The organism is Finegoldia sp. BIOML-A4, assembly GCF_009679635.1.
Lineage (GTDB): Bacteria > Bacillota > Clostridia > Tissierellales > Peptoniphilaceae > Finegoldia > Finegoldia magna.
In genome coordinates this window covers 1-115,343 of record NZ_WKZC01000006.1, presented here as the reverse complement: position 1 = coordinate 115,343, position 115,343 = coordinate 1, and the positions used below count along the sequence as shown (strand labels likewise).

Below are 115,343 nucleotides of genomic sequence, written 5' to 3'. Positions count from 1 at the left end.
GTTTCTCTTATGATATGTTTTTACTTGAAGATTGTTTTCTTTTATTATTCTGTGAACTTTCTTTATATTTATTTTCATGCCTATTACTTGGATTAGATATCCATGGATTCTTTTACATCCCCAATCTTCGTGTTCTTTTCTTATTTCTAGTATTTTTTCTAGGATTTCAGAATCTGGATTTTCTTCTTTTTCTTTTCTTTGCCAGTACATGTAGGTTGATCTACTTATTTTTACTACTGTTAGTATGTCTTTTAATTGATATTTCTCACGGAGACTGGTTATGACTTTGCAGATTGATCTGGTTTGTTTATATTTTTTATCGCATCTTTCAAGTCTTCTTCTAATTCCAGCCTCCTGAGCTCTTTTAAATAGTCGTTCTCTATTCTTAGATGGAGGTTTTCTTCTAGTAGTTCTTGTATTTCTTTTTTGCTGTAGTCTTTTTTCTGATTGATTTTTTTCATGCTTAAATATTCTTCCTTTAGATCGATTGTCAGATTGATTTTAGGGAAGCTTTTTTCTTTTTGAAATTTTCTTACCCAATCACTTACAGTCTTTGGGTCTCTGATTTCAAATTTATCAGCAATTTCCCTAAAGTTTAAATCTTCTGTTAAAGCATATTTTATCACATTTTGCTTTAACTCTAAAGGATATTGTTTACTTTTAGAACTCTCTATCCCGCTTGTTCCATAAAGCTTGTATTTTCTGATCCATTCTCTTATGCTCTTGGGACTTTTTATATCATATTTTATTGCTAATTCATTTAGACTTATTTCTTTTTCTTCGTATTCTTTTATGACTTTTTTCTTTAGTTCTATACTATATTTTCTCATGTAGCCTCTTTTCTAGCTACAACTTTTGGGGGGTACTACATTCTAACCTCAATTCCCTTTTTTTCATCTTCTTCCCATTTCAAAACTAAAGTTGTCCAACCTACTTGATAGGCAAGATTTTCAGCTGGTGTCCTATCAACTTGATCTACTCTTTTATCTTTTAATTCTTCTGGGATATTATCAAACTCTGAAATATATTTTCCAAAAGTTTTCTTTATCTCATTTTTTAATTCTTCCTTACTTTCATAAGACCTCATATGCCTACCTCCATGGTTTATATAGATATTATACCAAAAATATTTTTATCCTAGGCTTAATTCATAATCTTGTAATCAAACTGTTCCTGTTTATTTTTATTTTATCTCTATTTGTTAAATACTCTTCCACATCAAACAAGTTTTTCTTATCATAATCTTCCAACAACTTGTAATTCTTATGCTTTGTAATATCGAATTTATCAGATAGAAAAGGTCTTACTCCTCTTAACTGATAAATACACTTACCGCCATCCATTACAGTTATTTCATCTTGACTCATAAGTTCCTTGCCAGTTTTTTGGTAATTTAGACCAAAAGATTTTTGATTGGATCTTGTTTCTGATGTGTTATATAGGTCTATGGTTTCTTTTCCTAAGGTTTCTGATAACTCTTTTACTGTTGTTTTTTCTTTTCCTCCTAGAAAGAGTGTTGAGTCACAGTTACCAACTATTGTATCTGTATGGTCTTTGTAAATTGCTTTTAATTGAGATTGTGCTTGCAGTATTATGCTTGCTGATATTTCTCTTGAACGAATTGTCGCAATCAGTTTTTCAAATTTAGGAATCAAACCAATATTTGCAAACTCATCAAGTAGACACCTAACATGAACTGGAAGTCTTCCACCATACACATCATCTGCCTTATCACATAGTAGATTAAATAATTGAGAATACATTATTGAAACTACAAAGTTAAAGGTATCATCTGTATCTGATATTATTACGAATAAAGCAGTTTTTCTATCTCCAATTTTATCAAGTTCTAATTCATCTTCACTCATTAGCTCTCTAAGCTCTCTTATATCAAAAGGAGCAAGTCTTGCTCCACATGAAATTAGAATTGACTTAGCAGTTTTTCCTGCTGCAAGCTTATATTTCTTATATTGCTTAACTGCAAAATGACTTGGGTCTTTCTTTTCAAGAGCTTCAAAGAGCCTATCAATTGGGTTCATATAGGTTTCGTCATCTTCTCTAACCTCACTTGCGTCAATCATATCCAAAAGTGTCTTAAAGTTCTTTTCTTCTTCTGGTGCTTCATAATAGATATAACCGATAAGGGCAGTGTAATATAGCTTCTCAGCCTTTACCCAGAAATCTTCTCCTGCCTTTTCTCCATCTCCCTTAGTATTTGCAATTATAGTTTGGACAAGCTTTAAAATATCTTTTTCACTTCTCAAATAAGCAAATGGATTATATTTCATAGATTTTTTAAAGTTTATTGTGTTTAATATCTTTATGTCATATCCATTTTCATAAAGCATTTTTCCACACTCTAACACAAGTGTCCCTTTAGGATCTGTTACTACATAGGAAGAGTGCATTTGCATTAGATTTGGCTTTACATAAAATCTTGTCTTACCTGATCCAGAACCACCTATTACTAATACATTTTTATTTCTAGCATATTTAGGGTTTTTAGGTCTTGAGTTCATTGTTAGTCTTTCGGTATTAGTTATGAGAACATTGTTTTCAAACTTAGGGTCAATATATGGAGCAATATCCTTACTTTCTCCCCATCTTGCAGATCCATATTCCTTGCCTTGCCTATATTTCTTTTTGTTTTTACCTTTGCTGTAAACAATTAACTTAACAAGACCAGCAACTGAAATACCTACTAACAAGTCCCTTGGATTAAGGCTTGGTATATAAGATAAAGTTCCTATATCAGAAATTCCCACCATTATTTTATCAATAATATCTCCTCCTACATAAGAATTGATGTGCTTAGAAAAGATATTTCCAATGTAGAAGAATGATAGATAGGGAATGTTTGATAATATAAATTTCTTTGGGTTGTCTATTTTAATTAGGTTTTTAATATCAGAAAGAATGGCTTCTAATATCTTATTCATCGTAGAAACCTTCACTATCTAATAAAATTAGTAGGTAGTGTCTTCCCTTTGGTGTTATTAATGTTTGTATTCCTACAAGTGTACCTAGTGGATCAATCCATTCTTTTACTTCAAAATATCCCTTGTTCTTATCTGCATAAGGTAAGAGTTTCTTTTTCTTATCTCTGTAAATTAATCCCTTATCCATTAGAAAACTTATAAATTGATTTTGTGGTATTCCTAACTCTTTGGCAGTATTTCTAAAGTTTGTAAGTAGGTTATAATCTACTAATTTGTCATAATAGTCTGCCTTTGGTCTTAATTCTTCAATCTCTTCTTCTCTCTCGGCAATAATTCTATTGGCTACCAGAATTGCATCTGCAAGTAACTCTTCATTAGTTTTCTTTTCTTGCCCTACTATATATCCCCCGTTTTTTCTAATACTTGGTAAGACTTCTCTCGTTACCCAAGCTTTGAATATTTTTGCTTGTGGTAGTTTTGATGAAAGGATAAGTGAATACAATCCTGATTCATTAATTATTGAAATATTCTGTATTCCTCCAGGGGTGTTCCATTTCGTTACACCCTTATCTTCCTCATCTACATGGTCATAAACAGCTTTTCTTGGATTAACATATCCTAACATAGTTGCTACTTCATTTGCTATAAAGAAAAACTCACCGTCTTTTTCTATAACAGTGAGTTTCCCAAAATTCTGATTTTCAAATGTTTTTAAATTACTTATCATAAGCTTTGCTCCTTATGTTTATTTTTAACTTTATCTTTACTAATGGTGTCCTTAGCCATATCTTTAAACTTATTTATAGTCTTCGTTATTGAATCTTTTCTATCGGCCTTTTTTTCAGAAGCCTTAACTGCTTTTTTAAAGGCGTGTTCCATTACTTTTATATCCTTAGATTGAAAAAACACAGAGTGGTTACCAGTTTCCTTATCTTTCATAACAGAAAACTTCACTCCGTGTTTGTTTAAAATTTTCTTTAATTCTTTTAACTCAGGATCTTTTAGATTAATTTCTTCCAACTGTCCCTTTTTAACCATATCTTTTAGTTTTACTTCTTCTCCGTTATTTTTTATTACATTTTTCAAACCTCCTTGTTCTTCTATTTGCTTGTGTACTTTCTTTAAAGCATCAAGAATTGCTTTACTTGTTGCTTTTGCAAGTCTTACTTCAAGATTAAGACTTGACCTAGATACTTCTTCATTAATCATCTATTCCACCTCCATATAAAAGTAACTCTTTGTATTTTCTTAACTTCTCTTGATGGATTTTTCTTCTAAAATCTTCGCCTGTAACTTTAACTGGTATTGTCATTTCAAGTATTCTTGAATATATCCTCTGATACTCAAGTTCAATATTAGGATTTTGAATAATTTCCAATGATAAGTTTGTAGTAAAAATTGTCGGCCTTCCTTTTAAGTATCTTGAGTTTATAATGTTATATACTTGCTCTCTTGCATAAGATGTATCCCTTTCAATTCCAAGGTCATCTAATATTAACAATGGAATATTAGAGAGGTTACTGATAATTTCATTTGAATCTAGCTTAAATGCTGATTTTTGTATTTGATTTATAACCTGAGATAAATTCATAATCTTAACTTTAACTTGTTTTCTTTCGATTAATTCATTTGCAATAGAACAAGCAAGATAAGTCTTTCCACTACCAACATCTCCATAAAATAAAAGTCCAACATTGTCTTCCTTCATTTGCTCAAAACTTTTGGCATAATTATAGGCAACCTTATAGGCTTGACCTTTTTCATTTAGGAATTTCTCAAAAGTATATTGGTGTTGGAGCGGCGATGAAAAACAATCTCTTTTCAATGACGATATTTTCATCAGTCTTTCTCTTTCTTCATTTTCCTTATCTCTCTTTATTTCACATTCACATTTAATTATGGGAATAAACTTTGTAAAGCCAAGGTCAACTAATTCTCCATCTACTCTTTTATCACATACCTTGCAATAGATATGTCCATTTCTTTCAATATCATTTTCTCTTAATACAAAATCTTTTAAGCTTTTCATAAACTCTCTCCTATATCGTAATTCATTTTTCTTGTTGTATTATCATTAATGTTTTTTGCCTGATCATTAAGATACCAGTTAATTATTGTTGCCTTGTGATCTTGATACACTCTGTTATTTGCTTTCATATATGACGACAATCTATCAATGTATTCATTAATTCTACTTCCTAACTCATTTGTTAAGTCCTTATATTCTTCATCAGTCAAAAATATGTTTTTATATATTCCATAAGATTTTTGCCCTTTACTAAAATCATTATTTCTTAACTCATTATTATTAATATTGTTATAGTTACCTTCCGATTTTCGAAAATCTTGACTTTCGATATTCGAATCTCTTGAATTTCGATTATCGAACTTCTGGAATTTTGTTTTTCGAACTTCTTGATTTTTTAATTCCATATTATTAAATATGCTCATAAAGTCTTTAACATAAATTCTGTTAGGCTTTCCAAGTCCTTGTCTTTTCTTTTCAATTAGTCCTATCCCTGATTTAATATCAAGTTCAGCTATTAATTTATTTGCTTTTTCACTTGCACAATTAAATTGCTCTTTTATGCTTTCTATTGTGTAGTAAATAAAAACTTTTCCATCTTCATCTATCCAGCCATTTTTATATGAAAGACCCATTCGATTAAGCATATATGAATACAAAACTTTAGCTTCAATAGAAATGCTCTCAAAAATCTCATCTTCCATTAATACCATAGGTAACCTAATGAAGTTATACATCTCAGATTGCCTATTATAAAAATAATCAAAATTCATTCCTACCTCCTCTCTTTAAAATAAAAAAAGACGACAGAATTATTGCTTTCTATCGTCTACGGTTGTCTTATATTTATTTTTCTTCAAATTGATTTTATTGTATAGTTTAATAATTCTAATAATCCAATAACATATATACCTAATTTAGGTAATCCAAATGGACTAAATAAAAATGCTAATATTAGTGCTTCAATTACAATTTGCTTGCCTCCTTGAAAAATGCTAGCTATTCCAATTATAAAAATCAAAGTAGAAACTACGCTTAACAACGCAGTACTCAAACTTAATATGAAGGTTAAAAAAGCTATGAGCAAACTCAACACTAATCTTATCGGTAATAAAATTATTCTAATTATCCATCTCATACATACTCCTAAAAATTAAACTGGGATTCATAACAAACCCCAGTTTCATAATTAGCGTGTCCTTTAATATAATTTTGATCCTGCTGGAATATTATCATCCAGCATTATTAAGTTAAGTTTTTCTTCACCGTCATACTCACAAATTGCAGATATAATCATACCTTCTGAGTCGATTCCCATCATCTTACGAGGAGGAAGATTACAAATTGCAAGTAGTGTCTTTCCAATTAAGCTCTCTGCGCTGTAATATTCCTTAATACCAGATAAAATAACTCTTTCTTTTTCAGAACCATCATCTAATGTAAATTTCAAAAGTTTTTTTGACTTAGGAACTTCTTCGCAGTTTTTAACCTTTACAACTCTAAAATCAGATTTTGAGAAAGTTTCAAAGTCTACCATATCTTCAAATAATGGTTCAACTTTCACTTTTGAAAGGTCAATTTCTTCTGTCGTAAGTTTGTCGTAAGTTTCGTAAGTTTCTTTTGACAAACCCCCATTTTCTGCCTTTTCTAAGCCTATTGGCTTCATTGTTGGGAACAACATTATATCTCTTATAGATTCGTTGTTAGTTAACATCATTATAAGTCTATCAACACCAATTCCCAAACCGCCTGTTGGTGGAAGTCCTACTTCTAATGCATTCAAGAAATCATAATCCATCATTTGAGCTTCGTCATCGCCATTCTCTCTAGCTTCAACTTGCTTTAAGAATCTTTCTTTTTGATCTATTGGGTTGTTCAATTCGCTAAATGCGTTTGCGATTTCTTTTGTACATACAAATGCTTCAAATCTGTGAGTATATCTTTCATCATCTGGATTTCTCTTAGCCAATGGACTTACTTCAACTGGATGACCCAATACAAATGTTGGTTGAACTAATTTTTCTTCGCAGAAATGTTCGAAACATTCGTTGATAATTTCGCCACGTGACATATTGTCTGAGATTTCAACATTGTTTGCTTTGGCAACTTCACGAGCTTGTTCATCTGTTTCAATTTCATCAAAATTTATGTCTGCGTATTCTTTTATTGCATCAACCATTGTTATTCTTTTCCATGGTGGTGTAAAGTCTATTTCTGTTTCTCCAAATTGAGCCTTCATAGATCCATTAACTTTTTCACAAACAAAAGCAACTAATTGTTCTGTGATATCCATCATATCATTGTAGTCAGCGTAAGCTTGATACAATTCTATTGCCGTATATTCTGGGTTGTGAGTGTGATCCATTCCTTCATTTCTGAACATTCTGCCCATTTCATAAACTTTGTCGAATCCACCTACAATTAATCTCTTTAGGTATAATTCGTTTGCTATACGCAAATACATATCGATATCCAATGTGTTATGGTGAGTTATAAAAGGTCTAGCATTTGCTCCACCAGCTATTGTGTTCAAAATTGGAGTATCAACTTCTAAGAATCCTCTTGTATCCAAAAATTCTCTGATTGCTGAAATAATTTTAGATCTTTTTATGAATGTATCTTTGATTTCAGGATTCATAATTAAATCCACATATCTTTGTCTATATCTCAAATCCGGATCTTTTAGTCCGTGCCATTTTTCAGGTAATATTTGTAATGATTTAGATAATAAATCTACAGTTTTTGTTCTAATGGATACTTCTCCGCTTTGTGTTTTGAAGATACATCCTTCTACACCAACGATATCTCCGATATCCATATTTTTTACTTTTGCATAATTTTCTTCGCCTAATTCATTTACTTTATTAAATAATTGAATTCTGCCAACAGAATCTTGTAAGTCCATGAAGTTAACTTTTCCATGTCCTCTTTTACTCATAATTCTTCCGGCTATTTTAACTTCTTTTCCGTCAAATTCGTCAAAGTTATCTAGGATTTCTTTTGTATTATTAGCATTGTCAAATTTTTCATGAACGTAAGGATTTTCATTTGCATCTAATAATTCTTGTAACTTTTGTCTACGAATTTGTAGCATTTCGTTTAAATTTTCCATTTTTATCCTTTCTTGACAGTTAATACCTTTAATTCTACGATTCCACCTGGTGTTTCAACTGTAGTAGTGTCACCAACTTTTAGATTTAACAGAGCTTTTCCTGTTGGTGATTCATTTGAAATTCTACCTTCAAAAGGATCAGCTTCTGCTGTTCCTACTATTTTATATGTCATTTCTTTGTTTGACTTTAAATTTTTGTAAGTTACTGTTGAGCCCACAGTCACAACGTCTTTTTGATTTTCGTCATCTTTAATAACTTTTGCATATAATAGCAAGTTTTCAAGATAGTTAATCCTTTCTTCTACTTGCGCTTGTTCATTCTTAGCTTCATCATATTCTGCGTTTTCAGAAAGGTCGCCAAATCCTCTAGCAACTTTAATTTTTTCAGCTATTTCTGTTCTGCGAGTAGTCTTTAAAAACTCAAGTTCTTCTTTGTGTTGATCTAATCCTTCTTGAGTTAATAAAAATTCTTTATCTGCCATAATCTATTCTCCTTATTTTAACCATATATTCTAAAATTATATAACAAAAGGCATAATTGTCAAGTTTTCAGTATATGATTAAACTATTCATTTTTAAATTCATCTAGTATTTTGTATATTTCAACAAGGTCTGTCAATTGATTGATTTTGTTCTTAACTTTATTAGAATTTCTAAATCCTTTCAGATACCATTGAATATGCTTTCTCATTTCTAAAATCGCACGTTTTTCTTCATAAAATTCCAATTTCAATTGCATGTGTTTTTTGATTGTGTCGATAACTTCTTCTTTCGTTTTGATTTCATCATCACTAAAAATAAATGGATTTTGCATTGCACCTCTTGCCAACAAAACTCCATCGCAATTTGAGTATTCCATATTTTTTCTAATGTCTTCTTTTGTAAAACAATCGCCATTGCCAAATACAGGTATGTCTACATTTTCCACTAATCTTTTTATATGAGACCAATCAGCTTCTCCTGAATAAAACATTTTTCTTGTTCTAGCGTGAAGTGTAATATAATCTACTTTCAATCTCTCGCAAATTTGTGCCAGCTGCATGTAATTCATGAAATTTTCATCGATTCCAAGTCTGAATTTTACAGAAACTGGCAAATCAGTGTTGTTCTTACAAGCTCTGATAACATCTTCAGCTAAGTTCAAATCTCCCATTAAAGCTGATCCGTCACCGTTTTTGAAAATTTTCGGTGCAGGACATCCCATATTTATATCAATTGATTTGAAATTGTAATTTTCAGTCAGAAATCTAGTTGCATATGCAATGATTTCTGGTTCGTGTCCAAATATTTGAACAGATGTATTGTTCTCTCTTGGATCTGTATCTAAAAGTTTTTTAGTTTTCTTGTCATCATAGTAAAGTGCTTTGGCACTTATCATTTCTGTAAAGCACAACCCCGCTCCCAATTCTCCACAGATTATTCGAAATGGAATATCTGTAACTCCAGCTAATGGTGCCAAAAACAAATTACTATTTAAGTTTAATTTTTCTTTAATCATTTCTATTTAATTCGTTAATAATTTTTAAGCCATCTAAAGTGATTAGTTTGTCAATAATTGTAATGTACTTTGATTGTTTGGCAATCAAATAAGAAAAACCACCAGTTGCAATAATTGTAACTTCATCTTTTGTTTTGTGTTTTTCTTCTAGGATTTTTTCAATTATATAATCTATTAACCCTATAAATCCAAATACAACTCCTGATTGCATACTTTTTACGGTGCTATCTCCAATAACTTTATCCGGCATTTCTATTTCAATCTTTGGTAGTTTTGCAGTCTTCATAAATAATGCTTCTGATGAAATTGCAATCCCCGGAGCTATTGCTCCTCCCAAATATTCTTTATTTTCCGAAATATAGTCGAAAGTAATCGCCGTTCCAATATCTACGATAATAACTGGAGTAGAATATTTTTTACAAGCACTTACTGCGTTGATTATTCTATCTACGCCGACCTCTTTTGGACTTGCGTATTTATTAACTATTCCCGTCTTTATATTTTCATCTACTATCAATGGTTCAATTCCCAAATATTTTTTTACTGCTTTTGGTATAGTTGGCATCAGATTTGGTACTACAGAACCAATAATAGCTTCTTTTATATCAGATTTTTTAATATTTGAATATTCCAAAGCTTGTCTTAATGTTAGAGCGTATTCATCACTAGTTTTGTGCAAATCTGTGGATATTCTCCATTCAAAAATCAACTCATCATTTTTGAAAATACCCAATACAATATTAGTATTTCCAATATCTATTACAAGTAAAATATCTTCCACCTTCTTTATTTGTTTTCAATGGATGCTTTTATGAATCCATCGAATAAAGGATGAATTTTGTTAGGTCTTGATTTGAATTCCGGATGGAATTGGCAACCTAAGAAGAATTTATTTTGTGGTATTTCAAGCATTTCTACCAAGTTGTATTGGTCATTAATTCCTGAGAATACAACATTATTTTGTTCAAATTGTTCTCTGTAATCGTTGTTGAATTCATATCTGTGTCTGTGTCTTTCTTGAATAAATTCTTCACCGTACAATTCTTTTGCCAAAGATTTATCTTTCAAGTGACACTCGTAGTTACCAAGTCTTAATGTTCCACCTATATCTTCAATATCTCTTTGTTCTTTCATTAAACTTATTACAGGGTTTTTGCAATCAGCAACAACTTCCGCTGTATTAGCATCAGCTAAACCAAGTACATTTCTAGCGATATCTATTGCTGCAATTTGCATTCCCAAACAAATTCCGAAATATGGCATATTGTTTTCACGACAATATTTTGAAGTTTCAACCATTCCTTCCATGCCTCTGCCACCAAATCCGCCTGGGACGATAATACCATTCAATCCTTCGAATGATTCTTTTATATTATCTTTACTTAGTTCTTCGGAATTAATCCAACGTATATTTACTTTATGATTGTTTGCATATCCTGCATCTATCAAAGCTTGTTCTACAGAAAGATAAGCATCGTGAAGTTCTGTGTATTTCCCAACTAAACCGATATTTACAGTTTCAGTTGCTTTTCTGTAGTTTTCAATCATTTTTCTCCATTTTCCATCTTCTTCTACTTTGGATTTAAGTTTCATTTTTCTCATGATATATTTATCCAAATTTTGTTCTTGGAATTTCAATGGAACTTCATAAATGAAATCAACATTAAATGATTGAATAATAGCCTCAACTGGAACATCACAGAATAATGAGATTTTTTCTTTTAATTCATCTGTAACTATTCCCTCACTTCTAAGGATTATTACATTTGTTTTGATACCTAAACTCATTAATTCTTTGTAAGAATGTTGTGTTGGTTTTGTTTTTAGTTCATTGCTTCCAGGAATTGTTGGAACCAAAGTTGTATGAATGAATAATACATCTTCTTTTTCATTTTCAGCGTGGATTTGTCTGATTGCTTCCAAGAATGGCAATGATTCAATATCACCTACAGTTCCGCCGATTTCAGTTATAACAATGTCTGCTTGTGATTCTTCAGCTGCTTTGTACACTGCTTTTTTTATTTCATCAGTAATATGTGGAATAACTTGTACAGTTTTGCCGTTATAATCTCCACGTCTTTCTTTTTTGATAACGTCATTGTAGACTTTTCCTGTAGTAATGTTAGATCTTTGAGTTAATTCTTCGTTAATAAATCTTTCATAATGGCCTAAGTCTAGGTCAGTTTCTGCTCCGTCTTTTGTTACAAAAACTTCTCCATGTTGATAAGGACTCATAGTACCTGGGTCTATGTTTAAGTATGGGTCAAATTTTTGCATAAACACAGAAATCCCTCTGTCTTTTAGCATTCTTCCAATACTTGCTCCGCTAATTCCCTTACCTATACCAGAGACAACTCCTCCAGTAATAAAAATAAATTTACTCATTACTCCTCCTATAATTATATTAATGATGAATATATGTCTTGAATATCACACAAACTATAATTTTCTTTGTAGACAAATTTTTCAAGACCGTCGTGTATTTCTCTGATTTCTTCAATTAATGGACTAATTTCATATTGAAAATATTTAGCCTTTTCGTATTTAGATTCAAAATCAGATTTTTGTATCATTTCTTCCAAATTATTTCTCTTGTCAATGATTTCATTCAAACCATTTTTCAATTTTTCTTGTGTAGAATCCAAACTATTAATTCCACATTTTTCGATTAAATTGCTGTTTTGAATCAGTTGCTTTGAGAAAGCATTAATAACGAATTTATCTAACATATAAATCAAAGTCTTCGCTTCAATTTCATGAGTTGTTATTACATCTTCCAATCCAACATCGTAGATTGCATGTAATTCTTCCTCACTTAGTATACCACAAAAATCCTTGATAGATTCTTCTGAAATCAAGGAATACAAAGAATCAAAATAATGAACTAAATCCAATAAACCTCTCTTCTTAGCTTCTTCTCTCCATAGCTCTGTGTAGTTATCTTGTCTGTACAAAATATGTTTGTGATTTTTCAAAATATTGACAACTTCTGATTTAATAAATTGTTCTATATTCTCATTTTGAGATTTGAATTTTTCATATACTCTTTTAATTGCATTTGCATACATTGTATTTAAAACAATGTTCACATCACTTGCACTGTTTGAAGAACCTAACATTCTAAATTCAAATTTGTTTCCACTGAAGGCAAATGGACTTGTTCTATTTCTGTCTGTCATATTTGGTGGAATGTAATCAAATCTATTTATCGAAAATTCAGGATAATTTCTGACAATTTCTTCTTCATTCATAAGAGAGTTAAATGTTTCTTCAATATCTTGCCCCAAATCCATAGATATTATTGATGGAGGTGCTTCATCTCCTCCTAATCTATAGTCGTTGGACGTAGTTGAAGATGCGGATCTTAAAAGTGCTTGAGATTTGTCTACAGCTTCTATCAAACATGCTGTGAATATCAAAAATACAAGGTCATTTTCCATATCAGCTTTTGGTGAGAATACATTTCTACCGTGATTTGTAACTAAAGAGTAGTTGTTGTGTTTACCGGAACCATTTACACCTTTGAATGGTTTTTCGTGCAACAAGCATACTAAATGATGTTTTCTTGCAGTAGTTTTAAGTATTTCCATAACTAAGTGGTTATCATCTACAGAAATATTGGCGTTTTCAAAAAGAATTGCTACTTCGAATTGATTTGGAGCAACTTCATTGTGTTCAGTCTTAGCATATATTCCAAGTCTGAATAATTTCTCGTCAAAATCTTTGTAGAATGCTTCAACTCTTTGTGGAATTGAACCGAAATAATGGTCAGTAAGTTCTTGCGATTTGGGAGCTTGTGCTCCTAAAAGAGTTCTTCCTGTATTAATTAAATCAATACGTTGTTTATATACATTTTCATCTATAAGGAAAAATTCTTGCTCCAATCCGATTTTGACTTTCATTCTGTAACAGTGCTCATCAGAAATTTCGTTGTAAAGTTTTGTTGCATAATCTGACAAATAATCCAAGCTTTTAAGTAGTGGCAGTTTTTTATCCAGTGTAGTCCCATCATAAGATACAAATACCGATGGTATATACATAATATTATCTACAATAAAGGTGTTAGATGTGCAGTCCCAATAAGTATAACCTCTTGCTTCAAACGTAGATCTAATTGATCCTGTAGGAAATGATGAAGCATCTGGTTCTCCTTTAATTAATTCTTTTGCCGAAAATCTATTAATTGGAGTATTATCGTCTCCTCTATCCAAAAATGAATCGTGTTTTTTTGCTGTTAATCCATTTAACGGTTGAAACCAATGACAAAAATGAGTGGCTCCTCTTTCAATCGCCCATTTTTTCATCGCATGCGCAATTATCTCTGCTGTTTCAATATCAAGTAAATCTTCTTTTCTAACTGCGTTTTTCCATTTTTGATAAATCGGAAATGGTAATGAATCTTTCATTTGTTTTTTATCAAATGTGTCAATCCCAAAAATTTTGTTTGTATCCATAATACCTCCATGTATTAAAATAAAAAAAATTGGCAATCAAAGAAAGCCAATTTATGAAAAACAAAAATAGTGTTTTTTTTATTATATTTAATCACAGTTTTGTTGTCAAGTATTTTATTGTTTTTTCTTATTCTTTTTTATGATTACTTGCATTTCAGAAGCATCGCTTGGATTGATCGGAATAAGTTTGTTAGTAGCTTTGGAATTTTTCAAAGTTAATTCCAAAAATCTCTTATCTTTGGAGTATTTCCATTGTTTGATGTCTTCATATTCAGCCAAAAATCCATTGAAATAAATCCCTTTATCTGTGAATGAGATTTTTTCGAATGTTAAATAAATGAATATAACTCCAAGTAATATATAAATTAATGGGAACCATGTTTTTTGTTGGTAAAGATACAATAATCCCAATATTACAATTGAATATGATGCAACCATCATTAAAACTCTTTTTCTTTGGTTAAAGTTTTTGATGACTCTACCAATATTTTTTTTGACTTTGTATACATTGTACATTTGCTTCAATCCAAAAAGCAAAATCAATATATACATCACATTAATAATATTTTGTGCGCTCATTATTTCTCCTGATTTTCTATATTATTTTCTATTTCTTCGTCTTTTTTTCTTACATCAACTAATTCTTTTGGTTCATTTTCGTGAATTTTAGTCTTAGTGTATTTGTCAAATATAGCTTCGAATTCTTCTTGTCCAATAGTTTCTTTTTCTAAAAGCCTGTTTGCCAATGCATGTAACAAATCGATGTTTTCATTTAAAATATTTAAAGCTTTGTTGTACGCTTCATCGATTAGTTCTCTCATTTCAGAATCAATTTCATAAGCTATCTTGTCAGAATACTGTTTGTTCTTACCAAGCTCTTCACCTAAGAATACCTCAGCGTCATCTCCACCGTACATCATAGGTCCCAATCTCTTACTCATACCGTATTTTGTTACCATTGCATGTGCGATCTTTGTTGCTCTTTCAATATCGTTACTTGCTCCAGTGGAGATATCGTCAAGCACAACTTCTTCTGCTGCACGTCCACCTAAAAGCGAAATCAATTTATGTTGCATTTGTCTTTTAGTCATAAATTTCGCATCTTCTTGTGGAAGATATGCCGTAAATCCTCCGGCTCTTCCTCTAGGAATAATTGTAATCATGTGAACTTTGTCATTATCTTCCAAGAATCCGGATACAATCGCATGACCAGATTCGTGATAAGCTGTAAGCACACGTTCTTTTTCTATTACAACTTGTGATTTCTTTTCTGGACCAGCAACAACTTTTATAGATGCTTCTTTGAACACTTCATTTGAAATTTCTGCTTCATTATTTCTTGCTGCAAGAAGTGCTGCTTCATTGCACAAATTTTCCAAATCAGCTGGAGAAAAACCAGTAGTTGTTTTTGCAATATTCTCCAAATCCACATCTGATTTAAGTTTTTTGTTTTTTGTGTGAACTTTTAATATTTCTAATCTCTCTCTCACGTCTGGAAGTCCCACATAAATAGTTCTGTCAAATCTCCCAGGTCTCAACAATGCTTTATCCAAAATATCAGGTCTATTAGTAGCACTCATTACAATTACGCCTTCATTTTTTCCAAAACCATCCATTTCAACAAGTAATTGATTCAACGTTTGTTCTCTTTCGTCATGGCCTCCACCAAGTCCTGCTCCTCTTTTTCTACCTACTGCATCTATTTCATCGATGAAAATGATACAAGGAGCATTTTTCTTAGCTTGTTCAAACAAATCACGAACTCTCGATGCACCGACACCAACAAACATTTCGACAAAATCAGAACCAGAAATACTGAAAAATGGAACCTTTGCTTCACCTGCGACTGCTCTCGATAAATATGTTTTACCAGTTCCTGGAGGTCCCACTAACAAAACTCCTTTAGGAATTCTAGCTCCGATATCAATATATTTCGAAGGATTTTTCAGAAAATCTACTATTTCCATCAATTCCTCTTTTTCTTCTTTTAACCCCGCTACATCAGCAAACACAACCTTTTCTTTTGAATCTTGGTTGAGTTTTGCTTTTGATTTTCCAAAATTCATAGCCTTAGAATTTCCAGAGTTTTGTGTTTGATTCATAAACATAAACCAAATTATTCCAAGCCCGACTATAATTAATATGGTTGGCATTATATCAACATACCATGGTTTGCCAGGATCTTTTTCGGTCTTCAATACGATCTTGTTGTTTTCAACAGATTCCTTCAGATAATTATTGTAAAAAACTTCCCACATTTCTGGGGGCATATACATTCTAAAAGGAGTACCCTTGCTATCTTTTAGAACGCCTTTTATATCATTTCCTCTTGCAACAATTTCTTTAACATTATCTTTCTTGACATTTACAATCATTTCGTTGACAGTAAAATATTTTGTGCTCAATGTATTGTTTTGAGTCATAGTCACGAAAAAAGCTATTAAAATAATTGGAACAAGATAAATCGCTAAACTTTTAGTTACTTTTTTCATTAAATCTCCTTTTCATAAAAAGATTTCTTCAATACGCAAATATCTTCAATATTTCTAAATTGTTGTGCAAAATCTAATCCATAACCAACTATAAACTCGTTTGGTACAGTAAAACCTTTGAATTGAACATCAACTTCGTTAGTTCTTCTTTCAGGTTTATCCAAAAGACTCGCTATCTTAACTGATTTTGCTTTTCTATCCATTAAGTTTCGAACCAAGTAATTTAATGTGCGACCACTGTCCACAATATCTTCAACTATAAGGATATTTTTTCCGGCGATGTCTTCTTCCAAATCCTTGATGATTCTTACAGTTCCACTCGATTCTGAAGAATGTCCATAACTTGATACTGCCATGAAATCTATTCCAACTTCTAAGTCGATATTCAATGTTAAATTACTCATAAACATCGCTGCGCCTCTTAGAATACCAACTACGATAAGTTCTCCCTTATCTCTGTATTCTTCAGTGATTTCTTTTCCTAATTCTTCAATCCTTTTGTCGATTTCTGATTTTGGTATTAGCACCTTTTCGACTGCATCACATAAATTACTTTTCATAAGTCACCTCTATAACTAAAACTTCTTTGCTGTTAGAATTTTTCATGTACAAATTTGATCTTTTCAACGACAAAATGGCATATGTATTTTCTTCATCGCTCAAAATGGGATAATTATCGCGTTCAATTTGTAAAACTTTATTATCAATAAATACATCTTTAATTTTCTTGGTAAATCCCTTTAATTTAATTCTGTCTCCATTTTCTCTTCTTCGTAAAACAAGATTATGTGATAGAATTTTAGAATCAAATACCATTTTATTTCTTGAAGGTTTAATATTAGTATTTTTTGTTAGATAACTACTAATTTTAAAATCCCCAAAAATGATTGTCCCAAGTTCAAATTTGACACTTTGACTTTTTTTGTTGTCTACAATTTTCTTAATTATTACTTTATCATAACTTTTGAAAAAACTGTAGTCTTTAAATATATATTCCCTGCCGGTTTTTAAATCAAATAATTCTATAATATCATCTATATAAGCCATTCTAATATCTTGGTTAGACCCATTTAATTCAATTAAAAGTTTTCTAATTATATTTCTTTGAATAGAGATTTTTTCGATTTCAAATAATTTTACATCTATAGAATATTCACCATTTCTTTGACTAACTAATTTTTCGAATTTAAGATTAGTTATATCGTCAATTATTTCTTTTGAATCTTGTAAAATATTTATAGTCCTATATATCGATTCATTTATAGAATTATTGAAATTTTCTTGAATATATGGCAACATTTCAAGTCGAATTTTATTTCTTTTAACATCGGCTATGAAATTTGTTTCATCAGTTACATACTCAATATTATTGCTATCTAAATAATTTAGGATTTCATTTTTTGATACATCTAAAAGTGGTCTTATTACATTTTTATTTCGATATTGTATTCCACACAATCCATCAATTCCACTTCCCCTAAACAAATGTAAGAAAAAAGTCTCCACTTGATCGTCCAAGTGGTGTGCTACAGCAATCTTATTGAAATTCTCTGTTTCTAAAATTTTGTTGAAACAATTATATCTTAAAATCCTACCGCTGTCTTCCAAACTAATAGAATTATCGATGGAAAATTGTTTCATATCTACTTTTTTTGAAAAAAATTGAATATTTTTTTCTTCAGATATTTCCCTTGAAAAATTTTCATCTCGGTCAGCAGTAACTCTGTAAGAATGATTAATGTGGCATGTTTTTATCTCAAAACCTAAATCATCTTTTAGTTGGTATAAAACATTGAATAATAATACTGAGTCTGCCCCACCTGATAATCCTATCAAAATTTTGTCGTTCTTTTGTATTAAGTTTTCTCTGATGATAGTTTTTTTTATTTTGTGTATCAAATCCATAATAATAAAAAAGCCGCATAAATCTGCGGCGTTACTCCTAATTATACTTTCTTTTCTTCGAAAACTTTTTATTCTCTCTTTGTCTAATGGAATCTAATCTCTCGTTACTTTCTTTCATAAACTTAGAAAGTAAATCATCAAAAGTTGATTCTTTGCTAGATTCTTTGTTTGAATTCTTATAATCTTCTGAATAAGTTTTCTTTGAAAATTCTTTTTTGTGTTCTTTTTTCGGAAGACATTCCTTTATTGAAAAGCTAACCTTATTATCTTCAATGCTCATAACTTTACATTTTATTACATCATTAACTTTTAACACATCTTCAACTTTTTCTATGTAGTCATTAGAAATTTGTGAAATATGAACTAATCCTTTAGTTCCGTCTTCGCATTCTACAAATGCCCCAAACTTAGTAATTCCTGTTACTTTTCCCTCAACAATATCGCCCACTGATATAGACATACGCAATATCTTCCTCCTAATATAATACTATATACCAGTATATACTACTAAAAAAACGGTGTCAATAATTATTTATCAGACTTTTTGTCAAAAGTTGGCGACGGTGTAAAATTTGAATCTTTTTTTGGTTTTTCCTTTTCATCCTTAATCAAAACTTCGTTAGGTTTTACCATACCTAATTTTTCTCTGGCATATTTTTCTATCAACTCAGGATTGTCTAAGTTTTTGGAATCTTCAGATAATTTTTTTATTTCTTTTTCAAGTTCATCCTTTTTTGTTTGTTGTTCCAACTTAACATTATTAATGTTTCTGATTTGAATTTGTTGTTTAAAAATTGTAAATAACAACGTAACACAAGCAAAAATAGTTATTGCAGAAACTATTATTCTAAATTTATTAACGTTTTTTCTTCTTTTTCTTATCTGATTATCCCTAGTATTCATTTTAATCTCCTAAAGTTTCAAACATTTTATCTGCATCGTCTTTCTTTGGATTATCTATCAATTCAGTAACCTTTGCCTTTAAAACCGATTGAGCAAAACTTATTTCAATTATATCTCCGACTTTTACGTTGTCTCCAGGTTTAGCGATTTTGTCATTGATTTTCACTCTTTGGGATTCACAAGCAGTTTTTGCTACAGTTCTTCTTTTAATAATCCTTGAATTTTTTAAAAATTTATCTAATCTCATCTATTTCCTTATTTTCTATTCCTTCTAGTATTAATTTATAATCCAACTCTGATTCTACATTCTTGTATATTATTTTATCATGTTTTTTTATGATTGCAGATTTCATTTTATCATTTCGATATAAACAATAAATATCACAATCATCTACATTATCATTGAAAGATTCTCGATCAATAAAAAACATCGCTTTTACAAATTCTTTTGATTTTCTTCTGATTTTGTAAACGCCATTTTTTTCTTTTTCAAATTTTTCCAATATAAACTTAATATCTTGTAAATTATCGACAATAAAATCAGCTTTGTCTTGTTTAAAATTAAATCTATTCTCTCTTCTGGCAATTACTGTTAATCCTGCATTCTTTGCAGAATCAATACCGTAATCAGAATCTTCAATTGCAATAGCATCTTTGGGACGTACTCCCAAAATCTCACATGTTTTAATGTAAATTTCGGGATTTGGCTTTGATTCTTTAAAATCCTCACCGCTTATTACCGCATCAAATTCATCCTTTATATCTAATTCTTCTAAAACATTGTTAATAGTTTTTTTTGGTGATGAAGATGCTAATGCAATCTTGAAATTTTTTCTTTTTAGTTCTTTTAGTAATGGATAAAATCCATCCATTACTATAGAACTGTAGTTTATTTTATCATCATCGATGTATTTTTTCATCAAACTATATACTTCCTCAGGTTTTCTATGAAGCTTTGATTTCAAAAATTCATCGGTTTTTTGTTGACTCAAACCAGCAAGAGAAAACAAATCTTCTTCAGATATTTCGACGTCAAAATCTTGAAGTACTTTTTGGAAAAAATCAATATAAATTACTTCACTATCAATTATTACGCCATCCATATCAAATATTACAGTATTCATTTTCTACCTCTAAGTTTATTGTACCACATTACTCTTATAAAATCTTGGCTGCCCCGCGATAAACTAACCCAGCTATTGGATCAATAGTCAAAATTTCTTGATCTTTGATTTTACTTACAGCATCTTTACATCCTACAATCGTTGGAATTCCCAAATGCAATCCAACAATTGCAGCAGGTGATGTTAGGCCACCTTCTTCCACAATAATTGCAGAAGCTTTTTGAATATATGGAACGAATTCTCTTTCCAAACTGTACAAAACAATTGCATTTCCATCTTCAAATTTAGAAGCCAAATCTTCTACACCTTTAGCAACTCTAGCTTTTGCAGTAACGGATTTTTTACCAATTCCTGTTCCTTCAATCAAAATATCTCCAATTGTGTGTACTTTTAATAAATTTGTAGTTCCAGAAACTCCAACTGGAAGACCTGCTGTGATTATAATTAAATCTCCTTCGTGAACCAAATCTTTTTTGATACCCGCAGAAATTGATCTATCAATTACTTCGTCAGTGTTTTCACTCAATTCGCTAAGAACAGGATGAACACCCCAAATTAAAGATAGTTTTCTCATTACACTTTCTGATGTAGTAGCTGCAACTATTGGTGACAACGGACGATATTTTGAAACATTTCTAGCTGTTGAACCTGAAGTTGTAGCGACTACAATCGCATTTGCTCCCAATTGTTCACTAATACTTCTAGTTGCAATACTTATTGCATTCGTTGTTGTAATGTCCAACCATTTCAACCTTTTATTCGCAGCTTCTTTAAACTCTTCAGAATTTTCAGTATTAATTGCAATATCATTCATAACTTTTACTGCATTTACTGGATAATTTCCTGCTGCAGTCTCTCCAGAAAGCATAACAGCATCGCTACCGTCCAAAATCGCATTCGCTACGTCTGTAACTTCCGCTCTGGTTGGTCTTGGGTTTCTAATCATAGAATCTAACATTTGTGTCGCAGTAATAACAGGTTTTCCAGCTAATGAAGTTTTCTTGATTATTTCTTTTTGAACAATAGGCATAATTTCAGTTTGGATTTCTACGCCCAAGTCTCCTCTTGCAACCATAATCCCATCAGAAGTGTTGATTATTTCGTCCAAATTATCTACACCTTCTTGAGATTCAATTTTAGATATTATTTTTATATCGTTTCCGTTATTTTCTTCTAAAATTTTTCTAATATCTAATACATCCTGTGATTTTCTGATAAAAGATGCAGCTATATAATCAATTCCATTTTCAATTCCAAATTTTATATCTGAAATATCTTTTTCAGTGATTGCTGGTAATTTTACTTTTGAATTTGGAATATTTACTCCTTTTTTGCTCTTCAAAATACCGTAGTTGTTAACTTTGCAAATCACATCTGTATCTTTTATTTCTAAAACTTCTAATTCAACTAATCCATCATCTATCAATACTTTCTTCCCGATATCCAAATCATCTGGAAGTCCTTTGTAGCTCACTGAACAGATATTTTGATCTCCAGTTACATCTCTTGTAGTTAATGTGAATTGATCACCAATTGAAAGTTGAACTTGATCAACTCCAAAATCTCCCAATCTAATTTCAGGACCTTTTGTATCTAACATTATTGCTATTGGCAAATCCAATTCTTCTCGTGCTTGTTTTATGTTTTTTATTCTTTGTAAATGCTCTTCATGACTTCCATGTGAGAAGTTCAATCTACACACGTTCATTCCACTTTGCATCAATGTTTTTAAAGTCTCTAAAGAATCTGATGCCGGACCTATAGTACAGACTATTTTAGTTTTCTTTAACATATTTACTCCTATCTATATTGAAATTTCCTTAGATATTTCGTACAAATCTTCTCTGAAATTTCTTTTTGTTGCTACTGCTTCATCTATTGGAACTGTGATTATCTTATTGTCTTTCATAGCTATTGCTAATCCTGTTTTTTCTTCCATGATTAATTTTACTGCTAAATTTCCCATTTGAGTTGCCATTAATCTATCAAAAGTACAAGGTGTACCTCCACGTTGAACGTGACCTAAAATTGTAACTTTTGTCTCAACTCCTGTTTTTTCTTCAATTATGTCTTTAATATCGTAAGCTCCTCCGACTCCTTCAGCAAGCATGATTAAATGATGAAGCTTTCCTCTTTTTCTTCCTCGTTCTATCTTTTCTGTGACTTCATCAATATTTAATTCAACTTCAGGAACTAGGATTGATTCTGCTCCAGATGCAACACCAGAATAAAGAGCAATATCTCCACAATTTCTTCCCATAACTTCAATTATATTTGCTCTACCATGGCTTGAAGATGTGTCTCTTAATTTTGATATCGCATCACTTACTGTTTCAACAGCAGTAAAAAATCCAATCGTATAATCAGTATAACCCATATCGTTATCAATTGTACAAGGAATTCCAATCGTAGATATTCCTATTTTGCTTAGTGCACTTGCACCTTTAAATGAACCATCTCCCCCTAAAACAACTAGTCCATCTATTCCGAAATCCTTTAATATTTGTGCGCCTTTGTTTTGACCTTCCTCAGTTTTAAATTCATTACATCTAGCAGAACCCAAAATAGTTCCACCTCTGTGGATAATATCTGCAACTGAAGACACATTCATTTCGTAAATATTTCCATTCATAAGACCATCATATCCAGACCTTATTCCCATTACTCTTATTCCATTGTAAATACAAGTTCTAGCTATTGAACGAATGCAGGCATTCATTCCAGGTGCATCGCCACCACTTGTCAGTATTGCTATTGTTTTCATAATTAACCTCTATTTTAAAACTACATTTTCTCTTCCTAATAATGAAACTAATTGATCAATAGTATTGTCTTCACAAGAAATTCTAAATTCATTTCCAAGCAAGTAGTTTTGTTTCTTTTCTTCAAAATATATATTTGATTGTGTATTTCCTTTGCTATTGAGTAGTATTGGTTTGACTTTATCCAAGATATAACTTGGCATATTTTTTGTAATTCTTAAAAATAATTTTGGCTGTGTTTCATCTTGTTTTTCAACGTTTGAAATAGTTTTGATACTTTGAATGTTATCTACCAAAATTTTTGGATCTTCTCCTTCAATAATATTCAATCTTCCACTCACAATCAAAATTTCATCTTCATTTAAAATATCTGAATATTGTTCGTACTTTTGTGGAAAAACTATCAATTCCATAGTTCCATACAGATCTTCAAATTTAACAAATTCCATTATCTTTTGATTTTTGGTGAATTTTTTATTGATTGATTCAATTATTCCTACAACTTTAACTCTTTTCCCGTCGAAGTTTTTCTCATTGTAAGCATCATCTTCTAAGTCCCCTGTAGAAAAATTAGAATATTTCTCTATGATGTTTGAGTAAGTTCTTAAAGGATGGTCTGATAAATATATACCCAATACCTCTTTTTCCATTCTCAAAAGTTCTGATTTATCGAACTCTTCTCTTCTAGTAAAATCGTCTCGTTCATCTTCATCTTTAGACTCAAACATATCGAACAAATTTGATTGACCAGGTACGTTGTTTTTTAAACCCGATTGAACTGAGTCAATGATAGATTGGTATTGAAGCATTAATGTAGCTCTTGTTTCACCTAGAGATGTAAATGCTCCCGCTTTTATTAACGATTCAATCGATCTTTTATTTATAGCTGATTTATCTTTTGCATAAATTCTTTCGACAAAATCTCTAAAACTTTTGAATTTACCATTTTCATTTCTTGAAATAATTGTTTGCTCTATTAAATTCGTTCCTACATTTTTTATAGCTTTCAATCCATAAATTATAGAATTATCTTTCACATCAAATTTATCTAGACTGTAATTGATATCTGGCGCCTCAATTTTTATATCCAGTCTTCTTGCTTCTTCAATATACAACGAAAGTTGTGAAGTGTTTCCCATAACCGAAGATATAAGCGCTGCTAAGAATTCTACTGGATAATAATATTTTAACCAAGCTGTCCTCATTGCTACTAATGAATAGGCTGCAGAGTGAGATTTGTTGAATGCATACTTTGCAAAGTCTATCATCAAATCGTAGATTTTATTTGCAATATCCTCACCAACTCCTCTTCTAATAGCTCCTTCAATCAAAATATTTCCATCTTCATCTTCTTTTCCAAAGATAAATTCTTTCCTACCATCTTCCATAACTTTCATTTTTTTCTTACTCATAGCACGTCTCAAATTGTCAGCTTCTCCCAAGCTAAATCCTGCGATTTTTTGTACAATTTGCATAACTTGCTCTTGGTAAACAATCGTACCGTAAGTTGGTTTCAAAATATCTTCAAGTAACGGAGATAAATATTCAACATCTTTTTCATTGTGCTTATTGTGAATGTAAGTCGGAATTTCATTCATTGGACCCGGTCTAAACAAAGCATTTGCAGCAATTAAATCGTCAAATTTAGTTGGCTTTAATTCTTTTAAGAAATTTCTCATGCCTTGTGATTCAAATTGAAATATTCCCAGAGTTTGTGCAACTGTAAACATTGACAAAACTTTAGGATCATTTTCGTCCATATCTTCAAAACTTACATCTATATTTTTATTTTTTTTGATAAATTTCATGCAATCACTGATTACAGTTAAAGTTCTAAGACCCAAAAAGTCCATCTTCAGCAATCCGAGCTCTTCAAGTTCTGTCATATTGAATTGAGTAATGACAGCATCTTTGTTAATTGCCAATGGAACATATTCCATGATTGGGAGCTTGGAAATAACCACACCAGCTGCGTGAGTTGATGTGTGACGTGGCATTCCTTCAACTCTTCGTGCAACATCGACTAATTTTTTTACATCACGGTTTTCTTCGTAAGCTTTTCTAAATTCCGGAGAAATTTCTAGTGATTTGTCTATATTAATATTCAAAAGATTAGGAACTTTCTTAGCCGTGTCATCCACTGTTTTAAAATCCATAGCAAGAACTCTTCCTACATCCCTGATAGCATTTCTAGCTGCCATTGTTCCAAATGTTACGATTTGGGCAACCTTATCTTCGCCATACTTATTAACTACGTAATCTATTACTTCTTCTCTTCTTTCATAACAAAAATCTATATCAATATCTGGCATAGAAACACGTTCAGGATTCAAAAATCTTTCGAAAATTAAATTGTAATCCAATGGATTGATATCTGTAATCTCTAGGCAATAACTTATAATACTTCCCGCTGCAGAACCACGTCCAGGTCCAACAGGAATGCCTTGTGATTTTGCAAATCTAATAAAATCCCAGACGATTAAAAAGTAATCGACATATCCCATCTTTTCAATTACAGATAGTTCATATTCACATCTTTCTTTCGCTTCTTCTAATCTGTCATCATTTGAAAATCTTTTTTCTAATCCGTCAAAAACAAGTTTTTTTAGATAGCTACTGTTTGTAAAACCGTCAGGAATTGCAAAATAAGGTAGATGAAGATTACCGAATTCAAGTTCAACATTACACATTTCTGCAATTTTTTTCGTGTTTTCGATTGCTTCGGGATAATCTTTGAACAAATCTCTCATTTGTTCTTCACTTCTTAGAAAAAACTCCCCTGGAATGTAGCTCATTTTATTGTCTTCTTCGATTGTTTTGCCTGTTTGAAGGCAAATCAAAATATTGTGTATTTTATAATCTTCTTTTTCAATATAATGAACATCATTAGTACACACAAGTCCGATATCTAATTCCTTAGCGATTTTTGGAATATTTTCCATAACTACCATATCTTCTCGTGAAGAATGGTTTTGTAATTCTAAGTAAAAATCTTCTCCATAAATATCTTTTAATTCCTTTGCAACATCTTTTGCCTTATCATATCCATATCTAATTAGAGATTCTTGTACTTCTCCTTTCAAACACGCAGACAAAGCAATGATTCCCTCAGAATATCTTCTTAAAGTATCCTTATCTACTCTTGGTTTATAATAAAATCCTTCAACATATCCAAGTGACACAATTTTCATCAAATTAGAATAACCAGTTTGATTTTTAGCCAAAAGAACTAAATGATTGTAGAATTTATTTTCTGGATTTTTAATTTTATGATCCTTATTAGTCGTGTAGATTTCACAACCAATAATAGGTTTTATGTTTCTTTTTTTGCATTCCTTATAAAACTTTACTGTTCCAAACATACTACCGTGATCAGTAATAGCAATGGATTTCATTTGCAATTCTTCAACTTTATCTAAAAGTTTTTCTATTGGGGAAAATCCATCTAGTAAACTGTATTCTGTATGAACATGTAAATGCGTAAACGTATCTATCATTTCAAACTCCTTTAGCCTTATTTTATAATAAGTTTGGTTATTTTAAAAGAAAAATTGCTGACAATTATAAATCATCAGCAATTTTTTTTAGTTTATTAAGTCTGTAACTAACTCCAGATTTTGAAATCTTAGGAGTCATCATTTCTCCTAATTCTTTTAATGAAACATCTGGATTTTCTATTCTGGCATAAGCTAATTCCAACAATAGTGGATCTAGCGATTCAAGACCTATCGTGTTTTCAATTTTTTCTATTATAAGCTTTTGTTTCAAAGCAGCATCAACAGTTTTATTCAAATTTGCTGTCTCAAAATTAAACCTTCTGTTGACATTATTTTTTATATCTTTGAATGCTCTGATATTTTCAAGTTTTAAAACACTATTATAGGCTTTAGCCAAACTCAAAAAATCAGAAATTGCTTCTGCTTCTTTGATATACAAAACATAATTTTCACTTCTCTCAAAAATAGAAGATTTTATTCCAAAACCTTGAAGTAAATCTTTCACTTGGTTACCAACATTTTCTTGCTTGAAAATCATCTCTAAATGATACATTTTTGATGGGTCATAACAAAAACCCGTCCCCAAAAAAGCTCCTTGTAGGAAACTAATTTTCTTGATATTAGAATCAATTAATTCTTCATCAATTCCCAAATCAAAGTCAAAAGGGCTAGTTGAAGTGTGCGTATCTTCACAAAATTGTTTTGATATCTTATCATCAATCAATATTTCGTAGATATTTTTCTTACGAAGATTATTGTTGTGAATAACTTTCATATCACATTCATAATTGTAATGTTTTTTTAAATTAGAAAAGATCAATCTTGCAACTGGATTACTTTCTGTTTTTAATGTAATCTTTACACCTAATGAATTATAATTTAAAGTTCCTATTGTTTTAGTAAAAGCTGATAGCATTGCCAAAACATCATAGTCATCAAGATTACTTATTATTTCAGTTTTAATATCAGATGAAAAGCTCATATCTTTACCTTTTTTCTATAAACGATTTAGCTGTTTTTATCATATTTTTTTCTGCGCTGTGACGCACATATCTTAAAGCTTTGTCGAGATTCATAAAATCTCCTTCTGCAAAGCCTTCTTCTCTTTGTGGGATAATATTATTATCTTTCGTTACCATATAAAAATAGTGAACTGTTTTAAGAACTTTCGTGCCATCCATGTGTCTGTATTTATATTTTACATATCCAATATACTTAACAATCTCAGCTCTTAGTCCCGATTCTTCAAAAACTTCTCTAATTGCAGTTTCTTCTAAGCTTTCTCCTTTCTCTACCCTACCTTTAGGAAGAACCCATTCACCACGGAACTTTTTAAGCACAGCAACATTACCATTATTGATAACAACCCCACCTGCACTTATTTCTTCCATATATCCTCCTGTATTTTATTTTGAAAATCTAATACTATTATAAACTGAATTGAAAATATTTAAAAGTCAAAGCAATATTTAAAAATCGATTTGAATTTTGTAAATAAAATTCATTTAATTTCAACTACTATATATGATACAATAGTAATAGGAAGGTGTGAAATGAAGAAAAACAAATTAGAAGAATATATAGATAACGCTATAAGCGACAATGATTTTTCAAAAGTTGGTGAAATAATAGAAAAATCTATCGATATGGCGTTGGATTTATCAAAAAACGGTTTAAATGTAGTTATGAATACATTTAATCTAAAACCTAAACCGAAACAACAATATCTGGCAAACAAAGACTCTAAATTAGTAACTCAAAAAAAGATTAATCCAAAAAGTTATTTTGCACTAAGAAATATTAGTTATGCCATAGGCGCTATGACTTTATTTGGCTCTGTCTCATCGTTGACCCATAGTTTACCCGATCTGTTTTCTGGTATTATGGTAAGCTTAGCTTTTGGTGTTGTGGGATTTTTGTCACATATTCACGCATCAAAATTACAACGATTTTTAAGATACAAAACAGAAATTGGAGACAATAAAATTTTAAACGTAGAAGATTTTGCATCGGCTGTTAATCTTCCTGTTGAAAAATGTAGTAAGGAACTAATTTATTTCATAAACAAAAGATACTTTCCTCAAGCTCGTGTTGTGGAAAACGGTCATTTGTTTTTGTTAGATAGAACAAGCTACGATGCTTACAAAGCTCATTATTTAGATGAAAACAAATCAGAAGAAAACCAAAAAGAGATTGAATCTAACAGAGATATTACTAATTATATTACGATAACTGAAAATTTAATCACATCTGTTAAGGATTTTGATTTCAAACAAGATGTCATTAAATTAAAAGATTTGTTAGTGTCGATAAATAATCAAATTCAAAACGAAAATTCTGATGTCAATGGACTTAATAAATTCGTTGATTATTACACTCCAACTGCTATAAATTTGGTGAAAAATTACATTCAATTTGAAAATGAAAAGAATGATATATTAAGCGTAGAAAAATCAAAAAATGATATTAAAAATGCTATTCAAAATATCAATAAAGCTTTTTCAAAGCTTTTAACAGATTTGTACAGCGATGATATTTTGAATATTAACTCGGAAATCGAAGTTATGAATACTTTGTTGTCACAAGATGGATTGATTGAGAAAAATACTATGTTTAAGAGAGGTGCTGAATAATGGAAGATAAACCTATTAAATTGACTTTGGATGTAGAAGAACCTACACTAAATGAAGTTAAAGAAGATGAAGTGTTTTACCCAGAATTTGAACAAAAAGTTAACCTTACTCCTGAGGAACAAAAAACTGTTGATGAATTTGTTAAACAAATTGATTTATCTAATTCCAACATAGTTTTACAATACGGAGTTGGAGCCCAAAAGAAAATCGCTAGTTTCTCTGAAAAAACATTAAATTCAGTAAAGACAAAAGATCTTGGAGAAGTTGGTAATCTTTTATCTTCCGTTGTTACAGAATTAAAATCATTTGATGAAACTGAAGATAAAGGTGTGTTTGGTTTTTTCAAAAAAGGTGCCAATAAAATTACTGCTTTGAGAGCAAACTACGAAAAGGCTGAAAAAAATGTAGATGAGATTTCAAAAATTTTAGAAAATCATCAAATTACTTTGATGAAAGATATTTCATTGTTAGACCAAATGTATAAGCTAAATGAACAATATTTTAAGGAATTAAGCATGTACATTCTTGCTGGACAAAAGAAATTGGATCAAGTAAGAAATGAGGAACTTCCAAATATGCTCAAAGAGGCCGAAAATTCTCCTAATTCTATCACTGCGCAAAAAGCAAATGATTTAAGAGATTTGGCTACTAGATTCGAAAAAAAATTACACGATCTTGAACTTACAAGAATGGTGAGTTTGCAAATGGCTCCACAAATAAGAATGGTGCAATCTTCTAATGCTGTTATGGTAGAAAAAATCCAATCTACAATAGTGAATACTATTCCTATTTGGAAAAACCAAATGGTTTTATCATTAGGTGTTTATCATAACTCGCAAGCAGCAGAAGCGCAAAAGAAGGTTACAGACTTGACTAATGATTTATTGCGTAAAAACGCTGACACATTGAAGATGAGTACTATAGAAACTGCAAAAGCAACCGAAAGAGGAATAGTTGATGTCGAAACAATTAGACACACTAACGAACAACTTATCAGTGCATTAGATGAAGTTCGAAACATTCAAATCGAAGGTCACGAAAATAGACTTAAAGCAAAACAAGAATTAATGGCAATGGAACAAGAATTAAAAAACAGACTGTTAAATAAACCTAACTAATTTTTATGGGGTGATATTTTAATATCGCTCCTTTTTTGTTGAAATTTATACTTCTTTATAATAAAATATACTAAATTATAAATGGAGGTCTTATGAAAGATAAAGAAAAAGTTTTTCACTCAATGGGGATTTATAAACTTCTTTACACATTAGCTGGATTACTGATGGTAGTGGCGTTTTTATTTAATTCTCCGACAGAAATTTTTAACGGTTTGATAACTATAATTAAAAGTCCTTGTACTTTAATTACTGATTATATGTATTTAGCAAATATTGGAGCGGCATTTTTTAATGCTGGCTTGATTTGTCTATTATCAACTATTTTATCACATAGTTTTAATGTTGTTATTTCTGGTCCAGGAGTTGCAGCTATTTTCACTATGACTGGATTTGCTTTTTTTGGCAAAAATATTTTCAACACAATTCCTATAACTATTGGAGTGTTAATTTATGCAAAAATAGAAAATACATCAAGAGCATCTGTAATACTTCCAGCGTTATTTGGTAGCGCATTAGGGCCTTTAATTAGTGAAATAGCATTTGACTCAAATTTATCTATCGTACATTCAATTATATTAAGTTATTTAGTTGGAATAAGTATAGGAATTATTATGGTTCCTTTATCCGGAACTTTTTTGAGATTTCATCAAGGTTATAACTTATACAACATGGGATTTACAGCAGGAATTGTTGGAATGCTTTATGTAGGAATTTTAAGAATGTTTAATGTGACTATAAAATCTGTTAACTTGGTATATCCAGTTAATGATATAAGAATAATAATATTTTTGTATTTGCTTTTTATTTCCATATTTTTGTTAGGATTTGTAAAGAATAATTTATCCTTCCATGGATATGAAAATATAATGTACAATTCGGGTAGATTAGCGACGGATTTTATATCGCTTGATGGTTTATATCAAACGATGATTAATATGGGCATTATGGGACTAATTGCGACAAGCTACATCATAATCGTAGGTGGCAAGATAAGTGGACCAATAATAGGAGGAATTTTCACTGTAACAGGTTTTTCTGCATTTGGTAAACACCCTAAAAACACTATCCCTATTTTAATTGGTGTATTCCTAGCATCTATTTTAAATACAGTTAATCCTCTATCTACATCAAGCCTTTTAGCTGCTTTATTTGGAACGACTCTTGCTCCAATCGCTGGTGAGTTTGGCTTTTTCAGAGGTATTTTAGCAGGATTTTTGCACATGGCTATGGTTCTAAACATAGGAGTAGTTCATGGCGGAGTTAATTTGTACAACAATGGATTTTCAGGAGGATTTGTCGCTGGTATTTTAGTTCCAGTATTTAGTGAAATGGATAATTTCTTAATGAGAGTGAGGTTAAAAAACGATGATTAGTAACGAAGAAAAAAAAGCTAAATTAATTGTATCAGAAATATTAAGTTATTTTTTCATGTACGACACAAAAAGTATCAGAATTGATTCAGAATTTAAAGATGATAAATTGATAATTATTGCCGAAGGAATGCCAGCAAAAACACCACAACATCTTGAAGATATGAAAAGACTTATCAATGTAAGAAGATCTCCTCAAATTGAAGATTATTATGCAAATTTATTGGGATGGGAATCAGATTATAATGATATAAATCTACTTGGCTCAATGGTTGACTCTGGAATAATTTCTTACGACGGAAAAATCTTGAGCTTTTATGTAGAGCGTAATTTAATTTAGATTGAATTTTAAAAAGGTAGTGTGAAATTCACACTACCTTTATTTTTGTTCAATTAAAGTGCTATATCATCTTTCAAATAAGGAATTCCATCTGCTGTAGGTGCTTTTGTTTTTCCACCAAATAGTATCAATACAACTAATGTTGCAACATATGGAATCATTGATATTAATTCTGATGGTATTGGTAGATTTGTTCCTCCCAACACAACAGATATTGATTGAGCGAATCCGAAGAATAACGCTGCTAACATAACACCTTGTGGAGTCCATTTTCCGAATATTACTGTAACCAAAGCTATAAAACCTTGTCCAGCAACTAATGCAGGGAAGAATGAAGATACAAGGGAAATAGACATTGTAGCTCCACCTAAACCAGCCATAAATCCTGAGAATAAAACAGCCATGTATCTAACGAAAAATACATTTATATTCAAAGTTTCTGCTGCTTTTGGATGTTCACCAACTGCAATCAATCTCATTCCCCATTTTGTTTTGTACATAAATATATAAATCAAACATACTAAAACAAATACCAAATAAACTGTAGCAGGTAATGAAATTACGTTAGCTAAGAATTTATTTTGAATTCCGTCAAATAATACTGGAATTTTGAATTGTGGTTCAATTGGTTTCGTTTGAGTTGCTCCATCGAAGAATATTCTAGAAACAAATAAAGCAACACCAGGTCCTAAATAATTTATAGCTATTGCGGAAATAGTTTGATCTCCTGCAAATGTGATGGATACAACTGCGTGAATTAATGCAAATACCATACCGCTTAGCCCACCGCACAAAAACGCTAACCAAGGGTTGTGAGTATAATATCCCACAGTGGCTGCAATTAATGCACCTATTGTCATCATACCTTCAAGTCCGATGTTTGTAACTCCAGACTTTTCAGAAATCATACCACCTAATCCAGCGTATAAAATAGGAGTCGCATTGATTAATGTATTACCTATTACTAATCCTAAAAGTACTAAGTTCATTATTTGCCTCCTTTATTTTTAAATCTAGATTTTATTATTCTGAACATCAATGGAATTGCTGTGAACAAAATAATGGTTCCCATTATTATATTAATCATTTCGGTTGGCGCATGCAAAACTCTTTGTACGTTTGCACCGCTGTATTTCAATCCACCAAAAAATAATCCAGAGAAAATACAACCTATTGGGTTATTATTTGCAAGTAAACTTACTGCAAGTCCATCAAATCCAAAGTTCTCCATACTAGATAATGCAGAAATTGTGTATCTGTATCCTAAAACTTGAGTGATTCCGCCAAGTGAACACACTGCACCACTTATTGCCATAGATAATGTCAATTTTTTATTGACATCAATTCCACCGTATTTTGCCGCATCTTGGTTAAGACCTACAGCCTTTAATTCATATCCTAAATTAGTTTTCTTCAAAATATACCATAATAAAATTGCTGCTACAATTGCTAATATCAATCCCAAGTGAATTGGAGCTTTGAAGAAGTTGTCGATTGCTTTTGGTAGCCCTTTTACATTTTGCATCAATGTAATTTTCGCACTTTCTTGAACTTCGTGAGTTCCCATAGAGTTCGGTGCTTTGAATTTTGGATAATTCGCAACCATATTGTTAAAGTAAAAAGCTATCCAGTTAAGCATTATTGTTGATATAACTTCATGTATTCCAAATTTAGCTTTCAAAAATCCAGCTAATGCTCCAAAAGCTGCCCCAGCTAACATTCCAACAATTATTACTACAGGTACATGAATAAATGCTGGTAAGTGAAGATTATATCCTAATAAAAATGCAACCATTGTTCCAACAATGTATTGACCTTCTGCCCCGATGTTGAATAATCCTGTTTTAAATGCAAACGCAACACCAAGTCCTGTGAATATAATTGGAATGGCATTTACAATTGTCCAGCCAACATTTTTCGGTCTTTTAAATATTCCTTCAAGCATTAGCTTGTATGCTTCTAAAGGATTATAACCTGCTAATATTAAAGCCAAAGCTCCAACTAACAGACCTATCAAAATAGATAAAAGCATGAAGAATAGCTTGTTGTACTTTGTGAATATTGAAATTTTTTCATTGTTATTTTTCATCTACAACACCTCCAGCCATTAATCTACCAAGTTCCATTTCATTAGTTTCTTTTGCTGGTTTTTCTCCAACGATTTTGCCATCAAATATTACTGCTATATTATCTGATAAATCCATTATTTCATCTAATTCAAATGAAACTAACAATACTGCTTTGTTTTTGTTTCTTTGATCCACTAAATATTTGTGAATAAATTCTATTGCCCCAACATCCAATCCTCTAGTTGGTTGAGCTGCTATTAACAAATCAGGATCATTGGAAATTTCTCTTGCAATAATTACCTTTTGTTGATTACCACCTGATAAATTCTTTGTTTTTTGATGATAATCATTAGGTCTGATATCGAATTTTTCGATTAATTGTTTTGCATTGTCGTTTATAGCATCAAAATCTAGCTTTAATCCTTTGCTAAAAGGTTTCTTTTTAACATTTTCCAAAATTAAATTGTCGGCTATAGAATAATCCAATATAAGTCCGTGTTTTTGTCTATCTTCTGGTATAGTATTCATTCCTGAATCTATAATATCTCTTGGAGAATGATTAGTGATTTCTTTTCCTTTTAATGTAACTTGTCCAGATTCTATTTTTCTAAGACCAGTGATTGCCTCAATCAATTCCGATTGGCCATTGCCATCTACACCTGCAACGCCAACAATTTCTCCTCTTCTTACTTGAAGATTCAAATTCTTTACAGCATCAATATTTCTGGAATCTTTTACAACCAAATCCTTAATATCTAATACAACTTCGCCTGGCTCTTGGTCTTCTTTTTCAACATTAAATCTTACATCACGACCAACCATTTTTTCTGCTAAAATATTTTCATCGATTTCTTTGACGTTTAACTTATCGATAAATTTTCCACGTCTAATTACTGTACAGTAATCTGCCATTGCTTTAATTTCAGATAATTTATGTGTAATTATTATTATTGATTTTCCTAATTCTGTAAGATTTTTTACAATTTTTATAAAATCATCTATTTCTTGTGGAGTTAAAACCGCTGTTGGTTCATCAAATATCAAAATATCCGCTCCACGATACAAACATTTTAAGATTTCAACTCTTTGTTGCATTCCTACTGAAATATCAGCAACTTTCGCTTCTGGATCAATCATCAAACCGTATTTTTCGGACAATTCTTTTACAGCATCGATGGATTTTTTATTATCCAAAATTCCACCTTTACTTGTTATTTCTTTTCCTAAAACAATATTTTGATAAACAGTAAATGGTTCTATAAGCATAAAGTGTTGATGCACCATTCCTATACCAGTTTGTATTGCTAATTTAGGAGTCATTTGATCAAAAGTTTTTCCTTTTACTGTAACACTTCCAGATGTAGGTTCATACAACCCATAAAGTATATTCATTAGAGTTGTCTTCCCAGCTCCGTTTTCACCTAACAAAGCATGAACCTCTCCTTCATGGAGTGTGAAATTTACATTATCAAGTACTTTATTGCTGCCAAAAGATTTTGATATGTCTTTTAAATCTACAACAATGTTTTTTTCATCGTTCATGTTTTTCCCTTTCATTTTTAAAAACAGTTATAAAAACAGGGATTTTTCAATCCCTGTTCTCAACCTTATTTATCAAATCCGAATTCTGTAAATTCTTTTTCGTTTTGTGGAACTTTGATTTTTCCTTCTTTGATGTCATTCTTTAAGCTTTCTACTTTGTCTTTAACATCTTGTGCTACTAAATCATTTTTAGCATAAGCAATATCTACAGCATCTCCATCTTTTAATGAATAAGTTACTGTGCTTCCACCTTCAAACTTGCCGTCTTTAATATCTTTTGAGATTTTTTGTACAGCAACATTTACACCTTTAACTGTAGAAACTAACATGTTTTTAGGAGCATCTTCAGATTGATCTCTATCAACACCGATTACATATTTGTTATTATCAATAGCTGATTGAATAACACCATAACCTGTACCACCTGCAGCGTGGAATATAACATCTACACCTTTTTGGTACATTAAGTTAGCAATTGATTTACCTTTATCTGGTGCAGCATAACTATCAGCATATTGTGATTGGAATTCAATTGGTTGTTTCTTTTGTCTTTCAGCTTCCTTTACTCCAGCTTTGAATCCATATTCAAATCTGTCGATTACATCGCTCTTCATACCACCAACAAAACCAACTTTATTTGTTTTAGTAGTCATACCAGCAATGTATCCAACTAAGAATGAGTTTTCGTTATCTGCAAATAAAACCCCAATCATGTTTGGTCTTTTTTCTACGTTTGCATTGTCGATTATTGCGTATTTTTGGTCAGTGTTTTCTTTTGCTGCAGCATCTGTTGCTTTAAATAATGCATATCCAATTGTAAATATTACATCACTTTCATCATCCAATGCTGTTTCCATATTTGGTGCATAATCATTTTCTTTGTGTGATTCGATATATCTGTAATCCAACCATCCTTCTTTTTTCGCATTTTCAAATCCTTCATAAGCAGATTGGTTGAAAGATTTATCGTTAATTCCACCTTGGTCAGTAACCATAGTTACTTTTACTTGTTCTTTCTTTTCATTAGTATCTGATGATTTTCCATTATCAGATGAATCTTTGCCTGCACCACCACATGCAGTTGCAAAAACCATGCTTAAACAAAGAAATAAAGCAATTATTTTTTTGTAAACTTTTGACATAATGTCCTCCTTAAATTTTTGTGATAACATTTGCTTACAATTAAAAAACTTAATAAAAATTTATCGATTTTCATTTGATAACGTAAACGTTGTTATCGTGTAAATATAGATACCTTCTATACAATATAATCTTAGCAATTATTAACAATATTGTCAAACGAAAAATGAATTTAACATTGCTTTACTTTTCTGGTATGATATATATAATTATAAATATATTAAAGGAGACAAAATGAAGCATTTAGTTTTATGTGGTTGTGGCCATGGGCATATTTTTGTAATCAAAAATATAAAAGAAAAATATCCAGATATTAAAATAACTGTTATAACAGACAACGAATACCAGTATTATTCTGGTATGTATACTGGTTTTTTGGAAGGAGTATACTCTCATGATGAGATATGCTTTGATGTAAGAAAAGTTTGCGAAAAATACGGAGCAGATTTGATTTTTGATAAAATCATAAAAATCGACGATAAAAATAAAAAAGTCATAGCAAAAAATCACACAGTAGACTACGATTACTTGAGCATTAATTTAGGAGCGACTCAAAAAACTATTGGAACTGGAGAAAATATAATAAATTCAAAACCTATCAATACAATTATTGATTTAAAAGAAAAAATCAAAGACACTGATAAAAATATCCTTATATTAGGGGCTGGTGCAAGTGGATTGGAATTAGCTTTCGTGCTCAAGACTATTTATCCCGACAAGAATATATCCATAGTAACAAGAGGCAGTGTGAATATGGAAGGATTCAGCGACAAAGCTAATAAGAAAGCTAGAAAGTTATTAAGTAAAAAGGGTATAAAAGTTTACGAAAACAAAAATGTATCTTCTATTAATGAAATAGATATAGATTTTGATAAATTGATAATGTGCATTGGCTCTAGTGGTGTGAATGTTGATTTTGGAAGTTTAAATACAACCGATAAAAACTTCTTGATTTCCGATGAGTATATGAGAATTTCAGACAAAATATTTGCAGTCGGAGATTGTGTTAGTATCGACAAATATCCTAACTTACCAAAAGCTGGTGTGTATGCTATAAGACAATCGCCTATTTTAATGAAAAATATAGCACATACATTGAACGATGAAGAATTAGAATCTTATGTCCCAGACACTGACCCTATGCAAATTTTATATTGTGGAAATGAAAAAGCGCTACTATACTATAAAGGATTCACGTTGTATTCTCATCTTTCATTCGTACTAAAAAGATATATCGATAAAAAATATATGAAATATTAAAATCCCTCTCACGAGGGATTTTTTAGTCTATTTCTTTTCTTTCTTTTTCTTCTTGTTCTAATGTTTTTTCTGGAATAATAATATTCAAGAAAAATACTATCAATGTTGCAACAACTACAGGTGATGCTGTGAACACCATTCTGAACCATTGTGGGAAATATCTCACAGCGCTTGGTCCAACTTGTGTTATACCCATTCCAAGCGCAACTCCTAATCCAACTATAGTTGTATTTCTTACGCTCATTTCGCTTGAAGTTATAAGTTTCATACCACTCATGGCTATTTGTGCAAATACTGATATAGTTGCTCCACCGATTACAGCTTGTGGAACTGAAAGCATCAATGCTCCAAATTTTGGGATTAATCCACAGACAAATACCATACTAGCAGTAATCAACAAAACTTTTCTTGCAATCACTTTTGTCATTGATACAATTCCAACGTTTTGTGAATATGTGGCAGTTGGAAGCGCTCCTATGAATGCACCAATAACACTTACAAGACCATTTGCTTTTATGCCTCCAGATAATTCTACATCGGTAGGTTCACGATCCATTCCTCCAATAGTTGTACTAGTTAAATCTCCAACTGCTTGAACAGAGTTTACGATGTACATAATTGACATAGTCAATATAGCATCCAAATGGAATTGGAATTTGAATGGATAAATTTGTGGAAGCATAAACCAAGAAGCACTAACAACATTGTCAAATTTAACCATTCCTAAAAATAATGAAATTATATATCCTACAATAATTCCAACCAAAATTGCCGCTAATTTTATGTAACCTTTCATAAACATATTACAAAACAAAACAACACATAAAGTTATAATCGCTACAACCCAGTTTCTGATTTCTCCTTGCATAGGTCCATTTCCACCTGACATATAATTTACAGCCACCGAATACAAACTAAGCCCAATTGTTAATACAACTGTACCCGAAACAATAGGAGGAAAGAACTTCCTAATTTTTCCAATAAATACTCCCGTGAATATCGCCACAATACCACCAACCAACTGTGATGCATACACAGCACCTATTCCATATTGTTTTCCAATTGATAATAAAACTGGAATGTAAGCAAAGCTTACGCCCATGATGACTGGTAATTTTGCACCAAATTTTAAAACTGGATACAATTGTAATAATGTCGCTATTGCAGCAATAAACATTCCTGCTTGAATCAAATAAATTGCTTGTGCATCTGTAATTGCATGTTCACTTGATTTCAAAGCACTCGCCAAGACTATTGATGGCAGCGCATTACCCACAATCATTGCCAACAAGTGTTGCATAGCTATCGGAAATGATTTAAGCATGGAAGGTTTGCCATAATAATCAAATAATGAATTCGAATTCTTTTCCATATACACTCTCCTTTTAATTTCATTAAATTATATTCTATATTAAATTCAAAATAATTTAAAGAGCATTAAAAAAATACTTCCAAAAACAACAAATCAATTTCTTGTTTTGGAAGTACTATTATTATTTTACAAATCTAGTTCCTGTTAAACCATTGATTCCTTCTTTTGCTTTTTCCAAAGAAGTTATCAAAGCAGTTTTACCTTCACCTGATTGGATAAAACTCAAGCAAGCCTTAACCTTAGGTAGCATAGATCCTTCTGCGAATTGTTTTTCTTCTATTAACTTTTGTGCTCTTGATAAGTTTAACTCATCCAAGCCTTCTTCATTTTCTGTCCCGTAATTAATACATACTTTTTCTACTGCAGTTAAAATGATTAACAAATCTGCATCAGAAATTTCCGCTAATTTCTCTGAAGTGAAATCCTTATCTATAACAGCTCCTATACCTTCTAATTGTCCATCATTTTCTACGACAGGAATTCCTCCTCCACCTCCAGCAATAACGATGAAATCTTCTTTAATCAAAGTATTGATTTCTTCTTTTTCAATAATATCAATTGGTTTTGGAGATGGAACAACTCTTCTGTATCCTCTGTTTGCATCTTTTTTAAAAGTATATCCACTTTCTGCAGCAAGTTTTTCAGATTCTTCTTTTGAATAAAATAATCCCACAGGTTTTGTTGGATTAGCAAAAGCTTCATCATTCTTATCCACTTTAACTTGTGTAATTATAGTAGACACTGCGTTTTTCATGTTTCTTTTTGATAATTCGTTTTTGATAGCCTTTTGTAAATGATATCCTATGTATCCTTGGCTCATAGCAACACATTCTGCAAATGGCATGTTAGAAATTTGTGGATTAGAATTATGAGCAGTTTCCATAGCCAAATTAATCATACCAACTTGTGGACCATTTCCATGGCAAACGATAACTTCGTTACCATCTTCAACTAAATCAACTATAGATATAGCTGTTTTTCTAACAGCTTTGATTTGTTCTTCAGGTGAATTTCCGAGAGCGTTTCCACCTAATGCTAAAACTACTTTCTTCATTTTAACTCCTTTTATAAATTAAAAATAGTATCCAAATATAAAATCCCAATGCTAAACATTGAGATTTTAATTATTAAGACACTTCGATAAATATATATTACACTGATTTTATAAAAAATACAAGCTTTTTAGGAATTTTTTGTAATTTTTTCTGTTAAATTGTTGCTAGTTCTGGTAAAATTTGACATACCTTTTTCATATTCTCTGATTAATCTTTCACCAGCTTCTGTTAATGTCGACCCTCCGCCATTGGCTCCTCCAATTTCGGTATCCACAAACTTCTCTCCATAAATTTTTTCGCTATTTTTTATAATATTAAAAGCTTTGCTGTAACTCATTTTGAGATTTTTTGAAGCCTTGTTAAGAGATTTTGTCTTGTCAATTTCTTTTAGCAGAAGATAATTTCCTTTACCGAAAAACTTCTTGCCATTGTCATCTTCAAACCAAAACTTACAATTTACCTTCATCACTAAGCTCCCTTATCCTTCCTTCAGTTTCCTTAATCCACACAGGAATTATACAATCAAAATCATTGTAAATGCTTAATATTCTATCAAACTCTCCTGTCAAATCAACATCATTTTCTCCATTTAATTTTGGTTCCAGAATGTCCAAAATAGTGTATATGGCAAGAATTCTATAAAATAATCTAGGAATTTTTCCGTTAAAATAAGATTTTAATAAGGAATAATAGAAAATTCTATTTTTCTCATCAGCTTCATTTATTTTTCTAAATTCAAAGAAAGAGTCCGCCATATAACTTACATTTTTTGATACAAAATTCAAATTATTTTCGTCTGCGTAGATAGATTCTAAATTATCAAACAGATAAATATTACTCAACTTTCTCGATTCAATTAAATATCTATTATTTTCAATGTAGTCAAAAACAATATAATCCTTATCTCCTCTGAAGTTTGTCATTGAGTAGTTGTATATAAGATTATTGATTTTATAATTAAAAATCTTCGACCAAGTAGTATCATCGTTAATTTGGCTATTTTCGTGAAGTTTTCTGAGAATTTTGCCTATTTCACTTCCAAGTTGTATTTGCTTTTCAATAGAGATTTGATCTGTAAGATTTTGAATGAATTTTTTAATCACAAAAGTATAACCATTTTCAAATCCACTATCTTCAATCTTTGCAAATTTGTCATTTAACTCATACAACAAATAATTATTTTGTTGGTTGTATTTCAAAAAAGACTCCAAATCCCCTTCATATATTTCAACGATATATTTACCAGAATCTGTATTTACAATGTACTTATCATCTTGTAACTCACAATCGTAAATATTTTTATCTTTAAAAAATTGTAACTCTTTGATTTCCATATAATCACCAATACAATTTTATCATTAATAATCAGATTTTTAAAACAAAATCTTTATTCAGATATTTTTCTTTCAATATCTGTAGTTTTTTTCATTTGTAAAATTTCATCTGCGTAAATTTTTGCTTCTTCAAATGAATTGTTAGCGATAACATCCTTTATTTTTGGAATTGAAGCTGCTGGCGCAGAAAATTCATCCAATCCCATACCCAAAAGAAGTTTCGTTGCTTTAGTATCACCAGCAAATCCTCCACACATTCCAGTCCATTTTCCGTGTTTGTGGCTAACATCAATAACCTTTTTGATAGCTCTAAGAACTGCTGGATTGTATGTGTTATAAAGACTTGAAATTTTATCATTTCCTCTATCACTTGCTAAGATATATTGCGTCAAGTCATTAGTTCCAATACTAAAGAAATCAACGTATTCTATTAAATCTTCGGCGACAATAACACTTGCTGGCGTTTCAATCATTATACCAACTTCTATATTTTCATCGAAATCAATATTTTTATCTCTCAATTCATCTTTATTATTTTCAATTATTTCAAGTGCTTTTTCTATTTCTTCTACTGAAATAACCATAGGAAGCATAATCCTTATTTTTCCAAATGCAGAAGCTCTCAATATTGCTTTGATTTGAGCATCAAAAACATCCTTCATATCAAAACAAAATCTCAAAGCTCTCCAACCAAGAAATGGATTGTCTTCTTTAGGAAACTTGTAATAAGGAAGTTCTTTGTCTCCACCAATATCTAAGGTTCTGATAATTACAGATTTCCCGTCTAAAATTTCCACTACTTTTTTATAAGATTCAAATTGTTCATCTTCTGTCGGGAAATTGTCATTATACATATACAAAAATTCTGTTCTAAATAAACCAACGCCTTCAGCACCAGATTCTAAGCCTTTTTCTAAATCTTCAATATTTCCGATATTTGTCATTACATCGATGTCTCTTCCATCTTTAGTAATTGCTTTGTTATACCTGTTTTTTTCAAGCCTTGATTTTTCACCATCCAATTCAGACTTTTTATTTTTGTATTCTAAAAGAGTTTCTTCATCAGGATCAATTATACAGATTCCCTTATACGAATCTATAATAACCGTTTGAGAATCCTTAACATTTTCTGTTATATCTTTCATGCCAACAAGACAAGCAATACCTAAGGTTTGCGCAATAATTGAAGTGTGTGCAGTTTTTCCTCCCAAGTCCATTAAAAATCCCACAACATTATCTTTATCAATTATTGATGTTTCATAAGGAGTCAGCTCTTTTGAAACCAAAATAGTATTAGGTTCTAATGAGTCTAGTTTCTGATTTTCAATTCCTTTAATTTTGTACAGTAATTGTTGACCGATATCTTTATAGTCTGACGCTCTTTCTCTCATGTACTCATTGTCTAGCGACTGCATCATTATAACCATTTCATCAATTGTATCATTTAAAGCTTTGTCGCTTGCAATATTTTCATTAATTTTTGAAATCACACTTTCTGATAGAAAAGGATCGTCCAACATACTCAAATGGGCTTCTATTACTTGTTTTTGTGTATCATTGTCAACTTTTGTTTCTGATAATATTGTTTTGTAATCATTCAAAGCTTTATTAAATTTATCAACATGAAGTTTAATTTCGTCATCAGAAATTTTTTGGCTACTTATCTTAACTTCTTGTTTTTTCATAAGTTTAATTTTGCCAATAGCAATATTTTCACTTGCAATAATACCTTTTTTAATTAAACTCATAATACCTCCTGATAAACTAAAGCCGCCACAAAAGTGACGGCTATGAATTCTTGCTTTAATTAGTCTTCTAAATTTTCTATAAATTCAACTAGTTTTTTTAGGTTTTCTTCTTCGTTTTCACCATCTAATCTAACAGTGACTTCAGTATCTTGAGAAATACCTAAAGCCATAACGTTGAAAATAGATTTTGCGTTAGCTGTTTTACCATCTTTAATAAGTTCAACTTTACCATCAAAATTTTTAACAAACTGTACCAAAGATGCAGCTGGACGAGCATGCAAACCAGTTTCGTTTTTTACTATAACATTTTGTTCTACCATAATAATAATCCTCCTATGACTACTTTATTTATATCCTATTAATTGATTTTTTAAACAGGAAAATATTTTAATTGATATCTTTTACAGATTCTCTCTTCATTATTTGAGAACCTAATATTGCCTTTTCGTTGATAATTTTATTTTCTTTCAAAACCTTTACTAAAGTTCTCATAGATACAGCACCTATGTCATAATAAGGTTCTTGAACTGTAGTAAGAGTAGGTCTGTAAATACTTGTCATTGGTATATCGCCAAATCCAGATACGGAAATATCTTCTGGAACTTTCTTGTTATTATCATAGCAATAATTTATAAATCCTATTGCTTGTGCATCTTCACTAAAACTTACGCAAGTTATGTCTTTCGAATCTTTCATTTCGAAAATCTTATCTCCTGCTTCGTAACCATCTTTAACTGAAACTCCTTCTGATGAAATTTCAATTTTTTCTAATTTCAAATCATCACAAGCTTGTCTGTATCCCTTAAGTTTTTCTTGACCTATTTCAGTATCTTGATTTTCTTTTACGAATAAAATTTTCTTGTGACCTAAATCATAAATATGATTAATCATATTTATCATGGCTTCTTTGTAGTCGATTTGTACCGTATGCACGTCTTTTATATTCCAGAATTTATCCAATTGAATATAAGGAACAGTTTGATCTTTCAACTTGAATATAACCTCTGGTTCAATGTCTTCTGAAATCAAAATTATTCCTTCTACTTGTTTTGTAAACATGAAGTCTATAATCTTCTTTTCTTGTTCCAAATCGCCGTATGTAGAAGACAATAGTATATCGTATTTGTACATTCTTCCAATTTCTTCAGCACCTCTTACAATTTGTGCCATATATGGAATGCCGATATCTTTCACTACTACGCCTATTAAATTTGATCTTTTCATTACTAAAGATCTTGCCAATTCGTTTGGTTTGAAATCAAGTTTTTCAATTGCATCTAAAACTTTTCTACGCGCTTCTGGACTAACAGGCTTGGAATCATTCATAACTCTAGATACTGTAGAAATCGAAACTCCAGCAAGTTTTGCTACGTCTTTAATTGTTGGTGATGACATTTAATCGCTCCTTACTAAAATATTTATTGGTTTATTATTAATCTCAACTTTCACTGGTAAATTCCCACCATATTCTCCATCCACATCTCCTGGAACTGTTTGATTGGATTCAATGGTTAAAGTATCAGTTTGAAAATATAATACATCTTCAGAGTAAATATGCTTTGAACTAAAAGCATCTATTATAATCTGAGCAACTTCTTTAAGACGGGAATGCTTAATAATTAAAACATCTAGTTTTTGATCGTCAATTTTTGCTTGTGGGCAAATATTTTCAAAACCACCTACAGTATTTGAATTCGAAATAATCATAATAGGAGATTTTACTTCTAGATAGTCATCATTTGTTTTAATCTTCAATTCCATAGGTTGATTTAATGTGTTAGGAAGTTCTTTCAACCCTTCAACAATATACGCCAGTCTACCAAAAATCGCTTTTTGAGCTTTATCGGTAACATAACTAACAGAAGCAATATTCCCAACTGCAAAAACATTGATAAAATACCTGTGTGAGTCTTCATTGCTGACTTTTCCAACATCACTTTTAATTATTTTCCCAGTTTTAATCATTCTATATAATTTGTAAGGTGTTGAGGGCAAGTTTAAGTAAGTTGCGAAATCGTTTACTGTACCTGTGGAGTAAATCGTAATAGGAATATCGCTTTCGCTATCGCAAATTCCATGAACAACTTCATTAACCGTTCCATCTCCGCCTGAAACAACTATCAAATCCCATTCATCAGAAGATGTGTTTAACGCCTCATTATATGCATCATTCTTGCCTTTTGTTTTAAAAAGCTGAACTACAAAATTATCCTCAATTAAATAATTAATAAGCTTTGTTAAATCTCTTGCGTGTGTTTGACTTCCTGATGAAGGATTTGAGATAATTTTTATTCTTTTCATTCTATCCCATCTTTCCTTAATAGCATACCAAAAAATTAACTGTTTTTCAATAGGATTTTAACAATTTCTACAATTGTTTTCATGAATTATAAAAGTTTTTAAAGATTTACGATAAGCCAATCAGAAATTTTCCGATTGGCTTATAAAATCTTATTTAATTATCTTTTAGCTAAACTTTTTACGAAATTAATAATATCTCTTGCAGAACCAACATAATCTGTAGAATTTAAGAATCCGTATTTAATATTAGTTGCAGTATCAGTTACAGATTCAGCAACATAATCTACAGTATTTGATACGTTACTTGAAACTGATTCAACGTGTGATAAAGTGTTACTTACATTATTTGTAATATTTCTTACATCTGGAGAAACATCGCCTATTAATCTATCGGCTTTGTTAGTTATACCAGTTACATTATCTAATATTTGTGGTACTTCACCAATAGACCTATCGATATCCTTTTTGTTATCTGCTAAAACAGCTTTTATGCTCTTTATTAAGTCAGTAAGTTTGAACAAAAATACGATTAAAGCAATTAAGAATCCAGATAAACAAATATATAATATTATTTTAAATATATATAAAGCATCTACCATTTCTTACCTACTTTTTGATTTCTTTTTTAACTTCTTTTGCTTCTTCTTTTGCAGTGTCAGCAGTTTTCTTTGCTTGTTTTTTTCCTTCTTCAGCAGTTTTTTCTGCACCGTCTTTTGCTTCTTCTGCTACTTTTTTAGCTGAATCTCCAACTTTTTCTGCAGAATCTTTTACTTGGTCTTTAGTGTCTTTAACGTCTTCTTTGATTACTTTTCCGTCTTTTTTTACTACATCTTTAAGATCTTCACCAAGAACTCCCAAATCAGTTTTAACTTCATCAAATTGATCAGAAACTCTATTTAATTCAGTCATTCCTCTATCTTGGAAATCTTGATATTTGTCTTTAACACTGTCTGTTACATTGTCAGCAGTTAATTTTACAGTATCTACTGCATCGTTTAAGTTATTTACTGCTGTTTTCTTTGTTTCTTCTGCAAATTTTTTGATGTCTTTTCTAGTTTCTTCACCTGATTTAGGTGCTAATAATAATCCTGCTGCTAAACCTAATGAAGCACCAATAACTGTACCTAAAGTAATTTTAGCTTCGTCTTCATATTTACGTTTAGCAATTTCCCATTTGATTTGTCTTTCCTTTTCTCTTCTTTTATGTTCTAAATAATCCATTAAACTCATAATAACATCTCCTTAAATAAATTTTCTTATGATTATTGTATACCCTCTAATTTCATATCTCAAACATTATTAGTGAATATTTTATAAAGTTTTAATCTTTTAGATACAATCTAACCCAGGTTTCCCAGCCAACAGTTTGTTTTGGCGATTTCAATAAACAATTTTTCCCTTTGGCAACCATTCTTACAAAATCTTGGTCTTCCGTTAAATTCTTTCTGCCTTTTTCATTAAACTTATCAGTAGTAAGTCCAGTGTTTTTGTCATTTACAAATACAAGGCAATCATCATCTATTGTTTTTCTGATTTCATAATTTTTCTCTCCACTTGCTACATCAAAATCAGGCAATGTTTTATTTATATCTACAATATCCCAATTAATCGCATTATTTTTTGAGAAGAAAGATAAATCATAATTTTGTCTCAAAGTTAAATCATTAGATTCTATTAATAAAATTTTCTTTCCTGGAAATGCGTATTGTGAAGCATTTTCTAAACTCAACTTTGCGTTTTCTGGATTTTCTATTGTTAACTTTATAGGATCAATCAAAATTTTATATCCGTCATTTTCCTTTACCATTTTTAATGGGTTAGTACTTTTATAGGATTTATCTGATTTTAGATTTGCTTCATCATCTTCTAACCATTTCAAAATAGTTGTTTGATGCTCAGGGTTAGAATTTATTTCGTTAATAAATTCTTCAGCATCTTTGTTTCTAAACGGCACAGATTGATTTGATGATTTTACAATACTCATCATTTGTTCTGAGGATTTAGCTTGTATTGCTTGAATAAATTTAGCTTTTACAGTTTCAGCTGTAATAGTTTTTCCAGCAAGATTTTCTTGGAACATAGGTTTTATGTATTTAATACCAAATACAATACCAATTAATAAAGCCACACCAATAATTGAAAATATAATTTTCTTAAATATCGATGATTTTTCATCATCTTCATCATAATAATCGTAGTAATCATCACCGCTATTTGTTTCGTGGAATGCTTTTTCTCTTTCTTTTTTCAATGATTCTGATTCAATATCCACAACATTTAATCTATCGGTTGTATCTTGATTAGAGCCATTATCTATCTTAGAATAATTATTTTCATTATCTGTTGAACTATCCTCTTCTTTTTTTATAGAACCAAGATCGTGATTTTGAGTTTCGTTTCTAAATTTAGAAGCCTCTAACAAAAAATCCTCAAATGTTTTTCCTTCAGAAGAAAAATCATCATCTTTTGAAAAATCATGACCACAAACTCTACAAAATCTATCTTCAACGCCAACAAATGAATTACAATTTGGGCATTTCTTTAAATTAGAATCTTTCATAATATCACTCACCTTATCTATCATATATTATACATTCTCATACTACTTTAGTGAATAGATAATCTCAAATTAAACACATAAGAAAAAAGCATGAGATTTTGTCCCATGCTAATAAGCGAAATCGCTTTTATTTACAAAATATCCTCAGAAGACCCTAATCAATTAATGACCTTCAGTATGTGAAGGTGGGTTGACTGTCTCAAACATCTGACATCCCTTCAAAGAGGGCTCGTCATCAATTATTGAACGTCCGTCATCCCTTATAGTGTGTGTCGGTTTAATTTTTCAGGGTTCCTCTTCTGAGGTTAATTTAATTATACTACAACATAAAAGTGTTTTCAAGTAAGATTAATTATTCAAAAATTTATTAAATCTTTGTGGAATTTCTGTCGTAATAATATGCTTATTTCTTTTCATATCAACAAATTCTATTTCATTTGCATGTAGCATTTGAGAAAATTCTTCTATTTTTTCTCCGTACAAACTATCTGCGACTATTGGACAATTAATATATTCCATACTTACTCTTATTTGATGAGTTCTACCTGTCACAAGCTTTAAACTAACCAATGAATAATCTCCATAATTTTTAAGATTTTGTAAAATAGTTACACTATTTTTTCCGTTTTCATCGATTTCAGTTTTAATTCCATCGCGTTTTAAGTTTAATTGTATTTTTTGATTTTTAGGATTTCCTTTTACGATTGCCAAGTATTTTTTCTCAAACGAAGTTTTTTGATAATAAGCTTGAGCTATTTTATTTTTAGCAACCATTACAACACCTGATGTATCTTGATCCAATCTATTAATAAATCTAACTTTTTGATTAATATTTCCTTGCTCAAATAAATAAGACACAAAATTCGCTAAGCTTTCTTCTCCGTCTGTATTCATTGTAAGTTTGTCAGGTTTATTTAATACAAAAATATCATCATCTTCATACAAAACTTCAATGTATAAATTTATTGGTTTGTAATTATTCTCTTCATCTCTAAGATTTATGGTTACTTTGTCACCTGGTTTTAATTTAGAATTTCTCTTTGCATGTTTCCCATTTATAAAAATTTCATCTTTGTAAATACTGAGAAATAAATTTTTGGAAATGTGATTTGATTTCAAAAACTCATCTAACCTTATTTTTTTATCTACATCAAAACTAATTTGTTTCATTGTTTAAATCTCCAGTTATTTGGTATAATAAAATTATATCAAATATTAGGAGCTTTTAGTATAAATGAACAAAAACAGCAAAATTATAAATATATATGTAAACGATAACCAAAAATCACTTGAAACAGCTTTAATTGTAAAGGAAAAATTAGAACAAAAAGGATTCAAACCTACATTCGATTTTGACGAGAATGCGCTCATTAATCTTTGTATTGGTGGAGATGGTGCATTCCTTAGAGCAGTTCACAAATACGAATTTTCAACTATTCCTTTTGTTGGAATAAACACCGGTCACTTAGGTTTTTATCAAGAAATTCTTATTCCAAACATCGACAAATTCATTTCAGATTTAATTAACGAAAATTACGGAATTGAAAAAATTTCCCTACTCGAATCAAAGACTGCTATCAGAAATAGTAGCAAAACTTATACACACAAAGCTCTGAACGAATTTGTGGTAAAAAGTGATGACTCATCGATTGTATATTTGGATGTATACATCGATGATAACCACTTAGAGTCCTTTGCAGGAGATGGAATAATAGTATCCACTCCTTCTGGGTCAACTGCGTATAACTTCTCAGCAGGTGGATCCGTATTGTATCACGGGCTTGATGGTTTTCAAGTAACGCCTCTTGCCCCAATTAATTCAAAAGCATATCGTTCTCTTTTAAATTCCCTTGTTGTTCCCTCAAAAAGTAACGTTACATTGTATTTTAGAGATCACAATTTCGACAGAAAAAGCTCCATCGTTTTAGCCGATGGATTGAATAGAAGTTATGACAATGTAGATTATGTAAACTTCACTTATTCAGATCAGTATATCAATAAATTAGTTTTCTTAAAAGACTGGTATTGGTTAAATATCAAAGACAAATTCTTATAAGTAATAAAAAAACATGGATTGCAATGAATCATCAAAGCTATCCATGTTTTGTTTTATTTTTCTAAACCTAATTCATTAATTGCTGCGTTGAGCATTTTTGAAGCTATAGGTCCTGCAGTTTTTACACCATAAGAGTTATCATCTTCCAAAATAACAGCTATCGCAAATTTTGGTTTTTTTGCTGGTGCTGCAGCGACAAACCAAGCGTGTGTACTTGTTTTATCTTTAATTTCTGCCGTACCTGATTTCGCGATTACAGATGTACTAACATTAAGTGTATCGTAACTTTCTGCAGTAGATCTCAAATAGTCTTTCAATGTTTCCATATTCTTCTTATTGCCAACTTCAGATAATAATTCAGGCTTAGTTTCTTTAATTACTTTGCCTTCTGAGTCTATTATTTGACTAACCAAATAAGGTTTTAACATTTGCCCATCATTTGCTACAGCGCTCATTGCCATCGCCATATTCAATGGAGTTACCAAAGTTTCTCCTTGACCAAAACTTGTTGTTGCAATATCTGCATTACTCTTTATTTTAGAATATCCATTAACGCTTACTGCTACTGGCAAATCAAAAGGAATTTTCTTGCCAATCATAAATTTTGAAGCATTATCTTCTAAAATTTTGTTACCCAATTTTACACCCTGCGATGCAAAATAAACATTAGATGATTTTTCAAGAGCTTTTCTCAAATCCGTCTCTCCAAAAACAGCGCCATTATTATTGGAAATAGTGTACTTGTTAAACTCAATTGTACCAGTATTATCTTCTACAACTTTGTCAACTTTGTCTTCATTTTCTAATATTGCATTACCAGTAATTATTTTAAAAACCGATCCCGGAGTATACATTCCTTGTGTTGCACGATTTAATAGTGGAGATGTCTCCCTATTTAAAAGTTCTTGCCATTGTGATGAAACTTCGTTTGGATTATATGAAGGAAAAGTTGCCATTACATAAACTTCACCAGTTGTCGGATTCATCATTACGATTGAACCTTTTTTGCCGTCTAATAAATTGTATGCAAGTTTTTGTAATGTAGAATTTGTAGTCAAAACAAGATCGTTACCTTTATTAGTTGAGCTTACGATATTTCTCAATTGTGATAAAGGCGTATCTTTGTTAATGTTTAATAGTTCTTTCATGTATGATTTTTCAAGACCAGCTGTACCGTAGGTTTTTGAATTGTATCCAGTTATATTTCCATAAATATCGGCATAATCAAAAAATCTATAATTTTTCCCAGATGAATCTTTCTTAGTTTCTACCAAAACATTTTTATCTCTATCATAGATTGTTCCACGTTCAACCTTATCTTCATCTACCCACAATCTTTTGTTGTATTCATTGTTTGCGATTTTATCAGCTTTTACTATCTGGAAATAAGTCAAATACAAAACCAACAACACAAACAAAGTCATCAAGAAAGATAAAACCACAATAATTCTTTTGTTCATTTTATTTTGCATAAATATCTTCCTCTCCTTGATCAGTTGAACAGAATTGTAAAATCGCAAGGCAAATAAATGACATCGCCATTGAAGTACCACCGTAACTTACGAATGGTATAGTAATTCCTGTTAAAGGAACCAACTTCATAACACCGCCAAACATAACAAGACCTTGAATTGCAAAAATAACAGAAATTCCAAGCGCCACAATCTTGTAAAATTTATTTGATTGATACAAAGAAATTTTCATTCCTCTATAAATCAAAATCAAAAACAACATTATTACACCCATTCCTGTGAAAGTCCCCATTTCTTCACATATCGCTGCGAAAATAAAATCACTTGTGACTACAGGAACTACATCAGGTCTTCCTAATCCAAGTCCAGTTCCAAAAAATCCCCCACTTGCAATCGCAAACAAAGCTTGTGTAATTTGATATCCAATTCCATCAATATTCTTCCATGGATCTAGCCATGTAGACACTCTTATTCGTATATGAGAAAAAAGCATATATGCAGCTGCCGCTCCGGCAATAGCTATGAGTAAATTTAACAAAATTAATCTGATGTCTTCTTGATTTACAATTTGGTAAACTAAAAATAACCCGTAAAAAATCATTGCAGTTCCCAAATCTTTTTGCAAGAAAAACATCCCAATAAACAGATACACAACAATCATCAAGAAATATCTTTTGATTATAGGTAGATATTTTTTGTATTTTTGCGCTGACTTTATATTTATCTTATCTAACAAATCAGTGTTATAGTCATAACTAGCTAAGAAAAATACATACAAAATTTTTGTAATTTCAGATGGTTGAAATCCCACTCCAAATATGCTAATCCAGTTTCTAGCTCCATATTTATCTTCAGCAAGAAGTAATGTCAATAGAAACATCACAACACAACCTATCAAATAAAGCGCTGTGAATTTGTACCATTTTTTGTAGCTTTTTAAAATAAAAAATGTTCCAAAAAACAATAATATTCCTATAGTAAACCACATTATCTGCTTCAATCCTTCATAAGGATTAAGCCTATAAATCACGATTACACCAATACTAAATAGCATACATGCGATTTGTAATATATATCCATCACCTTTAGTGATTCTCGTTACGTATTTATTTGCCAAAAACATTAAAATTGTAGCAAACAAAAAATAAGCTAAAGCTTTCGGATCTAATCCTTTTTCGTTTGAACCCAAAGCTAGAAAAAAACCAAATATGTTAAACAGTAATATCAAATAAACTGGCTTTATCATTTTACTATTTACACGCATTGGTTTTAAATTATCGATAAATTCTTTAAATCTGCTATTTTTCTTACGTTTAGTTTGCATCTTTGTCACCATTTACAAACATAAATTCAATTTGTCCGATATCTATCAAATCTTTGTCGTTCAATCTTGCAGAATTTATCAATTTATGTCCATTCAAAAAAGTTCCATTAGCAGAATTCAAATCCTCGATATAATAATTATTTTTTTCTTTATAAATACGTGCATGTCTCTTCGATATAAACCTATCCTTTAATGCAACTTGATTGCTGTCGTCTCTTCCTATAGTAGCAGTTCTTCCTATAAAATAATGCTCTTGTATTTTAAAAGGCAAATTTTCTTTTCTATTAATTAGTTTTAAATAAGTATTTGAACTGTAATTCATATTGTTTGTTCCTTTTATGTCCAAATAAATCATCTTGATTATGTTGAAAATAAAATAGTAAATTATTATTACAAACAAATATTTAAAAAACATAGAAATTAAATTATATAATTTTAAATTTGGAGTAATTTGTATAGAAAAGAATGCGTCCAATATGTCAATAATGTATTTCATAGGCTCCCATCCTTTCACATTTTATCCTAATCTAATATATCATATTTTGGACTTAAAAAATGAATAATAAAGTTACAATTTGTCAAAATTAATCTTCAAATATAACAGAATCGTCGGTGAATCCTTTAATTCTCGCCAATGATTCTATAGTGTAACCTTGTTGTCTTAAATTGTCTCCACCTTTTTGAAAAACTTTTTCTATCAAGATTCCAATTCCCTCAACAGTTGCATTCGCTTGTGAACAAATATCAATCAAGCCTTCCAATGCTTTACCATTTGCAAGGAAATCATCAATTAATAAAACATGATCATTTTCATCTAAGTACTCTTTTGAAACCATTACTTCGTAGCTTCTATTTTTAGTAAAACTAAACACTTCTGTTCTGTAACAATTATCTCCCAAAGTTTTTGAACTTGTTTTCTTTGCAAAAACAACAGGACAATTAAATCTAATCCCACATGCATACGCAATTGCAATTCCACTAACTTCAATCGTAAGTATTTTGTTTATTTTTTTATCCTTATACTTTTCATAAAATTCATTTGCCAAATCTTCAAAAAGAACAGGATCAATCATGTGATTAATGAACCTGTCTACTTTAAGTATATTTCCTGGTAATACTTGACCATCTTTCATTATTCTTTCTTCAAGTTTTCTCATTTTTCTCTCCTAGAATTTAATATAGTATATTATACATACAATATCAAAAAATCTCAATATTTGCCAATTAAAAAATATCACTTACCCAAGAATGAAAGGGCAAGTGATATTTTAAATTATTTAACATTCATCATTTTTTCTTTTGCTATTTTTTCAATATCCAAAACTTTTTGTTCAGCTTTTTCTTTTGAATCTGCAACAGAATAAATATATAGTTTGATTTTCGGTTCAGTTCCAGAAGGTCTTAAGGCATACCATGATCCATCGTCGTAGTAATATTTCAAAACATTTGATCTTGGAGTTCCATAATCTTTGTAATTTACATCGTAGTCTTTTGTTTCAACTAATTTTGTAGAACCTATTTCATTAATTGGATTATGTCTGAATTCTTCCATAATTCTTGCGATTTTTTCTTGACCATCTAATCCTTCTAACACAACAGAAGAAAGTGAATTTTCATGATATCCAAATTTTTCATACAAATCATTTAAAACATCAATCAATGTCTTTCCTTGTTTCTTATAAAAAGCTAACATTTCTGAAATCATCATTGAAGAGCTTACAGCATCCTTATCTCTTACAAATGTTCCATAGGAATAACCAATACTTTCTTCATATCCGAATACCCAAGATTTTTCTCCAGTTTTTTCGTATTCATTTGCTTTTCCACAAACATTTTTGAATCCAGTTAATGTTTCAATCATTTCAACGCCGTATTTTTTTGCAATTTTAGCAGACAAATCTCCTGTTACAATTGATTTAACAACTGCTGGATTTTCTGGCAAATCGTCTTTTTCGTATCTTTGACTTAAAATATAATTAGTCAATAATGCTCCAATTTTATTACCATCTAAGAAGACATATTCTCCATTACTTAAAACTTCGACAGCGGTTCTGTCTGCGTCTGGGTCTGTTGCCAATAACAAATCAGCTCCAACTTCTTTTCCCAAATTAATAGCATATTCAAATGCTTCTGGGTTTTCAGGATTTGGATAAGGAACAGTTGTGAAGTTACTATCTGGATTTTCTTGTTCTTTTACAACGTAAACATTTTTGAATCCTCTAACATCTAGGATATGTCTTACAAATCTATTTCCGGTTCCGTTTAAAGGAGTGTATACGATTTTAACATTTTTATCAATATTATCGTCATTAATTGTAAGGCTTAGAACATCATCAAAATAATCTTTATCTAAATTTTCTCCAAAATATTCTATCTTCCCATCGGCTATTAATTTTTCAAAATCTCCTATATTCACTTCTGTAAAACTTTCTATTTTGTCCAAATTATTCAAAATTTCATTAGCCTTATCTTCAAGAATTTGGCTACCTTCTTCCCAATAAGCCTTGTATCCATTGTATTCTTTTGGATTGTGAGATGCTGTAATCATAATTCCTGAAATGCAATTGAATTTTCTAATTGAATAAGACAACATTGGTGTTGGTCTAATATCGTCAGACAAATAAACTTTTATTCCATTAGAAGCTAATACGTTTGCTGATATTTCTGCAAATTCTTTGGAGAATTTTCTAACATCGTAGCTAATGCTAACGCCTCTTTTCAAAGCTTCATCGCCGTAATTTTTTATAGTATCTGCAAGTGCTTGTGTTGTTTTCATTATGTTGTACTTGTTCATTCTATTTGTCCCTGCCCCGATTTTCCCTCTCAAACCTGCAGTACCAAATTCTAATGATTTATAAAATCTATCTTTTATTTCTTCATCATCATCTTTTATTGACATCAATTCGTCTCTGGTTTGTTGATCATAACACTCATCATTTAACCATTCATTATATTTTTTTAAATAATCCATAAAATCCTCCTATTGATAATAAATTAAACCTTTGTACAAAGACTTTTCCTTAAACCATTTTTCTAAATCATACACTCTCTTTGTCCCCCAGTTTGAGCATTCAATTTTCCAACTATCATCATAATAAATCGAAGTTATCGTAACCCAATGAAATTTAACATCAGGATTTTTGTGATTCAACGTCAACATCAAAACTGGATATCCATTTGCGATTGCGCCAATAATATATGTCACTATATTTCTGATATTCCAAGTAAAATTGTAGTTTTGTACAACAAGGTTCGCTCCGTTTTTCTTAGCGTACTTTCGAATAGCACTGTTCATTGGAAATAAAAATGGAACGCCATATAGTTTAGGTTTAACAAATGTAGATAACTTGTCAGCAAATTTTATATAATCAGTCTTATTTATCGGACTGCCGATAAAATTTTCTGGAACTAACTTAGCATATTCTTTTTTTGTATTTGCAATGTAGATAAGAAAATTTGTGATGGCAATTACTGAACAACCTTTTTTAGTAAGATAGTTTGAATGCAAAACATCTTCAAACCATTGTTGATCTCCACCAAAGAAACCTTCTATACTCAAAAATTTATCTACATCTTTAAGTTCATATCTAGTATCCATTATTTCTCCATACTTATTGAATATACCCCGCTTTTTCTCTCCCCAATCAAAATTACATTTCCGCTTACTTCTGTTTCAATTATTTTCTCATCAAAAATCTTCGTGCAATTTACAAAATATTTAAAATAATTGCTCAAATCAAATTCGAATTGTTCCCCTGAATTTATAAAAACAAGCAAAAATCCTTTATCATTTTTAATACTAAAACAAATACAAAAATCATTTAAATCGTAAAATTTGATTTTGTTTCTAATCTCATTTTCATCTTTTAGATTAAATTCTGAATGTATTTTTCTAAATTCAATTAACGATTTTACATATTGATATATTTCATTGTTATCATATTTCAACTTCCAATTCACTGCATTAATATCAAGAGGTAGATTATAAGTATTTTTAAGCATCAATTTACTTCTCAAAAACTCATTTCCACAATGGAAAAATGGTATCCCTTGACTTAGCATTATCAAATCAAAACAAAGTTTTGTAGATGTTACAATATCTGCATTTGTTTTAAGTAATTTATCTTGAAGTATTAAATTATCGTGTGAATTAAAATAGTTAATAGATTCATTAGAACTTTTGCAAAACCCACGTCTTTCTTCGTCATAGTAAATTGATCCACAAATTCCTACTTCCAAACTAATTTTATCTACATTTTTTTGAACAAAACCTGTAGAAATATCATCGTTATCACCTTTAATGGCATTTCTAAAAAAAGGATTGAATAACGCATAATCTTTTCCTTTTTGACTACCAAAAGTGGTTCTTCTGTTTTTTGGTAGTGGAGATTCATCTGCCATCCATGGCTCTCCGTAAATAATTACATTATCATCTTCTTTTCGAAGTTCACTTACGATTTTATCAGTTGTTTCTGAATCTATCAGAGCCATCAAATCAAATCTGAAACCATCAATGTGAAATTCTTTTTGAAAATATAATAAGCTATGAATAATAAAATCTCTCACAAATTCATCTTCTGTGTTTAATTCATTACCAACACCAGATCCATTTGTAAAATCTCCATTATTATCACGTCTATAAAATTGTGGATAAATCAAATTAAATGGATGATCTTTATTTCTAAAAGTGTGATTGTAAACCACATCCATAATCACACCGATATTATTAGCGTGTAAAGTTTGAATCATTTTTTTGAATTCAAAAATTCGATTCTTTGGATTTTCTGGTTCTGTAGCAAAGCTACCTTCAATACAGTTATAATTTTCAGGATTGTACCCCCAATTGTAATTATCTTCAGAAAATTTTTCTGAATTTCTCTCATCAACCCCTACAAAATCAAATACAGGCATTAAATGAACATGTGTAATGCCCAAATTTTTTAAATGATTTATTCCTGAAACATGATTTTCTTCTACCAGTCCCAAAAATTTTCCGCGATACTTTTCATCAACTTTGCTAGAAATATCTGAAGAATAATCTTTTATCGACAATTCATAAATTATAGCTTCATTCCTATTTGCTATTTTGTATTGTTCATCGATGAACCCTACTGGATTTGTGGAATTCAAATCTACGACACATGACTTTAGACTATTGATTGAAGAAGCTTTGCAAAATGGATCTACAATTTCAAACTTTTCATCAAGCTGATATTTGTAATAAACTCCTTCCAAATCTCCCTCAACCTTAACTTCAAAATATCCACCACTTTTTTTCATATCTATGGAGTTGTATCTGACATCATCGTAATTTTCGTACAACAATAATTTGACACTAGTTATTTGCGGAGCATAAATCTTAAAAACTGTATATTCTTTATTATAATTAAACCCTAAATCATACATTTATAACTCCTAAACATCCTTTAAATAGTTAATTCCGAATTTTTTGGATATTTCTATATTTTTAATCATTAAATCATTCCATAAATTTTCATTCAAATACCATTTTTGAATTTTTTCATTAACTTTAACAAAATTATCAAAAGAATTTATCACATTAAAACTATCGTTGTATTTAAGAATCAAATTATAAATCTCATAAAATTCATCTATGAATTTTTTGTTTTCTAATAATTCTATATTTTTTAATATAAAATCCATACAACTGGATTCTGTATTTGCGAAATTTTCTTCATCAAACTTGAATACTCCAATATCTTTTAATCGACTCATATTTTCATAAACATTAGAATTACTTGTCAAAATAATTGAACCGTTATTCATAAATGCGTAAGGATATGTGTTTGAAATATCGAAGTTTTTATATGGTATATAATTGAAAACATCACAAGCTTTGGCGAAATCTGGCATTTTATCAAGCATAATATTTTCGACAAACACTAATTTTATTTTTTCTTGAATTAGCTTATCCGAATTAATTATCTTAGATAAACCAAGACACAAACTAATTGTTTTTTTGCAAAACAAATAATCAAACGAACTCATCCCTCCAATAAAAAACGTCGTAGGAGTAATTATCGTATTCACATTATCTTTTAGTTTTAAGTACAAATACAAAATATAAAAGACATTTAGAGCTTGTCTCTTACCCTCGTGGAAATCTGATAATTGCATATTAAAAATGCTCTTATCATTTATATTTTCTAAACTATACTTTTCTACAAGTTTTTTCTTATATTTTAGTTTGCTAGAATACAAATTATCACATTCCAGACTTTTATAGAATAAATCGTCGTTAAACCCATAGGTTTCTATCACAATTTTACTTTCAACGTTTCTGGTGATATCTACATATTTGCTATTCAATAGATATTTTTTTTGATAATCAGACCCAACAATTATAGAATGTGTTACGAAAGCAATAAGATTAAAGCAATCTAGAAAATTGTCTTTGATAATTTGTGCGTACTCATTTTTCTGAGCATTTTCATTTAGCAAATGAATAATATTTTTAATATAATCAAACTGATAAAAAAATCTCAAATCCATTAATTCAAATGACTCTCTGTGCAGATTAATATTATAATACTTGAAAATTTTATTAGATTTTTCAAAAGCTTTTTCAAAATCATATCCAAAATCCAATAATTTTTGCAAGAATGCGATTATTACCAGAGCAACATTTGTTTCAACGATATTAATTTGAATATGGTCTTCGATATTATCTGGATTTTTGAAAAATTTGATTTCGTCATTAAATATGTCGTCCACTATTGAATCTGCAAGAAATTTTTGTTGCAAGAATTTAATATACTTTCCAAATTCATCAATCTGAGGTGTGTAAACAAATTGGCAAATTGAGTCTAGCTTGTTTTCCTCAGAATAAATCTCCTCAATTTTTCCGCGAATAAAATTTTCGTAATTAAGATTGGGATTAGCTTTCGGTGCAAATAATCTGATAAAATTCGTATTCCAATTTATATAAGGAATATCGTATATTTGTGATTTAATTTTATTATTATCTAATTCTATGTCGTATTCATTAGATCTTTTAAAAACGACGCTTGTTTTTTGATTATTAAATACTGTCTCAATTTGATTTTCATCGACTATTTGTTGTTTAAACTGTGAATTTTTGTAAAAAATAGAATACACTTTACAAAACTTTCCTTGTTTTGAAAGTTTCTCAAACAAATCTACTGAGAATCTTCCTATATAACTTTGTCCTAAGTGCAGATCATTGTCCATATTTACAATATCTTCATATTTTTCTTGTAATATTTTTTGTAATGGAGTTTTTAAATTGAGTTTTTCAATATAATCTTCAAACAAATTTTCTACCATTAGTTCAAACGACACTATATATGTTCTAGAAGATTTGTTAGTAGTTATATTTGTGTATTGTTCAGAAATAATTTCTTTAATTACTTCATTTAATGCTATTCTAATTTCATAGACATCCGCATCTTGAAGATCGACTAATGAGTTATACGATAATTTTATCTGCAATAACTTTCTTAATCGATCTTCGGAAATATCAATCATTTAATGATCTCCTCATAAAGTTGGATGTATTCTTTTGCAGATTTTTCCCAATCATTTTTTGACTTCATAGCATTTTCTTGAATTATTTTGAAATCATCATTGTAATAAAAAGATATTGCACGTCTCAGTGTGTACAAGAAGTCATGCGCGTTGATATTTGTAAAGGAGAATCCATTTCCTTCTTTGCTAAATTCGTTAAATGATTGAACAGTATCCCTCAATCCTCCAGTTTCACGCACTACTGGTATTGTCCCATACCTCATAGCAATTAATTGAGATATTCCGCAAGGTTCAAATATTGATGGCATCATCAAGAAATCTGCTCCTGCATAAATCTTGTGTGATTCTTCATTATTATAATAAATATTTGCTTTTAATTTATCTGGGAATTTCCACTCATAATATTTGAACATTTCTTCATAAGAATAATCGCCTGTACCCAAAATTATCACTTGTACATCTTCCGTCGTCAAAAACTCATCCATAATGTATCTTACAAGTTCAAGCCCCTTATTTTCAACTAATCTAGTAACCATGGCGAATATAGGCACATCTTTTTCTTCCAAACCGTACATTCTTTGTAATGCTTTTTTGTTCACGGATTTATCTTTGATATTTTTCAGTGAGTAATTTTTAAATAAATATTTGTCTTTTTCTGGGTTCCAAATAGTTGTATCAATTCCATTTGTAATTCCAGATATTTTGTAGTGATATTGTCTGATAACACCATCCAAACCCTCTCCAAAAAATGAGTATTTTATCTCATCGGCATAAGTTTTAGAAACAGTTGTAACTTTATCGCTAAAAACTATCGCACCTTTCATAAAGTTAATTGCATCGTAAAATTTCAATGCATCTTCAGAAAAATACATAGGTGATAAATCTGTTTGTCTAAGTGAATTTGAACTGAATACACCTTGATATTTTAGGTTGTGAATTGTAAAAACAGTTTTGATTGACTCATAGAACGGATCTCCTTTAGCAAAATCTCTAGCATAAACATTTACCATTGCTGTGTGCCAATCATTGGAATGGATAATGTCACAATCAAAATCGATATATCTTAACAATTGAACACAAGCTTTAGAGAAAAATACGAATCTTTCACAATCGTCATTTTCTCCATACACATTATCTCTGTTAAAATAATCTTCATTATCTAAAAAATAAAATTCCACGCCTCTATGAATGTATTTGAACACACCAACATAATGATGTTTAAAATCTAAATCTACATAAAAGCTTCCTTCAAATTCAAATTTTTTTCTGTATTCCTCATTTATCAATTTGTACAAAGGGATGACCACTTTTACATCATGACCTTGCTTTTTCATCTCAAGTGGAAGTGTACCTGCTACATCTGCAAGTCCACCAGTTTTTATAAACGGATCAGCCTCTGCTGCACAATATAATATCTTCATTTACATTCCCCTATTTATCTTCTAGTATTGCATTCTTTTTTAATTCGTATGGATAATTTGGATTGCCAACCGCAGTTACATTTTCTTTTATCAAAACTCCTTTATCAGTAATAGTATTTACAACTACTGCATTTTTTTCTATAACAGTTCTCTCGAAAATAACGGAATTTTTGATAACAGAACCCTCTTGAATTTCTACGCCTCTAAAAATAATTGAGTTTTCTACTTTACCATCTATTTTGACTCCGTTTGCTATCAATGAATTTTTCACATAAGCAGAATCACCATACAATGCTGACGGCTCGTCTTTTGATTTTGTTAACAACAATCCATTTTTGAAAAATACATTATTGTAAATATCGGCATTCAATAATTTTAAATTCGCATCGTAAAATTGAGTCAAATTTCTGATTACCTCAACATATCCGTCAATCATGTACACACCGATTTTTAATTTATCCAAATTAGAAATAATAACATCAATTAATTCATTAGAATTAGAATTTTTAGCTGCATCGTGAATCAAATTCAAAAAGACTTCTTTTTTCATGTAGCCAATGTTAGTCATCAAATTAAATTCATCATCGACTCCTTGATTTGTTCCTATGCTGATTAGATTGCCTTCATCATCCAAGTTTAATCTAGTCTCACCGATGAATAATCCCGTTGCATTATCCATCTTTTTGCAGAACAATAATATGTCCAAATCTTCTTTTATAAATCTATCATGAGAAACCGAAAAATCTTCTCTAAAAATAACCATTGGATCGTAGAAGTACAACTCATCTTCTTTAGATCTCAAATAAAAATCTTTAGTTTCATTATAAGCTACAATTTCCTTACCTGCATTTTCAAAAGTTGGAGGAAATATAACAAGTCCATTTCGTCTTCTGTTCAATTCGTAACTTTCACCATTTCCCAAGTGATCAAGAGTAGACCTCATAATTTTGCCACCATACAAAACAACATTTGAAAATTCATTGTTTGCAAAGTTACTCAATGCAATATCTATAATTCTATATCTTGCTCCATAAGGAAGCATATATTCTGGTCTAGAATCTGTTAAATAACCAAAATCTTGTCTACTTTTTCCGCCGTATATAATTCCGATACAATTTTGCATAAATTCCTCCTAACACTCTTCAATTCCATCTTCGCTAACCAAGAAGATTTTGTCGGAGTTTTTTTCACCAATTACTTGATTTTCTTCAATAGTCATAGACTCTGCAACTACACAATTGTAAAGTTTTGCCCCTTTTTTGATAACGGTATCGCTTAAAATAACAGAATCATGAACTTCTGCATTCTTTTCTACAGTTATCGAAGAAAATAAAACGGAATTGTTCACATTTCCGTAAATCAAACAATTTTCATTAATTAAAGATTTTTTGACCTCTGCAACTTCATCAACATAATGAGGAGGAAGATTTCTGTTTTTTGTGTAAATTCTCCAATTAGTATCGTACAAGTCAAGTCTATTATCAGGATTTAATAAATCCAAATTGGCCTGCCAATAACTTCTTACAGTTCCCACATCTTTCCAGTAGCCATCAAATTTCCAAGCAAAAACATTTAGTCCATCATTTATAATATTAGGAATTATATTCATTCCAAAATCGTGTTTGGAATTCTTATCTTCATTGTCTTCAATCAAATAATTTTTTAAAGTATGCCAATTGAAAATATATATTCCCATAGAAGCCAAATTACTTTTTGGATTTTTTGGTTTTTCTTCAAATTCAACAATTTTTCCGTCTTCATCAGTATTCATAATACCGAATCTACTAGCTTCACTCCAATCTACTTCCATTACTGCAATTGTAAGTTCGCTATTCTTATCCTTGTGATATTTTAAAATTTTATTGTAATCCATTTTGTAAATATGATCACCAGATAAAATCACAACATATTCTGCATCTAATTCATCCAAGTAATTCATATTTTCGTAAATAGAATTGGCTGTACCTTCATACCAATTACCACCACTTTCTGTGGCAAATGGAGATAAAATTCTTAAACCGCCAGAATTTCTGGATAAGTCCCAGCTGGATCCATTTCCTAAATGTGAATTTAATTTGAATGGTTTGTATTGTGTTAAAATACCTACATCTCTTATATCTGAATTTGCAGCATTACTCAAAGCAAAATCAATTATTTTATATTTCCCACCAAATGACACTGCTGGTTTTGCAACATTTTTTGTCAATGCTTTTAGTCTTGAACCTTGTCCTCCCGCTAAGAGCATAGCGACAACTCTATTTCGCGCCTTCATACGTCCTCCTATTTCTTATTGATATTTCTAAGTTTATTTAATTTTATAAACATCGCAGAAAATGGTTCTATATCAACTTTGATAGAAAATTTTCTGTCGTTGTGTCCGTTATTTTTGGAATAATAAGGTTTATTCCTTAGCAAATTACCACCATATTTTTTCATTGAAGAGTTAAGTACAACTGAATAAAGCGCATAATAATCGACACCTACAGGATATTTCTCTCTTTTTACAGGTGTGAAATTAAAAATACAAATAATTTTTTCGTTTTTAGAATTTATTCTCTCGAAAATAATCAAAGATTCATTTGCATTGTTCACATCTTCCCATTGAAAACCTGAATAGCTAGTATCCAAATCATAAAACTCATCATTATCTATATAAAATTTATTCAAATCTTTCATGAAATGTTTTAATTGTTGATGTTTCTCGTATTCCAAAACTTCCCATGTGATGTCTTTGTATTCATTCCATTCATCAAATTGTCCTATATCATTACCCATAAATAAAAGTTTCTTACCTGGATGAGCAAACATAAACGAATACAAAAGTCTTATTTGATCGAATTTTTCATCGTAAGTTCCAGGCATTTTACCAATCATTGAGTTTTTCATATGAACTACTTCGTCGTGACTAAATGGTAGAATGTAATTTTCATTAAAGGCATACATTATCGAAAAAGTTAATAAATTATGATGGTCTTTCCTGAAGATTGGATCCATCTTCATGTATTTGATTATGTCATTCATCCAACCCATATTCCACTTAAAATCAAAACCAAGTCCATTTTCTTCTACAGGTTTCGTAACATTTGGCCATGAAGTTGATTCTTCTGCAATGACAAAAGCACTTGAAAATTCTTGTTTGATTGTTTGATTTAATTTTTTAATAAATTCGATAGCTTCCTTGTTCTCATAGCCGCCATCTTCGTTTTTGATATCTTTTCCAGCAAAGTTCAAATAAATCATATAAGCAACTGCATCAACCCTTATTCCATCCAAATGATAGTATTTGAGCCAAAATAATGCAGAAGATATAAGAAAATTTACCACTTCTTTTTTTGAAAAGTCAAAGTTCAACGTTCCCCATTGATCATTATCAGCTAAGTATTGGTCAGATTTTTCGAATAAATTACTTCCGTCAAATTTTCTAAGTCCAAAATCATCTCTACAAAAATGAGCCGGCACCCAATCCATGATAACTCCAATATCATTCTGGTGTAATTTGTCAATCAAATACATCAAATCTTTTGGACAACCAAATCTAGATGTCGCCGCAAAAAACCCCGTGAGTTGATATCCCCATGATCCATCAAATGGATGTTCCATTAAGGGCATAAATTCAACATGTGTGTAATTCATTTCTTTGAGATAAGATACAAGTTCATCTGCTAATTGAAAGTAGGACAGGTAATTATCATCATGTTTTCTCCATGAAGAAAGATTTATTTCGTAGATACTCATAGGACTGTGAAATATATCAGTTTTTTCTCTTTTTGTGAGCCATTTTTTATCATTCCATTTATAGCCATCAATGTCATAAACCTTGCTTGCTGTTTTAGGTTTTAATTCGCTATGAAATGCAAATGGATCCGCTTTATATAAAACTTCTGAATCTTGTGTTACTATTCTGTACTTATATGAATCAAAGATTTTAACATCTCTAATACAAATCTCCCAGATTTGTTCGTCGTGTAATTTTTGAAGCGGAAGTGAATAATCGTCCCAATCATTGAAATCTCCAACTAAATTTACGTGCTTAGCATTAGGAGCCCACACCAAAAATCTGGTGTAGGTTCCAAATCCATCTGAGTAAATATGAGATCCTAAAAATTTGTACAAATTATTATTGTTTCCTTCATGAAACAAATATACATCCGTTTCATTATTTCCCTGATAAAAATATTTTTCCATATTTTCTCCCAGCTATTTAATTAGCCTTTTATACAGACTTATTCTCCAGTTATCATGTTTATTGTCATGATTTTATTCTTCAAATCTAAAATTTGATTGTTAAGTTGATTGTACTCTTCAGAATCCATATTGTTATGGTCGAATAATTCTTTATTTTCATACAATCGATCGATTTTTTTCTTTATCTTTTCTAATTCGGCATACAAATCATTATTTTCTCGGTTTGTAGATATTTCTTGTTCTATATTGTAATTTCCCGCTTCAAATTCTTCTGTTGAATAAATTTTTGGGATAACAGCCTCAACATTATACTTTTCTTTTAACAAATTAGATAAAGTTTCTGCTCCTTCATTTTCACCATGTGTTATGAAGATTTTCTTAGGCTTTACTTTCATATTGTCTACAAAATCCATAAGATTGTTTTGATCGGCATGACCTGAAAATCCGCCCAAATTATATATTTCAGCGTTGACTTTTATTGTTTCGCCAAAAAGTTTAACTTCATCTATACCATCTAATAAAATTCTTCCAAGTGATCCTTGCGCTTGATATCCAACAAAAACAACTGCGTTTTTTTCATCCCACAAGTTGTGTTTCAAATGGTGACGAACACGTCCAGCTGTAGCCATTCCGCTAGAAGAAATAATTACTCTAGGGAATTTTACGCTATTAAGCATTTTCGATTCGTCTACATTTTTAACGTAATGTAAGTTTTCGAATTCGAATACATTATCTCCACTTGAAATATAATCCTTTGCTTTTTGATTAAATAAATCGGTATTTTTCATAAATGCTTTTGTCGCTTCGAGAGCCATCGGACTATCTACGTATACTGGGACTTTCTTCTCATAATGATTTTTTATTTGATAATCGTAATAACTGTTTAGTTCATAAATGATTTCTTGAGTTCTTCCAACTGCAAAACTAGGAATAATTACAGTTCCACCTCTTGATGACACTTTTTCAATTATCTCAATTAAAGAATGTACACTTTCTTTGTAAGGTTCGTGAATTCTATTACCATAAGTGGATTCCATAACTAAATAATCGCAACCAGATAAAACATATGGATTGTTTAAAATAGGATTATTTGAAGTCCCTATATCTCCTGAGAAAATAATTTTTGTAGTCTTCCCATTTTCAGTGATAAATATTTCAAGACTTGACGAACCAAGCATGTGACCTGCGTCTCTGAAAATAACACTTATGTCCTCATTTATTTTAACTACCTCATTATAGTAACGCCCTTGAAATAATGAAATACAACTCATTGCGTCTATCGTCGTATAAAGTGGACTTAAAAGTTTTTTTCCTGATCTTTGTCTTTTTCTATTTTCCCATTCAACATCACTCTCTTGAATCTTGGCACTATCCATTAGCATTATTTCTGCCAAATCTTTTGTAGCTTTTGTGCAGTAGATTGGTTTTCTATAGCCATTTTTATATAAAAACGGAATTCTTCCTGTATGATCAATATGAGCATGAGTCAAAATCATAAACTCCGCTTTACTAAAGTCTATTTCATCATGGTTTTTTTGTTCTAACTCTTTACTTCCTTGGAACAATCCGCAGTCAACCATAAATTTGTGTTTTTCAGTCTCCACAAGATAACAAGATCCTGTTACCTCTTGTGCAGCTCCTAAAAATGTAATTTTCATTAAATCACCCCTTATTTACTATATACCCAAAATGTTATATCATAGTAAAATATCCGCAAAATAAAGTTTGCGGATAAAAAGTTATTTTTGTTTTCTTTTTCTTTTTTCTTCCAAATTTCTTGCTATTAAAGTATCTAGTACAAGTTCATAACCTTGAGCACCGTTTTGTAAAGATCTATTAACTCTACTAATGGTCGCAGTAGACGCGCCAGTATCTTTTTCAATTTCGCTATAAGTTTTTCTTATTTTGAGTAATTTTGCTACTTCTAATCTTTGTGAAATTGAATGTAACTCTCTCATTGTGCAAACGTCTTCAAAAAAACGTTGTAACTCCTCTTTTCCGTTTAACATCATAATTGCATCGAAAAACTCATTTAATGTGTTATCCTTGATATTAATTTCCGCCATAGTTTTACTCCTTAAAATTTTTTTGGGTAACCTTTACCCATCAATAAAATATAATATAATGCATTTGATAATTTAAGTATACACGCTTTTTCTAACTAAAGCAAATGTTTTTTTTAATTAAACTTCTAATACATATCTCTATACTAATTAAATAGAAAAATTATGATACTTTATATTTTTATATACATTATATACCCATTAATGTTAGTGTTTATTCTCGACAATTCAATTTTATTGTTAATTATATTTTAAAAATTTTAAATTAAAAAAAGGGAACTTATCAACTGATAAATTCCCGCTAAAATTATTTATTATATTTTTTTGATTTGTATCTTAATTGAGTATCCAAAATCTTCTTTCTCAATCTCAAATGATGAGGAGTAATTTCAATTAATTCATCTTCTTCAACAAATTCCATCATTTCTTCCAAACTCATGATTTTTGGAGGAGATAGTTTTAATGCTTCATCTGCTGCAGAAGATCTGATATTTGTTTGCGCTTTTTTCTTACATATATTTACTTCAATGTCTAATCCTTTTGCATTAGACCCTACAACCATTCCTTCATATACTTCATCTTGAGGTTGCACGAATAAAATTCCCCTGTCTTGTGCTGAATTTAATCCATAAGCTGTAGCAACTCCTGTATCAAATGAAATCAATGAACCTAATTGACGTTTTGGAATTTCACCTTTATAAGGCTCATATCCTTTAAGTTCTGTGTTGATAACGCCATTACCCTTTGTATCGCTCAAAAACTCTTGACGATATCCAATAAGACCTCTAGAAGGAATTTCAAAAGTAAGCCTTGTATATCCGCTAGAAGTATTTGAAATATCTTGCAACTCACCTTTTCTTGTTCCCAATTTCTCAATTACAGTACCGACAAATCCTTCTTCAACATCAATTGTAACTATTTCAATTGGTTCAAGAACTTTTCCATTTTCGTCTTTTTTGAATAAAACTTCTGGTTTTGAAACTTGGAATTCAAATCCTTCACGCCTCATATTTTCTATTAAAACAGATAAGTGAAGTTCTCCTCTACCACTAACTCTAAAAGTATCTGTAGAATCAGTATCTTCAACTTTTAGACTTACATCCGTTTCTAATTCTTTGTACAATCTAGCACGAACTTGTCTACTTGTTACAAACTTTCCATCTCTGCCAGCGAATGGAGAATTGTTAACTGAGAAATTCATCGCCAACGTAGGACTTGAAATGCTTACAAACTCAATAGGTTCACAATCTTCTTCATTTGCTAATGTGTCTCCAATTTCTATTCCCTCTACACCAGTTAAGGCTACGATAGAACCGAATTTAGATTCATTAACTTCGACTCTATTTAATCCATCGAATTCGTAAATCTTAGTTACTTTAATCTTCTTTTTCTTATCTGGATTATTGTAATTTACTATAACACAGCTATCATTAACTTTTACTTTACCTTGTTCAATCTTACCAATTCCAATTCTACCAACGTAATCGCTAAAATCAGTTGTAGAAATCAAAAGCTTGAACGGTGCATCTTCTTCTCCTTCTGGTGCCGGAATGTAGTCTATGATTTTGTCCAATAAAGCAGTCATATCTTCTGGTCTTTCTTCCAAATCGTCAGTTGCAAATCCTTCCCTAGCAGAAGCAAATACAAATGGAGAATCCAAATAAGATTCATCTGCATCTAATTGAATAAATAAATCCAAAATTTCATCTACTACTTCATCTACCCTAGCTTCTTTTCTATCAATTTTATTGATACAAATAATTGTAGGTAAATTTAATTCAAAAGCTTTTTTTAATACAAATTTTGTTTGTGGCATAGGACCTTCAAAAGCATCTACTACCAACACAACTCCACTTGTCATTTTCAATACACGTTCTACTTCTCCTCCGAAATCAGCGTGACCCGGAGTATCTATAATATTAATTTTATGATTTTTGTAGTCAATTGCAGTGTTTTTAGAAAGAATAGTAATTCCTCTTTCACGTTCTATATCATTACTATCCATTACACGATCTTGTACATCTTGATTTTCTCTAAAAATACCACTTGTTTTTAATAACCCATCTACCAAAGTTGTCTTACCATGGTCAACATGGGCAATAATTGCTACGTTTCTTACATCTTCTCTTTTCAAAATTCCACTTCCCTCTAATTTGTGACACTTCATTATATCATAAATTGAAAAAAATAAAAGAAAAATTTGTGTAAAATCACATTTAGTAATTTTTTGCAATAAAACAAGCTATTAGATCACTAATTAATTAGGTCTTACTAATAGCTTTGCTTCAACACAATTTTCTTTAATTTTTAATTCGTCAGCTAATTTACTTACTATAAATAATCCTCTACCTCTGACATAAATATCATTGTTAAAATAACTGTTCGAACAATAATCAATTCCTGTACCTTCGTCCTGTACACATATTTTTATCGAATCATCATTCAATTTTATTTTAAAAGTTATTTTCTTATTTATATCAAACTGGTTACCATGTTCTAGTCCATTAAAGATCAATTCATTAGTTATTAATCGTATATCATAAAGTAGTTCTTCATCTGGTACAACTTTTCTTAATAGTCTGAGCATAGTATGAATATTTTTAGTAGCAATTGTCCTATCGCTGACAAATTGCCTCTTAAACATATACATATTATCACCCAATATGTATATACCCATATGTTCAATAAATTTAACAATTTGTCATTAAATATTTAAATTTTAAATAAAAACCGAAAAATGATTAGAAATTTTTACAGTGGGTATATATAATTTGTACCTGATAACAGGTAATTATCTTAAAGGGGGAAATTAAACATGAAAAAATATGTATGTGACGTATGTGGATATATTTATGATCCAGCTGAAGGAGATCCAGACGCAGGTGTTCAACCACAAACAGCTTTCGAAGATTTAGCTGAAGATTGGGTTTGCCCAATTTGTGGCGCTGGAAAAGACGACTTCTCTGTTGTTGAATAATCCAACAAAATTATATGATTGGCAATAATAATTCATACATGACATAAAATTATTGTCACACACAAAATATTTAAAAACAAAACCCCAATTACTTGGGGTTTACTTACTTTTATTCTTCAATTCCACTACCGTATTTTAAAATCATTTCAAGCTGTTCCATAACAGCTTTTTTATTTGTTTTGGAAGTTGAACTGTATTCGTAGATGAGGTTATCATCATCTATGTTGAGTTCTTTTTTTATTATGTTCAAATTCTTTTTGATCATTGTTTTGCCGATTTTGTCTAATTTTGTAGCTATTACAAATCCACAAAATCCACTTTGAATAATCCAATTATACATTTCCTTGTCTTGAACGGTTGGTTTGTGTCTAATATCCACAATCAAAAACACTTCGTACAAGTTTCTTCTATTATTTAAATAAGTTTCTATAACTTGAGCCCATTTTTTCTTTTCAGATTTTGATGTTTGCGCATACCCATACCCTGGTAAATCTACTAATCTAAACTCATTATTTGCATTGTAAAAATTTACCGTACGCGTTTTTCCTGGTTTAGAAGAAGTCCTAGCTAGATTTTTTCTATCCAAAATAGAATTAATAAAAGATGATTTACCAACGTTACTTCTTCCACAAAAAGCAATTTCTGGTAGAGATTCATCCGGATATTGTTCTTTCAAAAAAGCAATTTTTTCCAAATCAGAATTAATTATTTTCATATTCACCTCCACTAAATATTTAAGAAATATAACACATATTATAACAAAACTTTAATTTATTTGCACTAAAAAAGCGACTTCAAAAAGTCGCTTTGATTAATCTAAATTATTATCTTTGTCCTAATTCTTTATCTAATATTGCAAGACCTGCATTACTGTTTTCAGTTCTTTCAAGTTTTGCTATGATAGTTCCAAAAGTATCTTCTTCTTCGATTTGTTCGTCGATGAATTTTTGTAGAAGAGTGTAAACTTCATAAAAATTAATTTCGTGAGCTGCATCAAATAATTCTCTGATTCTTCTTGTAACTTCTTTTTCGTGTTCTAAAGCAGCTTTAAAAATACTTAATACATCTTTGTCGTAGTCAGCTTTTGGAGCTTCGATTGTTTTGTATTCAATCTTATGTCCAACTTGTTGTAACCATTTTCTGAAGTATTCAGCATGTTCATATTCTTCATGGGCTTGCATTTCCATAAAGTGTTCAAATCCATCCCAATCCATATCATTGAATTCAGAAGCCATTTGTTTGTATTCATAGCCTGATTGTAATTCAAAAACTAATTGTTCGTCAATTTTTTTTAATAATTCTTCTCTGTTCATTTTATCATACTCCTTATAATTTAATTTATGTGACTGTTAGTTAATCATTTTACTTAAAATTTAAGAATACAAATCATAAACACCGTAAACTTTAAGATTATTTTCTACCAATAGCTTCATGATTTCAGGAATCAATTTTGCTTTTTGTTTGGTAGTAAATCCATTGTAATTTATTTCGGTGTTATTTAAATCCAAATATTCTGATGAGTCAATAACCTTAATTATTTTGTCGTGAACTTCTTGTAAATGCATGTCTGCAATTACAAAAGTAATGTTGCAAATTCTATCGTCATCAATTGTTGGAATTATTCTATTTATCAGTAAAACATTATTCATAACTAACCTCTTTTTCTCTTTCTATATTTATATACCCAATTTCTACTATTTTATTCAATTGACCCTTTCTTTTTTTTATATTATACTGATTAAAAAGAGGTGAGAAATGAAAACATCACATAATAGAGCGAATAAACAAAGAAAAAGAAATAAAATTGCGAATAAAATATTTTTATTGGTTTTATTACTTATCTTTGGCTTTTTCGGTTACAAATACATAAATTCTAGACCAGCTGAGTACAGTCAAATGATTCCCAAAAAATACATACTCAGAGATTTTGATGAGTTATGTAATCAAATTGAAAGTTCATATATGAATTTACCACAAACAAAAAAATACAAAGATATCGACTTTTTATCTTTAAAACCTAACTTTAAATCTAAAATAAAATTGGAATCAGGCAAGAAGAAAGACAAAATGTCGACACAAGAAGTAGTTGATTTGTACAATAATATTTTGAAAAATCTCTACGATTCAAATGTTAGAATAGCAGATAAACACACTTTTAATGAAATTCTACAACTAGATAATCACAATCAAATATTAAATAATTTATCAATGAAGAGATATTCTAATTTGACTGAAGAAATTCCTGAAAAAACTTTCAGAGCGTATTCTATTGACAATTACAAAGATGCATTATATGTAAAAGTATCAGACTTTGATTCAGTAAATATTCAACAGGACGCCCAAATTTTCAGCAGTATCTTGAAAACTAATAAAAAGAAAAATAAAATCATAATAGATTTGAGAGATAATGATTCCGATAATTTAGATTATGCGATTAATGTGATAATCAAACCTCTACTAAAATCAGACATTAAATTTGAGTTTAATGTCGCAAATAAAACTCAACCTATTATATCAAAAAATATTCTAGATAGAAATGATATCAGCTTTAAAACTACAGAAAATGTGGCGAACATCAAAATAAACGATAATCAAAAAAGTATAAAATACATTACTAATTTTAAACTAGCAATAAAAAAATCAGAAGACCAAAAATGCGATGTGTATATATTGCAAAACAAAAATACCAGAAACAGTGCTGATTTCGTGTGTCAAATAGCCAACAGAACTAAGTTTGCAACTACTGTCGGAGAAACAACTTCAGGAAATGGATTAAATATCGTTCACACTTACAAGTCACTTCCTAACACAGGATTAATCGTGGAGTCCCCTCTTGGACAAGGTCTTAATGAAGATGGCACAACTAATGAAGAAGTTGGAACTATACCAGCTATAAAACTAGATGATAACAGCGAAATCGTAAAATTATTATTATCTAGAGTTAATTAAAAAAAACGATCTAATATTAATGTCAATATCAATATTGGATCGTTTTTTAGTCTTTATTTTGTCTTGTTATTATTCAAAAAATCTTGTAGTAAATCATATAATTGAGCTTTTTTCTCATCAGGTAATTCCAAGCAACCATTCATTAATTTTGGAATATCTTTTACTTTTTCTTGTAATTTTTTCCCTTCATCTGTTAGATAAATTATTACAATTCGATCGTCTTTTGAGCTACGTACTCTTTCAAGATAACCTTGTGATTGCATCTTTTTGATAACAGGCGTGATAGTACCGTTATCTAAATATAACTTTTCACACAACTTTCCTACAGTAATTCCATCTTTTTCCCATAGAACTAATAACACAATGTACTGAGTGTATGTCAACCCTAAAGGTTTCAAAAATTGTGTGTAAGTACTTGTTATCATTCTAGAAGCAGCATAAAGTGGAAAACAAAGTTGATTTTCCAACTTCATGTAGGTTTTGTAGTCTTGATCCATAAACTCCTCCGATTTCAAAAATACGTCATTTTAAAATTGTAAATTAATTTTCTTTCATAAGTTTTTCCGATATTTCGCAAAACAGATTGTTTTTTGAAAACATTATCTCATCAATTTGTTTAACAAATCTCATTTCCATTAAAGAATTCGTTACAAAACAACAATCCATATCTTGCAAATTGTTTAGCTTAATTGACTTTTCAAGTATATTATAACCATTTGTCTCCAAAAATTCTATAAGTTTTTTGCGAAAAATTCCTGGTAACATACCATCAGTTACAGGTGGCGTGATGATTGTGTTTTCCTGAATAAAAAACAAATTTGTGTACGTTCCTTCTGTTACATTTCCGTCTTGATTTAGAAAAGCCCCCTCATCAAACCCTTCTTTCAGTAACTCTTTGTGCAAATAATCATTCAGTAAGTAATTATTGGTTTTGTGATAAACAAGAGGATTGTTTTTGTCTCTTAACTGATTGAGAACTTTTAATTTCAATCCTAGTGTGTACTTTAAATCGGAATAATCTGTGTTTCTAGTGTTAATGTATAAATCATAATCGCCATTATTATCCAACACCATTATCCTCAAACAATCTACATTCAAATCAATATTTTGTATTTTTTCGTAGATGTTGTCTCTTAATTCATCCGTATTTATTCCCAGAAAATTCATTGAATTTTCAAGTCTTTCAATATGATTTTCCAAATAAATTGGCTTAGAATCTTTAACTTTTATCGTTTCAAAAAGTCCTTTACCGTATTTTATTCCATCGTTCATATCAAAGCCTCATACACTTTTTTTGATTTTTGAATTGTTTCATCATATTCGCTATTCATTTCAGAATCCCAAGTTATAGCACCACCACCTGAAAAATAACAGCGATCTTTTATTTTTAAAATCGTTCTGATTAAAATATTGAAATCGCAATTTTGATTAAATGAAATGTAGCCAATAGATCCTGTGTAAATATTTCTGTTGTATTTTTCAACGTTATCAATAGCTTCAATTGATGCAAGTTTTGGAGCACCCGTGATTGATCCTCCTGGAAAAATATTTTTGATTAAGCTAAACACATCTTCATCTTCTCTCAATTTACCAACAATTGTAGCTACTAAATGATGAACATTTTCATAAGTTTCCAACGAATAATTGCTAATAGCTTTTATAGTTTCAGCATCACAACTCATTCCCAAATCATTTCTCATCAAGTCCACTATCATCAATAATTCTGAAATATCTTTGTCACTATTTAGTAATTCTTTTTTTAATTTTTCATCTTCATCTTTATCATCAGATCTTCGAATGGTTCCCTTAATAGGTCTAGCTTGAACAAATCCATTTTGACAATCAAAAAACCTCTCTGGAGATGAAGATAATACGCAGTATTCCCCAAAGTCCATATAAGCCATAAAATCTGCCTTGTTAACTTCGCGAAGTTTCTTATAAATATCGAACTTATCTTTAGTCGTATCTACAATGAATTGCTGTGTTAAGTTAACTTCGTACACATCACCATTTTCAATCATAGTTTTTATGTCATCAAAACTTTTCGCATATTCTTCTTTTGTTACAGTTTTTATAAGTTCAGATGTTTCATATTCCTTATCTACATAATCTGGTTTTACAAATGCAGCTTCAATATCTCTAATATCTTTATCATCCAAGTAATAAATCGTGTATTCTTGCGTATTATTGTCAAACTCTATTATTTTAAAGTAAATTCCAAAATAAGCATCGTATACTTCGGTGTTTTTTTCAGAATTTAAAACTACATTACAATTAGAACTTGTAAAATCATAAGATAAAAGTCCAACTGCTCCACCAATAAATTGATTTTCATCTTCTTCAAAATAATCATCCATCAATATTTTGAGTTGATTAAGCGGATTATCACATACTTTTTTGTTTACAAGACCACTGATTTCAACGTTGTTATCCTTTGATTTTAAAACAATTTCCGGATCAAAACCGATATATGATTTGTTACCTTGATTGTAACTTCCCTTTGCACTATCTAATAAAAAAGGTAAACTCTTGTCTTTGATGTTATATAAAATATCTAGAACGGTTACATCTGATTTTATTTTTTTAGAATAAATCATTTCTTACCTCCTTTAAGAAGTTCTCAATCATTTTCAAGCCAAAATCAGTTCCCACACTTTCAGGATGAAATTGAACAGTTTCTATCTTGTTTTTAGAATCTCTAAATCCCATAATTATTCCATCAGAAGTCTTTGATGTTATAACCATATCTTCATACATTCCATTTTCAAATTTGCTATCATCAACGATTAACGAATGGTAACGCATAACCTTTACAGGATTTGGAATATCAGTAAATATTCCTTTGTCGTCATGTTTAATCTCAGTCATTTTCCCATGCATTGGACGTGGCCCTTTTATAATGTTAAGCCCCATTGAGTAAGCCAATGCTTGATGTCCCAAACAAATTCCAAGAATTGGATATTCCCCTTTTAATTTTTCAAATACTTCAAGAGAAATTTTGGATTCTTTTGGAGTTTTAGGCCCTGGAGAAATCACAATAATTTCCGGATTTAATTGTTTGATTTCTTCCAAATTTATCTCATCATTCTTTTTCACAATAACTTCTTCTTTCAAAATTCTCAAATAAGAAACAATGTTATATGTGAATGAATCGTAATTATCTATCATTAATATCATTTAATCACCCACTAAAAATATATAGGATTTTATGCTAAAAATCAAATAAAAAATGAGCTTATTGATTAATAAACTCATTTTCTAATCTTAAATAATATCTATTACATTTTTGTTTGCCGCTGTATTTGCCGGAGAATAAGTGAACACAATTCCTATGCCTAAAGATATTCCTAAAGATATCAAAACCGGCATCAGTTCTAGTTTGATTGGAAATGGCAAGAATTTCGATGCAATAAATGCAGCTATCATTCCAATAATGTATCCAATTAATCCACCAATAACAGTTACAATAATCCCTTCTAACATAAATTGATACAAAATTTCTTTTTTCTTTGCTCCAATTGCTCTTCTAATTCCTATTTCTTTGATTCTTTCAGCTACTGAAATGTACATCATATTCATCATCCCAATTCCTGCAATTAGAAGAGAAATAGCAGCTATTAAAGATATAAATATAGTGACCGAACCTAACACATTACTAATACCTTCAATTTGTTGCGCAATATCAACGAAGTTATATGATCCCGCAGCTTTCATTGGACCATTTTTTTCAAGATATTCTTGGATTTCTTTTGCTTTGTCTTGAACTTTTGTACCATTTTTCAGAATAACATTAATCATCGATATTGAATTATTATTTTTAGGTTTACGAGATTCCAATGTCCCTTTTGGTATATCTACATCATTTCCAAAACTAAACAAATTTGTTGCAGCATTATTTTCTTTTATTCCAACGATAACATAATAATCATTTTTCACAATAACTGTTTTGTCGAGCGGATCTTCATCTTCAAATATTTCATCAGCTAATTTTTGAGTTATAACGGCGACTTTCTGGTTTGTATCTCCATCCAGTTTAGTAATAGCTCTTCCCTTTACTATTTTACTTTCAGTTTCTTCGACAGGTTTGGCAAATGCACTTTCAATTTTCCCGTCATTTTTTTGCATAGAAACATTTACCATATCATTTTGAAATTTTTCTGGATCAGATTCAACTTTTAGAACATCTGTAATCTGTGAAATATCTCGAATATTTTTCTCTGTGAAGACGGATGTATTGCTTCCCACTGAATTTGTTGGATTTTCAGGCTGGAAATAAAACGCAACGCTAAGTTCCTTTCCTTCTCCACCCATTAAACTATCAACAACGTAATCTTGGAAACCTCTACCAATTGCGATAATAGTTATTACTGCTGCAATCCCTATAATAATTCCAAGCATAGTCAGTAAAGATCGCTTTTTGTTTTTGATGATATCTTTGAAGGCAGTATTTAATAAAATATTAAACTTCATAACTATCCCTCTCTTTTAAAACACCATCTAACATAAAATATTTTCGGTTGCAATTATGTGTAATATTTTTATCGTGAGTAACCATTATTATCGTGATTTTGAGTTTTTGATTCAATTCATTAAAAAGCGCCATTATTTCCTTGCTGGTTTCTGAATCAAGCGCACCTGTTGGCTCATCTGCTATTATAAATTTAGGATTGTGAACGATGGCACGTGCTATAGCTGCTCTTTGTTGTTGTCCACCTGAAAGCTGTTTCGGTCTTTTGTCTGCTTGATTTTTAATTCCTACCAAATCCAAAGCCTCCAATGCTTTTTCTCTTGCGTATTTATAGGATTTACCTTGATACAATAAAGGTAGTTCTACATTTTCAGCTATGGTGTAATTTTGGATAAGTTGAAATTGTTGGAAGATAAATCCCACGGATTTATTGCGAAGATCGGACAATTTATTATCTGTAAATTTGCCTACCTCAACATTTTCAAACTTATATATTCCTGTAAATTTTTTATCCAAAAAACCAAGGATATTTATCAACGTAGACTTTCCAGAACCTGACTCACCCATTATTGCGACAAAATCACCACTATTAATGTTCAAGCTAACATTTTTTAGAACGTGAAGTTTGTTTTCACCTGAATTGTAAAACTTATTGATTTTAATTAAATCTATCATAACTAATCTTCAACCTTTATTTCTTGATTATCTTTCAAATCTTTTACTTTAGAAATAATTTTGTCACCAGATTTCAATCCAGAAATCACAGTATAAGAATTAGTATTTTTTTCTAGTTGAACTTCTTTTTTCACAGCTTTTGAATCCTTGTATTCAAACACATAGTATTTAGAATCTTCTTCTTTTACCATGTCTTTTGCAAGTTCAATCTTATCTGATTTTTTTCTTACTTGAACGTTGAATCCAATGTGTATAGGTTTTTGTGTTTTTATTTTAAATACAAAATTTGAAGAATTACTTCCAGATTGTTCTGCCATGTTTTGCATTTGATTAGCTTCAAATGATCCAGCTTGACTTTCTGGAGTATTAGAAATCTCTACTACAGTTCCTTTTGTTTTTTCATCCCCATTAATAGGAATTACTTCAACCTCATCATTTTCTTTTAATTTATTGTAGTCGTATTCAGAAATATTTCCTTCAATAATATTTTCATCGCTAGTAACTTCAACCAATGCTCCTTGACTCATCGGATTATCGATATTTTTGTCATTAACTTTGCAAGTCCCAGCAATTGTAGCCTTGATTGTTTTTCTTGAACTTTCTTTTAAATCATTAAGCTGTTTCTTTTGCAACTCTACTTGATCAAATGCTTGTTTGTAAGCTCTATTTGATTGATTGAGTGTAGGTTCCATTTGATCAATTTGCATTTCTAGTTCTGGAGAAAAAGTTTCGTTGTATTTTTCTACCAATTTATTGTAGGATTTGTATGCGTTATTTCTATCTTCTAATGCATAATTTGCTTGGCTTTTGGCTTGCTCTATTTGCATTTCCATTTGATCAATTTGTTTTTCAACTTCTTTGTTTACAAAAGTAATCAATAAATCTCCTTTTTTAACAGCTTGACCAGTTTTCACATGAACTTTTTCAACTTCACCATAAGCTTGATTGTTGTAAACTTGTTGTACATCGCCCGTTTTTGATATTGCACTAAACACCAAATCACTTCCTGCGGATACTGTATACAAGCTATGCTTAGTTTCGTTTTTCTTATTAGCTTTAACTAATTTAAAGACCAATCCTCCAACACAGGCTAAAGCAATTATGGCTAAAATAATTGCAAACTTTTTATTATTTTTCATACGACCTCCTAATTGTATCTCTGTAATACTATTATAATACAGCGTAACTAATTAGTCAACATATTCAAAATTTCATTGTAGAATTTAATAAATCTCTCTAAAGATTCAATATCTAATCTTTCTTTTGTTGTGTGTACATCGTACATTGTAGGTCCAATTGAAATGCAGTCAATTTTTTTATATTTTTCTGCAAACACTCCACATTCAAGTCCAGCGTGGATTACTTTAACATCTACTTCTTTGTCGTTTACTTTTGAGAAAGCTTTCTTTGCAACTTTCATCAACTCTGATTTTTCATTGAATTCCCAAGTAGGATAATAATTGTAATCGAAGGCAGTTGCGTTGTGTTTGTTCGCTTTTGAAACTATATCTTCTCGTAGCGCTACTAATTTGTCATGATTTGAAGATCGCGTAGATAATATGATTTCGAATTTATCGTCCAAAGAATTTACAATCGCCAAGTTACAAGATGTTTCGACTGTTTCATCAAGTCCTTCAATGTAAGAAATCACACCAGAGTTTAATTCTCCAATTAAATTAGATAAATTTTCTGTTGTATTTTTATCTAAGCATTTTTGTCGACTAACATCTTCAATTAAAAGCCTCAAATCCTTATCAAAATCTTCCAAATCAACCTTAGATATAAATTCTTCTGATTTTTTGTTAAGTGAGTCCATGGATTCATCTGTAGATACGATTATTTCTGCATTTGTAGGAATAGCATTGTCCTTTGATCCAGCTTTGAAATCACAGATATAATAATCATCTAATGATTCCAAGAATTCAAACACAACCTTGATTGCATTTTTGTGGTTCTTATCAATTTCCATTCCAGAGTGTCCGCCTTTAAGTCCTTTTACAGAAATTTTGTAAAAATTGGATAAGCTTTCTGAACCGTAGTTTTTGTTTATTTCAACATTGACATTTTCCCCACCACTGCTACCTACAATCAATTCATTTTCATCTTCTGAATCTATGTTAATGAAATATTTTCCAGACAAATCAAAATCGAAATTCATCGCACCACTCATATCGACTTCTTCACTTGTAGTCACCACAGCTTCTATTTGAGGAAGTTTGTAATTGGATGTCAAAGTAGCCATGGCTATTGCAAGTCCAATTCCATTGTCTGCCCCAAGACTTGTCTTGTCAGCAAACATGAAGCCATCTTTTTCCATGATTTTGATTCCATCGTTAAAATCATAATCTTCATCAGAAACACAAACCATATCCATGTGTGCTTGTAGAATTATTCCTGGTTTGTCTTCCAAACTTTTGTCTGATTCTCTTTTAATGTAGATATTGTTGAATTTATCCCTTTTGCACTCTAAATTGTTGTTATGAGCAAAGTTTTCCAAATAATCTGAAATTTTTTCTTCATGCTTTGAGCATCTATTTATTTTAGAGAAATCTTTAAAATAATTTAATACAGTATTCTTATCCACTACGCACCTATAATCTCTTCAACTACTTTATTAACAGTCTTACCGTCAGTGAATTTTCCGTATTCTCCCATGACGTATTTCATTATTTGTCCTCTCGACTTATTTGATTTTTCAAGTGAGTTTTCTTCCATGAATTTTTCTATGATTTCTTTTAATTTATCTTCAGATAACTGTTCTGGAAGATATGATTTAATAATTTCTATTTTTTGTTTTGTTTCTTCAATCGCTTCAACTCTATCTTGTGGAGTTTGTTCCAATGTATCCATTGTTTGCTTCAATTCTTTTTTAACAAAAGCTAATTGTTCTTCGTCTGTCAAATCTCTTTTCTTTTCTTTTTGTTCCAATAAAATGTTGCTCATAATCAAAGAAATAACTCCCGATTTAACTTTATCCTTGTTCTTCATAGCTAACATTTTGTCTTTTCTTAATTTTTCAATTGTACTCATAATTTCACTCCTAACCAAAAATAAATGTAAAATAATAATTCATTCTGAACATATATATAGACCAATATGCACATATTAGCCCAATAAAACTACCTATTACGACATCCGTAAACCAATGTACTCCCAAAATAATTCTGGAAATGGCAATCATAAACGCAAACACAATGGCAATCAACATCGTCACGAAGAAAAATTTATATCCATAACTTAGCACATAAGCAATCGTCAAATAAAAGCTCATACTAACACATGAATGTCCACTTGGAAAAGAATATCCCATATAATTGATACCGGTTGTAACTTTTGGTCTTTTTCTTCTAAATATAAATTTTAAAGTGTGAACTGCTATAACACTTAGCATAACGCTCATAATTATAGCTGATGCTGATACATAGTTATGCTGACTTACAGTGAAAAAAACTATTGGAATGCTTATAATCATAAGTGTTTCAACATTTCCAAACTTTGTAATTTTTGCCATCATCGCAATAAGGGAATTGTGTCCCATTTTAGTAAAATGTTCCTTTAATCTTCTATCCAAATTTGTTTCATTGTCTTTTAATACAACAAATCCAAGAAAAAAAGTAATCGATAACAGAACAATGCTACTTATTATTACAAACCAATCGTATTTATTCATTTTTAATCCTTCCTTTAATACTTCATATTAAATTTTATACCAACCAAGTTCAAATGTATAGTAGGAAACTTCCAATAAAAAATGAACTATAAAAATAAATTTATAGTTCATCAAGATTTTTATTTGATTTTATTATATATTTTTCTGCCACAAAAATCGTAGCTAGATAACACACATATCCCACTAACATTCCAAAAAACACATCTGTTGGCCAATGCACTCCCACAACCAACCTACTAAAAGCAATTACAAATGGAATTATTCTCAAATAAATGAATTTGTAATTTTTCAAACTGCATAACAAATAACTCAAAGTAAAATAAAAGCTTGTACTTACCAAACTATGACCGCTAACATAACTGTAACCACCTTGTTCTATTTTGAAAAAATCTAACGGTCTTACTCTCACAAAACTATATTTGTACACATTCATAAATACAAGGCCAATTAAACAAGAAATTAATGTTATTGAAAAAAACGAATTCTTGCCAATACGTTTTGAATAATATAAGCTAATAGCTAATATCAAAAAATACGTGCTGAAATTTCCAAGTATTGTGAATGATTTAAAAATATAAAAAGTAAAATTATCTGTAAGATTTTGTGCAAAATTCATTATTTTCGGTTCGAATGAAAGACCCGATTGTTTTCTAATGAAAACCCCAAAAATCAACGAAGCTACAAGAATTGCTGCCGATAAATATATTTTTTTCTCGTTTATTACTTTTCCAATCATAACCCTTTACCATACTCACAATTTGGGAAGTGACACTCTGAACATTGCATACAAAAACCACCATAACCTAAACTATTAATCATATCTTTTGTAACTTTAATATTTGCAAAAATATAAGGCAAAATAATGTCGAAAACTGTAGATTTATTGAACATTACACAACCTGGAAGTCCCATAATTGCAGTATCGTTTTTATAAGCCAACATAAACATCGCACCTGGTAGTACAGGAGAACCGTAAGTTATCACTTCTGCCTTGGAATCTTTTATAGCTTTTGGTGTCATATCATCTGGATCGACACTCATTCCACCTGAAACCAAAATTATATCGGATTTGTTTTCTAGTGCCTTATTAATTTCTCGTGTAATATTTTCACTATTATCGTCGACTATGACGTGATTTATTACTTCACAATTGTAATCCTTCATTTTTTGTTTTAACACAGGTCCAAATTGATCTTTGATTAGACCTTTGTACACTTCAGATCCTGTCGTAATGATTGAACATTTTTTTGTCTTATCAAATGGAATGATTTCCAAAATAGGAACACCATTCATTATTTTCTTAGCTTCATCCATTATTTTTTCTTTTGTGAAAAGCGGGATAATTCTCATTCCAGCAATTTTTTGTCCTTTTCTTACTGGTTGATTGCCAAGAACAGTTGCAATGGATATGTCATCAATTGAATTTAACTTGAATAACCTATCTCTGTCGACTTTCAAAAATCCATCCACATCAGAAACTATTTCTATCTTGCCTTCTTTTATATCAGATGAATGCATATGTTGATTAATACAAATATCTTTCAAAATAATTGCACAATCATTTTCGTGTAAATCATCATCTTCCAATTCCATAACATAAATATGTTCCTTGCCCATACTTAGAAGAACAGGAATATCTCCTTCTGTAATAACGTGACCTTTTTTAAAAGCTCTCTCTTTGACCACGTCCTTTACAATTCTAGTCATATCGTGCGGTAAAATGTGACCTACCGCATCTTCAGTTCTAACTACTTTCATTTTAAAACCCCTCTTAGTTGATATTCCTATTTTATCACGAAACCATTATTTTTTAAAACACACAACGAAAAAACTGGAGTTTCCTCCAGTTTATTCTTCTTCGCTTACCAAATTATAGTAGACGTTACTTGTTATTTTAAATATTACGAAATACACTACAATTATTATAACTACTGATATCGCAAACGGAATAGCAAATTCAGATATATTTCTTATTCCAAAAATTCCGCACAATTGATACAACATTTTTGATGCAACTGCAGAATGAATCACTGCCACAAAAAGCGGTAAGAAGAACATCCAATATATTTGTTGCGATGATGTCTTTTTAATCATTTTGTTTGACAGTCCGACTTTTTTCATTGTTTGAATGTTTTTTCTATCTTCAATTCCTTCTGACAAATGTTTGTAATATGCAATAATTGAAGTTCCAATTAATAAAACAAAACTTATAATGAAGCCAATATACAAGAACGCTCCAAACAAACTGTACACTCCTGTTTTTGTTTCTTGTCTAGATACAAATTGAAGAGAACTGTCTTTAGAGATAAATTCTTTTCCATCTAGCTTTTTATCTGAATTCCAAAAATAAGATACGCCTACATAAAATTGATCATATCCTGAATTATCTTCTGCTGGAATTTTGAAATCATTGCAAAATCTTACCAAATCCTCATCAGTTTTCACTACGACGTAGAACATATCCACAGCGATATTTCTTCCTTCAAGCTCATCAATTTTTTTGAATTTATAATCAACACTTCCCAGTGTTATCTTATCTGATGTTATATATTTCATGTAATTTGAATTCAATAAAATTTCTCCGTCTTTCAAAGAATAATTTTTGGAAAACTTATTGTTAAACGAATCCAACGTTTGAATCATAATATAGATAGGCTTGTCATTATTCTTTCCAATTCTTGTGAATTTATTACCTTCAAGGTTTGCAAAAATCATTGTGCTAACTTGATAATATTCATTTTTAGGATTTGTTTTTTCTGTGACTAAATTTTTTAATCTAGTTTTTTCTTTTTCGATATTTTTAGAAAAATCCTTATCTGGTATAATCGTCCCAGTCAATTTGTAATCTCTGTTTACAGTTGAATCGACAACTTTTTCTGCACTGTTGTAGATCGCCATTGTAGTCGACAATGATACTACAACTCCTGTGCACAAAATTGCAATACTAGCTAATCCGACTGCATTTGATTTCATTCTGTAAAGCATTCCAGAAACTGTAATAAAATTTTTCGATTTATAGAAGAAATTCTTGTTTTTCTTCATCATTTTTAGTACAAAAATAGTTATTGCAACAAATCCACAGTACGTTCCAAACAGTACAAGTAAACTTGCCACGAAAAACATCAACAAGCTTTCCAAGCTTCCTTCGATTGTCAACGCAATGTAATAACCAATTGCAGTTAGAATTATTGCTAGAATGAAAAATACTACTTTGACTTTTGGTTCAGATTCCGATTTTTGTCCTTTTGCAAATAAATCCCTAGTTGTAGCTGATTTTATATTTAATATATCGAAGATAAATGTTAACACACTAATTACAAGATTAAATAGTAGTGATAATATAACTGCTTTGGTTGAAATCCCAAACTGCATTATGCTGAAATTTTCTTGCATCAATTTTCCAACTGCCAAGAACAATACTTTTCCCAATGTAATCCCAAAAACTATTGTTAGGATTGAAATAATCACAAAAAATAACGACTTTTCTTTTAGCAAAATTCTATTGATATGCCTGTTCTCCAATCCGAAAACACGATACAATCCAAATTCCTGAAACCTTCTTTTTATCAAAAACCTATTCGCATACATAATAATTGCAAATGTAAATATCGCAATAATAATTGATCCGAAAACTATTATCGCTCCAAATTGGTCTTTTTGCATAACGTATTTATTATCTAATAGAGATATCATAATGAACAAAATCGCCACCATAATACTCGTTGACAAAACATATGGAATATTTACAATTTTGTTTGCTTTTAAGTTTTTGAGAGCAAATTTTGTAGATAATTTAGAATTCATTATCTACACCTCTATTGTTAATAACTGTCAAGGATTCATTTATTCTCTCCATAAATTCATTGTTGTTGCTATTCCCCTTGTATATTTCATGGAACACGACACCATCTTTTATGAATATTACCCTATCTGAAAACGAGGCTGCCTTCACAGAATGAGTAACCATAAGTATAGTTTGTCCTAATTTATTGATTTTTGTAAATAAATCAAGTATCATTTCAGATGATTTTGAATCCAATGCCCCTGTAGGCTCATCTGCCAATATCAAATCTGGTTTTGTAATCAAAGCTCTTGCAATAGCAATTCTTTGTTTTTGTCCACCACTAACTTCATAAGGATATTTGCCCACAAAAGATTCAATTCCTAACAAACCTTGAATTTCAGACAATCTTTGCTCCATTTCTTTTGGCTTATAATCTGAAAGCACCATCGGCAAAAATATATTGTCTTTGTTTGAGAAAATATCCAATAAATTAAAATCTTGAAATACAAATCCCAGCTTTTCTCTTCTGAACTTTGCAACTTCCGATTCTTTTAAAGTGGATATATCTTTGCCATTTAACACAACCTTTCCATTAGTTTGCTTATCTAATGTCGATATTACATTAAGTAAAGTTGTTTTACCTGAGCCTGATTCTCCCATTATCGCTATAAATTCATTCTTTTCTACAGAAAAATTCACATCTTTTAATGCTACTGTTTCAACATTTTTCGTTTTGTATACTTTTCTTACGTTGTTTAATTCTAAAATATTCATAACACCCTCCATAACTATATGTTAAAAGAATTTAGAAAAAGTAGCATTTATCTAAACTAACAAAAATCACTCAATCTTACAAAATTGTAAGATTAGTTATTCACAATAATATAAAATTTACTGCCTTGACCTACAACAGAGTCGACTTTCAATCTAATATCTAGTTTATCTGCGATAGATTTCGCCAAATACAATCCCAAGCCACTTGATTTTTGTTTTAATCTTCCATTAAATCCCGAATATCCTTTATCAAAAATTCTATTGATATCTTCCTTTGGAATCCCTATTCCCTTGTCTTCTATTAAAATCACGACAGCATTATCTTTTTTGAATGAATCTAAGATAATCTGTGAATTTTCAGAATATTTAATCGCATTAGAGAGGATTTGTTCCAATAAAACACTTAACCATTTGCTATCTGTAATGCATTTTATGTCGTGTTTTCTAAAATCCAAGCTAATATGTGAGTTTATGAACAAAAGTGAGTATTTTTTGACTAAAATATTCAGTAAATTATCCACATCGACAACGCTTATATCCATGTCTTTTTCGTGCAAATTTAACTTCAAATAATTGATAGCCATATTCGTGTAATTGTCGATTGATTTTAGTTGCATCTTCATTTCTTTATTATCATCTGTCAGAATTTCCAAGCAAGTTATCGGTGTTTTAATCTGATGTACCCACATAGAAAAATATTCTTGGATATCTTTTTGCCAAGAAATATACTGATTTCTAATATTTTCAATTTGCATTTCCAAATCTTCTATTTTCTCATCTTTTGACAATTCCTTTTGAAAATCTAAGTATTTAATCATCAAATAAATTAGAAATACTATCAAACAGATTTCAAAACCTTGTAAAAACACTTTTAGGTCTACATTGTTCAAATAAACAACCATAAAATAAATAGCATTTATTGACACAAAAAACAAAATAGAATTGAGATTTTTCTTTAAAAAACACATTAATTTATCCATTTTAATTTCTTCCATCATTTAAATAGTATCCTGAATATTTCTTAGTCAACAAGAAATCGTCCAAGCCAAGTTTGTTTAATTTTTTTCTTATTCTATTGATATTCACAGCTAAAGTATTATCATCTATGAAAAAATCATTTTGCCAGCATTTATCCATCAATTTTTCCCTAGTGACTATTTCACCTTTAGCTTCAAATAGCGATTTTAAAATTAGCATTTCTGTTTTTGTGAGATTAATTTCATTGTCATTGAATTCTAATCTGAATTCATTCACGAAAAGCATGACATCATTAAACTCCAAAACGCTTTTGATGATGTTGTTTCCGTAATATCTTTTCATTACGGCGTTGATTTTTACCATAAGTACATCAAAATTAAATGGCTTTGTAATATAATCGTCAGCTCCCATCTGCATTCCCATTATTATATCCAAATCCTCTGATTTTGAAGATATGAAAATTATTGGAATATCAGTTGTTTTTCGTATTTTTTCGCACCAAAAATATCCGTTAAAACTAGGAAGTATAATATCCATCAATATTATATCTGGCTTTATATTCTTGACATCCTCCATAATATCTATTCCAGAATTTGTGAACACTTCGTATTCCCAATTTTCTAAATATTTTTTAAGTGAATTTAAAATTATTTTATCGTCTTCTATAATTAAAACCTTCATACTAAAATTATACATAAACTTGCGAAAAAATGATACGAAAGCTATTTTTCAATAAAAAAATTAGTGAACTAATAAAAGTCCACTAATTATACTTACTAATCGTTCATTATTCCCAATCTATCAAATACATAGAATAGTAAGCTCAATACTACTGCAACAACTGATGCTAGAACCATTCCTGATAATGATACTCCCAAGAAGTTTATTTTCAATCCTGAAAGTCCAGTTACAAATATTACAGAAGTTAATATTAAGTTTTTGGATTGTGAGTAATCTACTTTTTGGTCTACTAATAATCTGATACCACTTGTTCCAATCATACCGTAAAGCAAGAATGTTACTCCACCTATTACATTTCCTGGTATCGATGATATTAATGCTGATAATGGTCCAATAAATGCCATCAAAATTGATATACAAGCAGCTCCCGCAATTACATAAACTGAATAAACTTTTGTAATTGCCATTACGCCAATATTTTCACCGTAAGTTGTTGTTGGAACTCCGCCTATAAATCCAGATAATGCAGTTGAAAAGTTGTCTGCAAAAATCGATCTATGAAGGCCAGGTTCTTTTAATAGATCTCTTCCTATGATATTACTTGTAACTACTTGGTGTGAAATATGTTCACTTGTTATTACCAAAATTACAGGCAACATTGTGATTATAGATTTTAGGTCAAATATTGGAAGTTGAAATTTAGGTAATGTAAATAATGATGCTTGCATTACCGGTGTAAAATCAACCATTTTTAATGCTACACTGACAATATAACCTGTTATAATTGCGATTAATATCGGTATTGTAGCTAAGAATTTTTTGAATAAAACAGAACCTAAGATTGCTACTGACAATGTAACCAAGAAAACTATAACATCATTTGTAGTTCTTGTATCTGTCATGATATTTGCACCGATCTTACCACCAGAAACAGTTGCTTGTGCAAGTTCAAATCCTATCAAACTTACAACACTTCCCATAGCAGCAGGAGGCAGAACGACGTCAATCCAATCCGTTCCAAATTTATAAATTATGTATGCTAAAATACATCCAATAAGTCCTATTGCAACGAAAGCTCCCTGTGCATAACGAAATCCCGATTGTCCAATTATTATGGTTGCAGGTCCTAAGAACGCAAAACTACTTCCCAAATACGCCGGTGCTTTTCTTTTTGTTATCAAAATAAATAACAGTGTACCTATACCGTTCATCAATAAAACAATACTAGGATTAATCCCCAAAACTATAGGCACCAATACACTCGCTCCAAACATAGCGAAAGTATGTTGAATACTTAGAGGTATTAGCATCTTTGGAGATACTTTTTCGTCTACTCCAATAATTCTTTTCATAAAACACTCCTTTGATTTTTTATCCTATATATTCTACATTGAAGTCAAATATATTTCAAGTGGTTTGACTTGTATATCTTCTAGCTGATATAATAAAAAGCGTTATTTGAAAGGAAATTATTATGGAAAACAATGGAAATTATTTAAGAACAAAATTACTAGACAATGGTATTAAACCTACATATCAAAGAATTGTAATTTTAGATTATTTGGAAAATCATCATATTCATCCAACTGTAGATGATATTTACAGAAATTTAGCTCCTAAATTGACTACATTATCTAGAACAACTATCTATAATACAGTTAAAGTCTTCGTGAAAGCTGGTATTGTATCTGAACTTAACATCGATAACTCAGAGCTAAGATACGACATAACGACTGAAACTCATGGACATTTTAAATGTGATAAATGTGGCAAGATTTACAATTTTAATACGGAAAATACAGTTGAAAGTTCCGATTTGAAAGGATTCAAAATCAATTCTACAAATATTTTGATTAACGGAATATGCAAGGATTGCTTGGAAAAAGAAAATGAATAGTGAATTTTACAAGATTGAGCCTAGAGATGATTTGTACATCAAGTTATTATTTATTTCTAAAACAGAACTTAAAATGAATGAAGAAGTGAAAAGAGGAATACTTCCTTTTTATCAAATGTACTATTGTCTTAAAGGAAATGGAACTTTTATTGTAAATGACAAAAAGATAGAAATTCTTCCTTTTGATGTATTAATAGTAAATCAGGGTTCCAGAATTACAGAAATTTCTAAATCAGAAAGTTTTGAGTTCTATACACTAGCTATTTCTGAAGTATCTTTCGATACAGAACAAAAAGATAAAGCAGTTCTTAGTATCAAACACAATCACATCAACGACCGTGATATGGTAATTTTGTATTATATCAACAAAATATTGGAAGAAGCCAAGTACAAGAGATTTAGATATCAAAGAGTGTGCTCTTGTTTGATTAGTATTTTGATTACAGAAATTCAAAGACGTGGCGATTTAAAATTCACAATGGATGATCCTGCACAAGATTCATTTACTAAACATGTCGAAGATTATATTTATGAAAATTTCAATCAAGAAATCACACTAGATTCTATTTCAGAAAAATTTATGGTCTCTAAGTCACATTTAATCCACGAATTCAAAAATCATTACGGTAAAACTCCAATGCAATTTTTGCTAAACAGAAGAATGGAATCTGCTATGTTGTTATTAAAAACATCAAACAAGCCAATCAATGATATAGCAAAACTCTGCGGATTCAATTCCCAATCTTATTTCGATCAGGCATTTCGTAGAGTGGTGAAAGTTACACCTAACGATTATAGAAACAAATACAAAACAAAAATCAAAAAAATCAAAAAATAGACTTTGTTTAACACATGTTACAAACAAAGTCTTTTTTAATTAATCAGACACTTTTGATTTCACAAAAACAAGCTTATTTATATCACTGTAATCTTCAGAATAATTATATCCATCACAAGAGAACTTCTTCAATTGTTCAATATCTTCAACATTATTTCTTGCTATATAATTTACCATTCTCCCTCTAAGAATTTTAGATGGAGTTGCTTTTGTCTTTAATTTAATATCTCCTTCTACAAATACTTCTTCTTTAAAATCAATCTTAACAGGTGTTTTATCTAAGTATTTGTAAATATTCTGTCCATACTCTTTTGATGCCAAATCGATTATTTCCTCACCTTTAAAGTGATTTCTTATTTCATCTTCCCAAAATTCATACAGATTAATTAATTTGTCTTCAAAATCCAATCTATATTTTGATATTTCATCTAATGGTCTAAGTATTCCGTAAAGTCCCGATAATATTCTGAGATGTTCCTCCAGATATCCTAATTTATTTTCATCCAATGAGTTAACATCCATGTATTGATATTGTATTCCGTCAAAGCTTAATATCGCACAACCTTTTGGTGCCTTATCGAAATTTTGATAAAGGTTGTAACTTTCCTCTGCTATTTTGTCGGAACATTTCCACAAATTTTTGAGTTCTTCGGCTGATTTTTCTTTTATAATTGAAACTAGCTCATTTTTCTTGCTTTCATATAGACAACTACAATTTTTGTTTTTAATTTTTCTAATTTTAAATGTTTTTGCGGGTGAAATTATAATCTTCATACTGTCCTCTACATATTTTTCATTCTACTAATTATATTACCATAAAAAAGACTGAGTAATTTAATTCTAAGATTATTTTACCCAGTCCTATTTTTATGCTTCGTTTTCTTGTTTTGCGATAATATCTTTGACTTTCATAAGTCTCGTAATATTAGCACGTTCGTTTTCATCAAGCTTTGCTCTGATATATTTAATTGTTTCTTCCAAATCAGGAATTGTTCTATATTCCAAAGCATTTACTCTTCTTCTAGTTTGCTCAATTTCATCCGCCATTAATTGTGTAGCTTTTTCGATTTGAGCTAATTCCAACATATCATCCATAACTGAATTCAATGAGTCAATTGCCAAGTCCAAATCTTGTGATGTTTGAGCATATCCATAAGGATATATTTCACTAGAATCAGCTTCACCTTCACGAGAGAATTTCATTTGTGGAATAATTACACTCATTACGTTTTTAGTTTCAATATCTACATTTACCTTTGTTTTAGGAAATGATACTGCTTCATCTAAAAACTCTGGACTCATTATTGCACTTGCCATTAGAAAATCGCTGAATGAGTTTTGAAGTTTTTCTTCAACTTTTTCTCTTAGAGCTTTGTTCTCTTTTATCATGTCGATGAATTGTCTCATAAGTTCGTCTTGTTTATCTTTTAATAACTTATGACCTCTGGAAGATGTTTTGAGTCTAGCTTTTAGCTCCGACAGAGCCATTCTTGTAGGATTGACGTTGAGCCTTGCCATTACTCATCAGTCCCTTCACCATTTCCAAGATATTTATCTATTAATTCATCTTTAATTCTCTTCAATTCTGTACGTGGTATTTCTTTTAATAAATCCCAGCCGATATTAAGAGTTTCTTCGATAGATCTATCAGTATAATAACCTTGATCTACATATTCTCTTTCGAATCTTTCAGCAAATTTTGCAAATGCTTTGTCAGCATCGCTCAATGCAGATTCCCCAAGAATTGCAGATAATTGTTTTGCATCAAGTCCAGACGCATATCCTGCATAGATTTGGTTCATTGTATCTGCATGGTCTTCTCTAGTTTTGCCTTTACCAATACCTTTATCTTTAAGTCTTGATAATGATGGAATAGCATTAATAGGAGGTTCATATCCTTTCTTGTATAATTCACGCGAAAGTATAATTTGACCTTCTGTAATGTATCCTGTCAAGTCTGGTATTGGGTGAGTAATATCGTCTTCTGGCATTGTCAAGATAGGAATTTGAGTTATAGATCCTTCTCTTCCAACGATTCTTCCAGCTCTTTCATATAAAGTTGCAAGGTCAGTGTACAAATATCCTGGATATCCTCTACGACCTGGAACTTCTTTTCTGGCAGCAGATACTTCACGAAGTGCTTCCGCGTAGTTTGTCATGTCTGTCATGATTACTAATACGTGCATTCCCTTTTCAAAAGCCAAGAATTCTGCGCAAGTAAGCGCCATTTTTGGAGTTGAAAGACGTTCAATTGCTGGGTCATCAGCTAAGTTCATGAACAATACTGCTCTGTCGATAGCGCCTGTTTTGTTAAAGTCTCCGATGAAATATTGTGCTTCTTCAAATGTTATTCCCATGGCAGCAAATACTACGGCGAATTTATCATCTTTACCCAAAACTTTTGCTTGTCTTGCTATTTGAGCTGCTAATTTATTATGAGGAAGACCTGATCCTGAGAATATAGGAAGTTTTTGTCCTCTAACAAGAGTATTCAAACCATCAATTGTAGATACACCTGTTTCTATAAATTCTGATGGATAATCTCTGGATACAGGGTTGATAGATGAACCATTGATGTCCACTTTATCTTCTGGAATAATTTTAGGACCATTATCTATTGGTCTACCTAAACCATCAAATACTCTACCAATCATATCTTCAGATACTCCAAGTTCCAAAGGTCTACCTAAAAATCTTACTGTAGTTTCTTGTAAGTTAATTCCTGATGTACCTTCGAATACTTGAACCATTGCTACATCGTGGTCAATTTCTACAACACGACCACGTCTTTTTTCTCCATCTTGTAATTCTATTTCAACAAGTTCATCGAACTTTACGCCTTCTACACCTTCTACCGCCATTAATGGTCCGACTACTTCTGTTACTGAATTATAATCTTTAATCATTAACGTTCACCTCCATTAACTAAATCGGTAATTTGTGATTTAATTTCTTGTTTAATTTCTTCAAATCTTTGTAGTTCATCTTCTGGAATATTTTTAGAACGTGTAATCTTTTCTCTTACAGCAAGTTTTGAAATTTCAGATACATAAGCTCCTTCTTCCAAAGCTCTCAAAGATTCCTTGTGGAATGTTAAGATCAAATCCAACATCTTTGCTTGTTTGTCCAATGAACAGAATGTATCTGTTTCGTGGAATGCATTTTGTTGTAGGAAATCTTCTCTTAATGATTTTGAAGTTTCAAGTTTGATTTGGTCTTCATCGCTTAATGAATCACGTCCAACCAATCTTACGATTTCTAATAAAGATGATTCTTCTTGTAATAACTTCATAGCTTGTTTTCTAAAATCTGAGAAATTACTATCTACGTTACCATCCAAATATTCGTCGATCTTATCTTGATACAATGAATAAGAGTTAATCCAGTTTATTGCTGGGAAGTGTCTCATGTAACTTAATGCGTAATCCAATCCCCAGAATACTTTTACAATTCTAAGTGTTGATTGTGTAACTGGTTCTGAAATATCTCCACCTGGAGGAGAAACCGCACCGATAACTGTCAATGATCCGTCTCTTCCATCACTACCTAAACATTTTACTTTTCCAGCACGTTCGTAGAAATCAGCAATTCTTGATGCCAAGTATGCAGGATAACCTTCATCACCAGGCATTTCTTCAAGTCTACCACTCATTTCACGAAGAGCTTCTGCCCATCTTGATGTTGAGTCAGCCATCATCGCTACCGAATAGCCCATATCTCTGTAGTATTCAGCAATTGTAATTCCTGTGTATATACTTGCTTCTCTGGCTGCTACTGGCATGTTTGAAGTGTTCGCTATTAAAACAGTTCTCTTCATCAATGATTGTCCAGTCTTAGGGTCAATCAATTCAGGGAATTCATTAAGAACGTCTGTCATTTCGTTACCACGTTCTCCACAACCTACATACACAACTATTTCAGCGTCTGCCCATTTAGCTAATTGGTGTTGAACTACTGTTTTACCACTACCGAAAGGTCCTGGAATTGCTGCAGTACCACCTTTTGCAACTGGGAAGAATGTATCGATAACTCTTTGACCTGTGATCAATGGTCTGATTGGATCTTCCTTTTCTTTGTAAGGTCTACCATTTCTTACAGGCCATCTTTGAATCATATTTATTTCAATATCTTTAGAATCTTGTTCTACAACGCAAACTGTTTGATCAACAGTGAATTCTCCAGATTCAATTGATTTGATTTTACCAGATACATTAGCTGGAACCATTATCTTGTGAACAATTACTTCAGTTTCTTGAACTTCACCTATAATATCTCCTGCTTCTACTTCATCACCTACAGACTTAACAGGTTTGAATTCCCATTTCTTTTCTCTGTTTAATGATGGAGCGCTAACTCCTCTTAACAAGAAGTCTCCAGCTTTTTCTTGCAATGATTTTAATGGTCTTTGAATACCATCAAACATTTGCTCTAAGATACCAGGTCCCAATTCAATTGATAGTGGGTGACCTGTAGATACAACTTTATCCCCAGGGCCAATTCCTGTTGTTTCTTCATATACTTGAATTGAGGCTTTATCGCCTCTCATTTCAATAATCTCTCCAATGAGCTTATCGTCTGAAACCTCAACAACGTCATATACGCTTGCGTTTTCCATTCCTTCAGCAACTACCAAAGGTCCGGATACTTTTAATACTTTACCTTCTTTCAATATAAGCTCTCCTTTACAAAATGTTCGCTCCAACAGCTTTTTCGACATTGGTATTGATTCTGTTCATTCCAATGTTCAAGCTACCTTGATTAGAAGGTATCAAGATAATAGCTGGTGAAACTTTATCATTATATCTATCTATTGTTTCTTTGATTTTTTCTGCTATTTGTTCAGTAATAAAAATCACTCCGTAGTCTTCTTTTGCTAATCTATCAACTGTTTTTCTAGCATCAGTGCTTTCAATAGATTCAAAAACATCTACTCCCAAAGCTTTGAAGACCAACACAGAATCTCTATCACCTACTACAGCTACTTTTTTACGCATAACTTAACCTCAACTTACTCCTGATATAATCAGGTTTCAATGAGTTAATCTTTCCTACAAAAATAATCCTAAGATTCTTAATTTCAGTTTCTTTTGCAAATAAATATCCAAACAAAACCTCAGGTCCATAAGTAACCTTTTTGATTTCTTTGATTTTTTCCATCAAATAATCATCCATTGCCTTTTCAAAGACAGATAAACTATTTGATTTCTTATACTCACTGATAGCTTCTTTTACATAATAGTAAATTCTAGCTTGTTTGAATAATGGACTATCTTCGGTAATTTCAGAATGCAATTCACTTTCAAACTTTTCAGATTCAATACTACCATTAGGAATAATGACTTTTTTCAAAAATTCTAAACTTTTCTTTTGGTTTTGAACTCTAAGTAAAGTTTTAATATTAGTAAAATCTATCAAATCTTCAACGTATTCATTTATCAAATCTGAATCAATTTGTTTTGCAATTTCTGAAGTTTCCACAAAATACTCTCTGTCGGCATAAATATCTACCATTTGAGGATCTTTGTTTTCTTCGTAATCAGCGATTGAATCTTTGATAACTTTATCAAAATGTTCCATTTCAATTTCAGTATTTTCTCTAATTGAATCTCTCATGCTTTTGAATTCAATTCTAGTTATATCGCTTAACATTGAAGAAAAATCTTCATCTTTTAGATATTCTTTAATCAACACTTTTAAATTATGATAATCGTATTTTAATGCCATTAAGTCGACAGGAAATTGGAAACTACTCATATCATACATGTATTTATAAGTCTTTTTTAACTCATTTTTCAAAGCAACATCGTAATTCTTATAATTATCAAGCTTTGCAAATTCTGATTGATACACTGAATCCGAAAGTAATCTTACAGTTTCTTCTAAATTACTTGCATCTATCAGTCTTTCATAATCATTCTTACTCAACAATTCCTTTTCTTTGACACGAGTTATAGCAGATTGATGTATGAAATCTTCTTTTTTCATATTATCACCTACTTCTTAAAAAGAGTTTTTGCAATTTCTACTTCCAATTCATCTTTCATTGAATCGACCAGTGAAGAAAAATTATTATTGATTAATACATTACCTCTTTTAATACAAAATCCGCTGTCAACAGTTTCATCTGATATTTTTACATTAAAGTTTTCATTCTTCAAACTATCATACTTATCAGATTGTAATACTAACAAATCATCACTATTCAAATTCATTTTGGATAAACTATTTGTTAGGTATTTTTTATAATCTTCAAGTGACATATTCTTTAATTTATCTTTAATTTTTTGTAAAACACTATCGATTACTTCTTGTTTTGCAAAAAGCGCATTATCTCTTGATTTTAAAACAACTTGAGATAAGTGTCTGTCGTACACGCCTTTTGCTTCAGATTCTGCTTTGTTTAATATTGTATCTTTTTCTTGATTAGCCTGGTCTATTTTAGTTTCAATGATTTTTTCTTTTTCTTGATTTGCATTATTTAGAATTTGTTCAGATTCTTTTTTTGCATCTTCAAGAATTTCATTAATTATATTATCTAAATTAGACATCTAAATCACCATTAAGCTTGGATTTGGTTCATTAATAAGAATGAAATAGCGAATGCTAAGATGGCATATAACTCAACCATTACTGCATAGATAATACCTTTTGCTTGTTGAGGTTCATTCTTTGCTAAGATATTGATACCACTAACTGCTACTTTACTTTGAGCAATTGCTGAGAAATATCCTACAACTCCTACTGGTAATGCTGCTGCAATGTAAACATATCCTTGTGCTAAGGAAATACTTCCACCAGCAAGTTTGAATAGAATTAAAATACCAATTACGAATCCGTACAAACCTTGTGTACCTGGTAATAATTGAAGTACTAATGACTTACCGAATTTTTCTGGTTCTTCAATAACTACTCCAGCTGCAGCTTCCCCTGCTCTACCTACACCTTTAGCAGATCCCATACCTGAGAATAAAACTGCTATTACTACTGATAATACTCCTAAAACTAATCCACCGTTTTCTAAAAAGAATTTTTCCATAATATCCTCCTATTTGTTTGTTATGTTAAAATATTCTGATTCTGTTATAAGTTTCTTGAATGGCACTCCACCACCTTCGTAGAACTTATTGAACATTTCTACGAAAATCAATCTTGCAGAGTGAACGTATGCTGACAAGTACGATAAGAATGCGTTAAATGCTTGGAATACCACAAATACGATAAGTCCAAATATGAATCCTATAATACTTGATCCAGCCATCATTTTTACAATCATATTAATTGCTACAGCAATATATGCTCCTGATAAGCCCAATGCCATTAGTCTCATATATGATACGAAATCTCCAATCCAGCCAGATATTCCGTACAACGAATACAATCCTGAGCCAAGCTTACCACCAATGCTTTTTGCATCTCTTCCTGCTGTTAGGACTATCCCCACAGCTGATGCTATGGCAATCCATTTTGCAATTGTCAATGCCACAGCTGGCAATGCTAAAGTCTTACCAATTAGTAAAACTAATATACTAATAATAATTAAATACCATAGTCCTACATCATAAAATGCATCTAAAGGTTTGTGATCTCTGATCAACATGTAAGCCTTGATTCCCAATGCAAAGAATAAATGTATAAAACCAAAGATTAAGCATAAAACTATTAAAGTCATTGCGTTTTTGCTTGTGTCAATGATAGGTGTCATTGGTATAATTCCACCGAAGAACGATCCATAAATGTATCCCCAGAACATTGATGCAATTGATATGAACATAAAGAATTTCAAGAATTGTTTTTTCTTTTCATCAAGATTAAAAATCTTGAGAGCTACGATTATTGCTAAAAATACAATCAATCCATATCCCAAATCACCAATCATCATTCCTGAGAAGAAACAATAGAAAGGCGCCAATAATGGTGTTGGATCAACTTCGTTGTATTTTGGCAATGAATACATTCCCGTTATACTTTCAAAAGCTTTTGCAAATCCTCTGTTTTTTAAAATAATTGGTACATTTGGATCATTCTTATCTGCTGGATTCATTTCCAAATAATACTTATTATTCAATGAGTTTTGTAGTACATTTTCAAAATCTTTTTCCTTGTCGGTAGGAACATATCCTTCGATAATATCAATCTTATCTGTCCTCTTAATTTTGCTTGTAGCTTCTTCTTTTAAGCTGTTGTTTTCAAGATAATCATGATAAATCTTAAATTGTTCAGTCAAATCTGTTTTTGATTTAATTTGATTTTCTATTTCTTTGTATTGCTTTTTATTTGCAATGATTTGTTCGTCAATATTTCTGATTTCATCTTTTACAAGTCCATGTGATTTAATATTAATATTGACAAATCCATTGTCTCTTAGGATATCTTGTGCTTTTTCATAATCCTTAGAGATAACCAGCAAGTAAACAAAGCCTGAATTACGAGAAATTTCTTCGATATAAATATCTTCAATATCTTTTGTGTTTAATTTCAACTGATCGATGAATTTATCACTTACAGTTCCTGTAACTACCTTAACCCTTTCAAAATCATCAATCTTTGAAATATCCAAATCTAACTTCTCCCATGGAGTTAATTCAGATTTTTTTTGGTTCAAGGTTTGATTGTTCTGATCAAGTTCAGTTAGTTGTTTATCCAAAGATGAAAGTTCTTTGTAGTGTTCATCAAAGTCAAAATCAAGTGCTTTTTTAGTAAGCTCATCTAGTCTAAATGTTTTCTTACCTTGTTTTAATTCGTCTATCTTATTGTGCTTTTCTGAATACTTTTCAAGCAAATCTATAGCCCATTTTACTTTGGTAAGCTTTTCACTAGTGCTAACAATTTGTTCAGAATTATCTAAATTCCTTACACCTTGATTTTCGTCATCTGCCTTCTTTTCATCAATATGAACATAATTAAACTTTTGAAGATCTTCGAGTAATTTTTCCCTATCATAATCAAATGAATACAAATCAAATTTGCTCATTTTTACAATAGCCATTAACTCACTATCCTTTCAACGATTTTGTCTACAAGTCCTTCAACTGTATCAATGTCGATGTTTTTAATACTTTCGTTATTCATCTTAGCTTTTTGTTCCAAATCTTTTGATTCTTCAATTGCTTTATTCTTTGAAGATTCTAGTTTTTCATTTCGAACTTTTTGTGCTTCATCGATAATGTCGTTGTATTTTTGTTCAGCTTCTGATTTTGCATCCTCTAAAATGCTTTTTCTTTTTTCATTAGCTTCATCGACAATAAGCTTAGCCTTCTCTTCAGCTTCTTTAATTTTTGATATAGCAGTATCTGACATTGTTTCACCTCCTAATTAGAGATGGTTTTAGAATATGAAAAATACTCTAAAACCATAAGTATATAACTAAAAGCCTTAAAGCTATTTAGTACCAAATAATCTGTCTCCTGCATCCCCTAAACCAGGTACGATATAACCGTGTTCATTTAATTTTTCATCAAGACCTGCCACGTATATATCTACATCTGGATGCTTTTCTTGAACCATTTTGATTCCTTCTGGAGCCGCTATGATATTAACCAATTTGATGTTCTTACATCCATGCTCTTTTAAAAAAGTAATCGCTGCTTCTGCTGAACCACCTGTTGCAAGCATTGGATCCACAACGATAATATCTCTTTCTTCAACATCTTTTGGCAATTTACAATAATATTCAACAGGTTTTAATGTTTCAGGATCTCTGTACAATCCGATGTGTCCAACCTTTGCTGCTGGTAGTACACTCAAAAATCCTTCAACCATTCCCAAACCTGCTCTTAAAATTGGAACTACTCCCAACTTTTTACCACTAAGAGTTTGGCCGGTAGTTGTTCCTATCGGAGTTTCTACTTTGCAATCTTCTAATTTAAAGTCTCTAGTAACTTCATAGCACATTAAAGTTGCTATTTCAGAAACTAACTGTCTAAATTGATTGCTTCCTGTGTTTTTATCACGTAAAATTGTTAATTTGTGTTTAATCAACGGATGATCAAATACAGTTACTTTACTCATAATTCCTCCTATAAAATAAACTTTATACTCTTTATTATAACATACTAAATTAATTCTATATTATTGGCACAAGATTTTTTAAGCCTGTTCATTATACTTATACCCATTTTTTGTTCATTTACCCCTTCACAAATTAATAATTTATAATTTAATTTATCTAACTCCCTGAGGTAAGAAAAGATATTGTGTGCAAAATTCAAATAATCATTTCTTTTTGAAATTATTTTTACATTTTCGAAATTTACATTCGTTGCAGTTTCTTCACACAGTATAAATCCAATTTCGTCGGTATTTATTCCCAAGCTATTAACATAACTTTGTATGTTATCCATGTTTCCTTTGATTACTATGAGTTTTGTTTTAGGTGCATAGTGCTTGTATTTTTGTCCTGGGGATTTCGGAACAGTGTTAGAATCAACTAATGATTTATCGTACACAACCTCATCCAAATATACTTCCAGATCTTCTTTTGTGTAAAAACCAGGTCTAAGTATGGTGTACGGTTTCTCCGTCAAATCGACAACAGTGGATTCAATTCCAATGTTACAACTTCCTCCATCCAAAATCATTTCAATCTCACCTTTCATATCACTATACACATCTTGTGCATTAGTTGGTGATGGCCTTCCCGATTTATTTGCAGATGGAGCTGCTATTGGACAATTTGATTTATCTATCAAAAATCTTGCGATTTCATCCGATGGATTTCTAATTGCAACTGTATTTCCTCCACAACTTACAACGTCATTAACTTTGTCACTTTTTTTGAAAATTATAGTCAATGGACCTGGCCACAAATTATCCATCAATTTTTTTTGATCTTCAGTGATTTCTGACGATAAATTTCTGACCATTTCATCATTAGTTACGTGCAAGATTAGTGGATTGTCTCTTTTTCTTCTCTTGACATCGAATATTTTTTTGCAAGCTTCTTCATCTAATCCATTTGCTCCTAATCCGTATACTGTTTCTGTTGGAAATGCAACTACACTTCCATTTTTTATTAAATCTGCAGCTTTTTCAAGTGCATGTATTTTGTTTTGTCCGTCTAATTTTTCAATAATCGTATTCATACTAATATCTTTCTAATATAGTTTTCATCAATTTATTCGAATCATGCACAATATAATCATAGCTAATATCACATATATCAGCTTCTATGATTTCTATGCCTAATTTTTCCATATTTTCACGATCTTCATCTGTAATATAAATCGGCGTAGAGTTTTCAATTGATTTGTATCTGTATTTCGCATATTTGTCTACTTCCTTGGAATTAACGACAATTTTGTCTATAATGTTTGAATTTGCGTGATCAATAATGGCAACTACATGATCTGTAACGTTGTAACCATTAGTTTCTCCAGGTTGAGTCATGATATTTAATATGTACACAACTTCCGCCTTTGTTTCTTTTAGTGCGTTTGATATATCTGTTACTAAAAGATTGGGAATTATTGATGTGTACAACGAACCTGGTCCTAATAGAACAATATCTGCATCCATTATGCTATCTATGGATTCTTTTAATGGCAAAAGCAGTTTAGGTGATGTGAATACTCGTTTGATTTTACCTCCGTTTTTTCTGTTCAAAAACGTGATGTTCGATTCACCTTCAATAGTAGATCCATCTTCTAATTCAGCAAATAATTTGACATTATCCAAAGTCATTGGCAGTACTTTTCCTGTAATCGCAAGTACGTTACTTATTTCTTTTATTGCCTCGTTGAAATCGCCACATATATCATTCATCGCAGCTATCAATAAATTCCCTAAGCTCTGACCTTTTAATTGACCATTTGAAAATCTATAATTTATTAATTTTTCCATTATAGGTTCAGTATTAGCAAGTGCCACAAGACAGTTTCTAATATCACCAGGAGGTAACATTCCCAAATCTTCCCTGAGAACTCCACTTCCTCCACCATCATCAGCTACAGTTACAATCGTCGTTATGTTTGATGTGAAATTTTTGACGCCTCTTAGCAATATAGAATTACCTGTCCCTCCGCCTATAGTTACTATTTTTTTACCAAAATTTTTGGTCTCTGTGGGATACATAAACTTTTTCTCCATTTCCCTCAAGCCTTGTTGTCAAAGCTTGTGCTATTGCAACGGACCTGTGCTTTCCGCCGGTGCATCCTATTCCTATAACCAAGTTTGTTTTTCCTTCTTTTGAATATTTGGGAATCAAAAATTCCATCATATCCACCAATTTATCCAAGAATTCATTTGCTTCTTCAAATCCAAATACATACTCTTTTATATCTGTATTTAGTCCAGAAGATTTTTTTAATTCTGCTATATAGTAGGGATTCGGAAGAAATCTGACATCAAATATCAAATCTGCATCCAGCAAAATTCCATGCTTAAATCCAAATGATACTACAGATATTGCTAGTTTCGTGTCTACATCTTTAAGTGAAAATGCAGATAATATTTTTCTTCTCAATTCTCCCAGTGTCAAATTAGAAGTGTTGATGATTGAATCTGCTGAATTTCTGACTTCACTTAGAAGTTCTCTTTCATTAGCTATGCCTTCTGAAATATTTCCATTGACTGCCAACGGATGTGGCCTTCTATGTTCTTTGTATCTTCTGATTATAATTTCATCTGATGCATCCAAATACAAAATTTTAACATCAATACTTTGATTTTTCAAAAGTGTTATGGACTTCATCAAATCAGCGAAGAATTCTCCACCTCTAATATCTACTACACAAGCTATTTTGTTGATTTTTTTCTTGCTTTTTGTAGTCAAATCGATAAAACTTAATAAAAGAGATGGCGGCATATTATCTAATGTATAATAACCCAAATCTTCAAAAATATCGCTACTGGCACTTTTGCCAGCTCCACTCATTCCTGTAATAATTACAACTTCCATGAAATCTCCTAATCGATGTTTATAATTCTACTAATATCCAACCCTGATTCAATTACTCTTTTGATGCTGTCATTCACATTTGCAATATTTTTTCTGTGATGAGCATCACTCCCTAAACTAAATTTAACATTATAATGTGAAGAAATTTTGATTTCTTCTACAGATAAGTGCGGATGATGGTTGTTAATCTCCATAACTGTGTTTGTTTTTTCGCATGTTTGTGCGATTTTTTCGATATCAACATCTATTTTATCTCCTGGATGAGTTATTATAAAAATATCGTTGTTCTCCAATGCTTTTACCATTGTATTTGTATTCAAATCAATCATTTTTTCCCTGACCGATTGTCCCATCCGGCTCAATCTTTTTAAAACATGATAATTATAAAAAGATTTGTTGTCTACAAATCTAACTCCATCATGAAACCCAAGATTGATAAAATCAAAATACTTTTTCTCTTCTTCTCTAATATCAATCTCTCCGTTGTAGCCAATTACGTTGGCTTCAACTCCCATCAGAATTTCAATATCGTCGTACTTTTCTTTGAGCCTATCAATTTCTTCACGTTGTACAGGAATTAATTTTCTTTTTATTCCGTACATTAAGTGTCCAGGGCCGTGATCAGTTATGCTTATAGTCTTTAATTTTTTTGATCTCGCTTCTTGTACAATTTCTTCGATTGTACTTTTCCCGTGATTGTTACGACTGTAAACTGAATGCACGTGATATTCTCTGGTTAATTTTATTTTATCTTCCACCGATAATTCTCACTTCTGGTTCTAACTTCACATTGAACTTATCAAACACGACTTTTTGCACATGTTCTATAACGGCTACAACATCACAGCATTTTGCATCTCCAACATTGACTATGAATCCACAGTGTTTTTCACTAATCATTGCATCATTGTATCTGTAGCCTCTAAGTCCTGCTTCATCAATCAATTGTCCAGCAAAATGTCCTTCTGGCCTTTTGAATACAGATCCACATGAAGGAAGTTCCAATGGTTGCTTTGATGTTCTTCTTTCTGTGTAATCGTGAAAATTATTGAGGATTTCTTGTTGGTCACCTTTTTTTAGCAAAAATTCAACTTCCAAAACGACTAATTTTTCATCTTGAACTCTTGAATGTCTGTAGGAAAAATCCATCTCATCACAGTTAAAATATTTTACATTCAAATCTGTATCAATAACCTTAACTCTGTGAACAATATCTTTCATTTCTGTTCCATATGCACCTGCATTCATTGTAATAGCCCCTCCAATGTCTCCAGGTATGCCGCTAACAGCTTCAAAACCAGCGTAAGAGTTATTAATAGCTAATTTACTGACAGCGCTCAATAACGCCCCTGATTTTGCAGTTAGAATATCACCTTCAATTTTCATATCGTTGAAATTATCGTGTAATTTAATTACAACTTCTCTCAAGCCTTCATCGCTAACTAACAGATTGGATCCATTACCTATAATTCTGTAAGCAAAGTCATTTTGTTTTATTAATTGAATGGCATTTATTATTTGTTCTTCAGTCTGAGGAAATATCATAACATCACAACTACCTCCAATTTTGAAAGTAGTGTGATTTTTCATTGGCTCATCGTATAAAATTTCTCCGATATTTTTCCCATCAAAAACTTTTTTATAAATGTTCATAAGCTTGCTCCGCACTGTACAACGTTCCAAAAATTATAATTACATCGTCTTTGAAATGTTCAATTGCATAATCCACAGCGTCATTTACGTTTGATTTTGCGACAACATTATCGCTGTAGGCTTCGATTTGCTTTTTCAAATCTTCTGCTTTTAATGCTCTTGGTGAATCTGGCGTAAATGTCACAAATGCTTTGGCATTTTCATGGATTAGTTTGATTTCATCGTTATAGTCCTTGTCTTTCAATACACCGTAAACAAATACGATTTTCTTATCACCAAACACAGATTCTATTGATGATTTCAAAGCTTTAACCCCATCGGCATTGTGTCCGCCATCGTATATTACTGTTGGGTTTTGTCTAATCACATCAAATCTTGCAGGAATATATGCGTTTTTGAAACCATTGATGATATCTTCATCAGACAAATCGAGTTCATCTCTTAATACATCAATAGCACTCAATGCTAATTGCGCGTTAAATAATTGATATCTTCCAACCAACCTAGTTTCAATATGCAAATTTTTCCAATCAAAAGAATTATGAGTAGCGTTGATTTCAATATTTTTCGCCTCATCAAAATCGCAAATGTATAGTTTGTTATCTCTTTCTTCTGCAACTTCTCTGAACACATCCAATACACTTTCTTGTTGATTGTAAACGACACATCTTCCATTTTGTTTCATGATACAAGCTTTTTCATAGGCGATTTCTTCCAAAGTATTTCCCAAATATTCTTGGTGATCCAATCCAATTTTTGTAATTACAGATAACAAAGTTTCATCTGTAGCGTTGGTAGCATCCAATCTTCCGCCCATTCCAACTTCAAGAACCACATATTCGCATTTTTGTTCTGCAAAATAATAAATCGCGCACAAAGTTATAAATTCAAATGTAGACACCTTTATATCATTTTCTTCAATAGTGTCCTTGATAATTTCGAAAATTCTCATAAAATCTTCTTCTGAAATTTCTTTGTCGATTTTTATTCTATCGTAAAAATTAATAATGTGAGGTGATGTAAAAAGTCCAGTTTTATAACCATGTTCTTTTAGTGTTTGATATATAAAAGTTGATGTAGAACCCTTACCATTAGTTCCTGCAACGTGGATTATTTTAAAACTTTTTTCGGGATTACCTAGAATTTTCAAAGTTTTTTGCATTCTATCAAGTCCCAACTTGTAACCATCTCTTCCAATTTTATCCAAATATTCATAAATTAATTCACTATTCATTTTTATCTCCTAAATTTAAATATATATCTAATTATATCATTACTTGCTATAATATAAAAAACTCGAGCATTTAAACTCGAGTTAATTTTTAATTCATCATTTTTAATTTTTCAGCTTGATCGTAACTTGTCAAATCATCGATCATTTCTTCAATATCTCCATCTAAGAAATTTTGTAATTGGAATATAGTTTTGTTGATTCTGTGATCAGTTATTCTTCCTTGTGGGAAGTTGTAAGTTCTAATTCTTTCAGAACGATCCCCTGTACCAACTTGAGATTTACGAGCATCTGCTCTATCTTTGTTCTTTTCTTCTTCCATCAAATCATATAATCTAGATTTCAAAACTTTCATAGCTTTGTCTTTATTTTTTATTTGAGATTTTTCATCTTGACAAGTCACTACAAGGCCTGTTGGAATGTGCGTTATTCTAACAGCAGAGTCAGTAGTGTTTACGCATTGTCCACCGTTACCACTTGCTCTGAACACGTCAATTCTCAAATCTTTTTGTTCAATCTTAATATCAACATCTTCGGCTTCCGGTAAAACAGCAACAGTTGCCGTAGATGTGTGAATTCTTCCTGAACTTTCAGTTTGAGGAACTCTTTGAACTCTGTGAACTCCTGATTCGTATTTTAATCTAGAATAAGCGCCTTTTCCTTTAACCATCATAACAGCTTCTTTAACACCGCCAACACCTTGTTGTTGAATATCCATAACTTCAGTTGTCCAGCGTTTTTTATCAGAATACATTTGGTACATTCTCAAAAGTTCACCAGCAAATAAACCTGCTTCATCACCGCCAGCGCCTGCTCTTATTTCAATAAATACGTTCTTTTCATCGTTAGGATCTTTTGGCAACAACAAAATTTTCAATTCTTCTTGATCGTTTTCGATTTGTTCTTCCAATGTTGAGATTTCATCTTTCAATAGTTCTTCCATTTCACTATCTCCAGTAGTACCCAACAGCTCCTTATCTTCTTGTAAATTTTTCAAATTATCTTTGTATGACAAATATTTATTAACAACTGGTTCTAAATCAGCGTGTTCTTTCATTAATTTCGTCCAATTTTCCATGTCAGCGATAACTTCAGGATCTGCGACTTTTACTTCTAAGTCTTTGAACTTATCAACAACACTATCTAAATTTTCAAACATAATTACCTCCTCGCAATTATTACTCTATCAAAACCGTTAAAATCTTTAATGCAATAGTGATTTCCAAATCCGTTTTCATCTAAAATCTCAAATATGCTCTCTCTTTGATTATAACCTATTTCAAAAGCAAGCATACCATCTTCATTTAAATAATCACTAGCTTGATTTATTATCTTTCTATAAAAATACAGTCCATCATCTCCACCAAAAAGTGCAGATCGTGGTTCTTTTAAAATTTTTGTTTCAAGTGAATTGAAATCTTTTTTGTCTATATAGGGCGGATTGGAAACTATCAAATCATACTTAGAATTCACATTCTCATACAGATCAGAATAAATAAACTCAACATTAGTAGCATTTAAGGTTTCTGCATTTTTCTTGGAAAGTTCAATAGCCTTTTTGTTTATATCCACACCCAAAACATTTGAATTCAATTCCAAATTCAAAGTAATGGATATTATTCCAGATCCAATCCCGATTTCAAGTATATTGTCAAACTTACGATTAATCTTGATTATTTCGTCTACTAAAATTTCAGTATCAAATCTTGGAATTAAAACATCAGGATCTGTATAAAACTTTCTATTGTAAAAGTACTTAAACCCAAGTATATATTCGATTGGAATATCCTCATCGTAAAGTCTTTTGTATTCTAAAATTATTTTCTCATCACTCTCGTTAATCTCATCATTCGAATGAATAATAGAATCAGAAAAACTATAGTTATATAATTTTTCCAAAATCATCAGACAATCAGATTTATCGAATAAACTGTAAATATCCTTGATTACCATAAATCTTCATCTTCTTTTTCTGGAATAACACTTTTAAGTGCCAATATAGCAACTTCTATCATCTTGTCGTCAGGCTCTCTTACTGTAAAATACTTTTGAACCCATAATCCAGGTTTAACAAGTAGTGCCGTTATTGTATTATCGTATTTTCCGATTAATCTGTTAATTTCATACGAAATTGATACAATCACTGGAAGTAATATTATACGATACAACATTCTCATCAACTGATTTGGCCATCCAACTAAACCTAACACCAAAATTGAAATTATCATAACCGTAAACAAAAAACTAGTACCACATCTCGGATGAAGTCTACTTTGTTTTCTAACATTTTCAACAGTCAAATCCAGTCCTTGCTCATAGCAATAAATACTCTTGTGTTCAGCACCATGATATTCAAAAACTCTTTTCATATCTTTTGAATGAGAAACTATAAAGAGATATGTGAAAAATATTATAATTCGTATCAATCCTTCGATTAAATTGAAACTGAAAGATGAATGATTTAGCTTAACAAATGATGTAAGAAAAGTTGGAATGAAGAAGAAAAACAGTAACGCCAATGCCACTGATGCAATTATAGAAAACACATTTTCTACTTTTCTGGCATTGTTTTTAAAATGCTTATCGAAGAAGTTTTCGCTATCATCTTCGTAAAAACTTGCTGAATACATCAAAGCATCCATTCCCAACTTCATCGAATCAAACAAACTAACAACTCCTCTTATAAAAGGAATCTTCATCAAATTTATTTTATTGTTTTCTAAGTCTTTTACAACCAAATCAATTTCTTGATCAGGCTTTCTGACCGCTATGGAGTACTTTGAAGGGCCTCTCATCAGAATTCCTTCGATTAAAGCTTGTCCACCAATTGTAGTTTTCTTCATTTCAATTTACCTTTTCATCGTTCATTATCTATTTTTTAACACAAAAATACCAGCACCAAAAAGGTACTGGCAAAAATGCTAATCCATGTTGTATTTTTTCTTGAATTTTTCTACTCTACCACCATGTTCTACAAATCTTTGACGTCCTGTATAAAATGGGTGACATTGACTACAAACTTCGACGTTTATGTTTTCTTTAGTAGATCCTACTTTAAAAGTATTGCCACAAGAAGCGCAAGTTACTGTAGCTTCGTGGTATTCTGGATGTAAATCTTTTTTCATATTATCACCTCGTTTTTCTCAAAATTATTTTCGACTTACCTATTATAACACATGAGTATGAACTTGTCTACAAAATTTGAATATTTCAGTATAAATTTATTTACAAACTTTGCAAATTATTTATTGATTTTACAAATTCTTGGTTTGATTTTGTGTTTTTGATCATTTTTATAATTTGGTCTGCAATATTTTTGTTTTCTTGTGAATTCAATTGTTTTCTTATTTTATTAATTGCTGATAATTCTTCTTTTGTAAGAAGTAATTCATCTTTCCTAGTTCCGGATTTGTTCAAATCAATTGCAGGGAACACTCTCTGTTCCGACAGGCTCCTATCCAATTTGATTTCCATATTTCCAGTTCCCTTGAATTCTTCGAAAATAACATCATCCATTCTGGATCCTGTTTCAATCAAAGCCGTCGCCAATATAGTCAATGAACCGCCTTCTTCAATATTTCTTGCCGCACCGAAAAATCTTTTAGGACCATTCAATGCTAAAGGATCAAGTCCGCCGGACAAAGTCTTACCTGAATAAGGACTAGTAACATTATATGCACGAGATAATCTAGTAATTGAATCGACCAATATTACGACATCTTTTTTGTGTTCTACAAGCCTCTTGGCCCTCTCTATTACGATTTCAGCAACCCTAATATGATTTTGAGGCATTTCATCAAAAGTAGATGCTACAACATCTGCTCCCAAAACAGAACGCTTCATATCTGTAACTTCTTCCGGTCTTTCATCAATTAACAAAACAATAACATGAATTTCCGGATAATTTTTTCTTATAGAGTTTGCTATATTTTTTAGTAAAGTCGTCTTACCTGTTTTAGGTGATGCCACAATCAAGCCTCTTTGACCTTTTCCAACAGGACTTATCAAATCCATAATTCTCATTGAAACATTCTTTGAATCTCTTTCTAAAGTCAATCTTTCTCTTGGATAAATCGGCGTCAAATTCTCAAAATCAGATCTATTTCTAAGATTTTCAACAGTATCTCCATTTACACGATTCACATAAATCAAAGCATTGAATTTTTCTTTATCCTTTTTCTCACGAGATAATCCCTCTACAAAATCCCCTGTCTTTAGTTTAAATCTTCTAACTTGAACAGGAGGTACGTAAGTATCATCATCTCCTGAATCGTATCCTTCCGATCTCAAAAATCCATATCCGTTTTCGTGTAAATCCAAGATTCCTTCCACTTTCAAAGGATCCTTCAAATCTTTTTCTTCATTAGAAGAAGAATCTTCGTAATCATCCTCAGAATTATTTCTCTCATTAATATTAACTTGACTAATAATCTCTTTTATCAAATCTTGCTTATTATATTTACTAATACCTGCAACACCTACAGCTTTAGCAATAATCTTTAAATCTTGTAATTTTTTAGATTCTAATACATTTTTTTCCAATAAATTTCCTCCTACATACCTTGGTACAAGAAATATAATCCAAATAACATCAATACTGCACCAAGAACTATTTCTATTATTTTAGAAACTTTAGTATATGAATCATTTTGAATAATCTCTTCGACTTTACCCATCAACAAAGCAGACATAAATACCAAAAAGCAATTCCCAATACCATAAAATACAAACAAAATAATAGAAAATAAAATATTTCTAGTATTAGCCGCTATAGCCATCAATGAAACTAAAACAGGTGTTGAACATGGAGATGCAAACACCGCTTGAATAACGCCAGCTAGAAAAGCTCCCAAAAGTCCAGTTTTTGTAATTTTGCTAGACTTATTTAAGCTAATAATCTTAATAACATGCCAATTTTGAAACGCCATAAGAATTAAAAGTATTCCAATAACAATATAAAAAACTCTACTAAATTGATTTAAAATTTTTCCTACTAAGGCAGCCGTCAATCCAAAAATTGTAAAAACTAAAATACTACCTAAACTAAAAACCAAAGCCACCTTGAAAGATTTTTTCTTATCGTAATTATTCCCCGACAAATACCCAATTATAATCGGAATCATCGGCAATGAGCAGGGAAGAAAACTAGTCAAAATCCCCGCAACCAAAGAAATAATAGGAGCCAAATAAACATAATCCTTGACTAATTTTGACAAAAATTCTAATAAACTATCCATTTATCATATCCGAAATCAATATTTCTAATTCGTTTTCCTTCAACAAACCTTCGTGAATGTATCCCTTTTTACCATTTACAGTAACCTCTTGGAAATACTCATCCATCACGATTTGAGCCTTATCAGAAAATTTAAAATCTTCTTTTAAAGGAATAAAAATTTGTGTAGGAGTAACTCTAATACCAGCTTGTGACGCGAAATCATTGTTCACATTAACTTCAACATCCTTAACAACGGCTTTCCCCTTGAACTTATTGAAAGTATTGTCTATATATGGAGCCATTTCCTTACAAGGAGCACATTCAGTCCAAGTAAAATTTACAAAAACAGGCTTATCGTAAGATAAAAACTTTTCAAAACCAGCATCCTTGCCAGCAAATAAAACATCTTCCTTGTCTACTTCCTTGTAAGCTTCCTTGAAATTATTTAAATTTGATGAACTTGTATTCTCACTACTAGAACTACTATCTTCTTTAACATTTCCATCAGTCTCAGTTTGCTTAGCACTATTATCATTATTAATTGGCATAACTGGTTTATTCTTTATAAAAAACATAATCAAAACAGCTACCGCAATAAATGCAATAACTAAAATTGATTTTGATTTATTACTCTTCATAATCATTTCCTTTCTTTAATTCTGATCTATTATATATTCAAATTACTATTGATTTACTATACTATTATATCAAACTTGCGTTCTTATTTACACCTCAATTCATTTTCATAATATAAGATTTTAGCTGTGAGGCTGAGCGAGTGAGAACATTAAATTTTCCACAAGATATTCGTGCAAGATGTTTACATATTTTTTGACCTACGTGTGTCTTACAACTGTTCTCTATCGAAATTCTTTTTACAATTTTCTATCCTCATCTTGCAATCCCCAGCACTGCGAAACGTTAAAGCAAACAATCGAAGCTAAGAATATCAACATATAAAATTTAATGCTTCTTATGAGCGACGCTTCGAACGATGAAATCTTCAGTTAAATTTTCTTAAAAGAAGATTTCTGAAGTGAGGCTGAGCGAGTGAGAACATTAAATTTTAACCAAAGATATTAGTGCGAGATGTTTGCTTATTTCATTACCTATGTTTATCCTGCAATCCCTAATACAACGCGAAACCTTAAAGCAAACAATCGACGCTAAGAATATCATACGGAGAAAATAATCATAAATTCAAGCGAAGAGAACCGTTAAAAAATTGTGCTGTCTGAGTGCGTAGCACGAGTTCACAATTTTAGGTTCATAAGCTTAGAATTTATTTATTTTCGTAGTCTAGATATTCGTGCAAGATGTTTGCTATGGTCTCAACCTATGTGTATCTTGCAACCGTCGTCTAGCGAAACCTTATAATCATTTTCTGTCATTGTCCTGCAATCTCCAAATTCACGAAAGCTTCAAGCAAACAATCGAAGCTAAGAATATCATACGGAGAAAATAATCATAAATTCAAGTGCAGTGAACCGTTAAAAAATCGCACTGTTTGAGCGTTAGCGAGTTTGCGATTTTAGGTTCACAAGCTTAGAATTTATTTATTTTTGTAGTCTAGATATTCGTGCAAGATGTTTGCTATAACTCTTACCTTTGTGTGTCTTGCTACTGTCATCTAGCGAAACCTTATAATCATTTTCTGTCATTGTCCCTCAATTCCACAACTTCGCGAAACCTTTTAGCAAACGATCGAAGCAAAGAATATCATCATATAAAATTTAATGCTTCCTATGAGCGACGCTTCGAACGAGGAAATCTTCCATTAATATCTTTTAAAAGAAGATTTCTGAAGTGAGGCTGAGCGAGTGAGAACATTAAATTTTTCTCAAGATATTTGTGCGAGATGTTTGCTTATTTCATTACCTATGTTTTTCTTGCAACTTTTATATAACGAATTCTATAAACCATTTTCTATCTTAATATAGTTAAAAGAACGCACAAAAAAAGACCTAGCGGACATTGTCATCACTAGATCTTAATTGTTTGGCGACTACCTACTCTCCCACGACGTTTCCATCGTAGTACCATCGGCGTTAAGAGGCTTAACTTCTGTGTT

At 30.7% G+C, this 115,343-nt stretch carries 112 protein-coding genes, 1 rRNA gene and 2 pseudogenes (1 of these 115 running past the window's edge); 10 read left to right on the top strand and 105 right to left on the bottom strand.

Annotated elements, in window-relative coordinates; translation table 11 throughout:
* The 28 genes and pseudogenes from GKG01_RS06290 to GKG01_RS06155 form a co-directional block, all read right to left on the bottom strand.
* Nucleotides 1–471, bottom strand: partial view of an IS3 family transposase gene (locus tag GKG01_RS06290; RefSeq protein ID WP_347233094.1) — the 5' end (the start) only. It extends 678 nt beyond the left edge of the window; 471 of the gene's 1,149 nt are visible here — the first part of the coding sequence; the start codon lies at nucleotides 469–471; its stop codon lies beyond the left edge, outside the window.
* Nucleotides 472–527: 56 nt separating this feature from the next.
* Nucleotides 528–830, bottom strand: a pseudogene (locus GKG01_RS09305) (transposase); the annotation flags it as partial.
* Between the two features lie 41 nt (nucleotides 831–871).
* Nucleotides 872–1,087, bottom strand: a pseudogene (locus GKG01_RS06280) (ClbS/DfsB family four-helix bundle protein); the annotation flags it as partial.
* Nucleotides 1,088–1,148: 61 nt separating this feature from the next.
* The gene (locus GKG01_RS06275; RefSeq protein ID WP_154271838.1) at nucleotides 1,149–2,939 is read right to left on the bottom strand and encodes a VirD4-like conjugal transfer protein, CD1115 family; all 1,791 of its coding nucleotides are present in this window, start codon (nucleotides 2,937–2,939) and stop codon (nucleotides 1,149–1,151) included.
* Complete coding sequence (locus GKG01_RS06270; protein ID WP_154271837.1) at nucleotides 2,932–3,666, bottom strand: phage antirepressor KilAC domain-containing protein; 735 nt, start codon at nucleotides 3,664–3,666, stop codon at nucleotides 2,932–2,934. Before GKG01_RS06270 ends, GKG01_RS06275 begins: the two co-directional genes overlap by 8 nt.
* Nucleotides 3,663–4,148, bottom strand: coding sequence for a PcfB family protein (locus GKG01_RS06265; RefSeq protein WP_002839711.1), 486 nt, complete (start codon nucleotides 4,146–4,148; stop codon nucleotides 3,663–3,665). The genes GKG01_RS06270 and GKG01_RS06265 overlap by 4 nt, the downstream gene beginning before the upstream one ends.
* The gene (locus tag GKG01_RS06260) at nucleotides 4,141–4,968 is read right to left on the bottom strand and encodes an ATP-binding protein (RefSeq protein ID WP_154271836.1); all 828 of its coding nucleotides are present in this window, start codon (nucleotides 4,966–4,968) and stop codon (nucleotides 4,141–4,143) included. The genes GKG01_RS06265 and GKG01_RS06260 overlap by 8 nt, the downstream gene beginning before the upstream one ends.
* Nucleotides 4,965–5,738, bottom strand: a complete 774-nt coding sequence (locus GKG01_RS06255) for a replication initiator protein A (protein ID WP_154271835.1) — start codon at nucleotides 5,736–5,738, stop codon at nucleotides 4,965–4,967. Before GKG01_RS06255 ends, GKG01_RS06260 begins: the two co-directional genes overlap by 4 nt.
* Before the next feature lie 83 nt (nucleotides 5,739–5,821).
* Nucleotides 5,822–6,103 (bottom strand): CD1845 family protein, encoded by a 282-nt coding sequence (locus GKG01_RS06250; protein ID WP_154271834.1) that lies wholly within the window; start codon nucleotides 6,101–6,103, stop codon nucleotides 5,822–5,824.
* A gap of 63 nt (nucleotides 6,104–6,166) precedes the next feature.
* Nucleotides 6,167–8,077, bottom strand: a complete 1,911-nt coding sequence (gene lysS / locus GKG01_RS06245; RefSeq protein WP_154271833.1) for a lysine--tRNA ligase — start codon at nucleotides 8,075–8,077, stop codon at nucleotides 6,167–6,169.
* A gap of 2 nt (nucleotides 8,078–8,079) precedes the next feature.
* Nucleotides 8,080–8,559, bottom strand: a complete 480-nt coding sequence (greA, locus tag GKG01_RS06240) for a transcription elongation factor GreA (RefSeq protein ID WP_094207265.1) — start codon at nucleotides 8,557–8,559, stop codon at nucleotides 8,080–8,082.
* Nucleotides 8,560–8,642: 83 nt separating this feature from the next.
* Nucleotides 8,643–9,575: a tRNA dihydrouridine synthase DusB gene (dusB, locus tag GKG01_RS06235; protein WP_154271832.1), complete on the bottom strand. Its 933-nt coding sequence runs from the start codon at nucleotides 9,573–9,575 to the stop codon at nucleotides 8,643–8,645.
* On the bottom strand, nucleotides 9,568–10,356 hold the full coding sequence (locus GKG01_RS06230; protein WP_110058073.1) for a type III pantothenate kinase: 789 nt from the start codon (nucleotides 10,354–10,356) through the stop codon (nucleotides 9,568–9,570). Before GKG01_RS06230 ends, dusB begins: the two co-directional genes overlap by 8 nt.
* Before the next feature lie 5 nt (nucleotides 10,357–10,361).
* Nucleotides 10,362–11,960 carry a CTP synthase gene (locus tag GKG01_RS06225; protein WP_154271831.1) on the bottom strand — a complete coding sequence of 533 codons (1,599 nt, stop codon included), beginning with the start codon at nucleotides 11,958–11,960 and terminating at the stop codon, nucleotides 10,362–10,364.
* Between the two features lie 14 nt (nucleotides 11,961–11,974).
* On the bottom strand, nucleotides 11,975–14,029 hold the full coding sequence (locus GKG01_RS06220) for a glutamine synthetase III (protein WP_154271830.1): 2,055 nt from the start codon (nucleotides 14,027–14,029) through the stop codon (nucleotides 11,975–11,977).
* A gap of 114 nt (nucleotides 14,030–14,143) precedes the next feature.
* The gene (locus tag GKG01_RS06215) at nucleotides 14,144–14,608 is read right to left on the bottom strand and encodes a DUF5673 domain-containing protein (RefSeq protein ID WP_094207269.1); all 465 of its coding nucleotides are present in this window, start codon (nucleotides 14,606–14,608) and stop codon (nucleotides 14,144–14,146) included.
* Nucleotides 14,608–16,521, bottom strand: a complete 1,914-nt coding sequence (ftsH, locus tag GKG01_RS06210) for an ATP-dependent zinc metalloprotease FtsH (protein WP_154254609.1) — start codon at nucleotides 16,519–16,521, stop codon at nucleotides 14,608–14,610. Before ftsH ends, GKG01_RS06215 begins: the two co-directional genes overlap by 1 nt.
* Nucleotides 16,521–17,081: a hypoxanthine phosphoribosyltransferase gene (hpt, locus tag GKG01_RS06205; RefSeq protein ID WP_154254607.1), complete on the bottom strand. Its 561-nt coding sequence runs from the start codon at nucleotides 17,079–17,081 to the stop codon at nucleotides 16,521–16,523. Before hpt ends, ftsH begins: the two co-directional genes overlap by 1 nt.
* The gene (gene tilS / locus GKG01_RS06200) at nucleotides 17,071–18,426 is read right to left on the bottom strand and encodes a tRNA lysidine(34) synthetase TilS (protein ID WP_154271829.1); all 1,356 of its coding nucleotides are present in this window, start codon (nucleotides 18,424–18,426) and stop codon (nucleotides 17,071–17,073) included. The genes hpt and tilS overlap by 11 nt, the downstream gene beginning before the upstream one ends.
* A gap of 37 nt (nucleotides 18,427–18,463) precedes the next feature.
* The gene (locus GKG01_RS06195) at nucleotides 18,464–18,886 is read right to left on the bottom strand and encodes a S1 RNA-binding domain-containing protein (RefSeq protein ID WP_154271828.1); all 423 of its coding nucleotides are present in this window, start codon (nucleotides 18,884–18,886) and stop codon (nucleotides 18,464–18,466) included.
* A gap of 68 nt (nucleotides 18,887–18,954) precedes the next feature.
* Complete coding sequence (locus GKG01_RS06190; protein ID WP_094207274.1) at nucleotides 18,955–19,329, bottom strand: septum formation initiator family protein; 375 nt, start codon at nucleotides 19,327–19,329, stop codon at nucleotides 18,955–18,957.
* A 1-nt stretch (nucleotide 19,330) separates the two neighbouring features.
* The gene (locus GKG01_RS06185; RefSeq protein WP_094203802.1) at nucleotides 19,331–19,576 is read right to left on the bottom strand and encodes an RNA-binding S4 domain-containing protein; all 246 of its coding nucleotides are present in this window, start codon (nucleotides 19,574–19,576) and stop codon (nucleotides 19,331–19,333) included.
* Nucleotides 19,563–20,453, bottom strand: coding sequence for an HAD family phosphatase (locus GKG01_RS06180; RefSeq protein ID WP_154271827.1), 891 nt, complete (start codon nucleotides 20,451–20,453; stop codon nucleotides 19,563–19,565). Before GKG01_RS06180 ends, GKG01_RS06185 begins: the two co-directional genes overlap by 14 nt.
* 34 nt (nucleotides 20,454–20,487) lie before the next feature.
* Nucleotides 20,488–22,245: a pyruvate kinase gene (pyk, locus tag GKG01_RS06175; RefSeq protein ID WP_154271826.1), complete on the bottom strand. Its 1,758-nt coding sequence runs from the start codon at nucleotides 22,243–22,245 to the stop codon at nucleotides 20,488–20,490.
* Between the two features lie 12 nt (nucleotides 22,246–22,257).
* Nucleotides 22,258–23,217 carry a 6-phosphofructokinase gene (gene pfkA / locus GKG01_RS06170; protein ID WP_094207277.1) on the bottom strand — a complete coding sequence of 320 codons (960 nt, stop codon included), beginning with the start codon at nucleotides 23,215–23,217 and terminating at the stop codon, nucleotides 22,258–22,260.
* A gap of 9 nt (nucleotides 23,218–23,226) precedes the next feature.
* Nucleotides 23,227–26,712, bottom strand: coding sequence for a DNA polymerase III subunit alpha (locus GKG01_RS06165; RefSeq protein WP_154271825.1), 3,486 nt, complete (start codon nucleotides 26,710–26,712; stop codon nucleotides 23,227–23,229).
* Nucleotides 26,713–26,776: 64 nt separating this feature from the next.
* Entirely contained in the window at nucleotides 26,777–27,694 is a 918-nt protein-coding gene (whiA, locus tag GKG01_RS06160; RefSeq protein ID WP_094207279.1) for a DNA-binding protein WhiA, read from the bottom strand.
* 4 nt (nucleotides 27,695–27,698) lie between these two features.
* Nucleotides 27,699–28,103, bottom strand: a complete 405-nt coding sequence (locus GKG01_RS06155) for an NUDIX domain-containing protein (RefSeq protein WP_002836712.1) — start codon at nucleotides 28,101–28,103, stop codon at nucleotides 27,699–27,701.
* Between the two features lie 162 nt (nucleotides 28,104–28,265).
* On the opposite strand from GKG01_RS06155, the gene GKG01_RS06150 reads away from it, so the two are divergent.
* From GKG01_RS06150 to GKG01_RS06135, 4 genes are all read left to right on the top strand, one after another.
* Nucleotides 28,266–29,345, top strand: coding sequence for a 5-bromo-4-chloroindolyl phosphate hydrolysis family protein (locus GKG01_RS06150; protein WP_154271824.1), 1,080 nt, complete (start codon nucleotides 28,266–28,268; stop codon nucleotides 29,343–29,345).
* Complete coding sequence (locus GKG01_RS06145; protein WP_094223567.1) at nucleotides 29,345–30,463, top strand: toxic anion resistance protein; 1,119 nt, start codon at nucleotides 29,345–29,347, stop codon at nucleotides 30,461–30,463. The genes GKG01_RS06150 and GKG01_RS06145 overlap by 1 nt, the downstream gene beginning before the upstream one ends.
* Nucleotides 30,464–30,555: 92 nt before the next feature.
* Entirely contained in the window at nucleotides 30,556–31,836 is a 1,281-nt protein-coding gene (locus GKG01_RS06140) for a DUF1576 domain-containing protein (protein WP_154271823.1), read from the top strand.
* Nucleotides 31,829–32,173, top strand: a complete 345-nt coding sequence (locus GKG01_RS06135; RefSeq protein WP_154271822.1) for a hypothetical protein — start codon at nucleotides 31,829–31,831, stop codon at nucleotides 32,171–32,173. The genes GKG01_RS06140 and GKG01_RS06135 overlap by 8 nt, the downstream gene beginning before the upstream one ends.
* Before the next feature lie 53 nt (nucleotides 32,174–32,226).
* On the opposite strand, the gene GKG01_RS06130 is transcribed toward GKG01_RS06135, so the two are convergent.
* The 4 genes from GKG01_RS06130 to GKG01_RS06115 form a co-directional block, all read right to left on the bottom strand.
* The gene (locus tag GKG01_RS06130; RefSeq protein WP_094207286.1) at nucleotides 32,227–33,162 is read right to left on the bottom strand and encodes an ABC transporter permease; all 936 of its coding nucleotides are present in this window, start codon (nucleotides 33,160–33,162) and stop codon (nucleotides 32,227–32,229) included.
* Complete coding sequence (locus tag GKG01_RS06125; protein ID WP_094207287.1) at nucleotides 33,162–34,262, bottom strand: ABC transporter permease; 1,101 nt, start codon at nucleotides 34,260–34,262, stop codon at nucleotides 33,162–33,164. The genes GKG01_RS06130 and GKG01_RS06125 overlap by 1 nt, the downstream gene beginning before the upstream one ends.
* The gene (locus tag GKG01_RS06120) at nucleotides 34,252–35,784 is read right to left on the bottom strand and encodes an ABC transporter ATP-binding protein (protein ID WP_094207288.1); all 1,533 of its coding nucleotides are present in this window, start codon (nucleotides 35,782–35,784) and stop codon (nucleotides 34,252–34,254) included. Before GKG01_RS06120 ends, GKG01_RS06125 begins: the two co-directional genes overlap by 11 nt.
* A 65-nt stretch (nucleotides 35,785–35,849) precedes the next feature.
* Nucleotides 35,850–36,926 (bottom strand): BMP family ABC transporter substrate-binding protein, encoded by a 1,077-nt coding sequence (locus GKG01_RS06115; protein ID WP_154254589.1) that lies wholly within the window; start codon nucleotides 36,924–36,926, stop codon nucleotides 35,850–35,852.
* A 232-nt stretch (nucleotides 36,927–37,158) separates the two neighbouring features.
* Between GKG01_RS06115 and GKG01_RS06110 the strand changes: the two genes are divergently transcribed.
* Nucleotides 37,159–38,184, top strand: coding sequence for an FAD-dependent oxidoreductase (locus GKG01_RS06110; RefSeq protein ID WP_154271821.1), 1,026 nt, complete (start codon nucleotides 37,159–37,161; stop codon nucleotides 38,182–38,184).
* Between the two features lie 22 nt (nucleotides 38,185–38,206).
* On the opposite strand, the gene GKG01_RS06105 is transcribed toward GKG01_RS06110, so the two are convergent.
* From GKG01_RS06105 to GKG01_RS06050, 12 genes are all read right to left on the bottom strand, one after another.
* Complete coding sequence (locus GKG01_RS06105; protein WP_154271820.1) at nucleotides 38,207–39,556, bottom strand: nucleobase:cation symporter-2 family protein; 1,350 nt, start codon at nucleotides 39,554–39,556, stop codon at nucleotides 38,207–38,209.
* A gap of 121 nt (nucleotides 39,557–39,677) precedes the next feature.
* A complete protein-coding gene (arcC, locus tag GKG01_RS06100) occupies nucleotides 39,678–40,610 on the bottom strand; it encodes a carbamate kinase (RefSeq protein ID WP_094207292.1) in 933 nt (310 codons plus the stop codon).
* A 128-nt stretch (nucleotides 40,611–40,738) separates the two neighbouring features.
* On the bottom strand, nucleotides 40,739–41,077 hold the full coding sequence (locus GKG01_RS06095) for a LysR family transcriptional regulator (protein WP_154271819.1): 339 nt from the start codon (nucleotides 41,075–41,077) through the stop codon (nucleotides 40,739–40,741).
* The gene (locus GKG01_RS06090; protein WP_094207294.1) at nucleotides 41,061–41,945 is read right to left on the bottom strand and encodes a hypothetical protein; all 885 of its coding nucleotides are present in this window, start codon (nucleotides 41,943–41,945) and stop codon (nucleotides 41,061–41,063) included. Before GKG01_RS06090 ends, GKG01_RS06095 begins: the two co-directional genes overlap by 17 nt.
* Nucleotides 41,946–41,998: 53 nt before the next feature.
* A complete protein-coding gene (gene ptsP, locus GKG01_RS06085; protein ID WP_094207295.1) occupies nucleotides 41,999–43,693 on the bottom strand; it encodes a phosphoenolpyruvate--protein phosphotransferase in 1,695 nt (564 codons plus the stop codon).
* A 59-nt stretch (nucleotides 43,694–43,752) separates the two neighbouring features.
* The gene (locus tag GKG01_RS06080; protein ID WP_002836732.1) at nucleotides 43,753–44,013 is read right to left on the bottom strand and encodes an HPr family phosphocarrier protein; all 261 of its coding nucleotides are present in this window, start codon (nucleotides 44,011–44,013) and stop codon (nucleotides 43,753–43,755) included.
* Between the two features lie 67 nt (nucleotides 44,014–44,080).
* Entirely contained in the window at nucleotides 44,081–45,088 is a 1,008-nt protein-coding gene (locus GKG01_RS06075; protein WP_094207296.1) for a LacI family DNA-binding transcriptional regulator, read from the bottom strand.
* Nucleotides 45,089–45,994, bottom strand: coding sequence for a diacylglycerol kinase family protein (locus GKG01_RS06070; RefSeq protein ID WP_094207297.1), 906 nt, complete (start codon nucleotides 45,992–45,994; stop codon nucleotides 45,089–45,091). It abuts the gene before it with no gap.
* A gap of 158 nt (nucleotides 45,995–46,152) precedes the next feature.
* The gene (locus GKG01_RS06065; protein WP_094205903.1) at nucleotides 46,153–46,593 is read right to left on the bottom strand and encodes a hypothetical protein; all 441 of its coding nucleotides are present in this window, start codon (nucleotides 46,591–46,593) and stop codon (nucleotides 46,153–46,155) included.
* Nucleotides 46,594–46,600: 7 nt separating this feature from the next.
* A complete protein-coding gene (locus GKG01_RS06060) occupies nucleotides 46,601–47,224 on the bottom strand; it encodes a YtxH domain-containing protein (protein ID WP_154254579.1) in 624 nt (207 codons plus the stop codon).
* Nucleotides 47,225–47,315: 91 nt separating this feature from the next.
* The gene (locus tag GKG01_RS06055; protein ID WP_154271818.1) at nucleotides 47,316–48,554 is read right to left on the bottom strand and encodes a zinc ribbon domain-containing protein; all 1,239 of its coding nucleotides are present in this window, start codon (nucleotides 48,552–48,554) and stop codon (nucleotides 47,316–47,318) included.
* Between the two features lie 348 nt (nucleotides 48,555–48,902).
* On the bottom strand, nucleotides 48,903–49,724 hold the full coding sequence (locus GKG01_RS06050; RefSeq protein WP_154271817.1) for an RluA family pseudouridine synthase: 822 nt from the start codon (nucleotides 49,722–49,724) through the stop codon (nucleotides 48,903–48,905).
* A gap of 64 nt (nucleotides 49,725–49,788) precedes the next feature.
* On the opposite strand from GKG01_RS06050, the gene GKG01_RS06045 reads away from it, so the two are divergent.
* On the top strand, nucleotides 49,789–50,610 hold the full coding sequence (locus GKG01_RS06045) for an NAD(+)/NADH kinase (protein WP_002836745.1): 822 nt from the start codon (nucleotides 49,789–49,791) through the stop codon (nucleotides 50,608–50,610).
* A gap of 53 nt (nucleotides 50,611–50,663) precedes the next feature.
* On the opposite strand, the gene GKG01_RS06040 is transcribed toward GKG01_RS06045, so the two are convergent.
* The 16 genes from GKG01_RS06040 to GKG01_RS05965 form a co-directional block, all read right to left on the bottom strand.
* Complete coding sequence (locus GKG01_RS06040; protein WP_154271816.1) at nucleotides 50,664–52,082, bottom strand: penicillin-binding protein 2; 1,419 nt, start codon at nucleotides 52,080–52,082, stop codon at nucleotides 50,664–50,666.
* Nucleotides 52,072–53,406, bottom strand: a complete 1,335-nt coding sequence (locus GKG01_RS06035; RefSeq protein ID WP_154271815.1) for an FtsW/RodA/SpoVE family cell cycle protein — start codon at nucleotides 53,404–53,406, stop codon at nucleotides 52,072–52,074. Before GKG01_RS06035 ends, GKG01_RS06040 begins: the two co-directional genes overlap by 11 nt.
* Nucleotides 53,396–53,902, bottom strand: coding sequence for an FHA domain-containing protein (locus tag GKG01_RS06030; protein ID WP_094205909.1), 507 nt, complete (start codon nucleotides 53,900–53,902; stop codon nucleotides 53,396–53,398). The genes GKG01_RS06035 and GKG01_RS06030 overlap by 11 nt, the downstream gene beginning before the upstream one ends.
* 88 nt (nucleotides 53,903–53,990) lie before the next feature.
* Complete coding sequence (locus GKG01_RS06025; protein ID WP_094205910.1) at nucleotides 53,991–54,563, bottom strand: xanthine phosphoribosyltransferase; 573 nt, start codon at nucleotides 54,561–54,563, stop codon at nucleotides 53,991–53,993.
* A 116-nt stretch (nucleotides 54,564–54,679) separates the two neighbouring features.
* Entirely contained in the window at nucleotides 54,680–56,377 is a 1,698-nt protein-coding gene (locus tag GKG01_RS06020; protein ID WP_154271814.1) for a phospho-sugar mutase, read from the bottom strand.
* A 9-nt stretch (nucleotides 56,378–56,386) separates the two neighbouring features.
* Complete coding sequence (locus GKG01_RS06015) at nucleotides 56,387–57,004, bottom strand: hypothetical protein (RefSeq protein ID WP_154271813.1); 618 nt, start codon at nucleotides 57,002–57,004, stop codon at nucleotides 56,387–56,389.
* Nucleotides 57,004–58,812, bottom strand: coding sequence for a type I pullulanase (gene pulA, locus GKG01_RS06010; protein ID WP_154271812.1), 1,809 nt, complete (start codon nucleotides 58,810–58,812; stop codon nucleotides 57,004–57,006). The genes GKG01_RS06015 and pulA overlap by 1 nt, the downstream gene beginning before the upstream one ends.
* 9 nt (nucleotides 58,813–58,821) lie before the next feature.
* Nucleotides 58,822–60,915, bottom strand: a complete 2,094-nt coding sequence (locus tag GKG01_RS06005; RefSeq protein ID WP_154271811.1) for a glycogen/starch/alpha-glucan phosphorylase — start codon at nucleotides 60,913–60,915, stop codon at nucleotides 58,822–58,824.
* Nucleotides 60,912–62,336 carry a glycogen synthase GlgA gene (gene glgA, locus GKG01_RS06000; RefSeq protein ID WP_094207308.1) on the bottom strand — a complete coding sequence of 475 codons (1,425 nt, stop codon included), beginning with the start codon at nucleotides 62,334–62,336 and terminating at the stop codon, nucleotides 60,912–60,914. The genes GKG01_RS06005 and glgA overlap by 4 nt, the downstream gene beginning before the upstream one ends.
* Nucleotides 62,337–62,346: 10 nt before the next feature.
* Nucleotides 62,347–63,459, bottom strand: a complete 1,113-nt coding sequence (glgD, locus tag GKG01_RS05995; protein ID WP_154271810.1) for a glucose-1-phosphate adenylyltransferase subunit GlgD — start codon at nucleotides 63,457–63,459, stop codon at nucleotides 62,347–62,349.
* A gap of 9 nt (nucleotides 63,460–63,468) precedes the next feature.
* Nucleotides 63,469–64,608, bottom strand: coding sequence for a glucose-1-phosphate adenylyltransferase (locus tag GKG01_RS05990; RefSeq protein WP_154271809.1), 1,140 nt, complete (start codon nucleotides 64,606–64,608; stop codon nucleotides 63,469–63,471).
* An 8-nt stretch (nucleotides 64,609–64,616) separates the two neighbouring features.
* Complete coding sequence (gene glgB / locus GKG01_RS05985; RefSeq protein ID WP_154271808.1) at nucleotides 64,617–66,521, bottom strand: 1,4-alpha-glucan branching protein GlgB; 1,905 nt, start codon at nucleotides 66,519–66,521, stop codon at nucleotides 64,617–64,619.
* A gap of 38 nt (nucleotides 66,522–66,559) precedes the next feature.
* Entirely contained in the window at nucleotides 66,560–68,179 is a 1,620-nt protein-coding gene (locus GKG01_RS05980; RefSeq protein WP_154254560.1) for an MBL fold metallo-hydrolase, read from the bottom strand.
* A gap of 81 nt (nucleotides 68,180–68,260) precedes the next feature.
* Nucleotides 68,261–68,587 carry a YerC/YecD family TrpR-related protein gene (locus GKG01_RS05975; RefSeq protein ID WP_094207313.1) on the bottom strand — a complete coding sequence of 109 codons (327 nt, stop codon included), beginning with the start codon at nucleotides 68,585–68,587 and terminating at the stop codon, nucleotides 68,261–68,263.
* Between the two features lie 304 nt (nucleotides 68,588–68,891).
* On the bottom strand, nucleotides 68,892–70,751 hold the full coding sequence (typA, locus tag GKG01_RS05970; RefSeq protein ID WP_154271807.1) for a translational GTPase TypA: 1,860 nt from the start codon (nucleotides 70,749–70,751) through the stop codon (nucleotides 68,892–68,894).
* 90 nt (nucleotides 70,752–70,841) lie between these two features.
* A complete protein-coding gene (locus GKG01_RS05965) occupies nucleotides 70,842–71,234 on the bottom strand; it encodes an ATP-binding protein (protein ID WP_002836765.1) in 393 nt (130 codons plus the stop codon).
* A 165-nt stretch (nucleotides 71,235–71,399) separates the two neighbouring features.
* Here GKG01_RS05965 and rd point away from each other — a divergent pair, with 165 nt between their 5' ends.
* Nucleotides 71,400–71,561, top strand: coding sequence for a rubredoxin (gene rd / locus GKG01_RS05960; RefSeq protein ID WP_002836766.1), 162 nt, complete (start codon nucleotides 71,400–71,402; stop codon nucleotides 71,559–71,561).
* A gap of 109 nt (nucleotides 71,562–71,670) precedes the next feature.
* On the opposite strand, the gene yihA is transcribed toward rd, so the two are convergent.
* The 3 genes from yihA to GKG01_RS05945 all read right to left on the bottom strand — a co-directional run bounded on the left by yihA (nucleotide 71,671) and on the right by GKG01_RS05945 (nucleotide 73,210).
* Nucleotides 71,671–72,276 carry a ribosome biogenesis GTP-binding protein YihA/YsxC gene (gene yihA / locus GKG01_RS05955; protein WP_094205921.1) on the bottom strand — a complete coding sequence of 202 codons (606 nt, stop codon included), beginning with the start codon at nucleotides 72,274–72,276 and terminating at the stop codon, nucleotides 71,671–71,673.
* A 109-nt stretch (nucleotides 72,277–72,385) separates the two neighbouring features.
* Nucleotides 72,386–72,874 (bottom strand): ferritin, encoded by a 489-nt coding sequence (locus GKG01_RS05950; protein ID WP_154271806.1) that lies wholly within the window; start codon nucleotides 72,872–72,874, stop codon nucleotides 72,386–72,388.
* A 60-nt stretch (nucleotides 72,875–72,934) separates the two neighbouring features.
* Nucleotides 72,935–73,210 carry a hypothetical protein gene (locus tag GKG01_RS05945; RefSeq protein WP_154271805.1) on the bottom strand — a complete coding sequence of 92 codons (276 nt, stop codon included), beginning with the start codon at nucleotides 73,208–73,210 and terminating at the stop codon, nucleotides 72,935–72,937.
* Nucleotides 73,211–73,316: 106 nt separating this feature from the next.
* Between GKG01_RS05945 and GKG01_RS05940 the strand changes: the two genes are divergently transcribed.
* Nucleotides 73,317–74,510, top strand: coding sequence for a S41 family peptidase (locus GKG01_RS05940; protein WP_154271804.1), 1,194 nt, complete (start codon nucleotides 73,317–73,319; stop codon nucleotides 74,508–74,510).
* A gap of 53 nt (nucleotides 74,511–74,563) precedes the next feature.
* Here the strand turns inward: GKG01_RS05940 and GKG01_RS05935 are convergent, their stop codons facing one another.
* The 17 genes from GKG01_RS05935 to uraA all read right to left on the bottom strand — a co-directional run bounded on the left by GKG01_RS05935 (nucleotide 74,564) and on the right by uraA (nucleotide 90,892).
* Nucleotides 74,564–75,007, bottom strand: coding sequence for a MarR family transcriptional regulator (locus GKG01_RS05935; protein WP_154271803.1), 444 nt, complete (start codon nucleotides 75,005–75,007; stop codon nucleotides 74,564–74,566).
* A gap of 43 nt (nucleotides 75,008–75,050) precedes the next feature.
* Nucleotides 75,051–75,782: an aminotransferase class IV gene (locus GKG01_RS05930; RefSeq protein WP_154271802.1), complete on the bottom strand. Its 732-nt coding sequence runs from the start codon at nucleotides 75,780–75,782 to the stop codon at nucleotides 75,051–75,053.
* Nucleotides 75,779–77,107, bottom strand: a complete 1,329-nt coding sequence (locus GKG01_RS05925) for an anthranilate synthase component I family protein (protein WP_154271801.1) — start codon at nucleotides 77,105–77,107, stop codon at nucleotides 75,779–75,781. The genes GKG01_RS05930 and GKG01_RS05925 overlap by 4 nt, the downstream gene beginning before the upstream one ends.
* Nucleotides 77,094–77,687: an aminodeoxychorismate/anthranilate synthase component II gene (locus tag GKG01_RS05920; protein WP_154271800.1), complete on the bottom strand. Its 594-nt coding sequence runs from the start codon at nucleotides 77,685–77,687 to the stop codon at nucleotides 77,094–77,096. The genes GKG01_RS05925 and GKG01_RS05920 overlap by 14 nt, the downstream gene beginning before the upstream one ends.
* A gap of 87 nt (nucleotides 77,688–77,774) precedes the next feature.
* The gene (locus GKG01_RS05915) at nucleotides 77,775–78,980 is read right to left on the bottom strand and encodes an ABC transporter permease (protein ID WP_154271799.1); all 1,206 of its coding nucleotides are present in this window, start codon (nucleotides 78,978–78,980) and stop codon (nucleotides 77,775–77,777) included.
* A complete protein-coding gene (locus tag GKG01_RS05910; RefSeq protein WP_094207321.1) occupies nucleotides 78,970–79,653 on the bottom strand; it encodes an ABC transporter ATP-binding protein in 684 nt (227 codons plus the stop codon). The genes GKG01_RS05915 and GKG01_RS05910 overlap by 11 nt, the downstream gene beginning before the upstream one ends.
* A gap of 2 nt (nucleotides 79,654–79,655) precedes the next feature.
* Nucleotides 79,656–80,792 (bottom strand): biotin/lipoyl-binding protein, encoded by a 1,137-nt coding sequence (locus GKG01_RS05905; RefSeq protein WP_154271798.1) that lies wholly within the window; start codon nucleotides 80,790–80,792, stop codon nucleotides 79,656–79,658.
* A 47-nt stretch (nucleotides 80,793–80,839) separates the two neighbouring features.
* Nucleotides 80,840–82,237: a beta-Ala-His dipeptidase gene (gene pepD, locus GKG01_RS05900; protein WP_172975101.1), complete on the bottom strand. Its 1,398-nt coding sequence runs from the start codon at nucleotides 82,235–82,237 to the stop codon at nucleotides 80,840–80,842.
* Nucleotides 82,237–82,683, bottom strand: coding sequence for a GatB/YqeY domain-containing protein (locus tag GKG01_RS05895; RefSeq protein WP_094205937.1), 447 nt, complete (start codon nucleotides 82,681–82,683; stop codon nucleotides 82,237–82,239). The genes pepD and GKG01_RS05895 overlap by 1 nt, the downstream gene beginning before the upstream one ends.
* Before the next feature lie 10 nt (nucleotides 82,684–82,693).
* The gene (locus GKG01_RS05890; protein ID WP_094224876.1) at nucleotides 82,694–83,323 is read right to left on the bottom strand and encodes a phosphatase PAP2 family protein; all 630 of its coding nucleotides are present in this window, start codon (nucleotides 83,321–83,323) and stop codon (nucleotides 82,694–82,696) included.
* A 100-nt stretch (nucleotides 83,324–83,423) separates the two neighbouring features.
* The gene (locus GKG01_RS05885) at nucleotides 83,424–84,059 is read right to left on the bottom strand and encodes a phosphatase PAP2 family protein (protein ID WP_154271797.1); all 636 of its coding nucleotides are present in this window, start codon (nucleotides 84,057–84,059) and stop codon (nucleotides 83,424–83,426) included.
* Nucleotides 84,056–85,081, bottom strand: coding sequence for a molybdopterin-binding protein (locus GKG01_RS05880; RefSeq protein ID WP_154271796.1), 1,026 nt, complete (start codon nucleotides 85,079–85,081; stop codon nucleotides 84,056–84,058). The genes GKG01_RS05885 and GKG01_RS05880 overlap by 4 nt, the downstream gene beginning before the upstream one ends.
* Nucleotides 85,082–85,171: 90 nt before the next feature.
* The gene (locus GKG01_RS05875; protein WP_154271795.1) at nucleotides 85,172–87,127 is read right to left on the bottom strand and encodes an ABC transporter permease; all 1,956 of its coding nucleotides are present in this window, start codon (nucleotides 87,125–87,127) and stop codon (nucleotides 85,172–85,174) included.
* Nucleotides 87,117–87,881: an ABC transporter ATP-binding protein gene (locus tag GKG01_RS05870; protein ID WP_110058028.1), complete on the bottom strand. Its 765-nt coding sequence runs from the start codon at nucleotides 87,879–87,881 to the stop codon at nucleotides 87,117–87,119. Before GKG01_RS05870 ends, GKG01_RS05875 begins: the two co-directional genes overlap by 11 nt.
* Before the next feature lie 92 nt (nucleotides 87,882–87,973).
* Nucleotides 87,974–88,861, bottom strand: coding sequence for a sensor histidine kinase (locus tag GKG01_RS05865; protein WP_241684751.1), 888 nt, complete (start codon nucleotides 88,859–88,861; stop codon nucleotides 87,974–87,976).
* Nucleotide 88,862: 1 nt separating this feature from the next.
* On the bottom strand, nucleotides 88,863–89,540 hold the full coding sequence (locus tag GKG01_RS05860; protein WP_241684750.1) for a response regulator transcription factor: 678 nt from the start codon (nucleotides 89,538–89,540) through the stop codon (nucleotides 88,863–88,865).
* A gap of 95 nt (nucleotides 89,541–89,635) precedes the next feature.
* Nucleotides 89,636–90,892, bottom strand: a complete 1,257-nt coding sequence (gene uraA / locus GKG01_RS05855) for a uracil permease (protein WP_110058025.1) — start codon at nucleotides 90,890–90,892, stop codon at nucleotides 89,636–89,638.
* A gap of 122 nt (nucleotides 90,893–91,014) precedes the next feature.
* On the opposite strand from uraA, the gene GKG01_RS05850 reads away from it, so the two are divergent.
* Together GKG01_RS05850 and GKG01_RS05845 are read left to right on the top strand one after the other, a co-directional pair.
* Nucleotides 91,015–91,437 carry a Fur family transcriptional regulator gene (locus tag GKG01_RS05850; protein WP_094207331.1) on the top strand — a complete coding sequence of 141 codons (423 nt, stop codon included), beginning with the start codon at nucleotides 91,015–91,017 and terminating at the stop codon, nucleotides 91,435–91,437.
* Nucleotides 91,430–92,275, top strand: coding sequence for an AraC family transcriptional regulator (locus tag GKG01_RS05845; protein ID WP_094207332.1), 846 nt, complete (start codon nucleotides 91,430–91,432; stop codon nucleotides 92,273–92,275). Before GKG01_RS05850 ends, GKG01_RS05845 begins: the two co-directional genes overlap by 8 nt.
* Nucleotides 92,276–92,314: 39 nt before the next feature.
* Here GKG01_RS05845 and yaaA read toward each other — a convergent pair whose 3' ends face one another.
* From yaaA to rrf, 25 genes are all read right to left on the bottom strand, one after another.
* Nucleotides 92,315–93,049 carry a peroxide stress protein YaaA gene (yaaA, locus tag GKG01_RS05840; RefSeq protein WP_154271793.1) on the bottom strand — a complete coding sequence of 245 codons (735 nt, stop codon included), beginning with the start codon at nucleotides 93,047–93,049 and terminating at the stop codon, nucleotides 92,315–92,317.
* A gap of 93 nt (nucleotides 93,050–93,142) precedes the next feature.
* Nucleotides 93,143–93,793 carry a V-type ATP synthase subunit D gene (locus GKG01_RS05835; protein WP_094209964.1) on the bottom strand — a complete coding sequence of 217 codons (651 nt, stop codon included), beginning with the start codon at nucleotides 93,791–93,793 and terminating at the stop codon, nucleotides 93,143–93,145.
* Complete coding sequence (locus GKG01_RS05830; RefSeq protein WP_002836810.1) at nucleotides 93,793–95,181, bottom strand: V-type ATP synthase subunit B; 1,389 nt, start codon at nucleotides 95,179–95,181, stop codon at nucleotides 93,793–93,795. Before GKG01_RS05830 ends, GKG01_RS05835 begins: the two co-directional genes overlap by 1 nt.
* Complete coding sequence (locus GKG01_RS05825) at nucleotides 95,181–96,944, bottom strand: V-type ATP synthase subunit A (protein WP_154271792.1); 1,764 nt, start codon at nucleotides 96,942–96,944, stop codon at nucleotides 95,181–95,183. Before GKG01_RS05825 ends, GKG01_RS05830 begins: the two co-directional genes overlap by 1 nt.
* A 13-nt stretch (nucleotides 96,945–96,957) precedes the next feature.
* On the bottom strand, nucleotides 96,958–97,269 hold the full coding sequence (locus GKG01_RS05820) for a V-type ATP synthase subunit F (protein ID WP_002836812.1): 312 nt from the start codon (nucleotides 97,267–97,269) through the stop codon (nucleotides 96,958–96,960).
* The gene (locus GKG01_RS05815) at nucleotides 97,262–98,260 is read right to left on the bottom strand and encodes a V-type ATP synthase subunit C (protein ID WP_094224888.1); all 999 of its coding nucleotides are present in this window, start codon (nucleotides 98,258–98,260) and stop codon (nucleotides 97,262–97,264) included. Before GKG01_RS05815 ends, GKG01_RS05820 begins: the two co-directional genes overlap by 8 nt.
* 8 nt (nucleotides 98,261–98,268) lie before the next feature.
* Nucleotides 98,269–98,823, bottom strand: coding sequence for a V-type ATP synthase subunit E (locus tag GKG01_RS05810; protein ID WP_154271791.1), 555 nt, complete (start codon nucleotides 98,821–98,823; stop codon nucleotides 98,269–98,271).
* An 11-nt stretch (nucleotides 98,824–98,834) separates the two neighbouring features.
* Nucleotides 98,835–99,311, bottom strand: coding sequence for a V-type ATP synthase subunit K (locus GKG01_RS05805; protein WP_002836815.1), 477 nt, complete (start codon nucleotides 99,309–99,311; stop codon nucleotides 98,835–98,837).
* Nucleotides 99,312–99,320: 9 nt separating this feature from the next.
* On the bottom strand, nucleotides 99,321–101,261 hold the full coding sequence (locus GKG01_RS05800) for a V-type ATP synthase subunit I (protein ID WP_154271790.1): 1,941 nt from the start codon (nucleotides 101,259–101,261) through the stop codon (nucleotides 99,321–99,323).
* Complete coding sequence (locus GKG01_RS05795; protein WP_094208833.1) at nucleotides 101,261–101,572, bottom strand: hypothetical protein; 312 nt, start codon at nucleotides 101,570–101,572, stop codon at nucleotides 101,261–101,263. The genes GKG01_RS05800 and GKG01_RS05795 overlap by 1 nt, the downstream gene beginning before the upstream one ends.
* Before the next feature lie 81 nt (nucleotides 101,573–101,653).
* A complete protein-coding gene (gene upp, locus GKG01_RS05790; RefSeq protein WP_110058019.1) occupies nucleotides 101,654–102,283 on the bottom strand; it encodes a uracil phosphoribosyltransferase in 630 nt (209 codons plus the stop codon).
* A 44-nt stretch (nucleotides 102,284–102,327) separates the two neighbouring features.
* Nucleotides 102,328–103,356, bottom strand: a complete 1,029-nt coding sequence (locus tag GKG01_RS05785; protein ID WP_110058018.1) for an L-threonylcarbamoyladenylate synthase — start codon at nucleotides 103,354–103,356, stop codon at nucleotides 102,328–102,330.
* A 1-nt stretch (nucleotide 103,357) separates the two neighbouring features.
* Nucleotides 103,358–104,344, bottom strand: coding sequence for a YvcK family protein (locus GKG01_RS05780; protein WP_154271847.1), 987 nt, complete (start codon nucleotides 104,342–104,344; stop codon nucleotides 103,358–103,360).
* The gene (rapZ, locus tag GKG01_RS05775; protein WP_154271789.1) at nucleotides 104,313–105,170 is read right to left on the bottom strand and encodes an RNase adapter RapZ; all 858 of its coding nucleotides are present in this window, start codon (nucleotides 105,168–105,170) and stop codon (nucleotides 104,313–104,315) included. Before rapZ ends, GKG01_RS05780 begins: the two co-directional genes overlap by 32 nt.
* A gap of 8 nt (nucleotides 105,171–105,178) precedes the next feature.
* Nucleotides 105,179–105,928 (bottom strand): PHP domain-containing protein, encoded by a 750-nt coding sequence (locus tag GKG01_RS05770; protein ID WP_156849810.1) that lies wholly within the window; start codon nucleotides 105,926–105,928, stop codon nucleotides 105,179–105,181.
* Nucleotides 105,918–106,823: a UDP-N-acetylmuramate dehydrogenase gene (gene murB / locus GKG01_RS05765; protein WP_154271788.1), complete on the bottom strand. Its 906-nt coding sequence runs from the start codon at nucleotides 106,821–106,823 to the stop codon at nucleotides 105,918–105,920. The genes GKG01_RS05770 and murB overlap by 11 nt, the downstream gene beginning before the upstream one ends.
* Nucleotides 106,810–108,057 carry a folylpolyglutamate synthase/dihydrofolate synthase family protein gene (locus tag GKG01_RS05760; protein WP_154271787.1) on the bottom strand — a complete coding sequence of 416 codons (1,248 nt, stop codon included), beginning with the start codon at nucleotides 108,055–108,057 and terminating at the stop codon, nucleotides 106,810–106,812. The genes murB and GKG01_RS05760 overlap by 14 nt, the downstream gene beginning before the upstream one ends.
* Nucleotides 108,058–108,145: 88 nt before the next feature.
* A complete protein-coding gene (gene prfA, locus GKG01_RS05755; protein WP_094207346.1) occupies nucleotides 108,146–109,213 on the bottom strand; it encodes a peptide chain release factor 1 in 1,068 nt (355 codons plus the stop codon).
* 2 nt (nucleotides 109,214–109,215) lie between these two features.
* Complete coding sequence (gene prmC, locus GKG01_RS05750) at nucleotides 109,216–110,007, bottom strand: peptide chain release factor N(5)-glutamine methyltransferase (protein ID WP_094207347.1); 792 nt, start codon at nucleotides 110,005–110,007, stop codon at nucleotides 109,216–109,218.
* A complete protein-coding gene (locus GKG01_RS05745) occupies nucleotides 110,001–110,897 on the bottom strand; it encodes a DUF1385 domain-containing protein (RefSeq protein ID WP_094207348.1) in 897 nt (298 codons plus the stop codon). The genes prmC and GKG01_RS05745 overlap by 7 nt, the downstream gene beginning before the upstream one ends.
* Before the next feature lie 78 nt (nucleotides 110,898–110,975).
* Nucleotides 110,976–111,179: a 50S ribosomal protein L31 gene (gene rpmE, locus GKG01_RS05740; protein ID WP_002836835.1), complete on the bottom strand. Its 204-nt coding sequence runs from the start codon at nucleotides 111,177–111,179 to the stop codon at nucleotides 110,976–110,978.
* A 100-nt stretch (nucleotides 111,180–111,279) separates the two neighbouring features.
* On the bottom strand, nucleotides 111,280–112,596 hold the full coding sequence (gene rho, locus GKG01_RS05735; RefSeq protein ID WP_154271786.1) for a transcription termination factor Rho: 1,317 nt from the start codon (nucleotides 112,594–112,596) through the stop codon (nucleotides 111,280–111,282).
* 11 nt (nucleotides 112,597–112,607) lie between these two features.
* A complete protein-coding gene (locus tag GKG01_RS05730; protein WP_094207350.1) occupies nucleotides 112,608–113,291 on the bottom strand; it encodes a cytochrome c biogenesis protein CcdA in 684 nt (227 codons plus the stop codon).
* Nucleotides 113,284–113,910 (bottom strand): thioredoxin family protein, encoded by a 627-nt coding sequence (locus GKG01_RS05725; RefSeq protein ID WP_094207351.1) that lies wholly within the window; start codon nucleotides 113,908–113,910, stop codon nucleotides 113,284–113,286. Before GKG01_RS05725 ends, GKG01_RS05730 begins: the two co-directional genes overlap by 8 nt.
* Before the next feature lie 1,358 nt (nucleotides 113,911–115,268).
* Nucleotides 115,269–115,343, bottom strand: a 5S ribosomal RNA gene (gene rrf, locus GKG01_RS05720); the annotation flags it as partial.

What these genes read in the sequence shown, in the direction of transcription:
- GKG01_RS06275 (WP_154271838.1), bottom strand. Translation starts at nt 2,939, where the DNA reads ATGAATAAGATATTAGAAGCCATTCTTTCTGATATTAAAAACCTAATT.
- GKG01_RS06270 (WP_154271837.1), bottom strand. Translation starts at nt 3,666, where the DNA reads ATGATAAGTAATTTAAAAACATTTGAAAATCAGAATTTTGGGAAACTC.
- GKG01_RS06265 (WP_002839711.1), bottom strand. Translation starts at nt 4,148, where the DNA reads ATGATTAATGAAGAAGTATCTAGGTCAAGTCTTAATCTTGAAGTAAGA.
- GKG01_RS06260 (WP_154271836.1), bottom strand. Translation starts at nt 4,968, where the DNA reads ATGAAAAGCTTAAAAGATTTTGTATTAAGAGAAAATGATATTGAAAGA.
- GKG01_RS06255 (WP_154271835.1), bottom strand. Translation starts at nt 5,738, where the DNA reads ATGAATTTTGATTATTTTTATAATAGGCAATCTGAGATGTATAACTTC.
- GKG01_RS06250 (WP_154271834.1), bottom strand. Translation starts at nt 6,103, where the DNA reads ATGAGATGGATAATTAGAATAATTTTATTACCGATAAGATTAGTGTTG.
- lysS (WP_154271833.1), bottom strand. Translation starts at nt 8,077, where the DNA reads ATGGAAAATTTAAACGAAATGCTACAAATTCGTAGACAAAAGTTACAA.
- greA (WP_094207265.1), bottom strand. Translation starts at nt 8,559, where the DNA reads ATGGCAGATAAAGAATTTTTATTAACTCAAGAAGGATTAGATCAACAC.
- dusB (WP_154271832.1), bottom strand. Translation starts at nt 9,575, where the DNA reads ATGATTAAAGAAAAATTAAACTTAAATAGTAATTTGTTTTTGGCACCA.
- GKG01_RS06225 (WP_154271831.1), bottom strand. Translation starts at nt 11,960, where the DNA reads ATGAGTAAATTTATTTTTATTACTGGAGGAGTTGTCTCTGGTATAGGT.
- GKG01_RS06220 (WP_154271830.1), bottom strand. Translation starts at nt 14,029, where the DNA reads ATGGATACAAACAAAATTTTTGGGATTGACACATTTGATAAAAAACAA.
- GKG01_RS06215 (WP_094207269.1), bottom strand. Translation starts at nt 14,608, where the DNA reads ATGAGCGCACAAAATATTATTAATGTGATGTATATATTGATTTTGCTT.
- ftsH (WP_154254609.1), bottom strand. Translation starts at nt 16,521, where the DNA reads ATGAAAAAAGTAACTAAAAGTTTAGCGATTTATCTTGTTCCAATTATT.
- hpt (WP_154254607.1), bottom strand. Translation starts at nt 17,081, where the DNA reads ATGAAAAGTAATTTATGTGATGCAGTCGAAAAGGTGCTAATACCAAAA.
- tilS (WP_154271829.1), bottom strand. Translation starts at nt 18,426, where the DNA reads ATGGATTTGATACACAAAATAAAAAAAACTATCATCAGAGAAAACTTA.
- GKG01_RS06195 (WP_154271828.1), bottom strand. Translation starts at nt 18,886, where the DNA reads ATGTCTATATCAGTGGGCGATATTGTTGAGGGAAAAGTAACAGGAATT.
- GKG01_RS06190 (WP_094207274.1), bottom strand. Translation starts at nt 19,329, where the DNA reads ATGAATACTAGGGATAATCAGATAAGAAAAAGAAGAAAAAACGTTAAT.
- GKG01_RS06185 (WP_094203802.1), bottom strand. Translation starts at nt 19,576, where the DNA reads ATGAGATTAGATAAATTTTTAAAAAATTCAAGGATTATTAAAAGAAGA.
- GKG01_RS06180 (WP_154271827.1), bottom strand. Translation starts at nt 20,453, where the DNA reads ATGAATACTGTAATATTTGATATGGATGGCGTAATAATTGATAGTGAA.
- pyk (WP_154271826.1), bottom strand. Translation starts at nt 22,245, where the DNA reads ATGTTAAAGAAAACTAAAATAGTCTGTACTATAGGTCCGGCATCAGAT.
- pfkA (WP_094207277.1), bottom strand. Translation starts at nt 23,217, where the DNA reads ATGAAAACAATAGCAATACTGACAAGTGGTGGCGATGCACCTGGAATG.
- GKG01_RS06165 (WP_154271825.1), bottom strand. Translation starts at nt 26,712, where the DNA reads ATGATAGATACGTTTACGCATTTACATGTTCATACAGAATACAGTTTA.
- whiA (WP_094207279.1), bottom strand. Translation starts at nt 27,694, where the DNA reads ATGAGCTTTTCATCTGATATTAAAACTGAAATAATAAGTAATCTTGAT.
- GKG01_RS06155 (WP_002836712.1), bottom strand. Translation starts at nt 28,103, where the DNA reads ATGGAAGAAATAAGTGCAGGTGGGGTTGTTATCAATAATGGTAATGTT.
- GKG01_RS06150 (WP_154271824.1), top strand. Translation starts at nt 28,266, where the DNA reads ATGAAGAAAAACAAATTAGAAGAATATATAGATAACGCTATAAGCGAC.
- GKG01_RS06145 (WP_094223567.1), top strand. Translation starts at nt 29,345, where the DNA reads ATGGAAGATAAACCTATTAAATTGACTTTGGATGTAGAAGAACCTACA.
- GKG01_RS06140 (WP_154271823.1), top strand. Translation starts at nt 30,556, where the DNA reads ATGAAAGATAAAGAAAAAGTTTTTCACTCAATGGGGATTTATAAACTT.
- GKG01_RS06135 (WP_154271822.1), top strand. Translation starts at nt 31,829, where the DNA reads ATGATTAGTAACGAAGAAAAAAAAGCTAAATTAATTGTATCAGAAATA.
- GKG01_RS06130 (WP_094207286.1), bottom strand. Translation starts at nt 33,162, where the DNA reads ATGAACTTAGTACTTTTAGGATTAGTAATAGGTAATACATTAATCAAT.
- GKG01_RS06125 (WP_094207287.1), bottom strand. Translation starts at nt 34,262, where the DNA reads ATGAAAAATAACAATGAAAAAATTTCAATATTCACAAAGTACAACAAG.
- GKG01_RS06120 (WP_094207288.1), bottom strand. Translation starts at nt 35,784, where the DNA reads ATGAACGATGAAAAAAACATTGTTGTAGATTTAAAAGACATATCAAAA.
- GKG01_RS06115 (WP_154254589.1), bottom strand. Translation starts at nt 36,926, where the DNA reads ATGTCAAAAGTTTACAAAAAAATAATTGCTTTATTTCTTTGTTTAAGC.
- GKG01_RS06110 (WP_154271821.1), top strand. Translation starts at nt 37,159, where the DNA reads ATGAAGCATTTAGTTTTATGTGGTTGTGGCCATGGGCATATTTTTGTA.
- GKG01_RS06105 (WP_154271820.1), bottom strand. Translation starts at nt 39,556, where the DNA reads ATGGAAAAGAATTCGAATTCATTATTTGATTATTATGGCAAACCTTCC.
- arcC (WP_094207292.1), bottom strand. Translation starts at nt 40,610, where the DNA reads ATGAAGAAAGTAGTTTTAGCATTAGGTGGAAACGCTCTCGGAAATTCA.
- GKG01_RS06095 (WP_154271819.1), bottom strand. Translation starts at nt 41,077, where the DNA reads ATGAAGGTAAATTGTAAGTTTTGGTTTGAAGATGACAATGGCAAGAAG.
- GKG01_RS06090 (WP_094207294.1), bottom strand. Translation starts at nt 41,945, where the DNA reads ATGGAAATCAAAGAGTTACAATTTTTTAAAGATAAAAATATTTACGAT.
- ptsP (WP_094207295.1), bottom strand. Translation starts at nt 43,693, where the DNA reads ATGAGTTTAATTAAAAAAGGTATTATTGCAAGTGAAAATATTGCTATT.
- GKG01_RS06080 (WP_002836732.1), bottom strand. Translation starts at nt 44,013, where the DNA reads ATGGTAGAACAAAATGTTATAGTAAAAAACGAAACTGGTTTGCATGCT.
- GKG01_RS06075 (WP_094207296.1), bottom strand. Translation starts at nt 45,088, where the DNA reads ATGTCATCACCAACAATTAAAGACGTAGCAAAACTTGCTGGAGTTTCG.
- GKG01_RS06070 (WP_094207297.1), bottom strand. Translation starts at nt 45,994, where the DNA reads ATGAAAAGAATAAAAATTATCTCAAATCCTTCATCAGGAAGTCAAACA.
- GKG01_RS06065 (WP_094205903.1), bottom strand. Translation starts at nt 46,593, where the DNA reads ATGGTAGATGCTTTATATATATTTAAAATAATATTATATATTTGTTTA.
- GKG01_RS06060 (WP_154254579.1), bottom strand. Translation starts at nt 47,224, where the DNA reads ATGAGTTTAATGGATTATTTAGAACATAAAAGAAGAGAAAAGGAAAGA.
- GKG01_RS06055 (WP_154271818.1), bottom strand. Translation starts at nt 48,554, where the DNA reads ATGAAAGATTCTAATTTAAAGAAATGCCCAAATTGTAATTCATTTGTT.
- GKG01_RS06050 (WP_154271817.1), bottom strand. Translation starts at nt 49,724, where the DNA reads ATGAAACAAATTAGTTTTGATGTAGATAAAAAAATAAGGTTAGATGAG.
- GKG01_RS06045 (WP_002836745.1), top strand. Translation starts at nt 49,789, where the DNA reads ATGAACAAAAACAGCAAAATTATAAATATATATGTAAACGATAACCAA.
- GKG01_RS06040 (WP_154271816.1), bottom strand. Translation starts at nt 52,082, where the DNA reads ATGCAAAATAAAATGAACAAAAGAATTATTGTGGTTTTATCTTTCTTG.
- GKG01_RS06035 (WP_154271815.1), bottom strand. Translation starts at nt 53,406, where the DNA reads ATGCAAACTAAACGTAAGAAAAATAGCAGATTTAAAGAATTTATCGAT.
- GKG01_RS06030 (WP_094205909.1), bottom strand. Translation starts at nt 53,902, where the DNA reads ATGAAATACATTATTGACATATTGGACGCATTCTTTTCTATACAAATT.
- GKG01_RS06025 (WP_094205910.1), bottom strand. Translation starts at nt 54,563, where the DNA reads ATGAGAAAACTTGAAGAAAGAATAATGAAAGATGGTCAAGTATTACCA.
- GKG01_RS06020 (WP_154271814.1), bottom strand. Translation starts at nt 56,377, where the DNA reads ATGGATTATTTAAAAAAATATAATGAATGGTTAAATGATGAGTGTTAT.
- GKG01_RS06015 (WP_154271813.1), bottom strand. Translation starts at nt 57,004, where the DNA reads ATGGATACTAGATATGAACTTAAAGATGTAGATAAATTTTTGAGTATA.
- pulA (WP_154271812.1), bottom strand. Translation starts at nt 58,812, where the DNA reads ATGTATGATTTAGGGTTTAATTATAATAAAGAATATACAGTTTTTAAG.
- GKG01_RS06005 (WP_154271811.1), bottom strand. Translation starts at nt 60,915, where the DNA reads ATGATTGATATTTCCGAAGATCGATTAAGAAAGTTATTGCAGATAAAA.
- glgA (WP_094207308.1), bottom strand. Translation starts at nt 62,336, where the DNA reads ATGAAGATATTATATTGTGCAGCAGAGGCTGATCCGTTTATAAAAACT.
- glgD (WP_154271810.1), bottom strand. Translation starts at nt 63,459, where the DNA reads ATGCAAAATTGTATCGGAATTATATACGGCGGAAAAAGTAGACAAGAT.
- GKG01_RS05990 (WP_154271809.1), bottom strand. Translation starts at nt 64,608, where the DNA reads ATGAAGGCGCGAAATAGAGTTGTCGCTATGCTCTTAGCGGGAGGACAA.
- glgB (WP_154271808.1), bottom strand. Translation starts at nt 66,521, where the DNA reads ATGGAAAAATATTTTTATCAGGGAAATAATGAAACGGATGTATATTTG.
- GKG01_RS05980 (WP_154254560.1), bottom strand. Translation starts at nt 68,179, where the DNA reads ATGAAAATTACATTTTTAGGAGCTGCACAAGAGGTAACAGGATCTTGT.
- GKG01_RS05975 (WP_094207313.1), bottom strand. Translation starts at nt 68,587, where the DNA reads ATGGCGGAAATTAATATCAAGGATAACACATTAAATGAGTTTTTCGAT.
- typA (WP_154271807.1), bottom strand. Translation starts at nt 70,751, where the DNA reads ATGAAGTGTCACAAATTAGAGGGAAGTGGAATTTTGAAAAGAGAAGAT.
- GKG01_RS05965 (WP_002836765.1), bottom strand. Translation starts at nt 71,234, where the DNA reads ATGTATATGTTTAAGAGGCAATTTGTCAGCGATAGGACAATTGCTACT.
- rd (WP_002836766.1), top strand. Translation starts at nt 71,400, where the DNA reads ATGAAAAAATATGTATGTGACGTATGTGGATATATTTATGATCCAGCT.
- yihA (WP_094205921.1), bottom strand. Translation starts at nt 72,276, where the DNA reads ATGAAAATAATTAATTCTGATTTGGAAAAAATTGCTTTTTTGAAAGAA.
- GKG01_RS05950 (WP_154271806.1), bottom strand. Translation starts at nt 72,874, where the DNA reads ATGAACAGAGAAGAATTATTAAAAAAAATTGACGAACAATTAGTTTTT.
- GKG01_RS05945 (WP_154271805.1), bottom strand. Translation starts at nt 73,210, where the DNA reads ATGAATAATGTTTTACTGATAAATAGAATAATTCCAACAATTGATGAC.
- GKG01_RS05940 (WP_154271804.1), top strand. Translation starts at nt 73,317, where the DNA reads ATGAAAACATCACATAATAGAGCGAATAAACAAAGAAAAAGAAATAAA.
- GKG01_RS05935 (WP_154271803.1), bottom strand. Translation starts at nt 75,007, where the DNA reads ATGGATCAAGACTACAAAACCTACATGAAGTTGGAAAATCAACTTTGT.
- GKG01_RS05930 (WP_154271802.1), bottom strand. Translation starts at nt 75,782, where the DNA reads ATGAACGATGGAATAAAATACGGTAAAGGACTTTTTGAAACGATAAAA.
- GKG01_RS05925 (WP_154271801.1), bottom strand. Translation starts at nt 77,107, where the DNA reads ATGATTTATTCTAAAAAAATAAAATCAGATGTAACCGTTCTAGATATT.
- GKG01_RS05920 (WP_154271800.1), bottom strand. Translation starts at nt 77,687, where the DNA reads ATGATATTAATGATAGATAATTACGATTCATTCACATATAACATTGTT.
- GKG01_RS05915 (WP_154271799.1), bottom strand. Translation starts at nt 78,980, where the DNA reads ATGAAGTTTAATATTTTATTAAATACTGCCTTCAAAGATATCATCAAA.
- GKG01_RS05910 (WP_094207321.1), bottom strand. Translation starts at nt 79,653, where the DNA reads ATGATAGATTTAATTAAAATCAATAAGTTTTACAATTCAGGTGAAAAC.
- GKG01_RS05905 (WP_154271798.1), bottom strand. Translation starts at nt 80,792, where the DNA reads ATGAAAAATAATAAAAAGTTTGCAATTATTTTAGCCATAATTGCTTTA.
- GKG01_RS05895 (WP_094205937.1), bottom strand. Translation starts at nt 82,683, where the DNA reads ATGAGTACAATTGAAAAATTAAGAAAAGACAAAATGTTAGCTATGAAG.
- GKG01_RS05890 (WP_094224876.1), bottom strand. Translation starts at nt 83,323, where the DNA reads ATGAATAAATACGATTGGTTTGTAATAATAAGTAGCATTGTTCTGTTA.
- GKG01_RS05885 (WP_154271797.1), bottom strand. Translation starts at nt 84,059, where the DNA reads ATGATTGGAAAAGTAATAAACGAGAAAAAAATATATTTATCGGCAGCA.
- GKG01_RS05880 (WP_154271796.1), bottom strand. Translation starts at nt 85,081, where the DNA reads ATGAAAGTAGTTAGAACTGAAGATGCGGTAGGTCACATTTTACCGCAC.
- GKG01_RS05875 (WP_154271795.1), bottom strand. Translation starts at nt 87,127, where the DNA reads ATGAATTCTAAATTATCTACAAAATTTGCTCTCAAAAACTTAAAAGCA.
- GKG01_RS05870 (WP_110058028.1), bottom strand. Translation starts at nt 87,881, where the DNA reads ATGAATATTTTAGAATTAAACAACGTAAGAAAAGTATACAAAACGAAA.
- GKG01_RS05865 (WP_241684751.1), bottom strand. Translation starts at nt 88,861, where the DNA reads ATGGATAAATTAATGTGTTTTTTAAAGAAAAATCTCAATTCTATTTTG.
- GKG01_RS05860 (WP_241684750.1), bottom strand. Translation starts at nt 89,540, where the DNA reads ATGAAGGTTTTAATTATAGAAGACGATAAAATAATTTTAAATTCACTT.
- uraA (WP_110058025.1), bottom strand. Translation starts at nt 90,892, where the DNA reads ATGAAAAGAATTATTGGAGTAGACGAAAAAGTATCTCCAAAGATGCTA.
- GKG01_RS05850 (WP_094207331.1), top strand. Translation starts at nt 91,015, where the DNA reads ATGGAAAACAATGGAAATTATTTAAGAACAAAATTACTAGACAATGGT.
- GKG01_RS05845 (WP_094207332.1), top strand. Translation starts at nt 91,430, where the DNA reads ATGAATAGTGAATTTTACAAGATTGAGCCTAGAGATGATTTGTACATC.
- yaaA (WP_154271793.1), bottom strand. Translation starts at nt 93,049, where the DNA reads ATGAAGATTATAATTTCACCCGCAAAAACATTTAAAATTAGAAAAATT.
- GKG01_RS05835 (WP_094209964.1), bottom strand. Translation starts at nt 93,793, where the DNA reads ATGGCAAGGCTCAACGTCAATCCTACAAGAATGGCTCTGTCGGAGCTA.
- GKG01_RS05830 (WP_002836810.1), bottom strand. Translation starts at nt 95,181, where the DNA reads ATGATTAAAGATTATAATTCAGTAACAGAAGTAGTCGGACCATTAATG.
- GKG01_RS05820 (WP_002836812.1), bottom strand. Translation starts at nt 97,269, where the DNA reads ATGCGTAAAAAAGTAGCTGTAGTAGGTGATAGAGATTCTGTGTTGGTC.
- GKG01_RS05815 (WP_094224888.1), bottom strand. Translation starts at nt 98,260, where the DNA reads ATGAAAAAAGAAGATTTCATACATCAATCTGCTATAACTCGTGTCAAA.
- GKG01_RS05810 (WP_154271791.1), bottom strand. Translation starts at nt 98,823, where the DNA reads ATGTCTAATTTAGATAATATAATTAATGAAATTCTTGAAGATGCAAAA.
- GKG01_RS05805 (WP_002836815.1), bottom strand. Translation starts at nt 99,311, where the DNA reads ATGGAAAAATTCTTTTTAGAAAACGGTGGATTAGTTTTAGGAGTATTA.
- GKG01_RS05800 (WP_154271790.1), bottom strand. Translation starts at nt 101,261, where the DNA reads ATGGCTATTGTAAAAATGAGCAAATTTGATTTGTATTCATTTGATTAT.
- GKG01_RS05795 (WP_094208833.1), bottom strand. Translation starts at nt 101,572, where the DNA reads ATGTCAGATACTGCTATATCAAAAATTAAAGAAGCTGAAGAGAAGGCT.
- upp (WP_110058019.1), bottom strand. Translation starts at nt 102,283, where the DNA reads ATGAGTAAAGTAACTGTATTTGATCATCCGTTGATTAAACACAAATTA.
- GKG01_RS05785 (WP_110058018.1), bottom strand. Translation starts at nt 103,356, where the DNA reads ATGAATACGATTATTGAAAAATTAGACGGACAAAACAAAATACATGCA.
- GKG01_RS05780 (WP_154271847.1), bottom strand. Translation starts at nt 104,344, where the DNA reads ATGTATCCCACAGAGACCAAAAATTTTGGTAAAAAAATAGTAACTATA.
- rapZ (WP_154271789.1), bottom strand. Translation starts at nt 105,170, where the DNA reads ATGGAAGTTGTAATTATTACAGGAATGAGTGGAGCTGGCAAAAGTGCC.
- murB (WP_154271788.1), bottom strand. Translation starts at nt 106,823, where the DNA reads ATGAACATTTATAAAAAAGTTTTTGATGGGAAAAATATCGGAGAAATT.
- GKG01_RS05760 (WP_154271787.1), bottom strand. Translation starts at nt 108,057, where the DNA reads ATGAATAGTGAATTAATTTATGAATATTTGGATAAAATTGGAAGAGAT.
- prfA (WP_094207346.1), bottom strand. Translation starts at nt 109,213, where the DNA reads ATGTTTGAAAATTTAGATAGTGTTGTTGATAAGTTCAAAGACTTAGAA.
- prmC (WP_094207347.1), bottom strand. Translation starts at nt 110,007, where the DNA reads ATGGTAATCAAGGATATTTACAGTTTATTCGATAAATCTGATTGTCTG.
- GKG01_RS05745 (WP_094207348.1), bottom strand. Translation starts at nt 110,897, where the DNA reads ATGAAGAAAACTACAATTGGTGGACAAGCTTTAATCGAAGGAATTCTG.
- rpmE (WP_002836835.1), bottom strand. Translation starts at nt 111,179, where the DNA reads ATGAAAAAAGATTTACATCCAGAATACCACGAAGCTACAGTAACTTGC.
- GKG01_RS05730 (WP_094207350.1), bottom strand. Translation starts at nt 113,291, where the DNA reads ATGGATAGTTTATTAGAATTTTTGTCAAAATTAGTCAAGGATTATGTT.
- GKG01_RS05725 (WP_094207351.1), bottom strand. Translation starts at nt 113,910, where the DNA reads ATGAAGAGTAATAAATCAAAATCAATTTTAGTTATTGCATTTATTGCG.